This is a genomic window from Jannaschia sp. S6380 (assembly GCF_023015695.1).
Taxonomy (GTDB): domain Bacteria; phylum Pseudomonadota; class Alphaproteobacteria; order Rhodobacterales; family Rhodobacteraceae; genus Jannaschia.
The window spans coordinates 1,991,508-2,101,398 of the sequence record NZ_JALKAS010000001.1; the positions used below are offsets into that span (position 1 = coordinate 1,991,508).

At 69.2% G+C, this 109,891-nt stretch carries 114 protein-coding genes (1 of these 114 running past the window's edge); 54 read left to right on the forward strand and 60 right to left on the reverse strand.

Annotated features, from left to right (window positions below; translation table 11 throughout):
* Positions 1 to 2: 2 nt before the first annotated feature.
* The 3 genes from MWU52_RS10295 to MWU52_RS10305 are packed head-to-tail and all read left to right on the forward strand — an operon-like array spanning position 3 to position 2,076.
* A complete protein-coding gene (locus MWU52_RS10295; RefSeq protein WP_246951710.1) occupies positions 3 to 863 on the forward strand; it encodes an S-methyl-5'-thioadenosine phosphorylase in 861 nt (286 codons plus the stop codon).
* A gap of 35 nt (positions 864 to 898) precedes the next feature.
* Complete coding sequence (locus MWU52_RS10300) at positions 899 to 1,537, forward strand: DUF2927 domain-containing protein (RefSeq protein ID WP_246951712.1); 639 nt, start codon at positions 899 to 901, stop codon at positions 1,535 to 1,537.
* 2 nt (positions 1,538 to 1,539) lie between these two features.
* Positions 1,540 to 2,076 carry an adenine phosphoribosyltransferase gene (locus MWU52_RS10305; protein ID WP_246951714.1) on the forward strand — a complete coding sequence of 179 codons (537 nt, stop codon included), beginning with the start codon at positions 1,540 to 1,542 and terminating at the stop codon, positions 2,074 to 2,076.
* Positions 2,077 to 2,262: 186 nt separating this feature from the next.
* On the opposite strand, the gene MWU52_RS10310 is transcribed toward MWU52_RS10305, so the two are convergent.
* The 11 genes from MWU52_RS10310 to coxB form a co-directional block, all read right to left on the reverse strand.
* The gene (locus MWU52_RS10310) at positions 2,263 to 3,096 is read right to left on the reverse strand and encodes an MBL fold metallo-hydrolase (protein WP_246951716.1); all 834 of its coding nucleotides are present in this window, start codon (positions 3,094 to 3,096) and stop codon (positions 2,263 to 2,265) included.
* Between the two features lie 83 nt (positions 3,097 to 3,179).
* Complete coding sequence (locus tag MWU52_RS10315) at positions 3,180 to 3,560, reverse strand: STAS/SEC14 domain-containing protein (protein ID WP_246951718.1); 381 nt, start codon at positions 3,558 to 3,560, stop codon at positions 3,180 to 3,182.
* Between the two features lie 74 nt (positions 3,561 to 3,634).
* Positions 3,635 to 4,219, reverse strand: a complete 585-nt coding sequence (locus MWU52_RS10320; protein ID WP_246952853.1) for a GNAT family protein — start codon at positions 4,217 to 4,219, stop codon at positions 3,635 to 3,637.
* A complete protein-coding gene (locus tag MWU52_RS10325; protein ID WP_246951720.1) occupies positions 4,219 to 5,478 on the reverse strand; it encodes a pitrilysin family protein in 1,260 nt (419 codons plus the stop codon). Before MWU52_RS10325 ends, MWU52_RS10320 begins: the two co-directional genes overlap by 1 nt.
* Positions 5,475 to 6,860 (reverse strand): threonine synthase, encoded by a 1,386-nt coding sequence (gene thrC, locus MWU52_RS10330; protein ID WP_246951721.1) that lies wholly within the window; start codon positions 6,858 to 6,860, stop codon positions 5,475 to 5,477. The genes MWU52_RS10325 and thrC overlap by 4 nt, the downstream gene beginning before the upstream one ends.
* 12 nt (positions 6,861 to 6,872) lie before the next feature.
* Positions 6,873 to 7,541, reverse strand: coding sequence for an SURF1 family protein (locus MWU52_RS10335; RefSeq protein WP_246951723.1), 669 nt, complete (start codon positions 7,539 to 7,541; stop codon positions 6,873 to 6,875).
* Positions 7,542 to 7,611: 70 nt separating this feature from the next.
* On the reverse strand, positions 7,612 to 8,424 hold the full coding sequence (locus tag MWU52_RS10340) for a cytochrome c oxidase subunit 3 (protein ID WP_246951725.1): 813 nt from the start codon (positions 8,422 to 8,424) through the stop codon (positions 7,612 to 7,614).
* An 11-nt stretch (positions 8,425 to 8,435) separates the two neighbouring features.
* On the reverse strand, positions 8,436 to 9,023 hold the full coding sequence (locus MWU52_RS10345) for a cytochrome c oxidase assembly protein (RefSeq protein WP_246951727.1): 588 nt from the start codon (positions 9,021 to 9,023) through the stop codon (positions 8,436 to 8,438).
* Entirely contained in the window at positions 9,020 to 9,214 is a 195-nt protein-coding gene (locus MWU52_RS10350) for a hypothetical protein (RefSeq protein ID WP_281493943.1), read from the reverse strand. Before MWU52_RS10350 ends, MWU52_RS10345 begins: the two co-directional genes overlap by 4 nt.
* Positions 9,214 to 10,155, reverse strand: coding sequence for a heme o synthase (gene cyoE / locus MWU52_RS10355; protein WP_246951731.1), 942 nt, complete (start codon positions 10,153 to 10,155; stop codon positions 9,214 to 9,216). Before cyoE ends, MWU52_RS10350 begins: the two co-directional genes overlap by 1 nt.
* Positions 10,156 to 10,159: 4 nt before the next feature.
* Positions 10,160 to 10,984, reverse strand: coding sequence for a cytochrome c oxidase subunit II (gene coxB, locus MWU52_RS10360; RefSeq protein WP_246952855.1), 825 nt, complete (start codon positions 10,982 to 10,984; stop codon positions 10,160 to 10,162).
* A gap of 844 nt (positions 10,985 to 11,828) precedes the next feature.
* Between coxB and tldD the strand changes: the two genes are divergently transcribed.
* From tldD to MWU52_RS10385, 5 genes are all read left to right on the forward strand, one after another.
* The gene (gene tldD / locus MWU52_RS10365) at positions 11,829 to 13,250 is read left to right on the forward strand and encodes a metalloprotease TldD (protein WP_246951733.1); all 1,422 of its coding nucleotides are present in this window, start codon (positions 11,829 to 11,831) and stop codon (positions 13,248 to 13,250) included.
* 48 nt (positions 13,251 to 13,298) lie between these two features.
* The gene (dprA, locus tag MWU52_RS10370) at positions 13,299 to 14,492 is read left to right on the forward strand and encodes a DNA-processing protein DprA (RefSeq protein ID WP_246951734.1); all 1,194 of its coding nucleotides are present in this window, start codon (positions 13,299 to 13,301) and stop codon (positions 14,490 to 14,492) included.
* A gap of 135 nt (positions 14,493 to 14,627) precedes the next feature.
* Complete coding sequence (gene topA, locus MWU52_RS10375) at positions 14,628 to 17,264, forward strand: type I DNA topoisomerase (protein ID WP_246951736.1); 2,637 nt, start codon at positions 14,628 to 14,630, stop codon at positions 17,262 to 17,264.
* A gap of 122 nt (positions 17,265 to 17,386) precedes the next feature.
* Positions 17,387 to 18,325 (forward strand): diacylglycerol kinase family protein, encoded by a 939-nt coding sequence (locus MWU52_RS10380; RefSeq protein ID WP_246951738.1) that lies wholly within the window; start codon positions 17,387 to 17,389, stop codon positions 18,323 to 18,325.
* Positions 18,325 to 19,122, forward strand: a complete 798-nt coding sequence (locus tag MWU52_RS10385) for a metallophosphoesterase family protein (protein WP_246951740.1) — start codon at positions 18,325 to 18,327, stop codon at positions 19,120 to 19,122. Before MWU52_RS10380 ends, MWU52_RS10385 begins: the two co-directional genes overlap by 1 nt.
* Positions 19,123 to 19,125: 3 nt before the next feature.
* On the opposite strand, the gene MWU52_RS10390 is transcribed toward MWU52_RS10385, so the two are convergent.
* Positions 19,126 to 20,328: an SMP-30/gluconolactonase/LRE family protein gene (locus MWU52_RS10390; RefSeq protein WP_246951741.1), complete on the reverse strand. Its 1,203-nt coding sequence runs from the start codon at positions 20,326 to 20,328 to the stop codon at positions 19,126 to 19,128.
* Positions 20,329 to 20,474: 146 nt separating this feature from the next.
* On the opposite strand from MWU52_RS10390, the gene MWU52_RS10395 reads away from it, so the two are divergent.
* Genes MWU52_RS10395 through MWU52_RS10405 form a run of 3 tightly spaced genes read left to right on the forward strand, consistent with a single transcriptional unit; the run spans position 20,475 to position 22,663 of the window.
* Complete coding sequence (locus tag MWU52_RS10395; RefSeq protein ID WP_246951743.1) at positions 20,475 to 21,329, forward strand: serine hydrolase domain-containing protein; 855 nt, start codon at positions 20,475 to 20,477, stop codon at positions 21,327 to 21,329.
* A gap of 51 nt (positions 21,330 to 21,380) precedes the next feature.
* Positions 21,381 to 21,974, forward strand: coding sequence for a nitroreductase family protein (locus tag MWU52_RS10400; RefSeq protein ID WP_246951745.1), 594 nt, complete (start codon positions 21,381 to 21,383; stop codon positions 21,972 to 21,974).
* The gene (locus MWU52_RS10405) at positions 21,971 to 22,663 is read left to right on the forward strand and encodes an EI24 domain-containing protein (RefSeq protein ID WP_246951747.1); all 693 of its coding nucleotides are present in this window, start codon (positions 21,971 to 21,973) and stop codon (positions 22,661 to 22,663) included. Before MWU52_RS10400 ends, MWU52_RS10405 begins: the two co-directional genes overlap by 4 nt.
* Here MWU52_RS10405 and MWU52_RS10410 read toward each other — a convergent pair.
* Both MWU52_RS10410 and mce read right to left on the reverse strand, forming a co-directional pair.
* A complete protein-coding gene (locus MWU52_RS10410) occupies positions 22,654 to 22,932 on the reverse strand; it encodes a DUF1467 family protein (RefSeq protein ID WP_246951749.1) in 279 nt (92 codons plus the stop codon). The genes MWU52_RS10405 and MWU52_RS10410 overlap by 10 nt on opposite strands.
* Positions 22,929 to 23,336 carry a methylmalonyl-CoA epimerase gene (mce, locus tag MWU52_RS10415; RefSeq protein ID WP_246951751.1) on the reverse strand — a complete coding sequence of 136 codons (408 nt, stop codon included), beginning with the start codon at positions 23,334 to 23,336 and terminating at the stop codon, positions 22,929 to 22,931. Before mce ends, MWU52_RS10410 begins: the two co-directional genes overlap by 4 nt.
* A 138-nt stretch (positions 23,337 to 23,474) precedes the next feature.
* On the opposite strand from mce, the gene MWU52_RS10420 reads away from it, so the two are divergent.
* Positions 23,475 to 24,188 carry a response regulator gene (locus tag MWU52_RS10420; RefSeq protein ID WP_246951752.1) on the forward strand — a complete coding sequence of 238 codons (714 nt, stop codon included), beginning with the start codon at positions 23,475 to 23,477 and terminating at the stop codon, positions 24,186 to 24,188.
* Here MWU52_RS10420 and MWU52_RS10425 read toward each other — a convergent pair.
* Genes MWU52_RS10425 through MWU52_RS10435 form a run of 3 tightly spaced genes read right to left on the reverse strand, consistent with a single transcriptional unit; the run spans position 24,185 to position 26,259 of the window.
* A complete protein-coding gene (locus MWU52_RS10425; protein ID WP_246951754.1) occupies positions 24,185 to 24,832 on the reverse strand; it encodes a GNAT family protein in 648 nt (215 codons plus the stop codon). The genes MWU52_RS10420 and MWU52_RS10425 overlap by 4 nt on opposite strands.
* Positions 24,829 to 25,587: an SDR family NAD(P)-dependent oxidoreductase gene (locus MWU52_RS10430; RefSeq protein WP_246951756.1), complete on the reverse strand. Its 759-nt coding sequence runs from the start codon at positions 25,585 to 25,587 to the stop codon at positions 24,829 to 24,831. The genes MWU52_RS10425 and MWU52_RS10430 overlap by 4 nt, the downstream gene beginning before the upstream one ends.
* Positions 25,588 to 25,629: 42 nt before the next feature.
* On the reverse strand, positions 25,630 to 26,259 hold the full coding sequence (locus MWU52_RS10435; RefSeq protein ID WP_246951758.1) for a DUF3047 domain-containing protein: 630 nt from the start codon (positions 26,257 to 26,259) through the stop codon (positions 25,630 to 25,632).
* A gap of 200 nt (positions 26,260 to 26,459) precedes the next feature.
* Between MWU52_RS10435 and MWU52_RS10440 the strand changes: the two genes are divergently transcribed.
* The 5 genes from MWU52_RS10440 to MWU52_RS10460 are packed head-to-tail and all read left to right on the forward strand — an operon-like array spanning position 26,460 to position 29,566.
* On the forward strand, positions 26,460 to 26,966 hold the full coding sequence (locus tag MWU52_RS10440; protein WP_246951760.1) for a YbjN domain-containing protein: 507 nt from the start codon (positions 26,460 to 26,462) through the stop codon (positions 26,964 to 26,966).
* 53 nt (positions 26,967 to 27,019) lie between these two features.
* Positions 27,020 to 27,814, forward strand: coding sequence for a pyrroline-5-carboxylate reductase (gene proC, locus MWU52_RS10445; protein ID WP_246951762.1), 795 nt, complete (start codon positions 27,020 to 27,022; stop codon positions 27,812 to 27,814).
* A complete protein-coding gene (locus MWU52_RS10450; protein ID WP_246951763.1) occupies positions 27,811 to 28,143 on the forward strand; it encodes a tRNA-binding protein in 333 nt (110 codons plus the stop codon). Before proC ends, MWU52_RS10450 begins: the two co-directional genes overlap by 4 nt.
* Positions 28,140 to 29,081, forward strand: coding sequence for a D-glycerate dehydrogenase (locus MWU52_RS10455; protein ID WP_246951765.1), 942 nt, complete (start codon positions 28,140 to 28,142; stop codon positions 29,079 to 29,081). Before MWU52_RS10450 ends, MWU52_RS10455 begins: the two co-directional genes overlap by 4 nt.
* Entirely contained in the window at positions 29,078 to 29,566 is a 489-nt protein-coding gene (locus MWU52_RS10460) for a methylated-DNA--[protein]-cysteine S-methyltransferase (protein WP_246951767.1), read from the forward strand. The genes MWU52_RS10455 and MWU52_RS10460 overlap by 4 nt, the downstream gene beginning before the upstream one ends.
* A 19-nt stretch (positions 29,567 to 29,585) precedes the next feature.
* Here MWU52_RS10460 and MWU52_RS10465 read toward each other — a convergent pair whose 3' ends face one another.
* From MWU52_RS10465 to MWU52_RS10500, 8 genes are all read right to left on the reverse strand, one after another.
* Positions 29,586 to 31,031 carry an NAD-dependent succinate-semialdehyde dehydrogenase gene (locus MWU52_RS10465; RefSeq protein WP_246951769.1) on the reverse strand — a complete coding sequence of 482 codons (1,446 nt, stop codon included), beginning with the start codon at positions 31,029 to 31,031 and terminating at the stop codon, positions 29,586 to 29,588.
* Between the two features lie 3 nt (positions 31,032 to 31,034).
* Positions 31,035 to 31,985, reverse strand: coding sequence for an aldose epimerase family protein (locus tag MWU52_RS10470; protein ID WP_246951771.1), 951 nt, complete (start codon positions 31,983 to 31,985; stop codon positions 31,035 to 31,037).
* Entirely contained in the window at positions 31,982 to 32,884 is a 903-nt protein-coding gene (locus tag MWU52_RS10475; protein WP_246951772.1) for a hydroxyacid dehydrogenase, read from the reverse strand. Before MWU52_RS10475 ends, MWU52_RS10470 begins: the two co-directional genes overlap by 4 nt.
* Positions 32,885 to 32,951: 67 nt before the next feature.
* The gene (locus MWU52_RS10480; protein ID WP_246951774.1) at positions 32,952 to 34,043 is read right to left on the reverse strand and encodes a Gfo/Idh/MocA family oxidoreductase; all 1,092 of its coding nucleotides are present in this window, start codon (positions 34,041 to 34,043) and stop codon (positions 32,952 to 32,954) included.
* Positions 34,040 to 35,365 carry a hypothetical protein gene (locus MWU52_RS10485; protein ID WP_246951776.1) on the reverse strand — a complete coding sequence of 442 codons (1,326 nt, stop codon included), beginning with the start codon at positions 35,363 to 35,365 and terminating at the stop codon, positions 34,040 to 34,042. The genes MWU52_RS10480 and MWU52_RS10485 overlap by 4 nt, the downstream gene beginning before the upstream one ends.
* Positions 35,365 to 36,396 carry a tagatose 1,6-diphosphate aldolase gene (locus MWU52_RS10490; RefSeq protein WP_246951778.1) on the reverse strand — a complete coding sequence of 344 codons (1,032 nt, stop codon included), beginning with the start codon at positions 36,394 to 36,396 and terminating at the stop codon, positions 35,365 to 35,367. The genes MWU52_RS10485 and MWU52_RS10490 overlap by 1 nt, the downstream gene beginning before the upstream one ends.
* Positions 36,387 to 37,235: a PfkB family carbohydrate kinase gene (locus tag MWU52_RS10495; RefSeq protein ID WP_246951780.1), complete on the reverse strand. Its 849-nt coding sequence runs from the start codon at positions 37,233 to 37,235 to the stop codon at positions 36,387 to 36,389. Before MWU52_RS10495 ends, MWU52_RS10490 begins: the two co-directional genes overlap by 10 nt.
* Positions 37,232 to 38,530 carry a cytochrome c peroxidase gene (locus MWU52_RS10500; protein WP_246951782.1) on the reverse strand — a complete coding sequence of 433 codons (1,299 nt, stop codon included), beginning with the start codon at positions 38,528 to 38,530 and terminating at the stop codon, positions 37,232 to 37,234. Before MWU52_RS10500 ends, MWU52_RS10495 begins: the two co-directional genes overlap by 4 nt.
* Between MWU52_RS10500 and MWU52_RS10505 the strand changes: the two genes are divergently transcribed.
* Positions 38,516 to 38,998 (forward strand): tetratricopeptide repeat protein, encoded by a 483-nt coding sequence (locus MWU52_RS10505; protein WP_246951784.1) that lies wholly within the window; start codon positions 38,516 to 38,518, stop codon positions 38,996 to 38,998. The two genes, MWU52_RS10500 and MWU52_RS10505, sit on opposite strands and share 15 nt — an antisense overlap.
* A 57-nt stretch (positions 38,999 to 39,055) precedes the next feature.
* Entirely contained in the window at positions 39,056 to 39,703 is a 648-nt protein-coding gene (locus MWU52_RS10510; protein ID WP_246951786.1) for a hypothetical protein, read from the forward strand.
* A 52-nt stretch (positions 39,704 to 39,755) separates the two neighbouring features.
* Here MWU52_RS10510 and dctP read toward each other — a convergent pair whose 3' ends face one another.
* From dctP to MWU52_RS10535, 5 genes are all read right to left on the reverse strand, one after another.
* On the reverse strand, positions 39,756 to 40,766 hold the full coding sequence (dctP, locus tag MWU52_RS10515) for a TRAP transporter substrate-binding protein DctP (RefSeq protein ID WP_246952857.1): 1,011 nt from the start codon (positions 40,764 to 40,766) through the stop codon (positions 39,756 to 39,758).
* Positions 40,767 to 40,839: 73 nt separating this feature from the next.
* Positions 40,840 to 42,132, reverse strand: coding sequence for a TRAP transporter large permease (locus MWU52_RS10520; protein WP_246951788.1), 1,293 nt, complete (start codon positions 42,130 to 42,132; stop codon positions 40,840 to 40,842).
* Positions 42,133 to 42,135: 3 nt separating this feature from the next.
* Positions 42,136 to 42,714: a TRAP transporter small permease gene (locus tag MWU52_RS10525; RefSeq protein WP_246951790.1), complete on the reverse strand. Its 579-nt coding sequence runs from the start codon at positions 42,712 to 42,714 to the stop codon at positions 42,136 to 42,138.
* A 116-nt stretch (positions 42,715 to 42,830) separates the two neighbouring features.
* Positions 42,831 to 43,886: a sn-glycerol-3-phosphate ABC transporter ATP-binding protein UgpC gene (gene ugpC, locus MWU52_RS10530; RefSeq protein WP_246951792.1), complete on the reverse strand. Its 1,056-nt coding sequence runs from the start codon at positions 43,884 to 43,886 to the stop codon at positions 42,831 to 42,833.
* A gap of 4 nt (positions 43,887 to 43,890) precedes the next feature.
* Entirely contained in the window at positions 43,891 to 44,652 is a 762-nt protein-coding gene (locus tag MWU52_RS10535; RefSeq protein WP_246951794.1) for an IclR family transcriptional regulator, read from the reverse strand.
* Between the two features lie 161 nt (positions 44,653 to 44,813).
* Between MWU52_RS10535 and MWU52_RS10540 the strand changes: the two genes are divergently transcribed.
* From MWU52_RS10540 to MWU52_RS10585, 10 genes are all read left to right on the forward strand, one after another.
* Positions 44,814 to 46,058 (forward strand): ABC transporter substrate-binding protein, encoded by a 1,245-nt coding sequence (locus tag MWU52_RS10540; protein ID WP_246951796.1) that lies wholly within the window; start codon positions 44,814 to 44,816, stop codon positions 46,056 to 46,058.
* Between the two features lie 194 nt (positions 46,059 to 46,252).
* On the forward strand, positions 46,253 to 47,128 hold the full coding sequence (locus MWU52_RS10545; protein ID WP_246952859.1) for a sugar ABC transporter permease: 876 nt from the start codon (positions 46,253 to 46,255) through the stop codon (positions 47,126 to 47,128).
* Positions 47,125 to 47,478 carry an MmcQ/YjbR family DNA-binding protein gene (locus tag MWU52_RS10550; RefSeq protein WP_348645508.1) on the forward strand — a complete coding sequence of 118 codons (354 nt, stop codon included), beginning with the start codon at positions 47,125 to 47,127 and terminating at the stop codon, positions 47,476 to 47,478. Before MWU52_RS10545 ends, MWU52_RS10550 begins: the two co-directional genes overlap by 4 nt.
* Positions 47,478 to 48,326 carry a carbohydrate ABC transporter permease gene (locus MWU52_RS10555; RefSeq protein WP_246951798.1) on the forward strand — a complete coding sequence of 283 codons (849 nt, stop codon included), beginning with the start codon at positions 47,478 to 47,480 and terminating at the stop codon, positions 48,324 to 48,326. The genes MWU52_RS10550 and MWU52_RS10555 overlap by 1 nt, the downstream gene beginning before the upstream one ends.
* Before the next feature lie 50 nt (positions 48,327 to 48,376).
* A complete protein-coding gene (locus MWU52_RS10560; RefSeq protein ID WP_246952863.1) occupies positions 48,377 to 50,479 on the forward strand; it encodes an alpha-galactosidase in 2,103 nt (700 codons plus the stop codon).
* Between the two features lie 81 nt (positions 50,480 to 50,560).
* Complete coding sequence (locus MWU52_RS10565) at positions 50,561 to 51,331, forward strand: SDR family oxidoreductase (protein WP_246951801.1); 771 nt, start codon at positions 50,561 to 50,563, stop codon at positions 51,329 to 51,331.
* Positions 51,328 to 52,209: a 2-dehydro-3-deoxygalactonokinase gene (locus MWU52_RS10570; protein WP_246951803.1), complete on the forward strand. Its 882-nt coding sequence runs from the start codon at positions 51,328 to 51,330 to the stop codon at positions 52,207 to 52,209. The genes MWU52_RS10565 and MWU52_RS10570 overlap by 4 nt, the downstream gene beginning before the upstream one ends.
* On the forward strand, positions 52,206 to 52,826 hold the full coding sequence (locus tag MWU52_RS10575; RefSeq protein ID WP_246951805.1) for a 2-dehydro-3-deoxy-6-phosphogalactonate aldolase: 621 nt from the start codon (positions 52,206 to 52,208) through the stop codon (positions 52,824 to 52,826). The genes MWU52_RS10570 and MWU52_RS10575 overlap by 4 nt, the downstream gene beginning before the upstream one ends.
* The gene (locus tag MWU52_RS10580; RefSeq protein WP_246951807.1) at positions 52,823 to 53,686 is read left to right on the forward strand and encodes an SMP-30/gluconolactonase/LRE family protein; all 864 of its coding nucleotides are present in this window, start codon (positions 52,823 to 52,825) and stop codon (positions 53,684 to 53,686) included. Before MWU52_RS10575 ends, MWU52_RS10580 begins: the two co-directional genes overlap by 4 nt.
* Positions 53,683 to 55,578 carry a beta-galactosidase gene (locus MWU52_RS10585; protein WP_246951809.1) on the forward strand — a complete coding sequence of 632 codons (1,896 nt, stop codon included), beginning with the start codon at positions 53,683 to 53,685 and terminating at the stop codon, positions 55,576 to 55,578. Before MWU52_RS10580 ends, MWU52_RS10585 begins: the two co-directional genes overlap by 4 nt.
* On the opposite strand, the gene MWU52_RS10590 is transcribed toward MWU52_RS10585, so the two are convergent.
* The 11 genes from MWU52_RS10590 to MWU52_RS10635 all read right to left on the reverse strand — a co-directional run bounded on the left by MWU52_RS10590 (position 55,562) and on the right by MWU52_RS10635 (position 65,206).
* Complete coding sequence (locus MWU52_RS10590) at positions 55,562 to 56,536, reverse strand: glyceraldehyde 3-phosphate dehydrogenase NAD-binding domain-containing protein (RefSeq protein ID WP_246951811.1); 975 nt, start codon at positions 56,534 to 56,536, stop codon at positions 55,562 to 55,564. The genes MWU52_RS10585 and MWU52_RS10590 overlap by 17 nt on opposite strands.
* Positions 56,533 to 57,873 (reverse strand): aminotransferase class III-fold pyridoxal phosphate-dependent enzyme, encoded by a 1,341-nt coding sequence (locus tag MWU52_RS10595; protein WP_246952865.1) that lies wholly within the window; start codon positions 57,871 to 57,873, stop codon positions 56,533 to 56,535. Before MWU52_RS10595 ends, MWU52_RS10590 begins: the two co-directional genes overlap by 4 nt.
* Positions 57,874 to 57,935: 62 nt before the next feature.
* Positions 57,936 to 58,286 (reverse strand): H-type lectin domain-containing protein, encoded by a 351-nt coding sequence (locus MWU52_RS10600; protein ID WP_246951813.1) that lies wholly within the window; start codon positions 58,284 to 58,286, stop codon positions 57,936 to 57,938.
* 123 nt (positions 58,287 to 58,409) lie between these two features.
* On the reverse strand, positions 58,410 to 58,838 hold the full coding sequence (locus MWU52_RS10605; RefSeq protein WP_246951815.1) for a F0F1 ATP synthase subunit epsilon: 429 nt from the start codon (positions 58,836 to 58,838) through the stop codon (positions 58,410 to 58,412).
* Positions 58,838 to 60,262, reverse strand: coding sequence for a F0F1 ATP synthase subunit beta (gene atpD / locus MWU52_RS10610; RefSeq protein WP_246951817.1), 1,425 nt, complete (start codon positions 60,260 to 60,262; stop codon positions 58,838 to 58,840). The genes MWU52_RS10605 and atpD overlap by 1 nt, the downstream gene beginning before the upstream one ends.
* A 44-nt stretch (positions 60,263 to 60,306) precedes the next feature.
* A complete protein-coding gene (locus MWU52_RS10615) occupies positions 60,307 to 61,176 on the reverse strand; it encodes a F0F1 ATP synthase subunit gamma (RefSeq protein WP_246951819.1) in 870 nt (289 codons plus the stop codon).
* Between the two features lie 11 nt (positions 61,177 to 61,187).
* Positions 61,188 to 62,726, reverse strand: a complete 1,539-nt coding sequence (gene atpA, locus MWU52_RS10620) for a F0F1 ATP synthase subunit alpha (protein WP_246951821.1) — start codon at positions 62,724 to 62,726, stop codon at positions 61,188 to 61,190.
* The gene (locus tag MWU52_RS10625; RefSeq protein WP_348645509.1) at positions 62,726 to 63,286 is read right to left on the reverse strand and encodes a F0F1 ATP synthase subunit delta; all 561 of its coding nucleotides are present in this window, start codon (positions 63,284 to 63,286) and stop codon (positions 62,726 to 62,728) included. The genes atpA and MWU52_RS10625 overlap by 1 nt, the downstream gene beginning before the upstream one ends.
* A gap of 406 nt (positions 63,287 to 63,692) precedes the next feature.
* Positions 63,693 to 63,818: a hypothetical protein gene (locus MWU52_RS18010; protein WP_281493946.1), complete on the reverse strand. Its 126-nt coding sequence runs from the start codon at positions 63,816 to 63,818 to the stop codon at positions 63,693 to 63,695.
* A 70-nt stretch (positions 63,819 to 63,888) separates the two neighbouring features.
* On the reverse strand, positions 63,889 to 64,353 hold the full coding sequence (locus MWU52_RS10630) for a GNAT family N-acetyltransferase (protein ID WP_246951825.1): 465 nt from the start codon (positions 64,351 to 64,353) through the stop codon (positions 63,889 to 63,891).
* 100 nt (positions 64,354 to 64,453) lie between these two features.
* Positions 64,454 to 65,206, reverse strand: a complete 753-nt coding sequence (locus MWU52_RS10635; protein WP_246951826.1) for a class I SAM-dependent methyltransferase — start codon at positions 65,204 to 65,206, stop codon at positions 64,454 to 64,456.
* Between the two features lie 57 nt (positions 65,207 to 65,263).
* Here MWU52_RS10635 and gloB point away from each other — a divergent pair, with 57 nt between their 5' ends.
* From gloB to MWU52_RS10650, 3 genes are all read left to right on the forward strand, one after another.
* Positions 65,264 to 66,025, forward strand: a complete 762-nt coding sequence (gloB, locus tag MWU52_RS10640; RefSeq protein ID WP_246951829.1) for a hydroxyacylglutathione hydrolase — start codon at positions 65,264 to 65,266, stop codon at positions 66,023 to 66,025.
* Positions 66,026 to 66,173: 148 nt separating this feature from the next.
* Positions 66,174 to 68,507, forward strand: coding sequence for an ATP-dependent Clp protease ATP-binding subunit ClpA (gene clpA, locus MWU52_RS10645; protein WP_246951830.1), 2,334 nt, complete (start codon positions 66,174 to 66,176; stop codon positions 68,505 to 68,507).
* Between the two features lie 125 nt (positions 68,508 to 68,632).
* Positions 68,633 to 69,604 (forward strand): M23 family metallopeptidase, encoded by a 972-nt coding sequence (locus MWU52_RS10650; RefSeq protein WP_246951832.1) that lies wholly within the window; start codon positions 68,633 to 68,635, stop codon positions 69,602 to 69,604.
* Positions 69,605 to 69,607: 3 nt separating this feature from the next.
* Here MWU52_RS10650 and MWU52_RS10655 read toward each other — a convergent pair whose 3' ends face one another.
* On the reverse strand, positions 69,608 to 69,982 hold the full coding sequence (locus MWU52_RS10655; RefSeq protein WP_246951834.1) for a rhodanese-like domain-containing protein: 375 nt from the start codon (positions 69,980 to 69,982) through the stop codon (positions 69,608 to 69,610).
* 62 nt (positions 69,983 to 70,044) lie between these two features.
* Here MWU52_RS10655 and MWU52_RS10660 point away from each other — a divergent pair, with 62 nt between their 5' ends.
* The gene (locus tag MWU52_RS10660; protein WP_246951836.1) at positions 70,045 to 70,782 is read left to right on the forward strand and encodes an SDR family oxidoreductase; all 738 of its coding nucleotides are present in this window, start codon (positions 70,045 to 70,047) and stop codon (positions 70,780 to 70,782) included.
* A gap of 3 nt (positions 70,783 to 70,785) precedes the next feature.
* Complete coding sequence (locus tag MWU52_RS10665; RefSeq protein ID WP_246951838.1) at positions 70,786 to 71,127, forward strand: RidA family protein; 342 nt, start codon at positions 70,786 to 70,788, stop codon at positions 71,125 to 71,127.
* Positions 71,128 to 71,132: 5 nt separating this feature from the next.
* Here the strand turns inward: MWU52_RS10665 and MWU52_RS10670 are convergent, their stop codons facing one another.
* A complete protein-coding gene (locus tag MWU52_RS10670; RefSeq protein ID WP_246951840.1) occupies positions 71,133 to 72,059 on the reverse strand; it encodes a tyrosine recombinase XerC in 927 nt (308 codons plus the stop codon).
* On the reverse strand, positions 72,056 to 72,760 hold the full coding sequence (locus tag MWU52_RS10675) for a DUF484 family protein (RefSeq protein WP_246951842.1): 705 nt from the start codon (positions 72,758 to 72,760) through the stop codon (positions 72,056 to 72,058). Before MWU52_RS10675 ends, MWU52_RS10670 begins: the two co-directional genes overlap by 4 nt.
* A 184-nt stretch (positions 72,761 to 72,944) precedes the next feature.
* Between MWU52_RS10675 and MWU52_RS10680 the strand changes: the two genes are divergently transcribed.
* Entirely contained in the window at positions 72,945 to 73,550 is a 606-nt protein-coding gene (locus tag MWU52_RS10680; protein ID WP_246951844.1) for a hypothetical protein, read from the forward strand.
* A gap of 18 nt (positions 73,551 to 73,568) precedes the next feature.
* On the opposite strand, the gene fsa is transcribed toward MWU52_RS10680, so the two are convergent.
* On the reverse strand, positions 73,569 to 74,222 hold the full coding sequence (gene fsa, locus MWU52_RS10685; protein WP_246951846.1) for a fructose-6-phosphate aldolase: 654 nt from the start codon (positions 74,220 to 74,222) through the stop codon (positions 73,569 to 73,571).
* A gap of 65 nt (positions 74,223 to 74,287) precedes the next feature.
* On the opposite strand from fsa, the gene MWU52_RS10690 reads away from it, so the two are divergent.
* The 6 genes from MWU52_RS10690 (at position 74,288) to MWU52_RS10715 (ending at position 81,971) form a co-directional block, all read left to right on the forward strand.
* A complete protein-coding gene (locus MWU52_RS10690) occupies positions 74,288 to 74,917 on the forward strand; it encodes a LysE family transporter (protein WP_246951848.1) in 630 nt (209 codons plus the stop codon).
* A 50-nt stretch (positions 74,918 to 74,967) separates the two neighbouring features.
* Entirely contained in the window at positions 74,968 to 77,157 is a 2,190-nt protein-coding gene (locus tag MWU52_RS10695; RefSeq protein ID WP_246951850.1) for a primosomal protein N', read from the forward strand.
* A 71-nt stretch (positions 77,158 to 77,228) separates the two neighbouring features.
* Positions 77,229 to 78,311 (forward strand): histidinol-phosphate transaminase, encoded by a 1,083-nt coding sequence (gene hisC, locus MWU52_RS10700; protein ID WP_246951851.1) that lies wholly within the window; start codon positions 77,229 to 77,231, stop codon positions 78,309 to 78,311.
* Positions 78,308 to 79,231, forward strand: coding sequence for a prephenate/arogenate dehydrogenase family protein (locus MWU52_RS10705; RefSeq protein WP_246951853.1), 924 nt, complete (start codon positions 78,308 to 78,310; stop codon positions 79,229 to 79,231). The genes hisC and MWU52_RS10705 overlap by 4 nt, the downstream gene beginning before the upstream one ends.
* Positions 79,228 to 80,070: an extensin family protein gene (locus tag MWU52_RS10710; protein WP_246951855.1), complete on the forward strand. Its 843-nt coding sequence runs from the start codon at positions 79,228 to 79,230 to the stop codon at positions 80,068 to 80,070. The genes MWU52_RS10705 and MWU52_RS10710 overlap by 4 nt, the downstream gene beginning before the upstream one ends.
* Positions 80,071 to 80,297: 227 nt before the next feature.
* Positions 80,298 to 81,971: a calcium-binding protein gene (locus tag MWU52_RS10715; RefSeq protein WP_246951857.1), complete on the forward strand. Its 1,674-nt coding sequence runs from the start codon at positions 80,298 to 80,300 to the stop codon at positions 81,969 to 81,971.
* 17 nt (positions 81,972 to 81,988) lie between these two features.
* Here MWU52_RS10715 and MWU52_RS10720 read toward each other — a convergent pair whose 3' ends face one another.
* The 3 genes from MWU52_RS10720 to MWU52_RS10730 form a co-directional block, all read right to left on the reverse strand.
* The gene (locus tag MWU52_RS10720) at positions 81,989 to 84,073 is read right to left on the reverse strand and encodes a peptidoglycan -binding protein (RefSeq protein WP_246951859.1); all 2,085 of its coding nucleotides are present in this window, start codon (positions 84,071 to 84,073) and stop codon (positions 81,989 to 81,991) included.
* A gap of 1 nt (position 84,074) precedes the next feature.
* Entirely contained in the window at positions 84,075 to 85,280 is a 1,206-nt protein-coding gene (locus MWU52_RS10725; protein ID WP_246951861.1) for a biopolymer transporter ExbB, read from the reverse strand.
* Positions 85,281 to 85,355: 75 nt separating this feature from the next.
* On the reverse strand, positions 85,356 to 85,898 hold the full coding sequence (locus MWU52_RS10730) for a gamma-glutamylcyclotransferase (protein ID WP_246951863.1): 543 nt from the start codon (positions 85,896 to 85,898) through the stop codon (positions 85,356 to 85,358).
* 69 nt (positions 85,899 to 85,967) lie between these two features.
* Between MWU52_RS10730 and MWU52_RS10735 the strand changes: the two genes are divergently transcribed.
* Positions 85,968 to 86,912, forward strand: coding sequence for a DUF2125 domain-containing protein (locus MWU52_RS10735; protein ID WP_246951865.1), 945 nt, complete (start codon positions 85,968 to 85,970; stop codon positions 86,910 to 86,912).
* Here MWU52_RS10735 and MWU52_RS10740 read toward each other — a convergent pair.
* The 4 genes from MWU52_RS10740 to MWU52_RS10755 form a co-directional block, all read right to left on the reverse strand.
* Positions 86,909 to 87,397: a hypothetical protein gene (locus MWU52_RS10740; protein ID WP_246951867.1), complete on the reverse strand. Its 489-nt coding sequence runs from the start codon at positions 87,395 to 87,397 to the stop codon at positions 86,909 to 86,911. The genes MWU52_RS10735 and MWU52_RS10740 overlap by 4 nt on opposite strands.
* Positions 87,390 to 89,888 (reverse strand): FAD-dependent oxidoreductase, encoded by a 2,499-nt coding sequence (locus MWU52_RS10745; protein ID WP_246951869.1) that lies wholly within the window; start codon positions 89,886 to 89,888, stop codon positions 87,390 to 87,392. The genes MWU52_RS10740 and MWU52_RS10745 overlap by 8 nt, the downstream gene beginning before the upstream one ends.
* A gap of 117 nt (positions 89,889 to 90,005) precedes the next feature.
* Positions 90,006 to 90,611: a hypothetical protein gene (locus MWU52_RS10750; RefSeq protein ID WP_246951871.1), complete on the reverse strand. Its 606-nt coding sequence runs from the start codon at positions 90,609 to 90,611 to the stop codon at positions 90,006 to 90,008.
* A gap of 119 nt (positions 90,612 to 90,730) precedes the next feature.
* A complete protein-coding gene (locus MWU52_RS10755) occupies positions 90,731 to 91,156 on the reverse strand; it encodes a DUF1489 domain-containing protein (protein ID WP_246951873.1) in 426 nt (141 codons plus the stop codon).
* A 76-nt stretch (positions 91,157 to 91,232) separates the two neighbouring features.
* Here MWU52_RS10755 and MWU52_RS10760 point away from each other — a divergent pair, with 76 nt between their 5' ends.
* Entirely contained in the window at positions 91,233 to 93,482 is a 2,250-nt protein-coding gene (locus tag MWU52_RS10760) for an adenosylcobalamin-dependent ribonucleoside-diphosphate reductase (RefSeq protein ID WP_246951874.1), read from the forward strand.
* Between the two features lie 61 nt (positions 93,483 to 93,543).
* On the opposite strand, the gene MWU52_RS10765 is transcribed toward MWU52_RS10760, so the two are convergent.
* From MWU52_RS10765 to MWU52_RS10775, 3 genes are all read right to left on the reverse strand, one after another.
* A complete protein-coding gene (locus tag MWU52_RS10765; RefSeq protein ID WP_246951876.1) occupies positions 93,544 to 94,107 on the reverse strand; it encodes a GNAT family N-acetyltransferase in 564 nt (187 codons plus the stop codon).
* A gap of 20 nt (positions 94,108 to 94,127) precedes the next feature.
* Positions 94,128 to 94,706 (reverse strand): hypothetical protein, encoded by a 579-nt coding sequence (locus MWU52_RS10770; protein WP_246951878.1) that lies wholly within the window; start codon positions 94,704 to 94,706, stop codon positions 94,128 to 94,130.
* A 76-nt stretch (positions 94,707 to 94,782) separates the two neighbouring features.
* Positions 94,783 to 95,679: a homocysteine S-methyltransferase family protein gene (locus tag MWU52_RS10775; protein WP_246951880.1), complete on the reverse strand. Its 897-nt coding sequence runs from the start codon at positions 95,677 to 95,679 to the stop codon at positions 94,783 to 94,785.
* Positions 95,680 to 95,781: 102 nt separating this feature from the next.
* Between MWU52_RS10775 and MWU52_RS10780 the strand changes: the two genes are divergently transcribed.
* Positions 95,782 to 97,368, forward strand: coding sequence for an alpha/beta fold hydrolase (locus MWU52_RS10780; protein ID WP_246951882.1), 1,587 nt, complete (start codon positions 95,782 to 95,784; stop codon positions 97,366 to 97,368).
* Between the two features lie 10 nt (positions 97,369 to 97,378).
* Here the strand turns inward: MWU52_RS10780 and MWU52_RS10785 are convergent, their stop codons facing one another.
* The 3 genes from MWU52_RS10785 to MWU52_RS10795 all read right to left on the reverse strand — a co-directional run bounded on the left by MWU52_RS10785 (position 97,379) and on the right by MWU52_RS10795 (position 100,287).
* The gene (locus MWU52_RS10785; RefSeq protein WP_246951884.1) at positions 97,379 to 97,933 is read right to left on the reverse strand and encodes a VOC family protein; all 555 of its coding nucleotides are present in this window, start codon (positions 97,931 to 97,933) and stop codon (positions 97,379 to 97,381) included.
* 119 nt (positions 97,934 to 98,052) lie between these two features.
* Positions 98,053 to 99,219 (reverse strand): 4-hydroxybenzoate 3-monooxygenase, encoded by a 1,167-nt coding sequence (gene pobA / locus MWU52_RS10790; protein ID WP_246951886.1) that lies wholly within the window; start codon positions 99,217 to 99,219, stop codon positions 98,053 to 98,055.
* Positions 99,220 to 99,267: 48 nt separating this feature from the next.
* On the reverse strand, positions 99,268 to 100,287 hold the full coding sequence (locus tag MWU52_RS10795) for a LacI family DNA-binding transcriptional regulator (RefSeq protein WP_246951888.1): 1,020 nt from the start codon (positions 100,285 to 100,287) through the stop codon (positions 99,268 to 99,270).
* A 104-nt stretch (positions 100,288 to 100,391) separates the two neighbouring features.
* Between MWU52_RS10795 and MWU52_RS10800 the strand changes: the two genes are divergently transcribed.
* The 5 genes from MWU52_RS10800 (at position 100,392) to MWU52_RS10820 (ending at position 105,706) form a co-directional block, all read left to right on the forward strand.
* Positions 100,392 to 101,456 carry an ABC transporter ATP-binding protein gene (locus MWU52_RS10800; protein WP_246951890.1) on the forward strand — a complete coding sequence of 355 codons (1,065 nt, stop codon included), beginning with the start codon at positions 100,392 to 100,394 and terminating at the stop codon, positions 101,454 to 101,456.
* Between the two features lie 29 nt (positions 101,457 to 101,485).
* A complete protein-coding gene (locus tag MWU52_RS10805; protein WP_246951891.1) occupies positions 101,486 to 102,814 on the forward strand; it encodes an extracellular solute-binding protein in 1,329 nt (442 codons plus the stop codon).
* Positions 102,815 to 102,997: 183 nt separating this feature from the next.
* A complete protein-coding gene (locus MWU52_RS10810) occupies positions 102,998 to 103,909 on the forward strand; it encodes a sugar ABC transporter permease (protein WP_246951893.1) in 912 nt (303 codons plus the stop codon).
* Positions 103,906 to 104,778, forward strand: coding sequence for a carbohydrate ABC transporter permease (locus MWU52_RS10815; RefSeq protein ID WP_246951894.1), 873 nt, complete (start codon positions 103,906 to 103,908; stop codon positions 104,776 to 104,778). Before MWU52_RS10810 ends, MWU52_RS10815 begins: the two co-directional genes overlap by 4 nt.
* A 229-nt stretch (positions 104,779 to 105,007) precedes the next feature.
* Positions 105,008 to 105,706: a cytochrome b561 domain-containing protein gene (locus MWU52_RS10820; protein ID WP_246951896.1), complete on the forward strand. Its 699-nt coding sequence runs from the start codon at positions 105,008 to 105,010 to the stop codon at positions 105,704 to 105,706.
* A 1-nt stretch (position 105,707) separates the two neighbouring features.
* On the opposite strand, the gene MWU52_RS10825 is transcribed toward MWU52_RS10820, so the two are convergent.
* A complete protein-coding gene (locus tag MWU52_RS10825) occupies positions 105,708 to 106,583 on the reverse strand; it encodes a DMT family transporter (protein WP_348645510.1) in 876 nt (291 codons plus the stop codon).
* On the reverse strand, positions 106,580 to 107,473 hold the full coding sequence (locus MWU52_RS10830; RefSeq protein WP_246951900.1) for a LysR family transcriptional regulator: 894 nt from the start codon (positions 107,471 to 107,473) through the stop codon (positions 106,580 to 106,582). The genes MWU52_RS10825 and MWU52_RS10830 overlap by 4 nt, the downstream gene beginning before the upstream one ends.
* Positions 107,474 to 107,627: 154 nt before the next feature.
* Here MWU52_RS10830 and MWU52_RS10835 point away from each other — a divergent pair, with 154 nt between their 5' ends.
* The 5 genes from MWU52_RS10835 to ffh all read left to right on the forward strand — a co-directional run.
* Complete coding sequence (locus MWU52_RS10835) at positions 107,628 to 108,110, forward strand: hypothetical protein (protein ID WP_246951902.1); 483 nt, start codon at positions 107,628 to 107,630, stop codon at positions 108,108 to 108,110.
* 106 nt (positions 108,111 to 108,216) lie between these two features.
* Positions 108,217 to 108,792: an NAD(P)H-dependent oxidoreductase gene (locus MWU52_RS10840; protein ID WP_246951904.1), complete on the forward strand. Its 576-nt coding sequence runs from the start codon at positions 108,217 to 108,219 to the stop codon at positions 108,790 to 108,792.
* Between the two features lie 131 nt (positions 108,793 to 108,923).
* Positions 108,924 to 109,100 carry a hypothetical protein gene (locus tag MWU52_RS10845; RefSeq protein WP_246951906.1) on the forward strand — a complete coding sequence of 59 codons (177 nt, stop codon included), beginning with the start codon at positions 108,924 to 108,926 and terminating at the stop codon, positions 109,098 to 109,100.
* Positions 109,101 to 109,212: 112 nt separating this feature from the next.
* Complete coding sequence (locus tag MWU52_RS10850; RefSeq protein ID WP_246951908.1) at positions 109,213 to 109,479, forward strand: hypothetical protein; 267 nt, start codon at positions 109,213 to 109,215, stop codon at positions 109,477 to 109,479.
* A 194-nt stretch (positions 109,480 to 109,673) separates the two neighbouring features.
* Positions 109,674 to 109,891, forward strand: partial view of a signal recognition particle protein gene (gene ffh / locus MWU52_RS10855; RefSeq protein WP_246951910.1) — the start only. 1,258 nt of this gene lie beyond the right edge of the window; 218 of the gene's 1,476 nt are visible here — the first part of the coding sequence; the start codon lies at positions 109,674 to 109,676; its stop codon lies off the right edge, out of view.

Genomic DNA, 109,891 nt, shown 5'->3' on the forward strand with positions numbered 1-109,891 from the left:
GGATGGCCATGCCAGTGATCGGAATCGTCGGGGGCTCGGGCCTCTATCAGGTGGCCGGCCTGCAGGACGCGCGCTGGCGGGATGTCGAGACGCCATGGGGCGCGCCGTCGGATCAACTCCTCTGTGGCACGCTGGACGACGTGGCCATGGTCTTCCTGCCCCGCCACGGGCGCGGGCACGTCCACACGCCCACCTCCGTGCCCTATCGCGCGAACGTCGCGGCGCTCAAATCGGTTGGGGTCACGCATCTGGTGTCCGTCTCGGCCGTCGGATCCTTCCGCGAGGAGATGGCCCCGGGCGATTTCGTCGTCGTCGACCAGTTCGTGGACCGCACGCAGGGCCGCGCGAACTCGTTCTTCGGGCCGGGCCTCGTGGCCCATGTCTCGGCCGCCCACCCTACCTGCGCCGCGCTTTCGAAGGCCTGCGCCGAAGCCGGACGCCTGGCGGGGGGCACGGTGCACGAAGGCGGCACCTACCTGGCGATGGAGGGGCCGCAATTCTCGACCCTGGCGGAATCGCGCATCTACCGCGACATGGGCTGCGACGTCATCGGGATGACCAACATGCCCGAGGCCAAGCTGGCCCGCGAGGCGGAGCTACACTATGCCAGCGTGGCGATGGTCACCGACTACGACAGCTGGCACCCCGAGCATGGCAGCGTCCAGATCACCGACATCCTGGCCACGCTGAAAGGAAACGTCGAACGCGCAGCGGCGATGGTGGCGGCCCTGCCCCGGCTGGTGGCCGAGGGCTGCGACACGGGCTGCGACCGTGCGCTGGACCACGCGGTGATGACCGCGCCCGACGCGCGCGATGCGGAGATGGTTGCGCGGCTGCGCGGCATCGCGGGTCGCGTGCTGTGAGGTCGGCCGCGCTGATCCTATGGGCTTGGCCGGCCATGGCGCAGGAGTTCATCCAGGTCCCCGGCCCCCTGCCGGACGACGCCTTCTATCGTGCCGTGGCCTGCGCGGCCGAGCCGGGCGGGACCTGCCGCAAGCCGTTCCTGCGCTGGCCGGACCACCGGCGCGGCAACCTGACCGTCGCGCTCAGCTCCGTCAAGGCGGACCTGCCGTCCTATCGTCGCGACCTCTACGAGCGGGGGCTGGAGGAGGCGCTGGTGCAGATCAACGCGCTCGATGCCGGACTGCGCCTTCGGCGGATCGACGGGCCGGCGGATATCGAGATCCACGTCGTCGCCACCCCGCCCGGCGAGGTGATGCGCGACACCGGCGTGCCCGACCTCGACGGCGCGCTTCTACCGCTGGGCCGCGTCGCCCTGCGCGCTCGCGGCGGAGAGATCCGCGAGGCGCTGATCGCCGTCTCCTCGACCACCCGGCGGCGCGAGATCGCCTCGGTCATGCTTGAGGAGATCGTCCAGGGCCTGGGCCTGATGACCGATATCCGCGGACCCGCCTATCGACGCTCGCTGTTCTCGGAGGACGGCAACTCGGTCGTGCGCCTGCGCGGGCAGGACGCGATGGCGCTCAGGCGCCACTACGGCGAACGGGGCGCCTCCACCCCCGAGGAGGAAAGCTGACGATGCAGGCCAAGACGGTGCGCGACTATATCCGCACGATTCCCGATTTCCCGCATGAAGGGATCATGTTCCGCGACGTGACGACCCTTTTCGCCGATGCGCGGGGGATGCGGCTCTGCGTCGATCAGCTCCTCGCGCCCTTCGCGGGCGAACCGGTCGATGCCGTCGCGGGGCTCGAGGCGCGGGGGTTCATCCTGGGCGGGGCGGTCGCCCATCAACTGGGCTGCGGCTTCGTTCCGATCCGCAAGAAGGGCAAGCTGCCCGGCCCGACCTTCGCGCAGGACTACGCGCTGGAATACGGCACCGCCACGGTGGAAGTGCATCGCGACGCGCTGCGACCGGGCGCGCGGGTCCTGTTGGTGGACGACCTGCTGGCGACGGGCGGCACCGCGCGTGCGGGCCTGACACTGCTGGAACGGCTGGGGGCCGAGACGATGGGCTGCGCCTTCGTCGTCGATCTGCCAGAGCTGGGCGGCCGGGCATTGCTCGACGAAATGGGCATGCAAATCCATGCCCTGTGCGAATTCGAGGGCGCCTGACGTTTTTCCGCCGATGCTCCGCCGTGGTAACGATCTGTTAACCTTTTGCTGCGACACAGGTCTCGTGGCTTAGCAGACGGCCATGAATTCCCCCCAGCGCCCTGTCCCCCCCGGCAGGGCGCGACTTCTTTCAGCCCCCTGTTTTCGCAGGTTTCTCACCGCCTGGTCCCGGGCGCGCGGAACCGGTCACGGCTCGTTCAGGAAAGACGGGCGCAGGACGATCACCGTTGGCCGCCGTGGCAGGTCGCGCAGCGAGATCTCCAGGAAACTGTCGGCACGCCGCTCGATCGCGAAATCGCCCGACATGCCGGTCAGGAACCTGTCGAGGCCGGACGGGCCGAACCAGTGCATCGGGATCACGACCGACGCCCGAAGCCGCGTCAGAACGCGGATCATCGTCGGCAGGTCCAGCGTCAGCCCCCCGTCGACGGGCGCCATCACCACGTCGAGCCGCCCCAGCGCGGCATATTGCTCGGCGTCGGGTTCGTGATGCAGGTGGCCCAGATGCCCGATGCAGAGGCCCGCGACCTCGAAGACGAAGATCGCGTTACCGTTCCGCTCGATCCCGATTTCGGCGCGCGAACGGATGTCGGTCGAGACCGACCGGACCAGCATCTCGCCCAGATCGAGATGGTGGCCGACCGGTTCGCCCACGGTATCGGACCATCCGCGCAACACGTGGGGGATCTCCGGATCGGGGGTCGGGGTCCAATGCGAGATATGGGCCCGGTTCATCGTGACCACGTCGGGTGGCCGGGTCGCCCCGATGAACCCCGCGAAATCGGTCACGGCGCGCAGGCCGCCCGCCGTCTCGATCATGAACATCGAATGATCGACATAGTTCAGCCGAACCGTATCGGCCTCGAGCGGGGCGGCGAAGGACGCCCGGTGCAGGAAGCCGCCGGCCTCCGCGATGGCGATGCAATGGCTCGGCCGGCGGTCCTGTGCCGCGGCGGGATGCGCTTGCACAAGCAGGGTGGCCAGGGACAGCAGCAACGCGAACGGTCTGGGAACGATCATCGGGCGACACCTCCGCCCCGATCCTCGCGCAGACACGGGGCCACGACCAGTGGCCATGTGACCGCACCCCGGCGACCCTGGGATCAGACCGGACGCGCCCCGACATAGGCCCAGGCCTCGTGGATCTCGCCCGGATCGAAGGTGCGCGCCTCGACCGGGATGACCTTGCCCATCGCCGCGATCATGGTCTCGGCCGATCCGGGCGCGCCCACCGTCGCGTATTTCTCGACATTGGCCAGCGACCGGAACCGCGACTTGATCGACGACCAGTCGAAGCCGGCCCCGGTCTCGCTGCCACGGAAGTCGTCGAAGATCAGCAGCATCGACACCTTGTCATGCGCGTCGAAGGCCGCGTTCATCGTGTCGGCCATCGCCTCCATGTCATCGGCGGCAACTTCGCCCGTGATCTCGAACGCATAGACGGTCGGCGGCTCGGCGGCGATCCGGTGAATGGTCTGTGGCATGGATACCTCCGATGCTTGGTTTGCCGACGAAAACGCCGGAGCCGCCCGCGGGGTTGCATCGTGCCGGTCCCGGATCAGCCCGTGTCGGCACGGCCCCGCCGGTCCGAGCGCAGCATCGCGTAAAGGACGTGGTTCCGCCAACGGCCCGCGATCTGCAGATAGCTCTGGGCCACGCCCTCGTACTTGAAGCCGGACCGTTCCAGCAGCCCGCGGGAGGCAAGGTTCTCCTCCAGGCAGGCGGCTTCCAGACGGCTCAGGTCCAGCCGCCGGAACGCGTGATGGCCCACCGCCAGGATCGCCTCGCGCATGTAACCCTGCCGCGCATGCGACTGCCCGACCCAATATCCCAGCGTGGCCGATTGCGCGGGCCCGCGGCGGATGTTGTCCATCGTGATGGCACCCAGGATGGCACCATCGGTCTTGCGCGTCAGGAACAGTGCCAGCGCCGTGCCCTGCCCGTAGCTGCGCGAGGACCAGTAGACGCGGTTGGTGAAACTCTTGCGGCTCAGGTGGTCGGGCGCCCATTCCGGCTCCCACGGTCTCAGGAAGGCGGCGCTGCCGTCACGCAGGTTGACCCAGGCGCGATAGTCGGAATGTTGCGGCAGGCGCAGGACCATCCGCTCCGTCTCGATCCGGGGCTTGCGGAACGGCCCGAAGATCACGCCGCCAGCCTTCGGCGCAGCGTCTCCGCATCCGGGGCCCGCCCCACCGGACCGTAGAGCGCCAGCGTCGGCACCGTCGCCAGCAGCTTGCCCGCATGTTCGCGCACCACGGCCGCATCGACCGCGTCGATCTTCGCGATCGCCTCCGAGAGCGGCGGCACGCGGTCCCAGATCGAGACGACGCGGGCCAGGCGCTCGGCGCGGCTGGACGGGCTTTCCAACCCCATCAGCATGCCCGACTTCATCTGCGCGCGGGCGCGCGCGACCTCGGCCTCGGTCATGTCGTCGGCGGCACGGCGCAGCTCATCCATGGTCAGGTTGGCCAGGTCGCCCACGTCGTCCGCGCCGGTTCCGGCGTAGACCGTCAGCAGGCCCGCATCCGAATAGGCTCCGATACTGGCAAAGATCGTGTAGCAGAGGCCCCGTTTCTCGCGCGCCTCCTGGAACAGGCGCGACGACATGCCCCCGCCCATCGCGCCGGCGAAGACCTGCGCGGCATAGATCTTGTCGTCGCGGTATCCGGGCTGGTCGAAGCCCAGCGCGACATGCGCCTGCTCCAGGTCGCGCACCTGCCGGAACTCGCCCCCGCGATAGAGGCCGGGCGCCGCTTCGGCCTGCGATTGCGCGGGAAGGTGGCCGAACTGCGCCTCGGCCATGGCCACGATCGCGTCGTGGTCGACGGCGCCGGCCGCCGCCAGGATCATCTGGCCCGGCCCGTAATGCTGCGCGGTGAAGCGGCGCAGGTCGTCCTCGGTGAAGGCCGAAACGCGTTCGCTGGGCCCCAGGATCGTGCGGCCGATCGGCTGTTCGGGATAGGCCGCCTCCTGCAGCCAATCGAAGATGATGTCATCGGGCGTGTCCAGCGCCTGCCCGATCTCCTGCAGGATGACGCCGCGCTCGATCTCGATCTCGCGCGGGTCGAAGACGGGGTTCAGGACGATATCGCCGATCAGGTCGACGGCCAGCGGCACGTCTTCGGCCAGCACGCGTGCGTAGTAGGCCGTCACCTCGCGCGAAGTGTAGGCATTGATGTAGCCGCCCACATCCTCGATCTGCTCGGCGATCTGCAACGCACTGCGCCGCTTCGTGCCCTTGAACGCCATGTGTTCCAGGAAATGGGCGATGCCGTTCTGCTCGGGCGCCTCGTGCCGGCCACCGGCGCCGACCCAGATGCCGACGCTCGCGGATTGCAGGCCGGGCATGTGTTCGGTGACGACGCGGAAGCCGTTGGACAGGCGGTGAAGCTGGGTGCTCATGCGGTGCGCTTGTCCTCGATCAGGGTCTCGATTTCGTTGGTGTCGTTGGCCACCCGCGTCATGCGCTCGGGCCGGTCGAACAGGTCGGCCATGCGCGGCGGCAACGGCGGGCGGATGCCGGTCGCCGCCTCGACCGCGTCGGGGAACTTGGCGGGGTGCGCGGTGGCCAGCGTGACCATCGGCGTGGACCCCAGGTGCCCCTGGGCCACGCGCACGCCCACGGCGCTGTGCGGACAGAGCAACTCGCCCGTCCGGGCCAGGCAATCGCGGATCGTGGCCGAGGTCTCGTCCTCCGACACCCGGCCCGACGCATAGGTCTCGCGCAGGGCCTCCAACGCGCCCTGACTGACGGTGAAGCCACCGCCGCGCAACTCCTCCATCAGCTGCGCGATGGCCGACCCGTCGCCGCCATAGGCCAGATGCAGGGCGCGCTCGAAATTCGACGAGACCTGAATGTCCATGCTCGGGCTGATCGAGGGATGCACCTCGCCCGTCCGGTACTCGCCCGTGGTCAGGCAGCGATGCAGGATGTCGTTCTGGTTCGTCGCCACCACCAGCGCCTCGATCGGCAGGCCCATGCGCTTGGCGATGTGGCCCGCGAAGATATCGCCGAAATTGCCCGTGGGCACGGTGAAGGACACCGGCCGATACGGCGCGCCCAGCGCCACGGCGGCGGTGAAGTAATAGACCACCTGCGCCAGCACGCGGGCGAAGTTGATCGAGTTGACGCCCGCCAGCCCCACCCGGTCGCGGAAGGCGAAATGGTTGAACATGTCCTTCAAGCGCGCCTGGGCATCGTCGAAATGACCGTCGATGGCCAACGCATGCACGTTCGCCTCGGACGGCGTCGTCATCTGCCGGCGCTGCACCTCGGACACCCGGCCATGCGGGTAGAGGATGAAGACGTCGACCGCGTCCAGTCCGCCGAACGCCTCGATCGCAGCACTGCCCGTGTCGCCCGAGGTCGCGCCGACGATGGTGACGCGGTCGCCCCGCTTCCGCAGCGTATGCTCGAACATCCGTCCGATCAGCTGCATCGCGAAATCCTTGAAGGCCAGCGTCGGCCCGTGGAACAGCTCCAGCAGGTGATGGTTCGGGCCGAGCTGCACGAGCGGCGCGCGCGCGGCATGGCCGAAGCCCGCGTAAGCCTCGGCCACGAGACCGGCGAAAGTCGCCTCGTCGAACGCATCGGCCACGAAGGGCGCCATGACGCGGACGGCGACCTCCTCGTAGGGCAGGCCCGCCAGCGCCGCGATGTCGCCATGTGACATCGTCGGCACATCCTCGGGCACGTAGAGACCGCCGTCGCGGGCGAGCCCGGTCAGCATCGTGTCTTCGAACCCAAGGACGGGGGCCTGGCCGCGGGTGGAGATATAGCGCATCGGATGGGGCCTTCAGATGGTGCGCCGCCTGATACGCCACAGCAGGAACAGTGTCATCCCCAGCCAGACCGCCGCGAGGCCGAACCACTGAATCGCATAGCCGAGATGGTTGTTCGGGATACCCGCCGTGCCGACGGGATAGGGCTCCGGCCCAATTGCGGGCGACAAGGTGCGCGCGACGATCAGGAACGGCTCCGCCTGCAATGCACGGGCCATGGCGGGCACGTCGCGGGCCAGCCAGATGTTTCGCTTCATGTCCGGGTCGGGGGTGAAGCCGTCCACCTCCTCGGGCCAGTGCAGGTTGCCCGTCACCGCATAGGGCCCCATTGGCAAGGGCGCGTCCTTCGCATCGGTGCCGATGATCCCCAGATCGACCATGATCCGGCGCCCGTCCGGCGTGGCCAGCGGCGCAATCACGCGATAGCCCGCGCCGTATCCCTTGCGACTGACCAGCACGTGGATCGGGGCCCCGGCCGGCTGCCCCTCCACGGCCACGGGCAGGTAGCGGTCGGCCTCCGACGCGGGGGCGGGCGGCAACGGGATGGGGTCGGCCGCGATCCGCGCCTCGATCTCCGCCAGCAATCCGTTCTTCCAGTCCAGCCGCTGCATCTGCCAGACGCCCAACGCGACGAGCAGCGCGAAACCGCCGAGACCAAACAGAAGCGGAAGGATTAGACGCACCGGCGGTCTCCGAAACGAAAGGCAGCGCGGAAAGCCCGCGCTGCCGTGTCATCAAACCGTATATGGGAGGTCAGCCGCCCCAAATGTAGACCGCCGCGAAGAGGAACAGCCACACCACATCGACGAAGTGCCAGTACCAGGCCGCCGCCTCGAACCCGATATGCTTGCTGGGCGAGAAATGCCCCGCCTGCAGGCGGAACAGGCAGACCGCCAGGAAGACCGTGCCGATGACGACATGCGCGCCGTGGAACCCGGTAGCCATGAAGAAGTTCGCGCCATAGATATTGCCGGCGAAACCGAAGGCCGCGTGGCTGTATTCGTAGATCTGGAAACCCGTGAACAGCACGCCCAGACCGATCGCAAGGATCAGGCCCCACTTCATGTCCTGGCGATTGTTCTCGTGCACCAGCGCGTGGTGCGCCCAGGTCGCCGCCGCCCCCGAGGCCAGCAGGATCAGGGTGTTGATCAGCGGCAGGTGCCAGGGGTCGAAGGTCTCGATCCCCGCGGGCGGCCAGACGCCGTCGACGGCCGGGCTTTCGGGGCCCATCGGATAGATCGCGTGCTTGAAGAACGACCAGAACCAGGCCGCGAAGAACATCACCTCCGACATGATGAAGAAGATGAAGCCGTAGCGCAGGCCGATCCGCACCACCGGCGTGTGGTCGCCCGCGTTCGATTCGCGGATGACGTCCGACCACCAGGCGAACATCACGCCCAGCACGCCGACCAGGCCCGCCACGAACAGCCAGGGATGGTTGTTGCCAACATTGGGCGACATCCAGATCACCGCGCCGATCAGCATGAAGAAGCCGGACACGGCCCCGATGAACGGCCAGACCGAAGGCGGGATGATGTGATAGTCGTGGTTCTTGGCGTGCGCCATCGCGGGGCCTCTCAGTTGGTCGTCGGTGCCGCGCCCGTGTTAAGCGCGGCGTGGTCCTCGGGCAAGTCCATCACGTGGAACGTGTAGGACAGGGTGATCTCGGGGATGCCCGCCGCCTCGGCGTCGTCGACCATGGCCGGATCGACATAGAAGGTCACGGGCATCGAAACGGTCTCGCCGGGGGCGAGGATCTGCTCCTCGAAGCAGAAGCAGTCGATCTTCACGAAATGCGGGCCCGCCGCATAGGGCGCGACGTTGAAGCTGGCCGTGCCGGCGACGGGCATGTCGGTCGGGTTCGTCGCCTCGTAGAAGGCCAGGTTGGTCTCGCCGATGCGGACCCGCATCGACGTCTCCACCGGCGCGAACTCCCAGGGCATGCCGCGTTCGCGCGACGCATCGAAGCGCACCAGCACGGTCCGGTCCAGCACCGCGCCGGCGCCCGCCTCGGCCCGTGCGGTGGTGCCGCCATAGCCGGTCACCCGGCAGAACAGGTCGTAGAGCGGCACCGCGGCGAATCCCAGCGACCCCATCGCAAGCACCGTCGCGACCGTGCCGGCCACCACGCGCCCGTTCGGCGACAGGTTTCGCCACGCCGTCATTCCGTCACCTCCCGGGTCGCCTCGGGCACCAGCGCGGGCCGCGCGACATGATCGAACCCCTCGGCGAAGCCGCCGGTGCGAACCTTGACGACCGTGACGCCGAAGACGATGACGATGAACGCCAGCAGCACCGCCAGCAGGCCGAAATTCCGGCCCCGGCGGCGGGTGTGCAGTTCGTGGTCTCGATGCATCACCACCCTCCCCACGGACCCAGCGCCGCCTCGGCCACGAAGACCGCGAAATGCGCGAACAGATAGACCAGCGAAAGCTTGAACATCGCCTTCTCGGCCGCGTGACCATCGGCGGCGCTCGCCGCGTCGTCGCGCCGCCAGACCGCCCAGGCCGCGCGCAGGAACAGCGCGTTCAGCACCAGCGCCACCGCCAGCGTCAGCGGCCCGCCGATCGAGGACACGGACGTCGCAAGCGATACCACCACCAGCCCCACCGAATAGAGCAGCGCCTGGCGGCGCGTCGCGGCCCGGCCATGCGTGACCGTCAGCATCGGGATCCGCGCCGCGTGGTAGTCGAGCTTGACGAAAAGCGCGAGCGCCCAGAAATGCGGCGGCGTCCACATGAAGATCAGCGCCACGAGCAGCCATGCCTCCAGCGGCGTGCCGCCCGTCGCCGCCGCCCAGCCGATCATCGGGGGGAAGGCGCCCGCCAGCCCGCCGATCACCGTGTTCCAGGACGTCGTGCGCTTCAGCCACATCGAATAGATCACGGCGTAGAAGAAGATCGTGAAGGCCAGCCAGCCGGCTGCGACCCAGTTCGCCGTCAGTCCCAGCATCACCACCGACACGCCCGACAGGAACAGGCCCAGCGCCAGCGCATCGCCCGGCGCCACCCGACCCGCGGGGATGGGCCGCTTGCGCGTGCGCTTCATCACCCGGTCGATATCGGCGTCGAACCACATGTTGAGCGCGCCCGACGCGCCCGCACCCAGCGCGATCCACAGGATCGACGTCGCGCCCAGGAACGGGTGCAGCCCGCCCGGTGCCACCAGCAGGCCCACAAGCGCCGTGAACACCGAAAGCGACATCAACCGCGGCTTGAGCAGCTGCCAATAGTCGCGCAGGCCCGCCTCGTCCGAGGCGGGCCGCTCCGTGGCGATATGCAGGCTGAGGTCGGTCAAACGCTCACCAGGTCTCCAGCGCTTCGGCCTTCATGGCGGCCAGCCATTCGGCATAGGCCTCCTCGGACACGACCTTGACGGTGATCGGCATGTAGGCATGCGCGATGCCGCAAAGCTCCGAACACTGGCCGAAATACACGCCTTCCTCGTCGGCGCGGAACCACAGCTGGGCCAGGCGCCCCGGGATGCCGTCCTGCTTCACGCCGAAGGACGGGATCGTCCAGGAGTGGATGACGTCGCCCCCGGTCACCTGCATCACGATGGTCTTGCCCACCGGCACCACGACCGACGTGTCCGTCGCCAGGCGGAAGTGATCCTCGGTATAGCCGGCCGCCTGAAGCTGGGCCAGGCTGTCCTCGGTCAGCAGGTTCCCGGTATCGGCGCCGATCATGTAGGACGCGAAGGTGATGCCGTCCTCCTCGGGGTACTCGTACTCCCAGAACCACTGGTAGCCGGTCACCTTGACCACAACATCGCCCTCGGGGATGCGCTGCTGGTCGAACAGGACCGGCAGGCTGAACGCGCCAATGGCGACCAGGATCAGGATCGGGACGACCGTCCAGGTCACTTCCAGCGGCGAGTTGTGGGTGAACTGCGCCGGGTTCGGGTTCGACCGGCGGTTGTAGCGAACGATCACCCAGGCGATCAAGCCGGTCACGAACAGCGCGATCACCGTGATCACGACCAGCAGGAACGCGTCCAGCCAGTGGATTTCGGCGGCGAGCGAGGTCGCGGCCGGCTGGAACCCGATACCGCCGTGCTGCGGCTCGCCGATGATCGGCAGCGGGCCGAAGATCTCGGCGGCGGTGCGGGCCTCGGCGACAGTCACGTCGACCGGCTCGGGATCGGGATTGCCGGCGTTGATGTCGGCCGCGTCCGCGGGCTGTTCCGTCAGCTCGGTGCCGTCCGGCAGCTCGGCGCCCTCGACCTCCTGCGCGCGGCGGACGTTCTCGTCGCCCGGCACGCCCGCCTCGCCCTCGGCCGGAACGGCCTCGTCGGTGGCCTCGGGGGTCACCGTCTCGACGGGCACGATAGTCACTTCCGCCCCCTCGGCCGGCGTGGCGGCTTCGGCATCCTCGTCGACCAGCGGCACGGTCGTCGCATCGGGCGCGGTCACGACCTCCCCCTCGGTCAGGGGAACGGTCGTCGTGGCCCCGTCCTCGGCAATGTCGGCCTGCTGGGCGATCGCGCCGATCGCACCGATCGCGGTTGCGGCGACCAGCGCCAGGGCCTTCAGCGTGAGCATCTTCATGGGCACATGTCCTGTCTTCGTCCTGGCGGGTGCGAGCGCGCGGCGCGCCTCGCCCGTCGCGTCCTGCGCGGGTAAGACCATATCTGCGACGGACTCCGCAAGGCCCCGGTGGCCCTGTGTCGCACCCGCCGCACCGCGCATCCAGATCGGCCCTGGGCAGCCTTCCCGCGCCTTGCCGGTCGGGCGCGGCCGCATCGTGATGCGCCGGACGTCTGCACGGGGGGTGCACGGGGGGTGCACGTGGGGTGCACAGCGGATTTCCGCGCGCCGCCGGGCCACGGATCCGCGAAACCCGACCGGGCGTGAACGATCCGTTCAGACAGGTTGACGAATCCCCGGTGCGGAAAATCCGGCGCCGCCTCTGGGGTCGGGCCACATTTGCGCCTATGTCATGCCCCAGCCGATCCTTCAGGAGTGCGTCATGTCCCAGGCCCCCTTCCGCCCCTTCGAGACGATGCTCGACCGCGACGCCGCGCTCGCGGTGCTGCGCGACACGCTGGCCGGGGCCGACGACGGCGAACTGTTCCTGGAGCGCCGCCGCTCCGAGGTGGTGGTCTTCGATGACGGACGGGTCAAGACCGCCAGCTACGATGCCTCCGAAGGGTTCGGCCTGCGCGCGGTGCTGGGCGAGACCGCGGGCTACGCCCATTCGACCGAAATCGCCGAAAGCGCCCTGCGCCGCGCGGCCGAGACCGCGCGGCTGGCCGTGGGCGACGGCGGCGGCACGCTGGCCCCGGGGCCCGCGAACACGAACCGGCGCCTGTACGGCGACGACGATCCGATCGCGGGGCTGGCCTTCACCGTCAAGCTCGACATGCTGCGCGAGGTCGACGCCTTCGCCCGCGACCTCGACCCGCGCGTCGTGCAGGTCTCGGCCTCGGTCGGCGCCCATCTGCAGGAGGTGGAGATCCTGCGGCCCGAGGGCCTCTCGGTCGCCGATGCGCGTCCGATGGTCCGCCTTTCCGTATCGGTCATCGTCGAGGAGAACGGCCGCCGCGAATCCGGCAGTGCCGGCGGCGGCGGCCGCATCGGCCTGACCGACCTGATGAGGCCGGAACACTGGCAAGACGTCGCGCGCGAGGCCCTGCGCATCGCCGTCGTGAACCTTTCATCGGTGCCCGCCCCCGCGGGCGTGATGGACGTGGCCCTCGGTGCCGGCTGGCCCGGAATCCTGCTGCACGAGGCGGTGGGCCACGGGCTGGAAGGCGACTTCAACCGCAAGAACCAGTCCGCCTTCGCCGGCCTGCTGGGCCAGCGCGTCGCGGCGCCGGGCGTCACCGTCCTGGACGACGGCACGATCCCCGACCGGCGCGGCTCCCTCACCGTCGACGACGAGGGCACGCCGTCGGCGCGCAACACCCTGATCGAGGACGGCATCCTGGTGGGCTACATGCAGGATCGCCAGAACGCCCGCCTGATGGGTGTCGCGCCCACGGGCAACGGGCGGCGCGAAAGCTATGCCCACGCGCCGATGCCGCGCATGACCAACACCTACATGCTGGGCGGCGACGTGGCGCCGGGCGACATCGTGGCCGACGTGAAGGACGGCATCTACGCCGTGGGTTTCGGCGGCGGACAGGTCGACATCACCAACGGCAAGTTCGTCTTCTCCTGCACCGAGGCCTACCGCGTGAAGGACGGTGTCGTCGGCGCCCCCGTGAAGGGCGCGACCCTCATCGGCGACGGGGCGACGGCGCTGACCAACATCCGGGCGACCGGCAACGACATGACGCTCGACCCGGGCATGGGCAATTGCGGCAAGGCCGGCCAGTGGGTGCCGGTCGGCGTGGGCCAGCCGACGCTCCTGATCGGCGGTCTGACGGTCGGCGGCTCGGCGACCTGAGACACGCCGTTAACCGAATCTCAACTCTCGGCTCGCCAGATGCGGGCCATGGACCACGCCCTTCCCGACGTTCCCCTCCCCCTTCCCGACGGCCTGGCCGAAGCCCCGCCGCCCCCGTTCCTCGACGCCCCATCGCAGGAGGAGCTGTTCGCCCGGCTGCGCCTCGCGCGGTCCCGGCGGGTCGGTCCGGTCACCTGGCGCCGCCTCCTGGCCGAACATGGCGACGCGCAGGCGGCCCTCGCGGCCCTGCCGGACATCGCACGGGCCGCGGGCGACGACGGCTATGACTGCGCCCCCGAAGCCGCCATCCGGGCCGAGATCCGCGCGGCGCGAAAGAACGGCGCGCGGCTGCTGACGCTGGGCACGCCGGGCTATCCTGCGCGGTTGACCGATGTGGTTGACGCGCCTCCGGTCCTCTGGGCGCAGGGCGATCCGGCGCTGGCGGCGCGGCCCTGCGTGGCCGTGGTCGGCACGCGCAATGCGTCTTCCCTGGCGCTGCGCATGGCGCGTGCGCTCGGTCGCGAACTGGCGGCCAGCGGGGTCGTCGTGGTGTCGGGCCTGGCGCGCGGCGTCGACGCGGTCGCGCACGACGCGGCGCTGTCCGGCGGCACGATCGCCGTGCATGCCGGCGGCCTCGACCGCGTCTACCCCGAGGAGAACGCCGAACTGGCCGCCCGCATCGCCGCCGAGGGCTGCGCGCTGTCCGAACGTCCCTTCGGCCTGGTCCCGCGGGCCCGCGATTTCCCCCGACGCAACCGCATCGTGTCGGGAACGGCCATGGCCGTCGTCGTGGTCGAGGCGGCGGCGAAGTCCGGCTCCATGATCACCGCGCGCGACGCGCTCGACCAGGGGCGCGAGGTGATGGCCGTGCCGGGCCACCCCTTCGACGGTCGCGCCTCGGGCTGCAACCTGCTGCTGCGCGATGGGGCGACGCTGGTGCGCGGGGTCGACGACATCCTGGAGATGCTGGCGGGGATGGAACCTGCGGGCATGCCGCATCCCGCAAAGCCCGCGCCGCGGGATCCGGCGCCCGAACCGGCACCGCCCCCGCAGGCGCCGGATGCCCTGCGCGACGGCATCCTGGCGCTCCTCTCGCCCGTGCCGGTGCCCGAAGACCAACTGCTCCGCGATCTCTCGTCGCGGGGGGGCGTGGCGGCCCCCGCACTTGCCGCGCAACTCTCCGAGCTGGAGCTTGCCGGCCTCGTCGCGCGGCGGCCGGGCGGCGGCCTCGTCCGCCTGTGACGGCGGCCCGCCGCGTGCCCCGCGGCGGCATTGACAATCCCCGGGCGACGCCCACATGGTCCCCGGCCCAAGGGGACGGGCCCGCCTTGCCTGCCTGACCGACCCCGCCGATCGAACAGCCCCGAGGTCCCGCCCATGCCCGTCGTCGTCGTCGAATCCCCGGCCAAGGCCAAGACCATCAACGGCTATCTGGGCAAAGACTACACCGTGCTGGCCAGCTACGGACATGTCCGCGACCTCGTGGGCAAGGACGGCAGCGTCGACACCGAGAACGGGTTCGACATGACCTGGGAGGTTCCGTCGGATTCGAAGAAGCGGATCAAGGACATCGCCGACGCACTGGCCGACGATCCGAACCTGATCCTGGCCACCGACCCGGACCGCGAGGGCGAGGCGATCAGCTGGCACCTGCAGGAGGCCCTGCTGAACCGCCGGGGCGTCAAGAAGGATATGCCCGTCAGCCGGGTGGCCTTCAACGCCATCACCAAGAAGGCGGTGCAGGAGGCCATCGCCAACCCGCGCGAGATCGACACCCCGCTCGTCCACGCCTACCTGGCGCGGCGTGCGCTGGACTACCTGGTCGGGTTCAACCTGTCGCCGGTCCTTTGGCGCAAGCTGCCTGGGGCGAAATCCGCCGGGCGCGTCCAGTCCGTCTGCCTGCGCCTGGTGGTCGAACGCGAAATGGAGATCGAGGCCTTCGATCCGCGCGAGTACTGGTCCGTCCGCGCCATGCTGGAGACGCCGCGCGGCCAGACCTTCGAGGCCCGGCTGGTCGCGCTGGCCGGCAAGAAGCTGGACCGGTTCGACCTGGCGGACGCCACCCAGGCGGAACTCGCCGTTCAGGCCGTCGAAAGCCGCACGCTATCGGTCGCTTCGGTCGAGGCGAAGCCCGGCACCCGCAACCCCAGCCCACCCTTCATGACCTCCACCCTGCAGCAGGAGGCCAGCCGCAAGTTCGGCATGGGCGCCAAGGCCTGCATGTCGACGGCGCAGCGTCTCTATGAACAGGGTCACATCACCTACATGCGGACCGACGGGATCGACATGGCGCCCGAGGCCGTTCACGCCGCGCGCGACGCCATCGCCGACCGCTACGGGCCCGACTACGTGCCCGCCGAGGCGCGGATGTACAAGAACAAGGCCAAGAACGCGCAGGAGGCGCATGAGTGCATCCGGCCCACGGACATGACCCGCGCCGCCGACGACCTGCGTTTGGAGAAGGACCAGAACCAGATCTACGACCTGATCTGGAAGCGCACGCTGGCCAGCCAGATGGCCGCCGCCAAACTGGAGCGCACGACCGTCACGATCCGCGACCGCGACACCCAGGTGGAGTTGCGCGCGACCGGGCAGGTCGTCGTCTTCGACGGGTTCATGAAGGTCTATACCGAAGGGCGCGACGACGAGGAGGCGACGGGCGACGACAAGCGCCTGCCCGCCATCCACGAGGGCGACGCGGCCAAGAAGGTCGCGGCCTACGAAGGCGAGACTTCGGACAATGCCCTGATCCGTGCGCCGTCGAACGCCGTTCTGGGCCAGCAGCATTTCACCCAGCCCCCGCCCCGCTATACCGAGGCCACGCTGGTCAAGCGGATGGAGGAGCTGGGGATCGGGCGGCCCTCGACCTATGCCTCGATCCTGTCGACGATCGTGGACCGCGGCTATGTCCGCAAGGAGGGCAACCGCCTCTTCCCCGAGGATCAGGGCCGGCTGGTGACGGCGTTCCTGTCGAACTACTTCCGCCGTTATGTCGGCTATGATTTCACCGCCGCGCTGGAGCAGGAGCTCGACGAGGTCTCGGCCGGCGAGAAGGACTACAAGGACGTGCTGGACAGGTTCTGGCGCGATTTCTCGGCGGCGATCGGCGAGACGTCTGAGCTGCGCATCGGCGAGGTTCTCGACAAGATCAACGAGGTGCTGGAGCCGCACCTGTTCCCCGACCCGGGCGACGGCGGCGACCCGCGCCTGTGTCCCAATTGCGGTCAGGGCCGGCTGTCGATGCGCACCGCGCGGTCGGGCGGCGCGTTCATCGGCTGCTCGAACTACCCCGAATGCCGCTATACTCGTCCGTTCGGCCCTCCGGGGATGGAGGGCGAACAGGCGGGCACCGAGCGGATGCTGGGGATCGAGCCGGAAAGCGGGCTGGAGGTCTGGCTGAAATCCGGCCGGTTCGGCCCCTATGTCCAGCTGGGCGAAGTTACCGACGAGAACCCCAAGCCCAAGCGGTCGAGCCTGCCCAAGGCCTGGGCTCCCGATGCGCTGGACCTCGACCGCGCGCTGCAACTGCTGTCGCTGCCCCGTCATGTCGGCATCCATCCCGAGGACGGCGCCGACATCGAGACCAATCTCGGGCGGTACGGGCCTTATGTACGCTGGAACAAGGTCTATGCGAACCTTCCCGAGGAGGAGGAGATCTTCACCCTCGGGATCAATCGCGCCGTCGATCTGCTGGCCGAGAAGCTGGCCAAGCGCGGTGGCGGGCGGCAGGCGGCCAAGCCCTTGCGCGAACTGGGTGAACACCCCGAAAGCGGCGGTCCCGTCAACGTGATGGAGGGGCGCTATGGGCCCTACGTGAAGTGGGAGAAGGTGAACGCCACCCTGCCCAAGGACGTGACGCCCGAGGATGTGACGATGGCGCAGGCGGTCGACCTGATCGCGGCCAAGGCGGCGAAGTCGCCGAAGCGGAAGGCGGCCGCGAAAAAGCCCACCGCGAAGAAAGCCCCCGCCAAGAAGGCAGCCACGACGAAAGCTGCCGCGAAGAAAGCCGGCTGACGGCCGCGCCACGTATCGGCGGCAAACGGCCGCCGGGCCCCCGCCATCTCGGATCGCGCGGACCGGTCGCGAACAAATCGGACCGGTCACGCGTTCGTCCCTGACGGAACACAGGGGCCGAGATGAACATGCAGCGATCCGAACGGGTGGCCGCCACCACGGCCGCCGCCCCCGACATCTGCGTGATCCTGAACCCCGGGTCCGGCCGGCGGAAACGGCAGGCCCGCCGGGCGCTGCGGTCGGCCATGGACCGGCATCCGGGTCGCTTCGCGTTGCGCATCGTCCGGCGCGGCCGGAAGCTGCCGGATGTGGCCGAACGCGTGGCGGCCGAAGGGTTCCGCGTGCTGGTGGCCGCCGGTGGGGACGGGACCGTCGGCGCGATGGCGACGGTGGCCCATCGCCACGGCCTGATCCTCGGCGTGATCCCGATGGGGACATTTAATTTTTTCGCCCGCGGCCTCGGCCTGCCCGAGGACCTTGATGCCGCGATCGACCTGCTCGTCGCGGGGCCCACGCGAAAGGTCAGCCCGGGCGAGGTGAACGGCGCGCTTTTCCTCAACAATGCAAGCCTCGGCCTCTATCCCGCGATTCTGGCACAGCGCGAGGGCACCTATCGGCGCTGGGGGCGGTCACGGCTCGCGGCGCACTGGTCGGTGATCGTGACCTTCACGCGGTTCCACCGGCCGCTGTCGCTGCGCGTCACGATCGATGGCCGGGAGGTCCGGCGCCGCACGCCCCTCGCCTTCGTTGCGCGCAGCGCCTATCAATTGCGGACCTTCGGCCTCGCCGGCGAAGCGGATGCCGATGCAGATCGTTTCGCACTGTTCCTCGCGCCGGACACGTCGCGCTGGGGCCTGTTTCTGTTCGCCGTGCGCCTGGCGTGGCGTTCGATGAAGCCGGGGCGGGATTTCGACTACTTCACCGGATCGCGGATCGACATCGAGACCGACAGCCCCCGCCGCCTCGTCGCGCGCGATGGCGAACGGGCGAAGATGCGCTCGCCGTTCCGCTTCAGGGTGCTCAGGGACGGGCTGACCGTGATCGCGCCGGAGCGGGCCTGATGCGCCGGGTCCTCCACGTCTCGGACCTGCATTTCGGGCGCGACCGGCCCGAACTGCTGCGCCCCCTGATTGCGACGATCAACGATCTGGCGCCCGATCTGGTGGCCATCTCGGGCGATTTCACCCAGCGCGCGCGGTTCGGGCAGTACCGCGCCGCCCGCGCCTTTCTGGCCCGTCTGGTCCCGCCGTTCCTGGCGGTGCCCGGCAATCACGACACGCCGCTCGACAACCTGTTCGTGCGGTTCCTGAACCCGTGGGGGCGGTACCGCCGCTATATCCACCCCGACCTGCAACCGGGTTGGGAGGATGCGGAGGTCGCGGTCGCCGGGGTGAACACGGTCAACCGCTGGTCTTGGCAACGCGGGCGTATCGGGCGGCAGACGTTGCGCCGGGTCTGCGGGGCCTTCGCGGGCTCGGACGGTGCGCGGATGCGGATCGCGGTGCTGCATCATCCGCTGGAACACGGCCCCGCGGTCGAGAAGCGCCTGATGCGGGGTGCCGGCCGCGCGCTTGCGGCGCTGGGCGAATGCGGCGCCGACATCGTGCTGTCGGGTCATCTGCACACCTGGCACGCGCGCCCCTTCGCCGAGGCCGAGGGCGTGCTCTTCGTCCAGGCGGGGACGGGCCTATCGACCCGCGTCCGTGGAGAGCCCAACGACTTCAACCTTCTGACGATCGACGGGCCGTCGGTCGAGGTCCAGCAATGGACCGCCGGGCCGGGCGAGACCGCGTTCCACCCGACCCGATCCGCCCGCTTCACGAAGGCCGAAGGCGTCTGGCAATCGGCGCGCGATTGACCGTCAGGCCGGTCCCGCGCCCTGCGTACCGGTGAAGACCGAATAGATCGACTGCGACGCGGCCATGAACAACCTGTTGCGCTTGGGCCCGCCGAAACAGACGTTTCCGCAGACCTCGGGCAGGCGGATGCGACCCAGAAGCGTCCCGTCGGGCGCCCAGATCGTGACCCCGGAATAGCCGACGTTCCGCCCCGCGTTCGACGACGCCCAGACATTGCCGGCCACGTCGCAGCGCACGCCGTCCGGCCCGCATTTGACCCCGTCGACCATGCAGTCCGAGAAGACGCGGCGGTTCGCCAACGTGTTGTCGGCGCCGACGTCGAAGGCGATGATCTCGCCCTGCCCGCCCGGACCGGTATCGCCCGGCCCCTTGCCGGTGGAGGCGACGTACAGGACCGAATGGTCGGGCGAGAAGCAAAGACCGTTCGGATCCGGCGCCTCGGACTCGCCGGCCACGCGGGTGACGGTGCCGTCCTCGCCCACGCGGTAGGTCGCGGTCTCCATCTCGCGGACGTATTCGCCGATCTCGGGCGGCTGTCCGAGCGTCGGATCGAGAAGCCCCGCCGCGTTCGACGGCCCGCCCGGGGCATCCGGCGCCCCCTCGTAGAGTTGTCCGCCATAGGGTGGATCGGTGAACCAGTAGCTGCCGTCGGGATGGGCCACGATGTCGTTGGGCGAGTTGAAGCGCTTGCCCTCGAACCCGTCGGCCAGGATCGTGACCGACCCGTCATGCTCGTAGCGCACGACGCGCCGGGTCAGATGCTCCGCCGAGAGCTGACGCCCCTGCAGGTCGAAGCTGTTGCCGTTGGAGTTGTTCGACGGATAGCGGAACGTGCTGACATGGCCGTCCTCTTCCAGCCAGCGCAACTGGCGGTTCTCGGGAATGTCGGACCAGACGAGGAACTTTCCGACGCTGTTCCAGGCCGGCCCTTCCGCCCAGCGGGCGCCGGTCCATAGCCGCTCGATGGCGGCATTGGGCTGCATCAGGCCCCAGAAACGGTCGTCGGCGGCCACCAGGTCCGGGTCCCAGAAATAGACGTTCGGCTCGGCCTCCGGGCCGAAGTCGCGGCGCGGTTCCGTGATCGTGGTACGCGGCTCGACCGCGGTGGATTGCGCGCGGGCCACCCCCGCGCCGAGTGCGACGGCCCCGCCGCCGATCGCGCCGAGCGCCTGACGGCGCGACAGGTCGGGCAAATGCGTGGTCATGATGGTCCCTCCCGAATGATGATACCTCGATCCTAGGCGGAGCAGCCGTGCGCCCGGACGCTGCTTTACCCAAGGTTAGCTTGCGGCGGGAAACCGCCGAGGCCGAAGGGCTTGCCAAGACCGGCCGGGCACCGGATCGTCCCGACATGACCGTACTGTCCGCCCGGCTTTCCGGGGATGTCCTGACCGCCGATCCGGCACCCGCCCTTCCATGGTGGAGCTTTTCGAAGACGGCCATTGCCGCGCTGATCTGTGATGCCGCGGCACGCGGCGAACTCGACCCGGACGCGCGGTGTCCCGGACGCGCCTGGACGCTGCGCGACCTGTTGGGACATCGCGCGGGGCTGGGCGACTATGGTCATTTGCCGGCCTACAAGTCCGCCGTCGTGGCCGGTGGTCCCGCCTGGACCGCCGACGATTTCCTGCAGGCCGTTTCAATCGACCGGCCCGACACCCCGCCGCGGACGCGTTTCGCCTATTCCAACATCGGCTACCTGCTTGCGCGACAGGCATTGGAAGCGGCGACGGGTCGGGGGCTCGCCGAACTCGTGACCACGCGGCTGGCCGAACCGCTGGGAATTCGCTCCGTCCGCCTGGCGACCGATGCAGCGGATTTCGCCCGATTGCCCTTTCCCGCCGGAGGCTATCATCCCGGTTGGGTCGCGCATGGCTGTCTAATGGGAACCCCTGGCGACGCCGTCCGTCTTCTGGCGGCGATCCTGGACTGGCCGGCCTGCGCGGCGATGCGGGACGCGCAGCCGCTTGCGGCGGAAGTCGAAGGGCGCCCCTGGACCGAGACCGGCTACGGCCTGGGGCTGATGATCGGGCGCATGGGTGCGGTCGGGTCGGCGCTCGGCCATTCGGGCGGCGGCGCGTTCTCCGCATGCGCGATCTATGCATTCCCCGACCTGCCGGGCGCGCCGATCGTGGCCTCCTTTGTGCCGCGCGGAGACGCCGCACCGGCCGAACGGGATGCCGTGGCACGGGCGCAGACGGGTTGAAATGCCATCCGGGCCAGGCGACATGCAATTCAGACTGCCGAAGGACCGCCCATGACCGCCCTGCCGCCCCTGCGCCCCCGCCCCGACGCCGCCGCATTCCTGGCCACACGCCGCTCCCGGCCCGCCAAGACGCTGGCCGCACCGGCGCCCGACAGCGAGGCGCTGCTGCCGATCCTGACCGCCGCATTGCGGGTGCCCGATCACGGCAAGTTGGAGCCTTGGCGGCTGATCGTGCTGGAAGGCGCCGCGCCCACCCGTTTGGCCCGACTGACCGGGCAATTGGGCCAGGCGCGCGGGCTCGACCCCGACAAGCTGGCCAAGGCACAGGCGATGTTCCGCGACGCGCCGCTGATGGTGGCCGTGGTGGCCGCCCCCGTTGCATCCGACAAGATCCCCGATGTCGAGCAGACGCTCAGCGCCGGTGCCCTCTGCCTCGGGCTCGTCAATGCCGCCCTGGCGGCCGGCTGGGGGGCGAACTGGCTGTCGGGGTGGATGGCGCTGGATCGGGAATGGCTTGATGCGGGGCTGGACCTCGCGCCACACGAATGGGTCGCGGGCTTCGTCGTCCTGGGCACCGAGACGAGCGCGCCCCCGGATCGCCCGCGCCCCGATCTCGGGGCCAAGGTCGATTGGGTGTCGGCATGATCGGCGACGCGCTGAAGGCCATCGCCCAGCTGGGCGACCCCCGTTTCCGGCGCGTGCTGCTCCTCGGCATCGCATTGTCGCTGGCGCTGCTGGTGGGGTTCTCCGCACTGCTAATCTGGGCGGCGACCTTGGCCATCGGCCCCTCGGTGACGCTGCCCTGGCTCGGCACCGTCACCTGGCTCGATAACGCGGCGGGCTGGGCGCTGGTGCCCTTCACCCTGATCGCGTCCGTCTTTCTGATGGTGCCCGTGGCGTCGGCCTTCACTGGTCTCTTCCTCGACCGGATCGCGGACGCGGTCGAGGATCGGCACTATCCCGGCCTGCCACCCGCGCGGAGGCAGGGCTGGGCCGAAACGACGCGCGAGACGGCCGCGTTCCTGGGGCTGGTCCTCTTGGTCAATGCGGGCGCGCTGGTCGCATATCTGCTGCTGGCGCCCTTGGCATTGTTCATCTTCTGGGCGGTCAACGGCTTCCTTCTGGGGCGGGAATACGCGCAGATGGTGGCCCTGCGCCGCATGTCGCGGGTCGAGGCGGCGGGCTTTCGCGCGCGTCACCGGGGCACGATCTGGGCCACCGGCGTCCTGATGGCGATTCCGCTGTCGGTGCCGGTGCTGAACCTCCTGGTGCCGGTGATCGGCGCGGCGACCTTCACCCACCTCGTCCACCGGCTGCGGCGCGGTCAGCCCTGAACCGGACGGCCGGTAATGCGGCGCAGATCGTCGATGCCCAGCACGCCCGACACGATCACCCAGACCAGCGGCACCCAGATCGCCAGCGCGATCGCCGTCGCCCAGAAGACCCGACGCCACAGGTGGAACTCGGCCGGGCTGCCGGCATGCGTCCCGGGCACCCGTTCGCCGCGGTCGCCCTGCGTGTCCTGCCCCATTTGCAGGCCGATCAGGAACACCATGGCCCAGACCATCGCAAACAGGACGAAGGCCGAGAAGACCCCGATCATCCCGCCTCCTCCAGCTCGACGAGGGTGCCGGTGAAATCCTTGGGATGCAGGAACAGGACGGGCTTGCCATGCGCGCCGATCTTCGGCTCTCCATCGCCGAGCACGCGCGCGCCGGCGGCCGTCAGACGGTCGCGGGCCGCCAGGATGTCGTCCACCTCGTAGCAGATGTGGTGGATCCCGCCCGAGGGATTCTTGGCCAGGAACCCGGCGATCGGGCTGTCCGCGCCCAGCGGATGCAGCAGTTCGATCTTGGTGTTGGGCAGGTCGATGAACACCACCGTCACCCCGTGATCGGGCTCCGCCTGGGGCGGGTTGGCCACGGCGCCCAGCGTGTCGCGGTACTGCGCCGCGGCCGCTTCGAGGTCGGGAACCGCAATGGCCACATGGTTCAGTCGTCCGATCATCGGCACATCCTCCGAACAGTCTCGAAGCGGCTTATGGGCCCCGCATCGGGAGGTCGCAAGCAATCGCGGCGGAATGTTCACGTTTCGTTAGGGATGCCCGCGGCAGAGTGGTCGCGACAATTAGAGGAGAATCGGATCGTGCCCGTGACCGAACTGACCGCCCCCGAATTCGGGATCCGCCCCGCGCCTACGCCGCAGCGCCCGCTACTGGGTCAGACGGTGCTGCTGATCGAGGACAGCCGCTATGCCTCCGAGGCCGTGCGCCTCCTGGCGTTGCGCTCTGGCGCGCGGATCCGTCGGGCGGACTGTATCGCCTCGGCCGAGCGGCACCTGAACACCTATCGCCCGGGTGTGGCCATCGTCGATCTGGGCTTGCCCGACGGCGACGGTCTGTCGCTGATCGCGCGGCTGGCGCATGCCGCACAGCGGCCCGGCGTCCTGCTGGCCACCTCGGGCCGCGACCGCGACGAGACGGAGCAGGCCGCACTGGCCGCCGGTGCCGACGGCTTCCTTCCAAAGCCGATCGACAGCCTGGCCGGGTTCCAGCAGGCGATCCTGCAGCATCTGCCGCCCGAGATGCGGCCGCGAGGCCTGCGCGTCGTAGGCGCCGAGACCGTGAGGCCCGACCCGCTCGCGCTGAGCGAGGATCTGGCCCGGGCCGACCGCTTGCTGGGCGATGCGCAGGTCACGCCGGGCTTCGTCGCCGATTTCCTGACCGGCCTTGCGCGAACGGGTCGCGACCCCGAGCTTCTGGCCGAGACGCAGGGCCTGGCCGCGCGCACCATGGGCGACCTGCGCCCGCATCTGCGCCGCCTGATCGCCAAACGCCTGCGGGAACGCCACGCGGTCTAGACGCGCAGGGGCGTTCGCTGCCTTCCGTCGGCCTCGAAGTTCGACGGTGCGAGCCAAGCGCGATGCGCGGCCCGCAGGCGCGGCCAGTCCCCGTCCAGGATCGCGTACCATGCGGTGTCGCGGTTCGCGCCCTTGACCACCATGTGCTGGCGGAACGTGCCTTCATGGACGAAGCCCAGCCGTTCGGCCGCATGCCGGCTGGCCGCGTTCGCCGCGTTGCACTTCCATTCGACGCGGCGGAACCCGGCGGCGAAGGCCTGGTCGATCATCAGGTGGATGGCCTCGGTCGCCGCCGTCGTGCGCTGCAGGCCCGGGGAGAAGGCGATATGCCCGATCTCGATCACGCCATGCGCCCGGTCGATGCGCATCAGCGACGCGACCCCGCCCCAGCCCTGCCCGCCGCGCACCGCATAATAGGCAGGGTCCTCGCTGGCCGCCGCGCCCTCGGCCCAGAGGCGGTACACCTGCAGATCGGGAAACGGTCCGTAGGGCATGAACGCCCAGTGGTCGTCCGTCAGCGGGTTGGAGGCATGAAGCGCCGCCGCGTGATCGCCGACCGACAGACGCTCCAGCTGTGAATGCTGCCCCACCATCGCGGGCGGCGGGGCGTAGGCCAGGGCGCGCCAGTCCGACAGGTCGCTCATCGTGGCGCCATCCGGATCGCGCCGTCCAGGCGGATCACCTCGCCGTTAAGCATCGGGTTTACAGCGACATGCGCGACCAGCGCCGCGAACTCCGCCGGGTGACCCAGCCGGGACGGATAGGGCACCTGCCGTCCGAGGCTGTCACGCACGTCCTCGGGCAACCCCTCCAGCATCGGGGTCAGGAACAGGCCCGGCGCGATCGCGACGACGCGGATGCCCAGGCCGGACAGGTCGCGCGCCATCGGCAGGGTCATGGCCGCCACACCGCCCTTGGACGCGGCATAGGCGACCTGCCCCACCTGGCCTTCATAGGCGGCGACGCTCGCGGTGTTGACGATCACGCCGCGTTCGCCGTCGGCCCCCCGCCCATCCTGACCGGCCATGATCGCGGCGGCGGCCGAGGCGCAGTTGAACGTCCCCGTCAGGTTGATCGCCACCGTCCGGGCGAACAGGTCCGGGTCATGGGGCCCGTCGCGCCCGACGGTTCTGGCGGCCGGCGCGACGCCCGCGCAGTTGACCATCAGGTCCAGCCGGCCCTCGCCGGCCACGGCGCGCAGGGCATCGGCGCAGGCGGCCGCATCGGTCACGTCCAGTTGCAGGAACCGGCCACCCAGATCCTCGGCCAGCGTGGCCCCGGCCTCGTCGCGATCCAGGATCGCGACCGTCCCGCCCGCATCCGCCACGTGCCGCGCGGTCGCGGCGCCCAAACCGCCCGCGCCCCCGGTGATCGCCGCCACGCATCCGTTCAGCTCCATCGCATCCTCCCCGTTTGCCCGCGAGCGTAGCCGAGAGGCGGGTCAGCGCAAGTCGGGTGCGGTGACCGAGGCGCGGATCCTGCCGCCGGTGTCGTCGCTGTCGGCCGAGATGCCCACGCCCACCAGAACGCCGGGCGCCGTCCCGAAGGCGCGGCGGTGATCGGCGGCCAGATCGACCCGTTCGACGTGCTGGCCCGTGCCCGCCGGCCGCAGGACGACCGTTCGCATGCCGGCAAGATAGGGGCTGACCTGGATCGTACCGCGCGCATCGTCGTCGCCCCAGACATAGACCAGCACGCGGGTGGCCGGCGCCCGAAGCAGGCGTCCGGCGCGGGCCGGATCGATCCGTTCGGCGGTCGCGGCGTCCGTCCAGGCAAAATACATGGCTAGGTTGCGATCGTCGCCGCCCCGGCGGCGCAGGTCCGTCGCGGCGACGCCCTCGGCCACGGCCCAGCCCCAACTGGCGGACCGTGCGCCCCGCAATCGCGGGGGCACCGCCTTCCACAGCAGGGATACGGTGCCGTCCGACACGATCTGCAGGCCGTCGCCGCCCTGTGCGTAGTCGTTCGAAGAGAAGCGCAGGAAACCCTGTGCGCGCCAGCTTCCGTCGAAGGCGAGGGGCTCGGCCGTGGCCGGAAGTGCGAGGAGAACGAAAGCGAGGAGACACCACATGGCTCGGAGCCTAGCGCAGGCGAACGCCGCCGCCCGACACATACGCGTGAGCCGCGACGCGCCGAAAGCTGTGGAGAAGCGCATATGCGGGGTTTACAGGTCCGCGGCCCCGCTCCACCATATCTGGTATGGGCTTTGCGGGCCGCGTCATACGGATCGCGTCGGCAACAAGTTCTATGGCAGTATCGGAAGGGCACGACATGCTCCACCAACGGCAACAGTTCTCGGAAACCGGCGACCTGCACCCCATCGACCTCGTCGAGACGGTGGCCGAGCGCTACGACTGGACGTTCGACCGGGTGGGTGACGACCAGATCGCCATGGTCGTGGAGGGGCAGTGGCGCAGCTATTCGGTCACGCTTGCCTGGTCCGACCATGACGAGACGCTGCGCCTGATCTGCTGCTTCGAGATGGATCCGCCCGCGACCAGCCATCCCCGGCTTTACGAGGCGTTGAACCTGGCCAATGACGAATGCTGGGCCGGCTCGTTCAGCTACTGGGTCGAGCAGAAGATGATGGTCTACCGCTACGGCCTGGTCCTGGCCGGCGGGGCCTGCGCCGAGGTTGAGCAGATCAACCAGATGGTGGCCGAGGCCGTGCTGGCGGGCGAACGATACTACCCCGCGTTCCAGCTCGTCTGCTGGGGCGGTCGCGCGCCGGTCGACGCCATGCAGATCGCCATGGCCGAGGCCTATGGCCACGCCTGACGCTTGCCATCGGCGCGCTTCTCCCTAGGCTGCGGCGCGCAGGAGGGTTCGCGATGGAGTTCGAGAAGATCGAGGGGCGCGGCATCGTCGTCCTGGGCTGTGGTCGCATGGGTTCGGCGCTGCTATCCGGCTGGCTGGATCGCGGGTTGTCACACGCCGCCGTCACCGTGATCGACCCGGTGCCGTCCGACTGGCTGCGCGGCACCGGCGTCCATGTGAACGCCGACCTGCCCGAGGCGCCGGCGATCGCGCTGATCGCGGTCAAGCCGCAGATGATGGGCGAGGCCCTGCCCGCCTTGCGCGCCCTGTCGGACACGCTTTTCGTTTCGGTCGCGGCGGGCACGCCGATCGCCGCGTTCCAGGCCGCCTTCGGCGACGATGCCCGGATCGTTCGGGCCATGCCGAACACGCCCGCCGCCATCGGGCGCGGCATCACGGCAATCGTCGGCAACGACGCCGCCACGCCGGACGACATGGACTTGGCCGAGACCCTGCTGTCGGCCGTGGGCGAGGTCGTGCACCTGCCAGGCGAGGATCAGATGGACGCGGTGACGGGTCTGTCCGGCTCCGGCCCCGCCTATGTGTTCCACATGATCGAGGCCATGACCGACGCGGGGGTATCCCAGGGCCTGCCCCACGACCTGGCGCTGCGTCTGGCCCGCGCCACCGTCGCCGGGTCCGGCGCGCTGGCCATGACCGGCGAGACGCCGGAGCAGCTCCGCATCAACGTGACCTCGCCGAACGGCACGACGCAGGCCGGGCTGGAGGTGCTGATGGCCGAATTGCCCGATCTGATGGCGCGCACCGTCGCCGCCGCCGCCGACCGTTCGCGCGCGTTGCGGACATGACCCTCTCATTCGATGATTTCGGCAAGGTCGACATCCGCGTCGGCACCGTCACCCGGACCGAACCCTTCCCCGAGGCGCGCAAGCCGGCGATCAAGATGTGGATCGATTTCGGGGCCCTGGGCGAGCGCAAATCCTCGGCCCAGGTCACCGCGCATTACGAGATCGGGGCGCTGGTCGGACGTCAGGTCGTGGCCGTCGTGAACTTCGCACCCCGCCAGATCGGGCCCTTCATGTCGGAGGTGCTGGTCCTGGGCCTGCCCGACGACGACGGCGAGGTGGTGCTGCTGGCCCCCGACCAACCCGTCCCGAACGGGGGGCGGCTGCATTGAAACTCCTGATCTCGCGCGCCCTGCCCGACAGCGTCATGGATGCCGCCCGCGCCCGCTTCGACGTCACTTGCCGCGATACGACACAGCCGATGGATCTCCACGAGTGCCGGGCCGCTCTGGCGGACTCCGACGTGATCCTGCCGACGCTGGGCGACGCGTTCGGCGCCGACGCGTTCGGCGGCGCGATCCGGGCGAAGGGGCTCGCGAATTTCGGGGTTGGCTACAACCATATCGACGTGGATGCGGCGCGGGCCGCCGGCCTGGTCGTGACGAACACGCCGGGCGCGGTCACCGACGCGACGGCCGACACGGCGATGACCCTGATCCTGATGGCCGCGCGCCGCGCCGGCGAGGGGGAGCGGATGGTCCGCGCGGGGAAGTGGACGGGATGGCATCCGGTGCAGATGCTGGGCCTGCATGTCACCGGCAAGACCATCGGCATCGTCGGCATGGGCCGGATCGGCCAGGCCATCGCGCGCCGCTGCGCCGCCGGGTTCGGGATGGACGTCGTGTTCTGGAACCGCTCGCCCAAGGCGGTCGACGGAGCGCGGCAGATGGATAGCTTGGTGGAGTTGTGCGCCGCGGCCGATATCGTGGTCATGGCCGTCGCGGCCACACCCCAGACGCGGCATCTGATGAGCGCCGACACGCTGGCCGCGATGCGCCCCCATGCGATCCTGGTGAATATCGCCCGCGGCGACGTCGTGGACGAGGGGGCGCTGATCGACGCGCTGACGGCCGGGCGCATCGGCGGGGCCGGCCTCGACGTCTACGAACACGAACCGCATGTGCCGGATGCATTGCGCGCGTTGGAAACCGTCGTGCTGCTGCCCCATCTGGGCACCGCCGCGCTGGAGGTACGGGAGGACATGGGATCCATGGCCCTCGACAACGCAATCGCCATCGCCGAGGGGCGCGAACCACCAAACCCGGTATGATCCGCACAGCGCGGCTGGAGACGGTCTACGGCCCGGTATGGGTGGCAGGGGCGGATGACGCGCTCGCCCAACTGCGCCTGCCGGGGAACGCCCCCGATCCGGACTGGACCGACGATCCCGACGCCTTTCCCGAGGCACGCCGCCAACTCGGCGCTTATTTTGACCGGAAGCTGACGACGTTCGATCTGGATCTCGCACCCGAAGGCACGGACTTCCAGCGCCGCGTCTGGGCCGCGCTGCGGGACATCCCCTTCGGCCAAACGGCGAGCTATGCCGACATCGCCCGGACCGTCGGCCGGCCCGGCGGCACGCAGGCCGTGGGCCAGGCCAACGGGCGCAACCCGCTGCCGGTCGTGATCCCGTGCCATCGGGTGATCGGCGCGGACGGATCGCTCGGCGGGTTCAGTGGTGGGACGGAGATGAAGCGCATCCTTCTCGATCTCGAAGGCCTGCGGTTCGAGGACGCACAACCGCGGCTTCTCTGACCCCGTCCCCGTTCGACGCTTAGATCCCGTCGATGCAGACGTATTTCGTCTCCAGGTAGTCCTCCAGACCTTGGCTTCCGCCTTCCTTGCCGAGGCCGCTTTCCTTGACCCCGCCGAACGGGGCCTCGACGGTGGTAATCAGGCCCGAATTGATCCCGATCATCCCGTATTGCAGCCCCTCGTTCATGCGGAACGCCCGGCTCAGATCGCGCGTGTAGGCATAGCAAGCAAGGCCGTAGACCGTGGCGTTCGCCATCTCGATCGCCTGCTCCTCGGTCTCGAACCCGAAGACCGGGGCGAGGGGGCCGAAGATCTCCTCGGTGGCGAACTTCATGGCCTGAGTCGCGCCGGTCACCACCGTCGGCTCGAAGAAGGTGCCGCCCTTTTCGTGCCGCGCGCCGCCGGTGACGATCTCGGCGCCCTTCTCGCGCGCGTCGGCCACGAATTCCTCGACCTTCTCGACGGCGTCCGCGTCGATCATCGGTCCCTGCTCGACGCCGTCCTCGCGACCGTCACCGACCTTCATGGCGCGTGTCTTCGCCACCAGCTTCTCGACGAAGGCGTCGTGGATGCCGGCCTGCACGTAGATGCGATTGGCGCAGACGCAGGTCTGCCCGGCATTGCGGAATTTCGACACCATCGCGCCCTCGACCGCCGCGTCGATATCGGCGTCGTCGAACACGATGAACGGCGCGTTGCCGCCCAGCTCCATCGAGACCTTCTTCACCGTATCCGCCGATTGCCGGATCAGCTCCTTGCCGACCTCGGTCGAGCCGGTGAATGTGATCTTGCGGACGCGCGCATCCGCCATCATCGCGCCCGCGATCTCGCGCGCGGACCCCGTCACGACGTTCACGACGCCCGCAGGATAGCCGACCTCCTCGGCCAGCGCGCCCCAGGCGAGACCGCTATAGGGTGTGGCCGTCGCGGGCTTGGCGACCACGGTGCAGCCCACCGCCAGGGCGGGCGCGATCTTGCGGGCCAGCATGCTGCTGGGGAAGTTCCAAGGCGTGATCATGCCGACCACACCGATGGCGTGCTTCGTCACCAGGATGCGGCGTCCGTTCACGCCGGCGGGCACGATCTCGCCCTTGGCGCGGCGCGCCTCCTCGGCGAACCAGCGGACGTATTGCGCGCCGATGGCAATCTCGCCCTTGGCCTCGGCCAGCGGCTTGCCCATCTCAACGGTCAGCAGCTCGGCCAGGTCCGCCTGATTGTCCATCAGGGCGTCGTGCAGCTTCCATAGCAGCGCGCACCGCTCCATCAGCGTCATGTCGCGGAAGGCGGGAAACGCATCGGCGGCCGCGGCGACGGCCCGCTCGGTCTCGGCCCGGCCGGCCTTCGGAACCGTGCCGATCACCGATCCGTCCACCGGGTTCGTCACGTCGATGGTCGCCCCGCCATCGGCGCCGACCCATTCGCCGCCGATCAGGTCCGCCTCTTTCATCCAGTCCCGGAATGCCATCGTCTATCCTCGCGTGAAGGTGAATGTGGTCGTCTGTTCATAGGTCTCGCCCGGGCGAAGCGTCGCGTCGGGAAATCCGTCCTGGTTCGGCGCGTCCGGCCAGACCTGCGGCTCCAGCGCCGTGCCGGCATGGGCGCGATAGGTCCGCCCGTCGATGCCCGGCACCGGCGTCGCGAGCAGCGCGCCGTTATAGACCTGCAGGCCCGGTTCGGTCGTGGCAAGCGTCATCGACAGGTCGCCCGCCCGCAGGGTCGCGACCGGCCGCAGGGGCACGCGCGCATCCGACAGGCAGAGGTTGTGATCCAAGAGCCCGTCGCCCGGCAACGCGCGTCCCGCGCGAAAGTCAAACCGCGTGCCGTCGACCGGGGCCACGCCCGTGGGGATCAGGTCGTCATCCACCGGCACGTAGCGGTCGGCCGCGACGGTCAGGATGTGATCCGAGATGTCGGACGCCCCCGACAGGTTCCAGTAGGTATGATGCGCCAGGTTGCAGATCGTGGTCGCCCGCGTCGTCGCGCGGTAAGCCGCGCGCAGGGTCGCGTCCGGCGCGCAGGTGAACAGCGCCTCGATCCGCATGGCGCCGGGAAACCCCATCTCGCCATCGGCGAGCGAGAGGCCGAAGCGGATCGCGCGGGCGTCATGATCCAGCACCTCCCACACGCGCTTGCCGGTCCCCGCCGCGCCGCCATGCAGCGTGTGCCTGTCGCGGAAGTTCGGATCGGTGCGATGCTCCACCCCATCGAGCGCAAAGCGGGCATCGCCGATGCGGTTGGCGAAGCGCCCCGCCGTCGCACCCATGTAGTTCGAATGCTCCGGGTAGTGATCGAGGTCCGCCAGCCCCAGCACCAGCGGATGATCCACCCCGTCCAGACGCAGGTCATGCAGGATCGCGCCCATGTCGGTGAAGCGCGCGGTCAGGCCGTGGCCGGATATGGCGAAGCTCGGGCGGCTCATCCCAGGCCCAGATGCGCGGCCACCCGGCGGGCCGTCATCTCGGAGACGCGGGCGTTCGCCTCGGCGGTCACTCCGCCGATATGCGGCGTCAGGATCAGGTTCGGCACGCCCGCGAACGGGTTGTCCGCGCCCAGCGGCTCCGCCCCGAACGTATCCAGCGCCGCGCCGCCGAGATGGCCGGCGCGCAAGGCGTCGCAAAGCGCCGCCTCGTCCACCACGCCGCCGCGCGCCGCGTTGATCAGGATCGCGCCGGGCTTCATCGCGGCGAGGACGCGCGCGTCGATCATGCCGCGCGTCTCGTCCGTCAGCGGCACGTGCAGCGTGACGACGTCGGATTGGGTCAGGACCTCCTCCTCCGTGCCCTCCATCGCGCCGGGAAAGTCGTCGGCATAAGGATCGGAGGCGAGGCAGGACATCCCCATCGCCGCGCCCAGCTTCGCCGTCGCGCGCGCGATCTCGCCATAGCCGACGAGGCCAAGGGTCTTGCCCGCGATCTCCCGCCCCTGCCCGGCCTTCGCCCGTGGCCAGTCGCCCGCCTCCATCCCGGCGCGCATGTCATAGGCCCCGCGTAGAAGCATCGCCGCCGTCGTGATGACGTATTCCGCGACCGACAACGTGTTGGCCCCGGTCGCCGGGAACACCGCGATGTCATGCGCGGCGCAGCCATCCATGTCGATATTGTCGAGGCCCACGCCCAGCCGCCCGACGCAGGAGAACCCGGCATAGAGCAGGTCGCCGCGCACCTGCGTCCGGTTGCGCACGATCAGGGCCTGCGCGTCCTTGGCCAGCGCCCCCAGATCTTCGGGCCGATCCGGCAGGTCGGGCTCGTAGGTGACATCCGCCCGCGCGCGGAGCCAGTCGACCCAGGCCTCGTCCATGAATTCGGTGATCAGGATCATTCGCATCCTTTCCCGGGGGCGCTGCCCCCGCCTTCGGCTCCCCCGAGGTATTTTCTGCAAGATGAGGTCATGCGCCGCGCCCGCGCAGGTCGATGGCCTGACCGGCGCGGGCGCTTTCCTCCGCCGCCTCGCCCACCATCACGGACCAGTAGCCGTCTTGCAGCGTGACCTCCGGTTCGCCCCGTCCGGTCCGCACGAGATTGAGGAACCGTTCGTGCTGATAGTAGGTCGAGCCGTGATGGTCGCCCGCGATCAGGAGTTCGGGCGGCGTGTGGATCGTCTCGCGTACCTCCTCCTTGAGGGCGCGGACGGATGTCACGAACTGCGCCTCGTGCGGGCGACCGTCGGGCGCGAAACGGGCGGGGCCGGGGATGAACGCCTCGCAGCGCGCGTTCGGGCCGGTGACGGCGATGCTCTCCTGCCAATGCGAGCCCTCGGCGAACATGCACAGGTCGAGCATCCCGCGCGTGCCGTTCGCGAAATCCACCACGACGAAGGCGTTGTCGACGATGTCCGGCACACCCCCGGCATAGCGTTCGTCCCGGTGGTTCACGTCGACCCCGGCCGACGCGTAGACCCGGACCGGATCCGATTTCAGCATCAGCCGCATCAGGTCCCAGAAGTGGCAGCATTTCTCGACCAGAGTGCCGCCCGTCCGGGCGTTGAAGCGGTTCCAGTCGTCGACCTTCTGGAGAAACGGAAAGCGGTGTTCGCGGATCGACACCATGCGGGGGGCGCCCACGGCCCCCTGATCCAGCGCCTGCAGCAGGCGTTGGACGGGCGGCATGTAGCGGTACTCCATCGCCACCCAGATCGGCGCCATCCGTCCCTTGGCCATGCTCAACAGGTCGCGGCAATCGGCGGTGGTGGTCGCCAGCGGCTTTTCCACCAGGATCGGCTTGTCGGTCGCCATCAGCCGCTGCAACAGCCCCGCGTGCAGGTCGTTGGGCGCCGCGATCAGGTAGGCGTCGCAGGTGCCGGCGGCGATCATCGCCTCGGGGTCGTCGAACCCCTCGGCGCCGGCGGCCTGCATGGACAGGGCACGCATCGCGGGGTCGGGGTCGGCCACGGCGGCGACGCAGACCCCGTCCAGCAGGGCGATGTTGCGGATATGCTCCTGCCCCATCATGCCCGCGCCGATCAGGCCGTAGCGGATCATGCGCCCAGCTCCAGCACCGGAAGGTCCAGCCCCGCCGCGACCCCGCGCAGCGTATCGGCATGGTCGCCGTAAGCCAGCGCCATGTGATGCTCCAGCCCGCTGGCCATGACGTCGGCGCAAACGGCCGGCGCGCCCCGGTCGAAGCGGATCACGCCGCTGGTGCCGGTGAACGCCATCGGCCGGTCCAGCACCTCGCCCGTGGCGACGATCACCTGCGGCCTGCCTTGCGCCTGGCTGAGCCGGAACAGGGTCACGCGGCCGGCCTTCAGCGGAAACTCCAACAGCAGCGCCTGCTTGCGATTGGTGTGGACCGTCGCATCCGGCGCGCGCGCGGCCATCGAGGCGGGCGCCTGGCCGCAATGCCAGACCACGCCGGTCTCCTCGTCCATGTCGACCAGATCGGCCAGGAAGACCGGCGCGTCGGCCACGTCCTGCAGGATAGCCTGCGTCACCGCGCCATAGACATCCGCCTCGCAGGCGCAGGGGGTCCGCGCCTCGCCCAGCATAGAGACCGGGCCGCAAACCGCGCCGCCGTATTCCGTGAACGTCTCGGGCCAGCAGCGGATCGCCATCGCGTCGAAGCGATGCTCCTGCCGCAGCGCATCCAGCGCGCCGGCCAGCCGCAGCGATCTGTCCCGCTCGCCCGCGTCCAGCGCCTCGATCCCGCCGAGGCGGTCGGCCTGCGTGGCGTATGGCGCGACCGCCTCGGCCGGCAAGGCGCGCGCGCGGTCGAACAGGTCGGGCAGCGCCAGTTCCGTCACCTCGGCCCCGGTCAGGTCACGCAAGGCGCTGCGGTCATAGGCGCAGGTGTCGAAGCCCGCGGGCCGCTCGCCGATCCGCGCGATCCGCAGGTCGCGGCGGATGGCGACCGGGGCCGCATCGGTCGGCGTGCCGTGTTTCGGGGCGATCTCCGGCCCGGTCAGCAGGGCGTTCAGGTCCACGTCGTCGCCATAGGCCCAGACGAACCGGCGCTCGTTCAGGCCGAGCGCATGGGACAGAAGGTTCAGCCCGCAAAAGGCGTTCAGGCGCAGGCGCCCGCCCTCGCGCGGTTCCGGCACGGCCCAGATCGCGACACGGCCTGCGTGGCCGATGGCGGCCCGGGTCGCAAAGGCGGCGTCCGTGAACGTCACCTGCAGGATCAACAGGACATCCGACCCGGCGACCTGCGCCAGCGCCGCATCGTCCGCCTCCATCAGCAGGCGACGTGGGCCGGTGATCTCATGCCCCGACGCGTCCAGTTGCGCCAGCATCACGGCCAGCTTCTCCTCGGCATAGGGCACGTCGAAGGTCGGTCGTCCCAGCGGCAGGATCCCGACCCGCATCAGATATCGCCGTAGCCGTGGCGGAAGCCCGCGCTCGCGTCGATGAAATCGAGCCCCTTGCCGCCATAGACGTCATGCGCGTGCCAAGGCGTCGCCTTCGCATCGGTCAGCGCGTTGAGTTCGGCCATGTAGGGCACCGAGTCCCCGGCCAAACCCGCGCGCATTGCGTCGAGGTCGGGCCAGGCGTTGAACGCGTCGAGCCAGATCGCCCGCCCGGCCAGATAGCCCGACGCGCCGGCGGCATAGGCGTAGTCCAGCACCGTCTTGAAATCCGGCTTGCCCGCGCCCGCCGACAGCATGACCCAGGGCCGCCCGGCGAGCCGCCCCATCTCGTCGAACAGGGCCCGGACCGACGCGTCGCCCGCGGCGATCCCCTTGGCCGGGACCGGGCTTTCCAGCTTGAAGACGTCGACGCCGTACTCCGCGCCCGCGAAAGCCTCGACGCTGGCGAGGACATGATCGGAATGCTTGGTCGCCATCTCGGTGTAGTCGCTGGTCTGCTCGGCATCGCTGTCGACCGGGTGGACCAGAAGCTCGAACAGGAACGGGATGTCGAACCGCGCGCAGGCCTCGCCGACGCGCTTGACGAAATCGTGCTGGGCGCTGCGCACCGCATCCGACACGTCGGGCCGGTACCAGGCCAGCACCTTGACCGCGTCGCCACCCATCCGCTTGATCTTGCCCACGGACCAGTCGTCGATCTCGGCCGAATGGCGGCCCTGCCCCGTCTCGCGAAACAGGCTGTCCTCAAGCGTCACGATAAGGCCCTTGCGCGGATCGAAGACCTGCCAGCCATGCGGGATCGCGTAGTGGGGGTCCAGCAGCATCGCCGTGGACGACGGCTGCAACGCCTCCAGCAGCATCGTCTTGACCGCCGCCACGTCCGCCCAGGGCGCCTCGCCCCCGTGATGGGCCGCGATCGGGCCCTTGATCGGCGGGCGCTGGTCGACGGCGGTCATCTTGAAGCGGCCGGCATCGTCCGCCATGCGGCGGAATCCCAGCTGCTTGCCGGGGGTCAGGGTCAAGGGCATCGTTCCTCCAGGTCGTGCGCCGTGGGATAGACCTCCCATCCCCCGGCGCGCGTGCATTTGATCGCGGCGGCACGATTGGCGAAATGGCTGGCGGCGTCCAGCCCCTGCCTGCGCCCGAGCGCCAGCGCGAATGCACCATGCCAGAGATCGCCGGCGCCCAGGGTATCGACGACCGCGACCTTGGGCGCGGGGATATGCGGCCCGCCCGCCCAGACCACACCGTCCGGCCCGTCGGTATAGGCCACCCGCCCCGGAAGCCGTCGCGCGGCATCGGCCAGCGCGGGCCCCAGCGCGTCGATCCCGGTGAAGTCGCGCAGACCGGGGGCCGAGAACACGACATGGCTGGCCAGCGCGGCGAGCGGTTCGGGCGTGTACTTCTCGCCGTCCAGCACGCCGGGTAGGTCGCGGTCGCGGGCCCCGCGCAGCACGGCCCCCGCCGCCTCGGGCCAGCGGCAGTCGGTCAGCGCCGCGTCGAAACCCGGGATCGGCGGGGGCGTCGTGGGCAGGTCCGCGCCCGGGAAGTTCACGATCATCCGCTCGCCCGCCGCATCGACCATCACCGAGGACAGCGGCGTGCGCCCGCCGCGCGCGAGGGCCGGCGTCACGCCCGCGTCCTCCAGCATCGCGGCCAGTTCGTCGCCGGTCGCATCGCGCCCCAGCCGCGCCATCAGCGTGACCTCGGCCCCCAGACGCGCGGCGCCGACGGCGGCGTTGGCCGCGCATCCACCGCCGATCCGGTCGAAGGCATGGCTGCGATGCTTGGCCCCGCCCGACGGCAGCGCGTCCATCCGGTGGACGTAATCCATCACCGCGATGCCGCAGACCAGAAGCCGCGTCATCGGTCCACCGGCAGGCCCGAGGGCACCGCGTCCGGCACGCCCAGGCGGCCGTACCGGCTTTCCCCACCCTCCAGCGCGCCGAGGAACGCGACCAGATCGGCCACCTCCGCCTCGGACAGGGCGACCGGTTCGATGTCTATCGCCGCCGCCACGCGCGCCATTTCCCGCGTGTCGGAGCGGATGACGAAATCCGTAGCCCCCAGCCAGTCGGCGTCGGGCAGGCGCGCGAGGTCCGGCGTCCATTCGGCCAGCCCCGCCACCGGGTCGGCGTGGTGCCGGACAATCCCCGCCAGCGTCGGATAGGCGCCGTTATGGCCCCAGGGCTCGGTCAGGGTAACGTTGCGCAGGCTCGGCGTGCGGAAACGATAGGCGTCGGCCAGATCGTCCGTCTCTGCCATGCGGCCCACGTCGCGCGGCATCGGATCGAAGCGCCGCGTCCGCCCCGGACCGACGGGCGGGATGGCCAGCGCATGGAACCCGTGATCGGTGAAGAGCGGCCCGGAATGGCACGACGCACAGTTGGCCCGCCCGAAGAACAGCACGCGCCCCCGCTCCTGCGCAGGCGCCAATGGCGTGCCGTCCAGATACGCGTCCCAGGGCGCGTCGAGCGAGCGCCATTCGGCGTTCATGAAATCCGCCAGCGCGATGGCGATATGGGTGATCTCCACCGCCTCGGGGCCGGGCAGATCGAAGGCCGCGACGAACATCTCGCCATATTCGGGAATCACCCGCACGCGCTTGGCCAGGATCGGCCAGGCCGCGTCGATCCGGTCGTGGATCGCGCCCGATATCTCGTTCTCGTCGGGGTTGCCCGCCATCTCGAACTGCGCGGTCAGCGGAAATATCGCCTGCACCGCCAGAAGGTTCGGCAAGCCGTCCGGCAGCCATTCCTCCGCCGGGCTATCATAGCCGTTGTCATATGCGTCCGACAGGCCGACGCGGCCATCATGGAAGAAGGTCGTGAACGCGGTCGCGCCGATGTTCCAGAGCCCCGGCGCGTTGCGGGGCACCCGCTTGCGGATCGCATCGCGCCCCGCCCCGGCATCGCGGCGGACGCCCACGCCGCGCCCGCCCTCGCCGATCCCGAGGCTCAGCGCGTCGGCCGAGAACGTGTCGTGGTGGTGGCACGTCCCGCAGGAGATGTTGCGGTTGCCCGACAGGATCGGGTCGTAGAACAGAAACTGCCCCAGCTTCGCACGTGCATCGTCGAACGGGTGGAACGTCACCTCTTCCGCCGGGGCGGGGCCGGCCGCTAGTGTCAGGCCGAGAAGGAGGATCGCATGCGCAAGTTTCACGCCGTGATCATGGCGGCTGCCGTGGCCATGTCCAGCCCCGCCGGCGCCGATATCGAGGTCGCCCGCGACCTGATGGAGGCCGGCGATTTCGTCGCCGCGCGCGAAGCGCTCTGGCCCGCCGCCCGGTCCGGCAACGCCGATGCGGAGGAGTTGATCGGCGTGATGTACGCGCTGGGTCTCGGCGTCGCGAAGGACGAGCGACGCGCCTTCGAATGGTACCTGCGCAGTGCGATGAAGGGCCATCCCGGCGCGCAATCCGGTGTCGGCTGGTACTACGAGGTCGGGCTCGGCATGCCGGCCCCCGACCTGGTACGCGCCTATATGTGGTACGTCCTGTCGACCATCGGCGGCGACCCCGACGCCGCCATCAGCCAGGAGGAGATCGCCCGCAAGATGACGCCCGGACAGATCGATGCCGCGCTGGAACTGGTCGAGGACTACAAGGCCTGGATGTACCCGTTCCGCTGATTGCAGGAACCCGGGTGCGGGCCGGCCGGTTGATGGGGCAACCACGCAGGATCCGCCATGACCCCCGCCAACATACTCGCCCGAACCGTGCAGGCGGCGCTCGCGCTGACCGTCGTCGGCGCGCTCATCGTCATGAAGTGGTATCTGGCCTTCGTGGCAGGCGCCGCGTTGGCGCTCAGCCTGGCGCCCGAGGCGGCGATGCAGCGGATGGGCGGGCGGATGCCGCGCAGCTTCTCGGCCGGGATCGTCCTGTTCCTCGCCGGGACGCTGGTGCTGGGCGAGGCGATGAACTTCTACGAGAAGCTCTGGTGGTGGGATCTGCTGCTGCATTTCGGCTCGGCCGTGGGTCTTGGCCTGCTGGCGTTCCTCATGGCCTTCATGGTGTTCGAGGGCGAACGCTATGCCGCGCCGCCCACCGCACTCGCGGTGATCGCCATCGCAGGCGCGCTGGCCATCGGTGCCCTGTGGGAGATCTTCGAGTACGGGATGGACACCACGTTCGGCATGAACATGCAGAAATCGGGCCTGGACGACACGATGCATGACCTGATCGTCGACGCGCTGGGCGCTGCGGCAGCGGGGGCGTTCGGTCGCATCTGGCTGACGCGGCGACACCGACAGGACCAGAATGGCCCGATGGACGAATTCGTGCGCCACAACCACGGCTGGATTCGCCGGATCCTGCGCGGGGACGGCCGGGCCTGAAACTAGGCTGGCGGGCCCGGGGCGACCTGGCTCGGCCGCCCCCGGCAAGGGGTCAGTTCATGTCGGTTTCGCGCCGGGCGTTCACGCTCTCTTCGGCCTCGGCGATGGCGGCACGGAAGTTCGCCAGCATCTCCTCGCCGCCATCGACGTTCTCGGCGAACCAGTCATAGACGGGCGAAGCCGCGTCCTGGAACGCCTGCTTCTGCTCGGGCGTGGGCACGTAGAGATCGCCGCCCCCGGCCACGAAATCCTCGTAGGCCTGGATGGACTTGCGCTTGGGGCTGGCGAAGGTCGCCTGCTGCAACTGCGCGAAGCCGTCGACGACGACACGCTTCAGGTCATCCGGCATGGACTGGAACGCCTCGTTGTTCATGATCCAGAGCGCGCCCATATAGGCATGGCCGTCCAGCGTCATGTATTGCAGGCCCGCATCGGGGAACTTCATGCCCATGATGTCTGTGATGCCGTTCTTGGAACCTTCGACCACGCCGGTCTGCAGCGAGGTGAACAGCTCCGGCCACGGGATCGGGGTGGGCGAGGCGCCGAGGGCGCGCACGAGTTCCTGCGGCAGGTCGGCGACCACGGTGCGGATCTTCATCCCCTCGAGATCCGTGGGCGTCTCGATCCGCTTCTGCGTGTTGGCGAAGTTGCGCCAGCCGCCGGTATTGCCGATCGTCATAAGCCGGACCGCGCCGCCGGTATCCTCCAGGATCCGCTCTCTGAGTTGATTGGTGAGGTCGGTCGAGGTCAGGACCTCCTCGGCGATGCGGTCATCGGACATCAGGTACGGCAGATCGAAGATCTGCACGTAGGGAACGATGTTCGCCAGGCCCGAGGACGTGGAGATGTAGATGTCGATCGAGCCGTCGGCCACGCCCTGGATGCACTCGTCGGGCGCCGAGCAAAGCTGCGTCCCGATGAACAGCTCGACCGCGATCGCGCCGTTGGACGCCGATTCCACGTAGTTCTTGAATACGACGAGGCCGTCGTAATCCTCGTCGTTCTCGTTCGAATTGGCCGTCGCCCGGAGGGTGATGTCCTGCGCCATCGCCGGCACGGCCATGATCGCGGCCAGCGCGCCCGCCTTGAGGATGGTGGTGAATTTCATGGTCTCTCTCCCTTTTGGACCTGTGCGATTATAGAAAACCGAAGAAGCGCGGCACGGCCAGCGAAATGGCCGGCACGTAGGTAATCAGCCCGATCACGAACACTTCCACGGCGAGGAACGGCAGGATGGCGCGGGCGATGGTCTCGACCCGTTCGCCGCTGACGGACGAGGCCACGAACAGCACCAGCCCCATCGGCGGCGTGGCCAGACCGACGGTCAGGTTCACCGACATGATGATCGCGAAATGCACCGGATCCACGCCCAGCGACACGAAGATCGGCCCCAGGATCGGGCCCAGGATGATGATCGCGGGCCCGGCATCGAGGAACATGCCGATGATGAACAGCAGCAGGTTGATCAGCAGCAACAGGATCAGCGGGTTTTCCGACAGCGAAAGGATGAACCCCGCCAGCGCCTCGGGCGTATGGCTGAGGGCGACGACCGTCTTGAACGCCATCGCCGCGCCCACCAGCAACAGCACCACCGAGGAGATGAGCGCTGCCTTTCCCAGAACCTCCGGCAGGTCGCGCCACGTCATTTCGCGCAGGATGAACAGCGACACGATCGCGGCATAGGCGGCAGCCACGGCGCTGGCCTCGGTGGGCGTGAAGGCGCCGCCGAGGATGCCCCCCAAGATGATGATCGGCGTCAGCAGCGGGAAGAACGCCTTGAGCGAGGCGCGTCCCTTGTCGGGCCAGGTGGCCCGCATCTTCAGGCCCGGAAAGGCGCCCGGGTCGCGGCGCGCCAGGATGTTGGTCACCACCATCAGACCCAGCCCGACCAGGACGCCCGGCACGATGCCGGCCAGGAACAGGGCCGCGACCGACTGCTCCATCACGTAGGCGTAGATGATCATGATCCCCGAAGGCGGGATGATCGGCCCGATGACCGAACTGGCGGCGGTCACGGCGGCGGCGAACTTGCGGGTATAGCCCTCTTTCTCCATCGCGGGGATCAGCATCGAGCCCAGCGCCGAAGTATCGGCCACCGCCGAGCCCGAGAGCCCCGCGAACAGCATCGAGGACAGGATGTTCACCTGCGCCAGCCCGGCGCGGAAATGCCCGACCAGCGCCTGCGCGAATTCCACCAGCCGCAGGGTGATGCCGCCGCGGTTCATCATCTCGCCGGCCAGCATGAAGAACGGGATCGCCATCAGCGGGAAGCTGTCCATCCCGTTGTAGGTGTTGCGATACAACAGGACGAGGTCGCGTTCCTGCCCGTTCAGCCAGAGCATGACACCCGGCGCGGCCAGCAGCGCGAAGAACACCGGCAGGCCGATCATCAGAAGCAGCAGGAACAGCGGCAGGAACCAGACCAGCACGACCTATTCCGCCCCGACCGTGGCGGTATGCGGGATGACGGGCAGGTCGTCCCCCCGGCCCGCCAGAACCGCGATCTGCCGCAGGATCAGCTCCACCGTGACCGATGTCAGCATCACCATGCCGACCAGGAGCGAAGCCATCATCCAGCTGCGCGGCATCTTCTCCCACCCGTCGGGCGTCGGGTAGAACAGCGACGAGGTCTTGAACTGCCCCGAGAAGCCCGTGACCTCGGACCAGCCGATGCCCACGGCGACCACCAGCACCGCCAGCGAAACGGCCAGCAGCGCCAGCGTCAGGACGCCACCGAGCACCCGCGGCAGTGCCAGCTGGATCATGTCGATGGCCACGAACCCGCCCCGGCGGAGCGCCGTCGGCGCGACCACCATCAGCCACAGCATCAGGAAGCGCGCGGCCTCCTCGGGCCAGGGCAGCGGGTTCGACAGGATGTAGCGCCAAACGACCTGGATCAGGATGAACACGACCATCAGCGCCATGCAGAAGATACCGACCGCGCGGCCCGCGGCCAGCACGCCCGCGTTCAGGGCGCCCAGGCCCCGGATGATGGTCAGAACTCCCCCCACGCGCCCTCCCGTGCGATGGCCCCGGCCGCCATGGGCCCGGGTGACGCATGTGAACGCGCTGCGGCGCGATGCGTCAACCTGCTTGGGCCCGCAGGGGCGCCGCGGGCGTCGCCACGTCAGCGGATGCGCGCGCCGCCCTCAGCCGCGAACACCATGACGCGGGCCGGATCGACCGTCAGTGCGACGCGGTCGCCTTCGTCGGACCGGATGTCTCCGCGCTCCTCGACGATGATCTTCTCGCCGGTTCCGGCGGTCAGGTAGGCATAGCTGACCCCGCCCAGCGCCTCGGTCAGGTCGACCGACAGCGTGTCGCCGGCGGCGATCTGCAGATGTTCGGGGCGCATGCCCACCGTCACTGCCGTCCCCTCGGGCGGCAGGGTCACCGCCGCGGTCAGCGAGGTGCGCAAGCCCGGCACCTCGATGGCCCCGCCCCGCACCACCCCGTCGAGGAAGTTCATCGAGGGCGAGCCGATGAAGCCCGCCACGAAGCGGTTGTCGGGATCGCGGTACAGATCCAGCGGTGCGCCCACCTGCTCGATCCGGCCGTCGCGCAGGACGACGATCTTGTCGGCCATGGTCATCGCCTCGACCTGGTCGTGGGTGACGTAGATCATCGTGGCGCCGATCTCCTTGTGCAGGCGCGCGATCTCCACCCGCATCTCGACGCGCAGTTCCGCGTCCAGGTTCGACAGCGGCTCGTCGAACAGGAACACCTCGGGCCCGCGCACGATGGCGCGGCCGATGGCGACCCGCTGCCGCTGGCCGCCCGAAAGCGCGGCGGGCTTGCGTTTGAGGTAGTCGTCCAGCTTCAGGATACGCGACGCCTCGGCGACCTTGGCGTCGATCTCCTTGCGGGGATGGCCGTTCATCTTCAGGCCGAAGCCCATGTTCTCGCCCACCGTCATATGCGGGTAGAGCGCGTAGGTCTGGAACACCATCGCCACGCCGCGCTGCGCCGGATCCTCGCGCGTGACGTCGCGCGGCCCGATCAGGATCTGGCCCTCGCTGGTTTCCTCCAGCCCCGCGATCATGCGCAGGAGCGTGGACTTGCCGCAGCCCGAGGGGCCGACGAAGACGCAGAACTCGCCCTCCGCGATGGTCAGATCCACGCCGTGGATCACCTGGACGTCGCCGTAGCGCTTGACGACCTCCTTCAGCTCGACGCCTGACATCGGTTCATTCCTTCCTTTGGTCGGGGAAGCGCCAATCGCGCAGGTCCCCCGCTATGCGTTCGACCGCCCGCCGCAGGTCCGGCAGATGGCGTTCCAGATCGGCGATCGCGCCGCTCGTCGTCGTCGAGGTGACCGACACCGCGCCCATCACCCGGCCACCGCCCGACAGGACCGGCATGGCGATGCAGTGAATTCCCGGCTCGTGCTCCTCGCGGTCGAAGGCGTGGCCGGTCGCGCGAATCGTCTCCAGCTCGGCGCGCAAGGCGGCAGGGCCGTCGATCGTGGCCTCAGTGAAGCGATGCCAGCTTTGTTGCGCCAGCGCCGCCTCGCGCGCGTCCTCGTCCAGGAAGGCGAGCATCGCCTTGCCCACGCCCGTGCAATAGGCCGGCCCGACCTTGCCCGCCTCCGAGAACATCGGCACCGGCCGCGCGGCATTCCGCTTGTCGACATAGAGCACCTGTCCGCCGTCGAGCTGCGCCAAATGCACCGTCTCGCCCACCGCACGGCTGAGATCGTCGAGGTGGAACCGCGCGATCGGGGCCAGGCTCGACTGCGCCCAGGCGGCATGCGCCATCCGCACCAGCCGCAGGCCCGGGGCATAGGTGCCGCGTTCGGAGTCGAAGGCCAGCATGCCCTGTCGGGTCAGGGTCTGCACCAGGCGGTAGAGCGTGGCCTTGGGGAAGGGCGATGTCTGCAACAGTTCCGAGAACCGGACCGGACGATCGAACGCCGCAACGCGATCCAGAACGTCGAGCGCCTTGCCCACCGTTCCTTCCCCAACGTCACGTCCGCCGTCCCTGTGGATGTTCAACCCGAGCCTCCCGTCTCAAATCTGTGTTGACAGCCTAGCCATATCGCCGCATCGTTTTCAACATAAGAAACTTGGTTTCAACATTTGGAACCAAAGGACGCATCTGGGAGGATAACATGCGATCCATTCTGACGGCGCTCGCCGCCACCACCATGCTGACCGGAACCGCCTTCGCCGACGCGCACGCGTTGTCGGGCGAACTGCGCATCGTGTCGGACATGTCGAACCCAGCGCCGCGCGCGGTGATGGAAGGGCTTGTCGCCGATTTCGGCGAGATGCACCCCGACCTCGATATCGAGCTGGAGGTCGTCGACCGCGAGGCCTGGAAGACCCAGATCCGTAACGCGCTGACCGCGAACCCGCCGGACGTCATCAACTGGTACGCCGCCAACCGCATGGGTCCCTATGTCCAGGCCGGCCTGTTCGAGGACGTGTCCGACATCTGGGCCGACATCGAAGGGCTGGACGCCGTGAAGGGCGCGCTGACCCTCGACGGCAAGCAGTGGGGCGTGCCCTATACCTACTACCAGTGGGGCATCTACTATCGAGAGGACATCTTCAACGAGCTGGGCCTCGAGGAGCCGGAGACCTTCGAGCAGGAAATGGCGAACTGCCAGGCGATCATCGATTCGGGCCGGAAGTGCTATGCCATCGGATCCAAGAACTATTGGACGACCGGCGGCTGGTTCGACTACCTCAACATGCGCACCAACGGCTTCGACTTTCACATGGAGCTGGCCCGCGGCGAGGTGCCCTGGACCGACGACCGCGTGCGCGAGACCTTCGCCAACTGGCAGAAGCTCGTCGACATGGGCGCCTATCTCGATGACCACCAGAACTACTCCTGGCAGGAGGCGCTGCCCCCGATGGTCAACGGCGAGGCGACCGCCTACCTGATCGGCAACTTCGCCGTGGCCCCGATGCGCGATGCGGGCCTGACGGACGAGCAGATCGACTTCTACCAGTTCCCGGTGATCGCCGACGTGCCCAAGGGGGAGGACGCGCCGACCGACACGTTCCACATCCCCGCGGGGGCCGAGAACAAGGAAGCCGCGCGCGAGTTCCTTAAGTTCGTTACCCAGGCCGACGTGCAGACCGAGATCAACGCCGGCGACGCGCTGGGCCAGTTGCCGGTGAACGCATCCTCCTCGGTCGATGCGGACGAGTTCCTGGAACAGGGCTTCGACATGCTGTCCAACGAATCGACCGGCGGCGTGGCGCAGTTCTTCGACCGCGACTTCCCCGCCGAGATGGCGTCGGTCGCTATGGAGGGCTTCCAAGAGTTCATGGTCTTCCCCGAGAACCTCGAGGACATCCTGCAGCGCCTCGAACAGGCGCGGGAGCGCATCTACGCCAACTGATCCGAGCCGCACCCATCCCTTCGGGGGTGGGTGCGACCCCGCCGCCCCGGCCGCGAGGCGTTCCCGCTTTCCGCATGTGACGGATCCCAGACCGACAGGAGGCCCGCGTGGTCAACGCCCCCGCCGTTCCCGACACACATCCGCCCGCCGGCGGCCCGAAAGGGGACAAGCGCGGCTGGTACCGCCGCAACGAGATCCGCGTCACGCCGTGGCTGTTCCTGGCGCCGGGGATCCTGTTCTTCGTCTTCTACGTCATCTTCCCGATCTTCCAGTCCTTCCAGATCAGCCTGTACCGCTGGGACGGTCTGGGCGAGTTGTCGACCAACGGCACTTTCGTCGGCCTCGACAACTACCGCGAACTCTCGACCGACCGTGCCTTCAATATCTCGCTGTGGAACAACCTGCGCTGGCTGGTGCTGTATCTGCTGGCGATCCCGATGGGCCTGTTCATCGCGCTGTTTCTGAACCAGACGGTCACCGGCATCCGCCTCTACAAGTCGCTGTTCTTCTTTCCCTTCGTCATCAGCCAGGTCGTCGTGGGCCTGGTCTTCTCGTGGTTCTACCTGCCCAACGAAGGGCTGCTGAACGCCTTCCTGGGCCTGTTCGGCGCCGGGCCCGTAAACATCCTGGGCGACCCGAGCCTCGCCACCTACGGCATCATAGCCGCCGGCCTCTGGCCGCAGACGGCCTATTGCATGATCCTGTATCTCACCGGCCTGAACGCCGTGGATCCCGAACAGGTGGAGGCCGCCCGCCTCGACGGGGCCAAGGGCTGGAAGATGCTCTGGTACGTCATCGTGCCCCAGCTGAAGCCCGCCACCTTCATCGCCTTCGTCGTCACCATCATCGGCGCGCTGCGGAGCTTCGACCTGATCTCGATCATGACCGGCGGCGGCCCGTTCGGGCAGACCCGCGTGCTGTCGTTCTACATGTTCGAAAAGGCCTTGGCCGAGTTCGGCTTCCGCATGGGCTACGGCGCCGCCATCGCGGTCGTCCTGTTCCTCATCATGATGGTCTTCATCGCCTACTTCCTGTGGTCGATGTGGCGCGACGAACGGGGCGCGCGGTGACCTTCCGCGATCGCGTCAACGCCATCGCCGGTGGCATGCCCGGGGCCGAACTGACCCATCCGTTCGACGACGGCCACGACGCGTGGAAGGTCGGCGGCAAGATGTTCACCTGCATCGGCGCCGTCGATCCCGGTGTCTCGGTCAAGACGCCTGACGTGGAGACCGCCCGGATGCTTATCGAGGCCGGCGCGGCCAGCCGCGCCCCCTATTTCCACCGCAGCTGGGTCAAGGTGCCCGAGACCGCCGATGACGCCGAACTGTCGCACCGCATCGCGGTCTCCTACGACACGATCCGCGCGGGCCTGACCAAGAAGGCCCAAGCCGCCCTGCCCCTTCGGGAGACGACCTGATGTTCCCTACCCCGATCCAGAAGACCTCGCGTCAGTGGCAACTGACCTACCAGACCCTGCTGCCGGTGGCGCTGGTGCTGTGGCTGCTGCCGCTGATCGCGGTGATGATCTTCTCGGTCAAACCCGACAGCGACTTCACCCAAGGCAACTACTGGGGCGTCCCCGGCTCGTTCGAGCTGTTCAACAACTACGGCCGCGTCTTCTTCGAAAGCGACATGCCGCGCTATCTGCTGAATTCGCTGCTCATCACCGTGCCCACCGTCATCGGCACCGTGGCGCTGTCCTGCATGACGGGTTTTGCGCTGGGCATCTACAAGTTCCGCGGCAACCTGCTAATCTTCTTCATGTTCATCGCCGGCAACTTCGTGCCCTTCCAGATCCTGATGGTCCCGGTGCGCGACTTCACCATCGACATGAACCTGTATGACACCAAGACCGGGCTGGTCCTGTTCCACATCGCGTTCCAGACCGGGTTCTGCACGCTCTTCATGCGCAACTTCATCCGCGCGCTGCCCTTCCCGCTGATCGAGGCGGCGCGGGTCGAGGGCGTCGCGGAATGGCGCATCTTCCTCTACGTCGTCATGCCGCTGATGAAGCCCGCCATCGCGGCGCTGGCCGTCCTGATCTTCACCTTCATCTGGAACGACTATTTCTGGGCGATCGTGCTCACCCAGGGCCCCGACAGTCAGCCGGTCACCGCCGGCATCACCTCGTTCAACTCCGAATACCGCGCCGCCTATCACCTGATGAGCGCGGGCAGCATCGTTGCGGCCCTGCCGCCGGTGGCGATGTTCTTCCTGATGCAGCGGCATTTCATCGCCGGTCTTACCCTCGGCGCGGTCAAGTAGCCATGGCGGCCGATGCCCTGCCCCTCGGCGCCACCAGCGCCCGCGCCGATATGCCCATCCGGACCTGGCGGCTGGACGACGCGCATCCCGACACGGGCGGGCGCCAGACACTGGTGCTGGCCGCCCGGGGCGACCGCCTGCCGCAGGTCGTCTACTGGGGGGCGCCCCTGTCCCAAGACGCCCCGCTCGATACCCTCGCGCGGGGCCATGCCATCGACGTCACCGGCGGCATGCTGGACGAAAACCCCGACCTGTCGCTCTGCCCCGAGGCGGTGCGCTCCTTTCCCGGTCAGCCGGGCCTCGTTCTGCGCGGCCATGACGGCACGCCGCTCCTGCCACGCTTCGCCTATGCCTCCGAGGATACGTCCGACGGGTTGACTCTGACCTATGCCGACGCGGCGAACGGCCTCACGCTGACCTTCCTGTTCCGCCCAGATCCGTCCACCCGGATCGTCACCGCCAAGACCGTCCTGGAGGCAGCCGACCCGGTACACCTGCACTGGCTCGCCGCCCCCGTCCTCCCCGCGCCGCAACATGCCACCGAGATGATCGACGTCTCCGGGCGCTGGTGCGGCGAATTCCAGCTCGAACGCACGCCCTGGACCCCCGGCATCCGCTACCGCGAGAACCGGACGGGCCGCACCGGGCACGAACATTTCCCCGGCCTGATCGTCCCTTGCATCGGCGCCACGAACGCGCAGGGCGAGGCCTACGGCTTCCACTACGGCTGGTCCGGCGGCCACCGCATGATCGCCGAGGAACTGCCCGACGGTCGCCGCCAGATTCAATGGGGCCACGCCGCACGGATGGAGACGAACGCCGCCCGGCGGTTCGAGAGCGCGACGCTCTACGTCACCTATTCGCAATACGGCCTCAACGGCTGCGCGGTCGCCTTCCAGCGCCATCTGCGCGACCGCATTGTGACCTGGCCGAACCCCGCCGCCCCGCGCCCCGTCCACTACAACTGCTGGGAAGCGGTCTATTTCGACCACAAGCTGCCGGTCCTCAAGGACATCGCAAGCCGTGCCGCCGCCCTGGGCGCGGAACGTTTCGTGCTCGACGACGGCTGGTTCGGGCAGCGCGACGACGACACCCGCTCGCTCTCCGACTGGGAGGTCGACCCCCGCAAGTATCCCGACGGCCTCGGCCCGCTGATCGACCATGTCCATGGCGAAGGGATGACCTTCGGTATCTGGTTCGAGCCGGAGATGATCAACCCCGACAGCGACATCCACCGCGCGAACCCGCATTGGGCGCTGGGCTCCGAGGATCAGACCCTGGGCCGACAGCAGAAGGCCCTGAACATGGCCCTGCCCGAGGTGCGCGACTTCATTCACGGTCGCATGGCCGCGATTCTGGGCCGCCACGCCATCGACTACGTCAAATGGGATCACAACCGCGTCCTGCCGATGCCCGACGCCGACCAGACCCGCGGCTCCTACGCGCTAATCGACCGGCTGCGCGCCGATTTCCCGCAGGTGGAGATCGAGAGCTGCGCGTCGGGCGGCGGCCGCATCGACTTCGGCATCCTCCAGCGGACCCAGCGCATCTGGCTGTCGGACAGCAACGACGCGCTCGAACGCCTGCGCATCCAGCACGACGCGGCGCTGTTCCTGCCACTCGCCGTCACCGGCTCCCATGTCGGGCCGCGCCGCTGCCATACCTCGGGGCGAATTCTCGACATCTCGTTCCGCGCCTGGGTCGCCGCACAACGGCACATGGGATTCGAGATGGACCCCCGCGAACTCGATGACCGCGAGACGCGCGTCCTCACCGAAGTGACCGCCTGGTGGAAGCGCAACCGCGACTGGATGACGCTGGCCGACATCCACCGCCTCGACAGCGCCGACCCCGCCGTCCTGGCCGAACAGCAGCAGGCCCGCGACGGCCATCGCTTCGTCCTCTTCGCGGGCAAGGCCGCCACCTCGGCCCAGATCGCGCCGCGCCCCCTGCGCCTGACGGCCCTCGACCCCGAGGCGACCTACCGGATCGAACTGATCAACCGCGCAAACGCCCCCGCGCTCAGCCGCGGCGCGCCGCTCCTCAAGGACGGGCCGGTCGACCTGCCCGGCGCCTGGCTGATGCAGCACGGGATCGTCCTGCCATGGAACTTCCCCGAGACGATGTGGGTCGTCGAAGGACACCGCCTGTGACGCGCCCGGGCCAAGACACATCCGACGTGGGCCCTACCGACGTCGCCCCCTCTGAGTATTTCGATAGGACGGGATAGAGACATGACCCAGACCGCCACATATCCCGACCTCGACGGCGCATCCGTCTTCATCACCGGCGGCGGCTCCGGCATCGGCGCGGCGCTGAGCGAAGGTTTCCTGCGCCAAGGCGCGAAGGTCGCCTTCATCGGCCGATCCGACGCGACCGAGTTCGTGGACGAAATGACGCGGGCCACCGGAAACACGCCGCTCTTCATCCAAGGCGACATTACAGACATCGCCGCCCTGCGCGGCGCGATGGATCAGGCGGCCAAGGCACATGGCCCCGTCACGCGACTGGTCAACAACGCCGCCAACGACCAGCGGCACGCGACGCTGGATGTCGACGAGGAATTCTACGACTGGTCCCAGTCGATCAATCTCAAAGCTTATTTCTTCGCCTGCCAACATGCCATTCGCGGCATGAAATCCGCGGGTTACGGCCACATCGTCAACTTCACCTCCATCAGCTACATGATGGGCAATGCCGGCTACGCCATCTACACGACCGCCAATTCCGGCATCAATGGCATGACCCGCAGCCTCGCCCGCGAATTCGGCCCCGACCAGATCCGCGTCAACGCACTCGCCCCCGGCTGGGTGCTGACGCGGAAGCAGCTCGAGAAATGGGCCGACCCAGACAGCCTCGCCGCGCATCTCGACCGGCAGTGCCTGAAGGATCACCTAGGCCCCGAAGACATCGTGAACCCGACCCTCTTCCTGTCCTCCGAGGCGTCCAGGATGGTCACCGGTCAAGCACTCGTCGTCGATGGCGGCGTGGCCGTCACCGGATGACCCGCTGGATCGCCGTCGACTGGGGCACCACATCCCTGCGCGCCATGCTGATGGAGGGCGAGCGAACTATCGGGACGCGGGCCAGCGAGGACGGCATGGGCCGCCTGACCCGCGAGACGTTCGAGCCGAGCCTTCTGAACCTGATCGGCGACTGGCTCGACGGCCCGACGGAAATCGTCTGCTGCGGCATGGTCGGCGCCCGCCAAGGCTGGGCCGAAGCGGCGTATCGCACCGCCCCCTGCACCCCGCTGGGTGGCGAATTGACGCGGGTGGAAACACGTGACAACCGCCTGCGCGTGAGCATCGTGCCCGGCATCCGGCAGACCTCCCCCCACCCGGACGTCATGCGCGGAGAGGAGACGCAGATCGCGGGAATATTGCGCGATGACAGCGATTTCGACGGTGTTGCCTGCCTTCCCGGCACGCATACCAAATGGGTTCATGTCAGCGCCGGCGAAGTCGTCAGCTTCCGCACCGTGATGACCGGGGAGCTGTTCGAGACCGTCGCCCGCCATACGGTTCTCCGCCACTCGTTGGGTGGCGACGCCTTCGACGACGACGCCTTCCTCGGGGCCGTCTCCGACACGCTGTCCCGTCCCGAGGCGCTGAGCGCGCGTCTGTTCGAACTGCGCGCCGCGGACCTGCTGCATGGGCAGGACGCCGCCAAGGGGCGCGGCCTCCTCTCGGGGCTCTTGATCGGGTCGGAACTGGCCGCCACCAAACCCTGGTGGCTGGGGCGGGACGTCGTGGTAACTGGCGCCCCCGGCATCAGCCGCGTCTACGACCTGGCCCTGCGCGCACAGGGTCTGACACCCCGTCTCCTGCCGGCCGACGATATGACGCTCGCCGGTCTCGCCGCCGCCAAGGATCTGCCATGACCCGTCCCCTGATCGCCATCTTGCGCGGCATCACACCCGCCGACGCCATCCCCGCCTGCGCCGCCCTGATCGAGGCCGGCATCACCACGATCGAGGTCCCGCTGAACTCGCCCGAGCCGCTGTCCTCCATCGCCGCGATGGCCGACGCGCATGGCGACCGGGCCCTGATCGGCGCGGGCACCGTTTTGACCGTGCCAGAAGTGCAGTCGGTGGCCGAAGCCGGCGGACGCCTGGTCGTCTCGCCCAACGCCGACCCGGACGTCATCGCCCGGACCCGCGACCTGGGCCTGGAGAGCTGGCCCGGCATCTTCACCCCGACCGAAGCCTTCGCCGCCCTGCGCGCGGGCGCCACGGGGTTGAAGCTGTTTCCCGGCGCGATGGCGGGCCCGTCCGGCCTGAAGGCGATGCGCGCGATCCTGCCCGTGGGCGCCAAGGTCTATGCCGTGGGCGGCGCGGGGCCCGAGAACTTCGCCGAGTGGTTGGCCGCAGGGGCGGACGGTTTCGGCCTCGGCACCGCCTGTTACGTGCCGGGCCTGCCCGTCGACGAGATCGCCAACCGTGCCCGCCGCATCGTCGACGCCTATGACCGCGCGGCGGGGGCGGGGGTGATGGCGTGACGCAGGCGCGCGTTCACGACGATCGCGTCTGCGAACTGGGTGAAGGCGCGCTCTGGCATCCGGGCCGGCGACAGCTCTTCTGGTTCGACATCACCGCGCGCAGGCTAATGACGCGCGAGGGAGATACGCCGCGCGATTGGCACTGGGACGAGATGGTCTCGGCCGCCGGGTGGGTCGATGACGATACGCTGCTGATCGCGGGGGAGACGGCGTTCTGGCGTTTCGACATCGACACCGGCCAGCGCGAAAAGCTTGCCCCGCTCGAGGCGGACAAACCCGGCAACCGCTCCAACGACGGCCGTGCCGACCCGCTGGGCGGGTTCTGGATCGGCACGATGGACAAGCAGGCGAAGCCGGGCGCGGGCGCGATCTACCGCTATTTCCGGGGCGAGGTGCGCAAGCTCTACCAGGACATCTCGATCCCGAACGCGATCTGTTTCGCGCCCGGCGGCGACACCGCCTATTTCGCCGACACGGCCAAGGGCGCGATCTGGAAGCAGCATATCGACCGGGCCGGCTGGCCGTCGGGCCGGCCCGAGATCTTCGTGGACTTCTCGGGTGTCGGCCTCGCCCCGGATGGTGCGGTCTGCGACGCCGAGGGCAATGTCTGGGTCGCGCAATGGGGCGGCTGGCGCGTCGCCTGCCATGGACCCGACGGGCGCTTCCGCTCGGCCGTGGCCTGCGGTGCGGCGCACACGACCTGTCCGGCCTTCGGCGGTGCGGACATGCGCTCGATCTTCGTGACGTCTGCCACGCAGGGCCTGTCCGAGGACGCGCGCGAACACCAGCCGGCGGGCGGGTGCACCTGGGTGGCGGAGGTTCCGGTTCGGGGCCTGCCCGAGCGAAGGGTCATTCTGTGAAACGCAGTCTCGGCGTCTGCTACTACCCCGAACACTGGCCCGAGGATCGCTGGCCCGAGGATGCGCGTCGCATGGCCGATCTGGGCCTCACCTGGGTGCGCATCGGCGAATTCGCCTGGTCCCGGCTGGAGCCATCGCCGGGCGATTACCGCTGGGACTGGCTCGACCGCGCCATCGACGTGCTGATCGGCGCGGGCCTTTCGGTGGTGCTCGGCACGCCCTCCGCCACGCCGCCCCGCTGGATGCTGCACCGCCATCCCGACATGCTGGCCACCGATGCCGACGGCCGCCCCCGCAAGTTCGGCTCGCGTCGACACTACTGCTTCAGCCATGCGGGCTATCGCGACGACGCGGCGCATATGGCAGGGCTCATGGCCGAACGCTATGGCGACCGCGTGGCCGCATGGCAGACCGACAACGAATACGGCTGCCACGACACGGTGCTCAGCTGGTCCGACGCCGCGCGGGATGCGTTCCGCGACTGGCTGCGCCGCCGGTACCAGGATATCGGCGCCCTGAACGCGGCCTGGGGCAACATCTTCTGGTCGATGGACTATGCCGACTGGTCCGAGATCGATCTGCCGAACCTGACGGTGACCGAACCGAACCCGGCCCATGCCCTGGCCTTCCGGCGCTTCGCCTCGGATCAGGTCGTCCGCTGGAACGCGGTACAGGTCGACGCGATCCGTACCCATTCCGACGCGCCGATCGGCCACAATTACATGGGCCGCGTGACCGAGTTCGACCACTACGCCACCGGCGCGCAGATGGAGATCGCGACCTGGGACAGCTACCCCTTGGGCTTCCTGCTGGACCGCGTGCCGGAGGGTGACGCCGCCGCCTACCTGCGCCAGGGCGACCCCGACTTCCAGGCGTTCCATCACGACCTATATCGCGCCGTCGGACGCGGCCGCTGGTGGGTGATGGAGCAGCAACCCGGCCCGGTGAACTGGGCGCCCTACAACCCCGCGCCCCTGCCCGGAATGGTCCGCCTCTGGTCGTGGGAGGCGTTCGCGCACGGGGCCGAGGCCGTCTGTTGGTTCCGATGGCGCCAGGCCCCCTTCGCGCAGGAGAGCCAGCATGCCGGCCTTCTGCGCCCCGACGCGACGGACGCGCCCGGCCTGGCCGAGGCGGCGCAGGTCGCCGCCGAGCTGGCCGATGCGCCGGACGTCGTCCCCAACCAGGCCCCCGTCGCCCTGATCTTCGACTACGCCTCGCAATGGGCGTGGGAGGTGCAGCCGCAGGGCAAGGGCTTCGACCATTTCGCCCTGTGCTTCCACCTCTACCGCGCGCTGCGATCGCTGGGTCTTTCGGTCGACATCCTGCCATCCGACACGACCACGCTGGACGGCTACGCCCTGACGCTCGTGCCGGGGCTGCTCACGCTGACCGGCCCGCTCCGCGCCGCCATCGCGGGCGCGTCGGGGCTGGTCCTGACCGGCCCGCGCACCGACCTGAAGACCGACACGCTGTCGTTCAAATTCCCCTTCGGCCCCGACCTGCCCGGCCTGTCCACACGCTCGGTTATGGAGGAGACGTTCCCGCCCGGCGCCCCCCTTCCGCTGGTCAAGGGCGGCCACGTCACGCTGTGGCTGGAGCATCACGAGACCGAGGCCGACGTGATCGAGGCCGCGACGGATGGCACGCCGATCCTGCTGCGCCAAGGCCGCCACCTGCATCTGACCGGCTGGCCCGATGCCGAGGCCGCCCGCCGCATCCTGCGCGACCTGGCGGTCGAAGCGGGGCTGGACGTCCACGACCTGCCCGACGGCCTCCGCCTTCGCGACACCGGGGCGGAGCGTTTCGTGTTCAACTACGCCGACGAGGCGCGCCGCTTCGACGGTCACGACCTGCCCCCCGCCGGGGTGCTGCGCCTTACCCGGCCATCCTGAGGCCCAACTCCAGCATCCGGTTGGCGAAACCCCATTCGTTGTCGTACCAGCCGAAGACGCGGATCAGGCCGCCCTCGCTCGCGCGCGTCTCGGGTGCGGCCATCACGATGCTCTCGGGCCGGGCGCGCAGGTCGGAGCTGACCAGCGGCGCCGCCTCCATCCCGATCACCCCGCCCGCGTCCCGCAGGGCCGTATTCACCGCATCCACCGTCGCAGCCCGTTCCGGCAAAAACGCCAGATCGACAGCCGAGACGCTGGCCACCGGCACCCGCACCGACTGGCACGGCACGCGGCCCGTCAGATGCGGCAGGACCTGATCGACCAGCCGCCCCGCGCTCGTCGTCGTCGGCACCATCGACAGGGCCGCGGCCCGCGACCGCGCGAAATCCCCGCGCGGCATGTCCACCGTCGGCTGGCTGCCGGTGTAGCAATGGATCGTGGTCATCGACCCGGCTGCGACACCGAAGGCCCGGTCCAACACGGCCAGCAGGGGCGCGACCGCGTTCGTGGTGCAGGAGGCGTTCGACACGATCCGGTGCGCCGGGTCCAGCGTCGCGTCGTTCGCCCCCAGCACGATCGTCGCGTCGGCCACGGCGGAGGGGCCCGACATCAGCACCTTGGCCGCGCCTGCGAGCAGCCCGCGCTCCACCTCGGGGCGGGTGTCGGCATGGCCGGTGCATTCCATCACCAGGTCGACATGGCCCAGCGACAGCGTCCGCAGGTCCGGCGTCCGGTGGAAGGGGATCGCCTGGCCGTCGATGACGAGCGCGTCCTCGGCCGCCGCGACCGTACCGGGCCAGGGGCCGAACACGCTGTCGTACTTGAACAGATAGGCGCAGGTCTCGATCGGGGCGATGTCATTGATGCCGACGACCTGGATCCCTCGGCCGGCGCCGCCCAGATGCGCGCGCAGGATCGACCGCCCGATCCGGCCGAACCCGTTGACGAAGACCCTCACGCCGCTGCCAGCCCCTCGTCGAGTGCCGCGACGATCCGGTCGCAATCGCCATCCGACAGGATCAGCGGCGGCGACATGACGAGGTTGTGGCCCGACCAGCGGACCATCACACCGGCCTCGTAGGTCGCCTCGAACACGCGGCCGGCCAGGGCGGCGTCGGCGGATTTGGCGGCCCGGTCGGACACGATCTCGACTGCACACATCATCCCTTCGCCGCGCACGTCGCCGATGATGTCGTGCCGCCCGGCCAGATCGGTCAGCCCCGCCTTCAGCCGCGCGCCCTGATGCCGGGCCCTGTCCCACAGGGCCAACCGCTCGGTCTCGGCCAAGCAGGCGAGCGCGGCGGCGCAGCCGACGGGATGGCCCGAATAGGTGTAGCCGGTGCCGATCATCGCGCCCTGTTCGCCCTCGAACACCTCCGCCATCCGGTCGTTCGCCAGCACCGCGCCCATGGGGAAATAGCCCGACGTGATCGCCTTCGCGAGGCACATCATGTCCGGCTTCACCCCCCAGTGCCGCGAGCCGGACACGTCGCCCGTCCGCCCGAACCCGGTGATGACCTCATCCGCGATCAGGAGCACGCCGTGCCGGTCGCAGATCTCGCGCGCGCCCGGCATGAAAGACGGATGCGGCGGGATCACCCCGCCCGCCCCGAGCACGGGCTCCATGATGAAGGCGGCGACGGTGCCGGGCACCTGCATCTCGATCTCCGCCTCGAGCGCCCGGAGGCAGAGCGCGGCCAGCCGTTCGGGGTCGCTCTCGTCGAACGGGTTGCGGTAGGCATAGGGCGCCGGGATGTGGAAGCAGCCCGGCAGCATCGGCTCGTAGGGCGCGCGGAACTGCGGGTTGCCGTTGACGCTGGCGCCACCCCAATGCGTGCCGTGATAGCCCTTGCGGATGGCGATGAACTTGGTGCGGCCCGGCTCGCCCCGCAGGCGGTGATATTGCCGCGCCAGCTTCAGCGCGGTGTCGACGCTGTCCGACCCGCCCGCGGTGAAGAAGGCCCGCGTCATGCCTTCGGGGCCGAACATCTCGGCCAGCTTCACCGACAGTTCGATCGCGGCGTCGTTGGTCGTACCCTTGAACGCCGAATAATAGGGCAGGCGCTGCAACTGATCGGCTATGGCCGCCTTGATCGGGGCGCAGGAATAGCCGAGGTTCACGTTCCAGAGCCCGCCCACGGCGTCGATGGTCGTGTGCCCGTCCAGATCGGTGATCCGCACCCCTTCTGCCCCGGTGATGACCTTTGGCGGGGCGGCCCGCATCTCGCCGGGATGGGCCATCGGGTGCCAGAGATGGCGGGCGTTCATCTCGGTCAGGAAATTGTCGTCGCGCATTTCGGGCACCTCCGCCCCTTCATTGGGGCGCGGCATCCGCGAATGTCAAAGCGCGAGTCGTATCAGTACAAATCCCATTCGTCCTCGGCCCGGACCTCGCCGATGGCCGTCCAATCGGCGCGGACGCGCGCAACCCGGGTGTCGCCCCAGGTGCGGAATATCAGGTCGAAACCGGCCTCGGTCACGTTCGCGTGGCCCAGGTCCGCGCGCTGGTTCGTGGCCGCGTCCATGTCGAACATCCCCAACGTGGTCGTGATTGCCGGCGGCGTCTTGAACGGCTCAGCGAAGACGACGCGCACGCGCGCCTCACGCGGACCGATCCCCGTCCACATATCGCCCCCGTCCTCGAAATCCGAGAACATGGAGCGGCTTCCCTGCAGGACGCCGATCAGATGATTGCGAAATCGTCGCATGTGTCTCGCGCCCGCAGTTCCGGTCCCGACCACCGGACAGAAGTAACCGGATTCGGGACGAATGGCCCCCAAAAATGCGAAGGCCCCGGAAATTTCCGGGGCCCGTTCATGATTTCCTCGCAATCAGAGGTTCGACTGCTTCGGGTCGAGCCCGATGTGACCACCCATCGCGACCATGTCGGCCAGCAGTTTGGCGGCCGCGTCGACGCCGCCATCGTTGCCATCGGCGGGCCGTTCGCGCGCCGCGTCATGGGCGGTGCGGGCCTCAACCACCCAGTCGTCATAGACCTCCTGCGTGACATCCGAGACCGGCAGCGCCCGTTCGGCCAGAACCGTGACGCCGGCGCCGATCTCGGCGAAACCGCCGGTCACGGCGAAGCTCTGTTCGCCGCCGGGGGCCTCCACCGTCAGGATGCCGGGACGCAGCGACGTGATCGTCGGCGCGTGGTCGGCCATGGCCGTCAGATCCCCGTCCGCGCCGGGGATGCGGACGGCATTGGCGTCGTCCATGGACGCCAGCCGCCGCTCGGGTGAGACGAGTTCGAACTGCATCAGGCCGCCTCGGCCGCCATGCGCTCGGCCTTGGCCTTCACCTCGTCGATGCCGCCGACCATGTAGAACGCGCCTTCGGGCAGGTGGTCATATTCGCCCGCGACCACCGCCTTGAACGAGGCGATCGTCTCCTCCAGCGGGACCTGCTTGCCGTCGGCGCCGGTAAAGACCTTGGCCACGTCGAAGGGCTGCGACAGGAACCGCTGGATCTTGCGGGCGCGGGCCACGGTCAGCTTGTCCTCTTCGGACAGCTCGTCCATGCCGAGGATCGCGATGATGTCCTGCAGCGACTTGTAGCGCTGCAGGATGCCCTGCACGTCGCGGGCGACCTGGTAATGCTCCTCGCCCAGAACCGCCGGGTCCATCAGGCGCGAAGTGGAGTCGAGCGGATCCACGGCCGGATAGATGCCCAGCTCCGAGATCGCGCGGGACAGCGTCGTGGTCGCGTCGAGGTGGGCGAAGGACGTGGCCGGCGCGGGGTCGGTCAGGTCGTCGGCGGGGACGTAGATCGCCTGCACCGACGTGATCGAGCCGTTCTTGGTCGAGGTGATCCGCTCCTGCATCTGGCCCATGTCGGTGGCCAGCGTCGGCTGATAGCCCACGGCGGAGGGAATGCGCCCCAGAAGGGCCGACACCTCGGAGCCCGCCTGCGTGAAGCGGAAGATGTTGTCGACGAAGAACAGCACGTCCGTGCCCGACTGGTCGCGGAACTGCTCGGCCAGGGTCAGGCCGGTGAGAGCCACGCGCATGCGGGCGCCCGGCGGCTCGTTCATCTGACCGTAGACCAGGGCCACCTTCGATTCCGACAGGTTGTCGGGCACGATGACGCCGGACTCGATCATCTCATGATAGAGGTCGTTGCCCTCGCGCGTCCGCTCGCCCACACCGGCGAAGACCGAGAAGCCCGAGTGCACCTTGGCGATGTTGTTGATCAGCTCCATGATCAGGACCGTCTTGCCCACGCCGGCACCGCCGAACAGGCCGATCTTGCCGCCCTTGGAATAGGGCGCCAGCAGGTCGATGACCTTGATGCCGGTCACCAGGATCTCGGAACTGGTCGATTGCGCCGCGAAATCGGGTGCGTCCTGGTGGATCGAACGGTGCTCGTCGGCGTCGACCGGCGCGCCCTCGTCAACCGGCTCGCCGATGACGTTCAGGATGCGGCCCAGCGTGGCATTGCCCACGGGGATGGTGATCGGGCCGTCGGTGTCGGTGACCTCCTGCCCGCGGACGAGGCCCTCGGTCGCGTCCATCGCGATGGTGCGGACCGTGTTCTCGCCCAGATGCTGCGCCACTTCCAGAACCAGGCGCTTGCCGTTGTTCTCGGTGGTCAGCGCGTTCAGGATCTCGGGCAGGTGATCGCCGAACTGCACGTCCACGACGGCGCCGATGACCTGGGTTACTTTTCCGACTGCGTTTGCCATGTCGTCTCTCCGTTTTCAGGGTGCGCACGCACCCGCAGTTCCGCTCAGAGCGCCTCGGCGCCCGAAATGATTTCGATCAGCTCGTTGGTGATGACGGCCTGGCGCGAACGGTTGAACTCGATCGTCAGCTTGTCGATCATCTCGCCCGCGTTGCGCGTCGCGTTGTCCATCGCCGACATCCGCGCGCCTTGCTCGGACGCCCCGTTCTCCAGCAGGGCCGCGAAAATCTGCGTCGCCACGCCGCGCGGGAGCAGATCGGCCAGGATCGCCTCCTCGCTCGGCTCGTAGTCGTAGAGCGTCGAGGCGTCGTCCGTCTCCTCGAACGAGGCGGGGATGATCTGCTGCGCCGTGGGCTTCTGGCTGATGACGGACTGGAACTCCGCATAGAAGATCGTCGCGATGTCGAACTCGCCCGCGTCGAACCGCTTCAAGACGTCCGACGCGATGCCCGCCGCGTCGCCGTAGCCGACCCGCTTGACGTCCGACATGTCGACATGGGCGACATGGTACTGGCCGTATTCACGCTTGAGCGATTCACGGCCCTTCTTGCCCACGGTCATGATCTTGACCGTCTTGCCCTCGGACAGCAGGCGCGACGCGTGGGTCTTGGCCAGCTTCGCGATATTGGCGTTGAAGCCCCCGCAGAGCCCGCGCTCCGACGTCATCACGATCAGCAGATGCGTCTGGTCCGACCCCGTCCCCGACAGGAGTCGGGGCGCGGTGTCGCTGCCGCCGACGGACGAGGCGAGTTGCCCCAGAACGGCGTTGAACCGTTCGGTGTAGGGGCGCGCCGCCTCGGCCGCATCCTGGGCACGGCGGAGCTTGGCCGCCGCGACCATCTGCATGGCCTTGGTGATCTTGCGCGTCGACTTGACGCTCGCGATCCGGTTCTTGAGATCCTTGAGGTTGGCCATCTAACGGCCCCTCAAGCGAACGTCTTGGCGTAGTCGTCGATCGCCGCCTTGATGCGGTCCTCGGCGTCGCCCTTCACCTTCGGATCCTCCTCGGTGATGAAGTCGAGGACGTCCTTCGCCGGTCCGCGCATGTGCTTGAGCAAGCCCGCTTCCCAGCGACCGACATCCTTCACCGGCACCTTGTCGAGATATCCCTTGGTGCCCGCATAGATGACGCAAACGATCTCGGCATTGGTCAGCGGGGAATATTGCGGCTGTTTCATCAGCTCGGTCAGGCGCGCGCCCCGGTTCAGGAGCTGCTGCGTCGACGCGTCGAGGTCGGAGCCGAACTGCGCGAAGGCGGCCATCTCGCGGTACTGCGCAAGGCTCAGCTTCACGGGACCCGCGACCGACTTCATCGCGTCCGTCTGCGCCGACGATCCGACGCGCGACACCGACAGGCCTGTGTTCACCGCCGGGCGAACGCCCTGATAGAACAGTTCCGTTTCGAGGAAGATCTGACCGTCGGTGATCGAGATCACGTTGGTCGGAATGAACGCGGACACGTCGCCGCCCTGGGTCTCGATGATCGGCAGCGCCGTCAGCGAGCCGTTGCCGTATTCGTCGCCCAGCTTCGCCGAACGCTCAAGCAGGCGCGAGTGGAGATAGAACACATCGCCCGGATAGGCTTCGCGGCCGGGCGGACGACGCAGCAGCAGCGACATCTGGCGATAGGCCACGGCCTGCTTGGACAGGTCGTCATACACGATCAGCGCGTGCCGACCGTTGTCGCGGAAATACTCGGCCATCGCGGTCGCGGCATAGGGCGCGAGAAACTGCATCGGCGCGGGGTCCGACGCGGTGGCGGCGACGACGATCGAATAGTCGATCGCGCCCGTCTCCTCCAGGCGCTTCACCAGCTGCGCCACGGTCGAACGCTTCTGCCCGATGGCGACGTATATGCAGTAGAGCTTCTTGGACTCGTCATCGCCGGCGGCGTCGTTGTAGCTCTGCTGGTTCAGGATCGCGTCGAGCGCCACGGCGGTCTTGCCGGTCTGGCGGTCGCCGATGATCAGCTCGCGCTGACCGCGGCCGATCGGGATCATGGCGTCGACGGCCTTGAGGCCGGTCGCCATCGGCTCATGCACCGATTTTCGCGGGATGATGCCCGGCGCCTTGACGTCGGCCACCCGACGCTCGGACGCGTTGATCGGGCCCTTGCCGTCCAGCGGGTTGCCGAGGCCGTCGACCACGCGGCCGAGCAGTTCGTCCCCGGCGGGCACGTCCACGATGGAGTTCGTACGCTTGACGACGTCGCCTTCCTTGATGTCCCGGTCGGAGCCGAAGATCACCACGCCGACATTGTCGCTCTCGAGGTTCAGCGCCATGCCCTGGATGCCGCCCGGGAACTCGACCATCTCTCCGGCCTGGGCGTTGTCGAGGCCGTAGACCCGCGCGATGCCGTCCCCCACGGACAGGACGCGACCCACCTCGGCCACCTCGGCCTCCTGGCCGAAATTCTTGATCTGGTCCTTGAGGATCGCGGAGATTTCCGCAGCCTGGATCGCCATTACCGAACCTCTTTCATCGTATTCTGGAGTGCATTGAGCTTCGCGCGGATCGATGTGTCGATCATCCGCGAGCCGATCTTGACCACGAGACCGCCGATCAGCGCGTCATCGACGGTGACATCTAGGTTCACATCCTTGCCGGTTGACGCCTTCAGCGCCTGCGCCAGCTTGTCGGACTGCGTCTTCGTCAGTTCCTTGGCCGAGCGGACCTCGGCCGTGACCTCGCCCCGACCCTCGGACAGCATCGCCTTCAGCGCCGCGACCATCTGCGGCACGACGAACAGGCGCCGCTTGGAGGCCATCAGGCGCAGCGTGTTCGACAGCACGTCGCCCAGGCCCATCTTGTCGGCGAGCGCGGAGACGGCGCGGCCCTGATCCTCGCGGCTGACCACCGGCGAGGACAGCACTTCGCGCAGTTCGGGCGATGCCCCGATGGCATCGTCGAGCGCGTTCACGTCCGATTCGAGTTTACCGAGATCGCCACCTTCGCGGCTGAGGTCGAGGACGGCCTGCGCATAGCGTTGGGCAATCCCCGTCGAGATCGAAGCTGGTTCGGACACGTCCACCCTTTCGACAGTCTTGTCAGGCTCCGACGTCCCCCGGACCGGCCCACGTCAGACCCAGCCCACACGGGCCGGATCACGAAATCGCGCTCCCTCTAGCAGAGGGGTTCGGACCCTGCAACTGCCCGCGCGCGCGGCCGGACATCGGGCCGCACCGCCCTTTCCGGGCCGTCGATCACCCGGTCCGCGCGGCCCCGATGCGATCGGTTGACGTAAGGAAACCCTCAATCGGCCGCCGGGGTCCGCCCTGCTAGTCTCGGCCGGGTAACGAGTAACCTAAGTACGGTCCCGGCGTGCCCCGCCCCTCGACCGCGGAGACGCAGGACATGCCGGACCCGAGCCTTTTCGACCTGCCTCCGTTGCAGATGACCGGATTGCTCGGGGCCGGCCTCTACATCCTGACCTACACCGCCATGACGACGCGGATCTTGAGCACCGAGAGCGTGGCGTATTTCCTGTGCAACCTGACCGCCGCCAGCCTCGTGCTGTCCAGCCTGGGGCATTCCTTCAACGCCGCGACGATGGTCATCCAGGTCTTCTTCGTTGGTGTCAGCTTGGCCGGGATCGCGCTGCGCCTGTTTCGACCCCGGCCGCGCGGGTCACAGCCGCCGGCGGAACGTCACCCGGTCGATCCCTTCCCCGTAATAGTCGCGGATCACCGCCTCCTCGGCGTAGCCCATGGCGCCGTAGAAGACGCGGGCACCGGATTGCGCTTCGTCTCCGGACGTGTCGATCAGGAGAAGGCGCCCGCCGTCGTCCCGTGCCCGGTCCTCGACCGCGCGCAGGAGGGCCCGGCCGACGCCCCGGCGACGGTCGTCTTCGCGCACGCCCACAAACAGCATGTTCCAGACGTTGTCGGACATCGGCTCGGGCGCGAGGAGGGCGGCCCCCGCACCGCCCGGGACGATCAGCCAGACGCGCGCCTCCTCCGCCCCGTCGGGCGACCAGTCGTCGAAGGCGGCCATGAAGTCGGGCAGTTCCTCGGGCGCGAAGAGCCCGGACTCGGCGGCGATGTCGAGAATGGCGCTCCGATCCTCGCGGCGAGCGGTATGGACATTGGTCATGTTGAGTACTTTCGGCAATCGGAAGGGTCCCGCCCGGGCGGGGGATGCGGCATCCGCATGTCGAAATCGCCCGAAGGGTACGTCGGGATCGGCGGTCCGGTCAACCGGACCGTCCCGCCACGGACGGTTCGGGAACGCCCTCCAGAACCCGCAGCGGGCGCCGCACCCGTTCGGCCAGCCCGCTTCGGGGCCGGGCCGGAACCTGCTTCGACACTTCCAGCAGGATGACGCCCCCGCCGCCCGACCGCGACAGGCGCTGACCGATCCGCTCGATCACGCCGCCCGAGCGCAGCCAGAACTTCCCCTCGCTGGGCGGCGCGAAAAGCGCGGCCGCGTGTCGCTCGGGGATGAGTCCCGCCGATTTCACCTGCGCCTCAAGCTGCCCCAGCGAATAGGGCCGACCGAAGCCGAACGGCGTCTTGTCACGCCGCGCCCAGAGGCCGGATCGGTTCGGCACCACGAACACGGCGCGCCCGCCGGGCCCCAGCACGCGGCCGCATTCCGCCAGGAGCGCGGCCGGGTTCTCGCAGGTCTCCAGTCCGTGCATCAGCACCAGCTTGTCCACCACGCCCGTGTCCAGCGGCCAGAGCGTCTCCTCCACCAGGGTCGAGACATTCGCCATTCCGGCCGGCCAATGCATCACGCCCTGGGGACCGGGCATCAGGCCGATGACACGGCGCGCATCGTGCAGGAACGGACGCAGCAGCGGCACCGCGAAGCCGAAGCCGGCAACCGTCTGGCCCTTCGCCTCGGGCCACATCGCGATCAGCCTGTCGCGCACGGCCTTCTGCGCCGCACGGCCGAGACGCGTGCGGTAGTAGAATTGCCGCAGGTCCAGCACGTCGAGATGCATATGGCCGTTGCCCTTCGTCCGGTTCGTGTCATGCTAGCGGCAAACGCGGAGAATGCCATGTCCCCCAGAGACGGCCTCGTGACGATCCCCTGCCTGATGGACAACTACGCCTTCGCGTTTCGGTCGGGTGACCGCGTGGCCGTCGTCGACGTGCCCGAGGCTGGCCCCATCACGGACGCGCTGGCGCGTCTCGGATGGGAATTGACGGACATCCTGCTGACCCATCACCACCCCGACCATGTCGACGGCGTCGCCGAACTGAAGGACAGGACCGGTTCGCAGGTCTGGGGCGCGGCGGCCGACGCGCATCGCCTGCCGCCGCTGGATCATGCGCTCGCCCCCGGCGACACCGTGACCATCGGCGCGGCGGAAGGTCGCGTCATCGACGTCTCGGGGCACACGATCGGTCATATCGCCTTTCTGTTCGACGGCGTGGCCTTTACCGGGGACAGCCTGATGTCGGGCGGATGCGGCCGTCTGATGGAGGGCGAGCCGGACATGATGTTCGAAAGCCTGGCGCGCTTCGCCGACCTGCCCGGAGACACGCTGATCGCCTCGGGGCACGAATACACCGCCACGAACCTGGCCTATGCCCGGACCCTTGAACCGGACAATCCGGCCCTTATCTCTCGTATCGCCGAGGTGGAGCGGCTGCGCGCGGAGGGTGAGCCTTCCGTTCCGTCCACCCTCGGCGCCGAGCGCAACACCAACCCGTTCCTGCGCGCCCACGTCCCCGGAATGAAGGCCGCGACGGGAACCACCGGACAATCGGATGCCATCACCTTCGCCGCCGCGCGCCGCGGAAGGGACGCATTCTGATGCCAGATTGGCGGGGACGATCCGCCGCCGACACCGGTCACAGTCCGGCGACGAATGCGAAAAAGGGTTGAAGCCGGGCGGCTGACAACCAAAACTTAAAGAAAGGCCGCTTACAGTCCCGTAGGCGACATACAGGCAGGAGAACACCATGCCCTCGTTCTCGAACACACTCGAACAGGCGATCCACGCGGCCCTGGCCCAGGCCAACGCGCGCCGCCATGAACTCGCCACGCTGGAACACCTCCTGCTGGTTCTGATCGACGAACCCGATGCCGCCCGCGTCATGCAGGCATGCGGCGTCAACCTCGACGAGCTGCGCCAAACGGTCGAAGATTTCATCGAGGACGATCTCAGCACGCTCGTGACCGATGTCGAAGGGTCCGAGGCGGTGCCGACCGCCGCCTTCCAGCGCGTGATCCAGCGCGCCGCCATCCACGTCCAGTCCTCTGGCCGGACCGAAGTGACCGGAGCCAACGTCCTCGTGGCGATCTTCGCCGAGCGCGAATCGAACGCCGCCTACTTCCTGCAGGAACAGGACATGACCCGCTACGACGCGGTGAACTTCATCGCGCATGGCGTGGCGAAGGACCCAGAGTTCGGCGAGCCGCGGGCGGTTCAGGGATCCGAGGAGGAGAATGACGGCTTCACCGGCGCCTCCGACGGCCCCAACCCGGCCGAAAACCGCGAGTCGGCGCTGGCGAAATACACCGTCGATCTTAACAAGAAGTCCGAGAAGGGCGATATCGACCCGCTCATCGGCCGCGCCCATGAGGTGGAGCGCGCGATCCAGGTCCTCTGCCGCCGGCGCAAGAACAACCCGCTTCTGGTGGGCGATCCCGGCGTCGGCAAGACCGCCATTGCCGAGGGTCTGGCCCGCAAGATCGTCCAGGGCGAAGTGCCCGAAGTGCTGTCGGGGGCCACGATCTTCTCGCTCGACATGGGCGCGCTGCTGGCCGGCACCCGCTACCGTGGCGATTTCGAGGAGCGTCTGAAGGCGGTCGTCTCCGAGCTGGAGGAGCATCCCGACGCGGTCCTGTTCATCGACGAGATCCATACGGTGATCGGCGCCGGGGCCACGTCCGGCGGGGCGATGGACGCCTCGAACCTGCTCAAGCCCGCCCTCGCCGGCGGCAAGCTCCGGACGATGGGATCGACCACCTACAAGGAGTTCCGCCAGCACTTCGAGAAGGACCGCGCCCTGTCGCGCCGGTTCCAGAAGATCGACGTGAACGAGCCTTCGGTCGACGACACCGTCAAGATCCTGAAGGGCGTGAAGCCGTATTTCGAGGACCATCACGGCATCAAGTACACCGCCGACGCGATCAAGAGCGCGGTTGAGCTTTCTGCGCGCTACATCAACGACCGCAAGCTGCCGGACAAGGCCATCGACGTCATCGACGAGGCCGGGGCCGCGCAGGCGCTGGTGCCCGACAGCAAGCGGCGCAAGACCATCGGCACCAAGGAGATCGAGTCGGTCGTGGCCAAGATCGCCCGGATCCCGCCCAAGAACGTCTCGAAGGACGATGCCGAGGTGCTGCGCGATCTCGAAGGATCGCTCAAGCGCGTCGTGTTCGGCCAAGACCCGGCGATCGAGGCGCTGAGCTCCGCCATCAAGCTTGCCCGCGCCGGCCTGCGCGAGCCCGAGAAGCCGATCGGCAACTACCTGTTCGCCGGCCCCACCGGCGTTGGCAAGACCGAGGTGGCCCGGCAACTGGCCGATACGCTGGGTGTCGAGATGCTGCGCTTCGACATGTCGGAATACATGGAAAAGCACGCTGTCAGCCGCCTCATCGGCGCGCCTCCGGGCTATGTCGGCTTCGACCAGGGCGGCCTGCTGACCGACGGCGTCGACCAGCATCCGCATTGCGTGCTCCTCCTCGACGAGATCGAGAAGGCCCATCCGGACGTGTTCAACATCCTGCTGCAGGTTATGGACCACGGCAAGCTGACCGACCACAACGGCCGGGCGGTGGATTTCCGCAACGTCGTACTGATCATGACGTCGAATGCCGGGGCGTCCGAGATGTCCAAGGCGGCGATCGGCTTCGGGCGCGACCGGCGCGAGGGCGAGGATACGGCTGCCATCGAGCGGACGTTCACGCCCGAGTTCCGCAACCGCCTCGACGCCGTCATCAGCTTCGGCCCGCTGCCGAAGGAAACGATCCTGCAGGTGGTCGAGAAGTTCGTCCTGCAGCTGGAAGCGCAGCTGATGGATCGCGGCGTGTCTATCGAGTTGACCCGCGCGGCGGCCGAATGGATCGCCGACAAGGGCTATGACGACAAGATGGGCGCCCGCCCCCTTGCCCGCGTCATCCAGGAGCACGTCAAGAAGCCGCTGGCCGAGGAGCTGCTGTTCGGGAAGCTGGCCAAGGGCGGTGTCGTGAAGGTCGACGTCAAGAACGGGGCGCTCGACCTGCGGATCGAGGAACCGGGTGCGCCCAAGATCTCGAACCGCCGCCCGCCGCTTCTGACCGCGGACTGACGCGGCCCGACGACGCGACGGGAAGGCCCCCGACCGAAAGGCGGGGGCCTTTCGTTTGCGCGCATCGTTGCCCCTTGACCTGCGAGCGCGACCACGCAGACTGCCGGCAGCGAAGGAGACTTAGCATGGTTCGATCGTCCGATCCCGCGCGCGTCCCCGGATCGATCCGCCTCGGTCCGATATGCGCAATCCCCGCACTATTGCTGGCCGCCCCCGGTCATGCGCAGGACCTGCGCCTGCGGCTGCCGCTGGATTGCACCTTGGGCGAGACCTGTTTCATCCAGCAATATGTCGACGCCGATCCGGGGCCCGGGCACGCCGATTTCACGGGCGGTCCGCTTAGCTATGACGGCCACAAGGGAACGGATTTCCGCGTCTCCGACCTGGAGGCGATGGCGCTCGGCGTTCCCGTCCTCGCGCCGGCCCGGGGCACCGTACGCGGCACGCGCGACGGCATGCCGGACCGCATCATGACCGACCGGGCCGATGTTGCCGACCGGGAATGCGGCAACGGTGTCGCCATCTCCCATGACGACGGTTGGGAGACGCAGCTTTGCCATTTGGCGCAGGGCTCGGTGCTGGTCGACACCGGCGACGCGGTCGAGGCCGGCCAGCCGATCGGCCGGATCGGTCTGTCCGGCGCCTCGCAGTTCCCGCATGTCCACATCGCGGTGCGCCGCGACGGCGAGGTGGTGGACCCGTTCGTCGAAGGATTGTGGCTGGAGGCGCCGGCCTACGAACCGGGGGGCCTGCTGTCGGCGGGCTTCGCGGACGGCATTCCCGAATACGAGCAGGTGAAGGCGGGCACGGCCGATGCGGCGGATCTGCCGGCCGATGCCCCTGCCCTCGTGCTCTGGGGTTCGGTCTTCGGGGGGCGGGCGGGCGACGTGATCGGGTTGACGATCACGGGCCCGGACGGAAACGAGGTGTTCGAACAGGAGATCGCGCTGGAGCGCACGCAGGCCGAGCTGTTTCGCGCCGCCGGCCGACGCCTTCGGGCCGAGCGATGGGATCCGGGAGCCTATGCCGGCCGGGTCATCCTGATGCGCGACGGGCAGGAGATCGACCGGCTGGATACGCAGGTCGTCCTGCGCTGACGGCTAGCGCGGCTCCGGCATCTCGACGTCACCGCCCGCCTCGCGCCACGCCTCGAAACCGCCATCCAGATGCGCGACCTCGAAGCCCATGTCGGTCAGCGTCGCCGCCGCCAGGGCCGACCGCCACCCCATCGCGCAATGCAGGACGAACGGACCCGGACCGGCGAACACCTCGCGGTGATAGGGGCTGGCCGGGTCCCACCAGAATTCCAGCATCCCGCGCGGCGCATGGACCGAGCCGGGGATGAACCCCTTGGCCCGTTCGCGCACGTCGCGGATATCGACCACCACGGCCTCGGGCGTCGCGCGCAGGCGGGCGACGTCCCATTCCTCGATCCGGGCACGGGCGTCGGCGACGAGCTGTTCGGCAGTTTTCATGGCGCCCAAGTTGACGCGCCCGCGACCCGCAGGCAAGCCTGCCGCCAAAGAGGAGGGAACACATGGAACGCATCGCGCTCGTCACCGGGGCGGCTCAGGGGATCGGCCATGCCTGCGCCGAAGCCCTGGCCGAGGATGGTTGCAAGGTCGTGCTGGTCGACATCAAGGACAGCGTCCACGACGCCGCGACCAAGCTGGGTGGCCACGCCTATGTCTGCGACATGGGCGACCCCGGCCAAATCGCGTCCCTGTTCGACAAGGTCGAGGCGGAGGTCGGGCCGGTCTCGGTCCTCGTGAACAACGCCGGCATCGCGGTGGCGGGCGATTTTCTGACCATGCCACTCGAGGATTTCCAGCGGGTCATCGACCTGAACCTCACGGGCGTGTTCCTCGCCACGCAGCGCGCCGCGCGCACCATGGTCGACCACGGGATCGAAGGCGCGATCGTCAACATGTCGTCCATCAACGCGCAGGTCGCGATCCCGGCCATCGCCGGATACTGCGCCTCGAAGGGCGGCGTGATGCAGCTGACCAAGGTCGCGGCACTGGCGCTCGCCCCCCACAATATCCGCGTCAACGCCGTCGGACCCGGCAGCATCGACACCGAGATGATGGCCGCCGTGAACGCCGACCCCGCCGCCTTCGACCGCGCGATGTCGCGCACGCCGCTCAAGCGCCCCGGCACCGCACGCGAGATCGGCGACGTCGTGGCCTTCCTCGCCTCGCCCAAGGCCAGCTACGTCACGGGCGAGACCATCTATGTCGATGGCGGACGCCTCGGCCTCAACTATACGGTGTGATCCATGATCGAACGCAAGCATACCCGCGACCGGATGAGCCAGATCGTCATCAACGGCGACACGATCTACCTGGCCGGGCAGGTCGGCGAGGGCGAGACGGTCGCCGACCAGACCCACGATTGCCTGGCCACGATCGACGGCCTGCTGGCCGAGGCCGGAAGCGACCGCGAGCATATCCTGCAGGCGGTGATCTGGCTGGCCGACATGGGTGATTTCGACGCGATGAATGCGGTCTGGGACAAGTGGATCCCGCTGGGCCATGCGCCCGCGCGGGCCTGCGGCGAGTCGCGCCTGGCCGCGCCGCGCTACCGCGTCGAGATCACGGTGATCGCCGCCCGGGCCTGAACCGGTCAGCGCCCGTGCGGATGCGCGCGGGCGTAGGTCTCCATCAGGTGGACGGTATCGACTGCCGTGTAGGCCTGCGTCGTCGACAGGGACGCGTGACCCAGCAGTTCCTGGATCGCACGCAGATCGCCGCCCGCTTCCAGCAGGTGCGTGGCGAAGCTGTGCCGCATGGCATGCGGCGTCGCGGTGGCGGGCAGGCCCAGTTGCATCCGCGCCCGCGCCATGACCCCGGCGATCAGCCGCGGGTTCAGGGCTCCGCCGCGCGCCCCGCGAAACAAGGGGGCATCCGGTTCGACCGCGTGGGGGCAGAGGGACAGATATCGGTCCACCGCCTCGCGCGCGACGGGCAGGACGGGGACGAGGCGGACCTTCCCGCCCTTGCCGCGAATGCGCAGCGTATCGCAGAGCGGTGCATCCCGGCCGGTGAGCGAGAGCCCCTCCGATATCCGCAGGCCGCAACCATAGAGGAGCGTGACCACCGCCAGGTCCCGCGCGGCGATCCACGACGTCGGATGTAGTGCCCCGACCGTGGCGATGAGGTCCTGCGCTGCCGCCCGGGGCAACGGACGTGGCAGAGGTTTCCGAAACCGCGGCGCCCGCGCCGACAGCACGGCGGTCGGGTCGAAACCTTCGCGTTCGGAAAGCCAGCGGATGAACGACTTCAGTGCCGAAAGGCGCCGGGCGACCGATCGCGGCCCGTTGCCGCGGCGCCGCTCCCCCGCCATCCAGGCGCGCAGGTCGGATGTCGTGATGCGGCCGATCTCGGCCAGGCCCATCGGCCCGCCGCGATGCGCGGCCATGAACGCCAGGATCGCCGCGACGTCGCGCCCATAGGCGCTCACGGTGTTCGCGGCCGCCCCCTCCACACCGCGCAGCCTGTCCAGCCATGCGGTCAGGGCGTCGCGCGCGCCGGGGCTGATCTCCAGTGTCATGCCGCGGCCAGATGCCGCCGCAGGACGCGTTCGAAGGCGGAGGTGAGGAAGGTCAGCAGCTCGGTCCCCTGGTTGGCGCGAAACTGGTGCGGATCTTCGGCCCCGAAAGCCAGTAGCCCCGGCATTCGACCGGCACCGAGATCCAACAGCAGCAGCGCCTCCGACCGGATCCAGGTCGCATCATCGCCGAAGATCTCGGCCGAAGCGGGGGCGCATTGGCGCAGCGTGACCTGGCGAAGCGGCACGTCGCGGCCAAGGGTGACGTAATCGCGGACGAATCCGGACGCGACCGGTGCGATCGTGTCGTGGGGCGCGTCCTCCGGCCCCATGGACTCCAGGACCAGTCGGACGCGGTCGACGCGCACGATGTCGGCAAGCTGACCGGGCAGGAGTTCCAGAAGTTCCGGCAAATCCCCCGCTTCCAGCAGCTTCAGGACGCAGCGATGGATCTGGTTCGTGCCGGCCAGGTTCTCGTAGGCGGCGGCGATGACGCTGCGATGCGTATCCTCCAGCCGATCGAGGCGCGCCTCCAGCCGTTCCATCGCGATCCCGCGCAGGTCGACGATATTCTTGCCCATCTGCCGCTCGTTGGCGACGATAAGCGCGCGCATCAGGTCGCGGTCTTCCAGGATCATGTCGGGGTCGCTCAGGATGCGGTCACGCCAATCGGCGCCCTGCGCCCGCGCGGTCGTCTCTGCCATCTGCCTCTGCTCCGGTCTGCTGCCGTTTCGGGGGGGATAGCATGTGCGCGCGATCCGGCCACGCGGTTTTCCACGCGAATTGGGAACTTGGACGCCGAAGGATGCAGCCCTGCACCAGCCCGCCGTCCATCGCGCTTGCCAGGATCGAGGGGCGGCGCCTAGGTTCAAGGCCGGGAGGCCGGACATGACCGCGAGAGGGAACGACGACTCCGCCGCGCTGGCCCGCATCGCGCGCGAATGCGATGGCGATGGCGATCCGGACAAGGCGCGGCACCGGTCGCCGACCGGCGCGAGCATGCGGCATGCCCGGCTGCGCGCACTGGCAAGGGCCAAGCGGGACGGCACGATCCCGCGCATACGGCGCGGGGCCAGCCCGTTCCAGGCCTTGCGGCTGCATCGCTGGATCGGGGCAGCCGATGACGTCGCGGGGGACGATGCGGCGGTCGAGGCGTTCGGACTCTGGGGCTCGTGGGACGATCCGACAGCGGCGGACACCGCCTATTGCCGTCGGCTGCGCCAAGATTTCTTTGCAACCCTCGGTGATTTTGGGCGGGCGATCGACGATTATATCGACTGCATTTCTGGCCCGATCTCGGACGATGAGGGCGGCGGACCCGCGCCGGGGGGCATCCTGCCACAGGACGGCGATACCTCGGGCGGCCCGACGCCCGCGCCCGGCCCGATGGCGGACCCTTGCGACGCCCTGATGAACGAGGCGGACCTTCTGTCGGAGCAGTTGAGCCGTCTGGAGGACGAGCTGGAACGGTCCTGCGGGCCGCTCCAATCGTGACTGTCCGGACTGCCAACATCAGACGATCTTGATGCCCGCCTCCTTGGCGTCCTTCACGAACTGGTCCAGCCCGTTCTTCGTCAGCGGATGGTCGATCATCTTGGAAATGACGGCGGGCGGCGCCGTCGCCACGTCGGCGCCCATCAGGGCGGCGTCCTTCATGTGGTTCGCGCTGCGGATGGAGGCGGCGAGGATCTGCGTCTCGAACCCGTAATTGTCGTAGATCGTGCGGATGTCCTGGATCAGGTCCATCCCGTCGATGTTCATGTCGTCCAGCCGACCGATGAACGGGCTGATATAGGTGGCACCGGCCTTGGCGGCCAGAAGCGCCTGATTGGCCGAGAAGCACAGCGTCACGTTCACCTTCGTGCCGTTGTCGGTCAGAATCTTGCAGACCCGCAGCCCCGCCCAGGTCAGCGGAACCTTGACGCAGACATTGGGTGCGATCGTGGCGAGGTGCTCGCCCTCCTTCAGCATCTGGTCGAAATCGACGGCGACAACCTCGGCCGAGACGGGGCCCTCGACCAGGTCGCAGATCTCCTTGGTGGCCTCCAGGATGTCGCGCCCCGATTTCAGGATCAGCGACGGGTTCGTGGTCACACCATCGACCATGCCGAGGTCGTTCAATTCGCGGATGGCGTCGATGTCGGCGGTGTCTACGAAGAATTTCATGGCGTCCTCGGGGCTGGTTTGCTTTCCTGCGGTGATACGCTCAACCCTGCGGAAGGACCATCCCCGTGGATGTCACGCTCTGGCTTGCCTTCGTCGTCGCGTCGACCGCGCTCCTCATGGTGCCCGGCCCGACGATCCTTCTCGTGATGAGCTACGCGTTGGGCCAGGGGCGCCGCGTCGCGGTGGCCTCGGCGGGCGGGGTCGCGCTCGGCGACGCGGTGGCGATGACGGCATCGCTGGCCGGTCTGGGCGCGCTCGTGCTTGCCTCGGCCACCCTGTTCACCGTGCTGAAATGGTTCGGCGCGGCCTATCTGGTCTGGATGGGGATCAAGCTCTGGCGCGCCGCCGGGTCCGCCAAGCTGGGCGAAACGGACGCCGATCGTGCCGTCGCAGCGAGGGAGGTCTTCGGCCACGCCGCCCTCGTCACCGCGCTGAATCCCAAGAGCATCGTCTTCTTCATCGCCTTCGTGCCGCAGTTCCTGCGCCCCGATCAGCCGCTCCTCCCCCAATTCGCCATCCTGATCGTCACCTTCGTCACCCTCGCGACGCTGAACGCCCTTGCCTATGTCCTTCTCGCCGACCGGATGCGCGCGGGGCTGCGGCGCCCCTCGGTCCTGCGCGGCCTGACCCGCGCGGGCGGTGGCGCGCTCATTGTCATGGGCGCCGCGACCGCGTTGACGCGCCGCACCGCCTGACGCGACGCCGCCCTCTGGTATCGTCGCCTGTCCGGGGCGATATGGGGCGCATGTCCCGCCAGCACCCTCCCGGCGCCCCCGTGGCCGTCCTGACGACGCAGCCGCTGGATCGCGCCCTCGACTACCGCGCGCCCGAGGGAGGCGTGACCGACGGCGCATTCGTCGAGGTGCCGCTGGGTCCGCGTCTCGTCCTCGGCGTGGTCTGGGGCGAGGCGGCGGGCGACTGGCCGGTCGAGAAGCTGCGCCGCGTCGCGCGCGTGCTCGACGTGCCGCCGATGGCCGACGCCTTCCGCGACTTCCTGGAGCGGGCGGCCGCCTACACGCTGACGCCGCTTCCGGCCATGTTGCGCCTGGGGTTGCGGTCGCCCGGGCTGGGCGGGGCCGCGGGAAAGCGACGGCTCTATGCCCTCGGCACCGGCGATCCCGGGCGGGCGACACCCGCGCGCGAAAAGGTCCTGGCCATCCTGGAGGAGCGACCGGAGGACGTGTTCGCACTGTCGGAACTGGCCGATCTGGCCGGGGTGTCGACCGGTGTGGTCAAGGGCCTCCTCCCCTCGGGCGCGGTGCGCGAAGTGATGACGCCCCGCGATGCCGATTTCCCCCCGCTCGATCCCGCACGCCCGGGCAAGCCGCTGGCACCCGACCAGGCGGATGCCGCCCAGGTGCTGCGCGATGCGGTGGCCGGCGGCGGCTACGGCACGACGCTTCTGCGGGGCGTCACGGGGTCGGGCAAGACCGAGGTCTATCTGGAGGCCGTTGCCGAATGCCTGGCCCGCGGCAGGCAAGCCCTGGTGCTGTTGCCGGAGATCGCGCTGACGGCGGAGTTCCTGACCCGGGTGGAGGCCCGCCTCGGCGCGCGCCCCGCCGAATGGCATTCCGGCGTGACCCAGGCCGAACGTCGCCGCGCCTGGAAGAAGACCGCCGAAGGTCAGGCCGGGTTGGTCGTGGGCGCGCGGTCGTCGCTGTTCCTGCCGTTCCGCGACCTGGGCCTGGTCGTCGTCGACGAGGAACATGACACCTCCTACAAGCAGGAGGACGGCGTGCTGTATTCGGCGCGCGACATGGCGGTGCTGCGGGCGAGCTGCGAGGGTGCGCAGGTCGTCCTCGCCTCGGCCACGCCCTCGCTGGAAAGCTGGGTCAACGCCGAAGCCGGCAAGTATCGCCGGCTGGACCTGACGTCGCGTTTCGGCGATGCGGTGCTGCCGAAGCTTGCCACGATCGACATGCGCGACGAACAGGTGCCGGCGGGCCGCTGGATCTCGCCGCGCCTGAAGGCCGCGATCGAAGCGCGCCTGATCGCGGGCGAACAGTCGCTCGTCTTCCTCAACCGCCGGGGCTACGCGCCCGTCACGCTCTGCCGGGCCTGCGGCCAGCAGGTCGCCTGCCACCAATGCGACGCGCGCATGGTCGAACACCGGTTCCAGAAACGTCTGATGTGCCACCAGTGCGGCGAGACCGCGCCGATCCCGCCCGCCTGTCCGTCCTGCGGCGTCGAGGGCAAGCTGGCCGCCGTCGGCCCCGGCGTCGAACGCATGGCCGAGGAGGTCACAGCCCTGTTCCCCGAAGCGCGCGTGGCGATCCTGTCGTCGGATCTCTTCGGTTCGGCGCGCAGCCTCAAGGCGCGGGTCGAGGAGATCGCCCAGGGCGGCGCGGACATCGTCGTGGGCACCCAGCTCGTGGCGAAGGGCCACAACTTTCCGAACCTGACCCTGGTGGGCGTGATCGACGCCGACCTGGGTCTGCAGGGGTCGGACCTCCGGGCCGCCGAACGGACGTTTCAGCTGATGCGCCAGGTCTCGGGGCGTGCGGGCCGTGCCGAGCGGCCGGGCGAGGCGCTGCTGCAGACTTTCCAGCCGGAACACCCCGTCATCCGCGCCATCCTGTCGGGGGACGAGGAGGCGTTCCTGCGCGAGGAGGCGGCGCAGCGCCGCGCGGCGGGTGTGCCCCCCTACGGCCGCATGGCCGGGATCGTGATCTCCGACCCGGAGGCGGCGACGGCCTTCGAACTGGGCCAGGCTCTGGCGCGGAACGCCGCCCCCCTGACCGGCATCGGAGCCGAGGTCTACGGCCCCGCCCCCGCGCCGATCGCGCGCATTCGTGGGCGCCATCGCGTGCGGCTGCTGGTCAAGGCGCCGCGGCAGGCGCCGATCCAGTCGGCGCTGTCGGAATGGGTCGCGGGCGTGACCGTTCCGCGCAGCACCCGGCTGAGCGTGGACATCGACCCGCAGAGCTTCCTTTGACCGCCCGGGCACCATTGCGGGCCGGACGCGGGATGCATAGAACGGCGCGACCCAGCCCGGAGTGCCCGAGGATGACCAGAGCGCCCGCCCCGCAACCGGGGATCCTTGAGATCGACCTCTACCAGGGTGGCGCGTCGAAGGTGGAGGGCGTCGACGACATCGTCAAGCTGTCCTCGAACGAAAATCCGCACGGACCCCCGCAAAGCGCGCAGGACGCCGCACGTGCCGCCGCCGAGCGGATGCATCTCTATCCGCCGACCGACCATGCCGCGCTGCGCGCCGCCATCGCCGCGGTGCACGACCTCGACCCCGACCGCATCGTCTGCGGTGTCGGATCGGACGAGATCATCCACCTGCTGTGCCAGGCCTATGCCGGGCCGGGCGACGAGGTGCTGCACACCGAACACGGCTTCGCCATGTACGCGATCAGTGCCCGCGCCGCAGGGGCCACGCCCGTCAAGGTGCCCGAGCGCGACCGCCGCGTCGCGGTCGACACGCTGCTGGACGGCATGACGGAGGCGACGCGGCTGGTCTTCATCGCCAACCCGGCGAACCCGACCGGCACCATGATCGGCGGGCAGGACATGGTGCGGCTGGCCGATGGTCTACCCGATGGCTGCCTGCTGGTCCTCGACGGGGCCTATGCGGACTACGTCGCCGATTTCGACGGGGGCCTCGGATTGGCCCAGGGGCGCGAGAACGTGATCGTCACGCGCACCTTCTCCAAGATGTACGGTCTGGGCGGCATGCGGGTCGGCTGGGGCTATGTGCCGCGCGACGTGGCGGGCGTGCTCAATCGGATCCGGGGGCCGTTCAACCTGTCGAACGTGGCGCTCGCCGCCGCCGAGGCCGCCATCCGCGACCGCGCCTTCGCGGACCGCTGCCGCGCCGACAATGCCGCGCAGCGCGCCCGGCTGCGCGCCGGCCTGGCGGAACTGGGCATCCCGAGCGATCCGTCGGAAGCGAACTTCGTCCTGGCCCGTTTCGCAGACCAAAACGAGGCCGCCGACTGCGATGCCTTCCTGCGGACGCGCGGCGTGATCGTCCGTCATCCGTCGGGCTACGGCTTCCCGGATTGCCTGCGGATCACCGTGGGCGATGCCGCCGGGGTCGACCGGCTGCTGGAGACCGTCGCCGCGTGGCGGGCCCGATGATCTATCGGCGCGTCGCCCTGATCGGACTTGGTCTGATCGCCGGCTCGATGGGGCTGCGTATGCGGCGTGACGATCTGGCCCAGGAGATCGTGGGCACCGCCCGGTCGGCCGAGACGCGATCCGTCGCCGTCGAGCTGGGCCTGTGCGACCGAGTCGTCGACACGCCCGAGGCGGCGGTCGCCGATGCCGACCTGGTCGTCCTCTGCGTGCCGGTCGGCGCGATGGCCGATGTCGCGCGCCGCATCGGCCCGCATCTCGCGCCCGGTGCCACGGTGACCGATGTCGGGTCGGTCAAGCGGGAGGTCGTCGCGGCCGTCGCGCCGCATCTGCCCGACGGCGTCGATTTCGTTCCGGCCCATCCCGTTGCGGGAACGGAACACTCCGGGCCCCGGTCCGGCTTCGCCGAGCTGTTCGAGAACCGGTGGTGCCTGCTCACGCCCGAGCGGCCTGCCGATCCGGCGGTCGCGCGGTTGACCCGGCTCTGGCGCGCGCTCGGCTCGAACGTGGAGGTGATGGACGCCGATCACCACGACCTCGTGCTGGCCGTCACCAGCCACGCGCCGCACCTGATCGCCTACACGATGGTGGGCGTGGCCGACGACCTGCGCCGGGTGACCGACAGCGAGGTCATCAAGTACTCCGCCGCCGGTTTCCGCGATTTCACGCGTATCGCCGCCAGCGACCCGGTCATGTGGCGCGACGTGTTCCTGAACAACCGCGACGCCACGCTGGAGATCCTGGGCCGCTTCACCGAGGAGCTGTTCGCGCTGCAACGCGCCATCCGCACCGGCGACGGCGAGATGCTGCACGACTACTTCACGCGCACCCGCGCCATCCGCCGGGGCATCATCGAGGCCGGGCAGGACACCGACGCCCCCGATTTCGGCCGCAGCAAGTCGGACCGGGAGGGCGTGGCATGAGGTGGATGATCCTGCTGGCGGTGCTGGCCGCACCGGCCGGTGCCGAACCCCGCCCGGTGCCGCGCCCCGCCCCGCTGATCGAGGTGATGTCCAGCCGCGGTTCGACCGAGGTGCCGGCAATCGCCGCCGTCGACGCATCGGTGCGCCCCGTCGGGCGCCTCGCGCCCGAGACGCGGGCGGCCCGGGCCATGGCGGCCCTGCGGCGCGTCGCGACGCCGCGGATCGACATCGGCGGAAAGGTGCGCCTCTCCTGGCGACCCGCGACCCGCCCGGCGGAGTTGATCCTGGCGGCCAGCCGGTCGCCCCGCACGCCGCAGGGCGGTGGCCTCTGCGGCCGCCCATCGCTCCAGGGCGCACCGATCGCCCCCGTCACCGGACCCGGCGCCTGTGGCATCCCCGATGCGGTGCGGGTCACCCATGTCGCGGGCCTGGCCCTCAGTCGCCCGGCGCGTATGGACTGCACGACGGCGCAGGCGCTCGACGATTGGGTGCGCGCAGGCGTGCTGCCGGCGGTCGGCCGAACCGGCGGCGGGGCGGTCGCCTTGGACGTGGCGGCCGGCTATGCCTGCCGGACCCGCAACTCCCGCGCGGGTGCCCGGCTGAGCGAGCACGCCCGCGGCCACGCCATCGACATCTCGGGCATTCGGTTGGCCAATGGCGGACAGATCAGCGTCCTGCGGGACTGGAACCGCGGCGGCGCGGGGCAGATCCTGCGGACGCTGTGGAAGGCGGCCTGCGGCCCCTTCGGGACGGTCCTGGGCCCCGACAGCGACCCGCATCACCGCGACCACTTCCATTTCGACACGGCGCGCTATCGCAGCGGCGCCTATTGCCGATAGGGCTGGTCCCCGCCGCCGAACCGGCCGGCGAACCCCAGGCCGCACCGGAACACCGCCATCGGCGGACGCGCACCGACCCATGGCACCGTATCGACGGGATTTCCGCGCATTTCCCGCCACCTGCGACGGAACGGTAACCCCGCCCCCGCCGGCGTGGCAGGCAAAGGGCGATACAGCCGCGCGCGCGAAGGGAACAGCGAATGTCGAATGCCAGCCGAATTCCGGGATTGGGGGATATCGCCCGACTGACCGGTCTCGACCAGGGCCTGCAGGCGCGGGTTTCGGATGCGGACCTGCGGGACGGACAGGCCGCCGCGCGACTGATGAACGACGTCATCGCCGAGGCGATGGACGCCACGGGGGTCAACGCCGATGGTCGGCTCGACGGGGACGACCTGCGCCGCATCAGCGACCACATCCGCGCGGACCCCGATCTCTACGATCGCTTCGTCGAGGGACATGGCGACGACGAGGGCAGCATCGAGACCGGGTTTCACCTTGTCCAGGGCGACGGCGGGACATTGCTGTTCCAGGGCCGCGCCTTCATCGACACGGTCGCCGACGCGATCTATCACGTGGGCTTCGCCTATCGCGACGGCCGGTTCCGCAACGAGGACGGCAACGCCAACGAGAAGGTCGACGATGTGGCCGGGTGGCTGAACTGGTTCGTGAACGGCACGAATGTCGTCTATGGAACGGGGTCGTCCGAGACGCTGCACAGCGGCGTCTACAGCGTCGATCTGGACGCCGCCGCCAGCGAGCTGTTCGAGGGTTTCGGCGGCAACGATTCCATCTGGGCCGGGCGCGGAGACGACACCGTACGCGGCGGGACGGGCCATGACGTCGCCGGGGGCGGTGAGGGCCACGACACGATGCTGGGCGGCGACGGCAACGACCGGATGAGCGGCCAGGACGGACGCGACCGCCTGTCGGGCGAGGACGGGAACGATGCGCTCTATGGCGACGACAACGCCGACAGCCTGTTCGGCGGCGCGGGGCATGACACCCTGGGCGGTGGCAACGGCAAGGACCGGCTGTTCGGCCATGCCGGCGACGACACCGTCTGGGCCGGCAACGGGGACGACCGGGCCTGGGGCGCGGCGGGGAATGACTCGATGGGCGGCGGCAAGGGGGATGACCGCCTGTCCGGCGCCGCCGGGCGCGACACGCTCTACGGCGAGGAGGGCGATGACCGGCTGGACGGCGGCAGCGACGCGGACCGGATCGGCGGCGGCATCGGCCGCGACGACCTGTCCGGCGGCGGTGGTGGCGACGTGCTGTCGGGCGAGGAGGGCCGCGACGCGATCGCAGGCGGCGGCGGGAACGACACCGTCTGGGCCGGGACCGGCAACGACACGGTCTCGGGCGGTGCGGGCGACGACTCGCTGGGTGGCAACGAGGGCCGGGACCGGATCGAGGGCAATGCCGGGAACGACATTGTCTATGGCGGCGAAGACGGCGACACGCTGACCGGCGGCGGCGGGAACGACAGCCTTTCGGGGCAGCAGGGCGATGACCGCCTGCTGGGCGGGTCGGGCAATGACCAGCTGGCCGGCGGCGACGGCCGCGACACGATCATCGGCGGCCAGGGCGCCGATCGGCTGTTGGACTGGGAGGACAGCGCGACGCGCGACATCTTCGTCTTCGCCCCGGGCGACAGCGGGCTGACCGCGGGCACGCGCGACGTGATCGAAGGGTTCGACAGCGGCCAGGACCGGATCGACCTGAGTGCCTATGACGACCTCGCCTATCGCGGCGAGAAGGGCTTCACCGGGAACAGGGCCGAGATTCGCTTCGACGGGGATCTGGTGCTGATCGATGCCGATGGCGATGGCGACGCGGATGCGTCGATCGAGCTGAAATGGGTGAACGAGGTATCGGAGGGAGATTTCATCCTCTAGCCGCCGGCAGCGGCGCCCTACCGCTCGGTCAGCTTCAGCTCGATCCGACGGTTGCGCGCGCGGGCCTCCTCGGTCGGGGCGGGGTCGACGGGCTGCCATTCGCCGAAGCCCGTCGCCGCGAGCCGGTCCGGCGGCACGCCGAGACGTTCGATCATGTAGAGCACGACCGACAGCGCGCGCCCCTGGCTCAGCTCCCAGTTGTTCCGGTACTGACCCTGGCCGGACAGGGGCGTGTCGTCGGTATGGCCGTCCACGCGCAGCACCCAATCCAGCCCTTCGGGAATCTGGTCGGCCACGTCGAGAATGACATCGGCCACCTGCGCGATCTGGCGGCGTCCCTCGGGCTGTAGCTCGACCTCGCCCTCGGCGAAGAGCACCTCGGACGAGAAGACGAACCGGTCGCCCACGATCTCGACGCCCTCGCGCCCGCCCAGGACCTCGCGCAGCTGGCCGAAGAACTCCGACCGGAACCGTTCGAGCTGCTCCGTCTCCGCCTCCAACCGGCGCCGCTCCGCCTCCTCCAGGTCGGCGCGGGCGCGCTGTTCGGCGGCCACCTGCGCCAGGGCCGCGTTGAGCCTGTTGCCGAGGACGTCCAGTTGCACCTGTGCCGCGTCGTCACGATCCGCCGCGGCGTCCAGCAGTCCCTGAAGCGACCCGAGTTGGCTGCGCAGCGCGGCGACCTGCTGGTTCAGCGCCGCGGCCTCGCGCTGGGCCACCAGGCGGTCCTCGTCGACCTCGGCCAGTTCCGTTCGGGCCTGCGACAACAGCACGTCCAGCCGTTCGGCATCGCTCAGCGCGTCGCCCGTGTCGCGTTCGGCGGCGATCCGGGCGGCCAGTTCCGCGGCCAGGGCGTCGCGCAGTTCGGCCTCGGTCGCGGCGGCCGCCTGGCGATCGGCCAGCACCGCCTCCAGCCGCTCCTGCAAAGCCGCCCGTTGCTCCTCGGCGGTGGCGATGTCGGCGCCCCGCGCGGAGAGCGCGGCCTCCAGCCGCGCGATTTCGGCTTGCAGATCCGCCTCAGTCCCCTCGCGGGCCTCCAGCGTCGCGAGAACCCCGGCCAGGCGATCCTCCAGCGCCGCGCCCGACGTCTCGGACGCATCGAGGTCCGCAAGCGCCTGCGCCAGGCGGTCGGTCAGGTCGTCGCGGGCCGTCTCGGTCGCGGCCAGAAGCGTCAGCGTCTCCTCCGCCTCGCGGCGTTTCTCCTCGAGGGCGAGCGACATGGCCGTCAGTTCGGCATCGGCATCCGCGAGCCGCTGGCGCAACGCTTCGGCGGCGGCCGCCTCTGTCAGGCGGGCGGCCTCCTCCTCCGACAGGTCCGCCTCCAGGTCGCCCAGCCGTTCGCGCAGGGCCTCCGCCGCCGCGGCCTCGGCCAGGCGGGCGGCCTCCTCGGCGTCCAGATCGGCCTGAAGACCGGTGGCCCGCGTCTGCAGCGCCTCGCTCGCGCGCGTCTCTTCCTCAAGTGCGGCGAGGGTCTGGGCCAGCGTCGCCTCCCGCGTCTCGGCCTCGCGGCGCAGGTCCACCAGCAGCGCCTCCAGCGCCTCGCGGCGGGCGGCAGCCAGGCGCGCGGCCTCGGCATCGGCGTCGATTTCGTCGCGCGCCGAGGCGAGGGCCAGCTGCAGTGCCTCACGCTCGTCGATGATCCGCGCCAGCTCCCCGCGCGAGGTGGTCAATTCGTCGGCCAGCGCTTCGCGCTCGCCCTCGGACGCCGCCAGCGATGCGGTCAGCCGGTCGCGTGTCGCGAGAAGGCCCGCGACCTGTTCCTCGAACGATGCGACGCGCGCGGTCAGGTCGTCGCGCTGCGCCGACAGCGTGGCGATCAGCGCCGCCTGCCGGCCGCGTTCATCCTCCAGCGCGGTGACCTCGTCTTCCAGCCCGGCGGCGCGCTGGTTTTCCAGGCCCAGCGCCTGGGCGAGCGAAGCGACCTGACGGCCCAGCGCGTCCAGCTCGACATCCTGGTCCGAGATCGTCTCGGACAGGACGAATTGCACGATCATGAAGATCGACAGCACGAACATCAGCACCAGCAGCAGCGCCGTCATCGCATCGACGAAACCGGGCCAGACATTCGCCGTGAACCGTTGCCCGCTGCGCCGGACGAACGCCATGTCAGCCGTCCCCTTCGGCGGCCTGTCCACCCGTCGACTGGACCTGCCGGTTCAACTGGCGCAGCGTCCGGGTCAGCGCGCCGAGATCGCCGCGCAGGTCGTCCACTGCCGACTGGCGGCCCTGCTGCAATTCCTCGAACACCTTGAGGAGCTGGACGTCGATCGATCGCAGGCGCATCCGGCTCTCGGCGTCCAGACCGCCGTCTCCGCTGCCGGCGCTTCCGCGCAGCACGGCGACGATGTTCTCCTGCCCCTCGGCGACGCGGTCCAGCGCGGCGGCGGTCTGCCCGCCGCCATCCATCCGGTCGGCCATCGCCGAGACCGCCTCGCCCAGCGTGACCATCTTGGCATCCGCCGCCAACCGCCCCGCCTCGGCGCGGGCGAACATGTCCTGCAGGTTCTCCATCTGGTAGTTCATATGGTCGAGGACGGCGGCCAGCGAATACTGGTCGATCGTCTCGTCGCCGTCGTCGCCCACCAGCCCCACGCGCGTGATCGAGCTGAGCCAATCCTCCATCTCGCGATAGAAGCGGTTCTGGCCATGGCCCGCGAACAGCTCCAACAGGCCCACGACCAGCGATCCGGCCAAGCCCAGCAGCGACGAGGCGAAGGCCGTGCCCATGCCCGCCAGTTGCGATTCCAGGCCGCCGATCAGGCGCCCGAACACCGCCATCCCGCCTTCCTCGCCCGTGGGATTCAGGCTGCGGATCGTGTCGACGACGGCCGGCACGGTCGTGGCCAGGCCCCAGAACGTACCCAGAAGGCCCAGGAAGATCAGCGTGTTGACGATATAGCGGGTGATGTCCCGCGCCTCCTCCATCCGCGCGCCGACCGAGTCGAGGATCGAGCGCGAGGAGGAGGCGGAGATCTGGCTGCGCGCCGAGCGGGACCGCAAGAGCGCGGCCAAGGGTGCGAGCAGGCCGGGCGGTCGCGTGATGTCATGGCCCGACCGCCGTTCCACGAAGCCCTCGATCCAGCTGACGGAGCTGAACAGCTGGAGGACCTGCGCGAAGCAGGCGATCACGCCCAGGACGAAGACCCCGATGATCATGCCGTTGAGCCAGGGGTTCGCCTCGAAGATCGGCGCGACCCTCGGATAGGCCAGCACGACGCCGACGCCGACCGCGGCGAGGACGGCCAGCATGTAGACGATCTGCCGGATCGGCTGCGAGAATTGCGTCCCGTGTTCGAGCGGTTCGCGTGCCATCTGCCCCCGGCCCGTTCGGGCCCCTTTTCATTCGCCCGAAGCCTATCGACCGGTGGGACTCGCCACAAGCGGCCCTCAGCCGCCGTCGCGCATCTGTTGCACCCGCGTGACCAGCCAGTCGAGATCCTCGTCGCCGATCTCCAGCGCGTGCAGGCCGGCGGCCGTTCGGGTCAGGTATTCGTGGTTCGGACCGCGCCCGCCGGTGGCATGGGCGATGATTTCCGCCTGCCGTTCCAGCGACAGGTCGCGGGCATACTGGCTGTGTCCGGTGTCGATGACATAGGCCAGCGCGTCGAGCGGGGTGCCGTCGGGCTGGTCCAGGGTCACATGCGCCTCGTGATAGGCGGCCGAGACCAGTTCGCGGGCGCGCAACTCCTTGATCGCCGCCGTCGGGTCGGCCGCCCGGATCGCGACGCCGCAGCAGGAGGCGCCTTCGGCAGGCTCCAGGGCCAACACCAGCCCCGGATCGCATTCGGACCCGCGGTGATGTATCGACCACATGCAGAAGCGCCGCCGATAACCGCGCAAGGTCGCCGGCCGGGTCTCGGCCACCTCGATGCCGGGGTTCCAGACGAGCGATCCGTAGCCGAAGACCCAGAGATCGCCCTCATCCCACATCTCGCATCCTTTCGCCTGTGACGCCGCAGGGATAGACGGGCGGGGCACGGACGGAAAGGGCGAACCGGGATGATGCGACTGCTGACGATCGGGGTGGCGCTGGCCGCGCTTCTCTGGGGCGGGTACTGGTTCGTGGGCGCGCGCGCCGTCGAACGTGGGCTGGCGGGCGCCCTGACCGACGCCCGGCAGGCGGGCTGGCGGATCGCCCTGTCGGACCTGTCGGTCGGCGGCTTTCCCAATCGCTTCGACACGACGGCGACGGACCTGCGGGTGGACGCGCCCGATGGCGTCTGGGGCGCGGCGCTGCCCTTCGTGCAGGTCTTCGCGCTCAGCTATCGCCCCCAGGAGGTGATCGTCGTCCCCGCGCGCGAGGCGATCCTCCGCACGCCTGCGGGGCCGGTCGGCGTGCGGGCGGGCGACATGCGCGCCTCGGCCGCGCTGACGCTGTCCACCCGACCGGACCTGCGGCGCGCGGTTGCCGTGGTCGAGAATGTGGTGCTGGACGGCCCGTCCTGGCGCGCGACGTTGGAGGATGGCCAGATCGCGGTCCGCCAGTCCGAGGGGGTCGGGGCCTATGATCTGTCGCTGACCTTCGCCGACATCGCGGTCGAAGGCGCGGAAGCGGCGCTTCCCCCGGTGCTGGAGGATGGGGCGATGGACGCCACGCTGACGTTCGACGGTCCGCTGGTCGATGGCGGGATGCCGACCCTGCTGACGCTTCGACATGCCCGCGTCGCCTGGGACGGCACCGTGGCGGACCTGTCCGGCGAGGTCGCGATCGACGCCGCCGGCTGGCCGTCCGGCGATCTGATCCTGTCGCTGAAAGGCTGGCGCGCGGTGATGCCGCTGCTGGAAGCGGCGGGGCTTGCGCCGTCGCAGGTGACGCTGCTGACCGCCGGGCTTCGCGGGCTGGAGGTCGACGGCAGGGTCGAACTGCCGCTGACGCTGCGCCGGGGCGAGCTGCGCTTCGGCACGATCCCGTTGGCCGATCTGCCCCGCCTGACGCGACGCTAGAGGCCATAGGGCAGCACGACGCGCCAGCGACGGGCGCCCAGGCACGGGCTGGGCGGCCCCGGGCCGACCCTGCCGGTCTCGGCCGCGATGGCACGCGCGATGCAGGTCGCGATGGGGCCCGGCAGGCCGGCGCCCTGATCCATGATCGCGGCGCCGGGGAAACGGGCAAGATCGAAGACCAGCACCTTGCGTCCGCCCCCCGGCCGGATTTCGTAAAGAATGGTCAGCGCGCCGTCGCATCGACCCCGGCAAAGGCGCGCGACCTCGGGGATATGCCGCAGGTTCTCCATCCGGCGCAGCAGCACGGCATCGACCGCCCCGATCCGCGCGTCGATATCCGCGGCCAGCGGGGCGAAAGCGGCCTTCACAGCCGCCGCGCCGTCACCGATGATGTCGATCTCCACCCGGTCGGGCGGCGTCAGAAGGGCAAAGGCCAGCGCAGCCGGCGGCAGCAGCCAGAGGGCATGCCGCCAGCGGCTAGCCATCCACGCGGATGCGGGCGTTCGTCGGATCGTAGGGGCTGTCCTCGGTCACTTCGGCATCCCAGAGGTTGCGCTGCATCCGGACCTTCAGCTTGGTGCCCGGCTGGGCCAGGTCGGGGCGGACATAGCCCATGCCGATGGATTTGCCGAAGGCCACCGAATAGCCACCCGAAGTCAGGCGCCCCACGCGCGCGCCATCGGCGTCATAGAGCGCCTCGCGACCCCAGGGGTCGGCGTCTTCGGGGCCGTCGATGAGCAGCGTGACGCATTTCGACCGGATGCCATGCGCCTGCATCGCGTCCTTGCCGTGGAATTCCTTCGACAGGTCCACGAACCGGTCGAGCCCCGCCTCCAGCGGCGTGGCGTCGCGGCCAAGCTCGGTGCCGAAGGCGCGGTAGGACTTCTCCTGCCGCAGCCAGTTCTGCGCCCGCGCGCCGACCGGCTTCAGCCCGTGCCCCTCGCCCGCCTCCATCAGGCGATCGAACAGATAGTTCTGCATTTCCATCGGGTGATGCAGCTCCCACCCCAGCTCGCCGGTATAGGCGACGCGGATGGCGTTGACAGGCGCCATCTTCAGCTCGATCCGCCGGGCGGAGAGCCAGGGGAACCCCTTGTTGGACAGCGCGAAGGCCGGGTCGGGCGTCACGATCAGGTCACGCAGGATGTCGCGGGCATTGGGACCGGCCAGCGCGAAGACGCCGTGCATGCCGGTGCAATCGTCCAGATGCATCGGTCCGAAGGTCGGCACCATGTCGTTGACGGCCTTCGCGAGGTAGTCGCTGTCATAGGCCTGCCAGGCCCCGGCGCTGACCAGGTAGAACGTGTCCTGGGCTAGTCGGACGATGGTGTATTCGGTGCGGGTCGTGCCGGCCTCGGTCAGGGCATAGGTCAGGTTGATGCGTCCGACCTTCGGCAGCCTGTTGGTCGTGAACCAGTCCAGAAACGCCGCTGCGCCGGGGCCGCGCAGCTTGTGTTTGGTGAATGCTGTGGCGTCGATCAGGCCCGCCGCGCCGCGAATGGCCTGCGCCTCCTCGACGGCATGCTGCCACCAGCCCCCGCGCCGGAAGCTGCGCGACGTGAGGTCGAAATCCGCCTCGGCGCCCGGCACGAAGTAGTTCGGCCGCTCCCACCCGTTGACGCAGCCGAACTGCGCGCCGTGGGCTTTCATCCGGTCGTAGCAAGGCGCGGTCTTGAGCGGGCGCGCGGCGGGCCGCTCCTCGTCGGGGTGGTGGAGGACATAGACGTGGTCATACGCCTCCTCGTTCTTGCGCATGGCGTATTCGGTCGTGACCCAGTTCCCGAACCGGCGCGGATCGAGCGAGGCCATGTCGATCTCGGCCTCGCCCTCGACCATCATCTGCGCGAGGTAGTGGCCGGTCCCGCCGGCGGCGGTGATGCCGAAGCTGAACCCCTCGGCCAGCCACATGTTGCGCAGGCCCGGCGCGGGGCCGACCAGTGGATTGCCGTCGGGCGTATAGCAGATCGGGCCGTTGAAATCGTCCTTCAGGCCGGCGTTCTCGCTGCTGGGGATGCGGTGGATGAAGGACATGTACTCCTCCTCGATCCGCTCCAGATCGAGGGGGAACAGATCGGCGCGGAAGCTGTCGGGCACCTCGAACGGAAAGCGGGCGGGGGCGTTCTGCTCGTAGGGGCCCAGGATCCAGCCGCCGCGCTCCTCGCGGACGTACCACTTGGCATCGGCGTCCCGCAGGACCGGATGCTGCGGGTTCGACTTGCGCCATTCGACCAGGGCCGGGTCCGGTTCGGTGACGATGTACTGATGCTCGACCACGATGGCGGGCGTCTTGATGCCCAGGAGGCGCGCGGTGCGCTGGGCGTGGTTGCCGGTGGCGGTGACGACATGTTCGGCATGGATCACGATCCGTTCGTCCGAAGGGATCAGGTTGCCGCCTTTCTCGACCATCTTCGTGGCCGTGACGTCCCAGTGATCGCCCTTCCATTCGTAGCCGTCGACCTGCCAGCGGCGTTCGATCGCGACGCCCCGCTGCCGCGCGCCCTTGGCCATGGCCATCGTGACGTCGGCCGGGTTGATGTAGCCATCGGTCGGGTGGAAGATCGCGCCCTTCAGGTCCTCGGTCCGCACCAGCGGATAGCGGTCCTTGATGTCGGACGGGCTAAGCCATTCGTAGGGGATGCCCACCGTCTCGGCGGTCGAGGCGTAGAGTTCGTACTCGTCCATCCGCGCCTGCGTCTGCGCCATGCGCAGGTTGCCCACCACGCTGAAGCCGGGGTTCAGCCCGGTCTCCTCCTCCAGCGTCTTGTAGAAATCGACCGAATAGGCGTGGATGTGGCTGGTCGCGTAGCCCATGTTGAACAGCGGCAGCAGGCCCGCGGCATGCCAGGTCGAGCCGGAGGTCAACTCGTCGCGCTCGAGCAGCATGACGTCGGACCAGCCCGCGCGGGCCAGGTGATAGGCGATGGCAGTGCCGACGGCGCCGCCACCGACCACGAGTGCTTTGACATGCGTCTTCATCGGATGTTCCCCGGATGCGTCGCCGCCTTTCTGCCCGATGGCGTCAGCCGGCGTAAATCGCGGGCGACGCCCCGCGCGCGTATTGCGACAACGGGGCGTCATTCCGGGGTTCGGTCGTCACTCTCCCAGGCGGCAGGTCAGGCGCAGTCGAGGCGTGTACTGCCGGATGGGCAGCGTGCCGCCCAAGCAGGATCCGCTGACGCGCAGGACGTCGCTGCGCGGCAGGGGCCGGGTCGGACCGAAGACGAAGGTGGCCTCGGTCTGGCATCCCGCCTCCAGGATGGGGTTCTCGCCGCAGGCCTGCGTCGCCTCGCGGGCGAACTGTGCGCAGACCTGGTCGAGCGCATTGGGATCGAAGCTATCCTGCACCGTGTGGCCGGACATCGCGTCCATGGACCCGTGAATGCCCCGGGTCTGGTTGCCGCCCGGTCCCGCGATCGCGATCCAGTCGATCCCAGTGCCGCAGGACGCCGCCGCGCGCCAGCGGATGCGGCGGGCCTCGGTGTAGCCGCCGTCGTTCGGGTCCCAGCGCTGCCAGTCGAACTCGTTTGGCTGCGCCGATGGATCGGACGGCCGCATCTGCAGGATGACCTCGTGGTCGTTCTGTGGCTGCCGCAGGATGACGTAGTCCTGCGCGCCACCCGGATTGGTGCGAATGGGTTGCGCCACCGCCCCGCCCGCATGGAGCGTCGCGCATAGCATCAGGCAATAGAAGGTACGCATCGGAAATCTCCCGATTTGACGAATGGTTGCATACGAAATGGCGGGCGCGTGGCCGGGCGCCCATATCCACAACCTAGCAGATCTGGACGATGGACGCCCTGCAGGTTTCCCTTACCTGCCTAGAGCACGCCGATCTCGGCCAGGGCCACGGACAGGCCAGCGGGCAATGCCTCCTCGGTCGCGCGGGCGGGGTCGATATCGGGGGGCGCATCGGCCGGGTCCAGATACCGCCAGCCCTGGAAGGCGCGGCGCGGCGTCGGTGCGACGGGGATCAGATCGGGCGCCAGCACGATGCCGCAGCGCGGGATGCCGTCGGCACGCCGCACCTCCTCGAAGCGCAGGATCGGCTGGCGGCAAAGCAGCACGCCCTTGATCACCCAATAGATCGAGCCGCCTTCCAGCACCTCGTCCGCGCGTTTCGGCCACATGCGGGTGACATGCCGCGGATTGCCGTCGGGCCCCTTGGCCGCCGCCGATCGATGCCAGTTGGCCAGTTGGGCCATGGACTCGGTTCCGACGGAAAGCTTGATCAGGTTCATGGGCATGGCGCGACACTCCAGGCTGGGGTATATCTAGACGTCCCGGCGCCCCGCGCAACCAATCCTAGAGGATCTTTGCCCGATGTCCGCATTCGACGCCCCGATCGCCGCGCAGATCTGGGACATGAAATACCGCCTGAAAGCCGCCGACGGAACGCCTGTCGACGACGACATCGACGCGACGTGGGACCGGATCGCCACCGCCCTCGCCGCGCCCGAGGCGGAGCCGCAAACCTGGATCCCGGCCTTCCGCGCGGCGCTGCAGGATTTCCGCTTCCTGCCCGCCGGCCGCATCGTTGCGGGGGCGGGCACCGATCGCAGCGTGACCCTGTTCAACTGCTTCGTCATGGGCACGATCGAGGACAGCATGTCCGGCATCTTCGATGCCCTGCGCGAGGCGGCGCTGACCCTGCAACAGGGCGGCGGCATCGGTTACGACTTCTCGACCATCCGGCCGAAGGGCGACGCGGTGCACGGGGTATCGGCCGATGCCTCCGGCCCGCTGTCGTTCATGGATGTCTGGGACGCGATGTGCCGCACGATCATGTCGGCGGGCTCGCGTCGCGGCGCGATGATGGCCACGCTGCGCTGCGACCACCCGGATATCGAGGCCTTCGTCGCCGCCAAGGCCGATTCCGCGCGCCTGCGGATGTTCAACCTGTCGGTGCTGGTGACCGACCCGTTCATGGATGCGGTCGATGCCGATGCCGACTGGCCGCTGGTGTTCGGCGGGCGGACGTTGCGTACCGTGAAGGCGCGCGCGCTGTGGGACGCGATTATGCGCGCGACCTACGACTATGCCGAACCGGGCGTGATCTTCATCGACCGGATCAATGCGACCAACAACCTGTCCTATGTCGAAACCATCGCCGCCACGAACCCCTGCGGCGAGCAGCCCCTGCCACCCTATGGCGCCTGCCTCCTGGGCTCGCTGAACCTTGCGCGGCTGGTCGAGGAGGCGTTCACGGACGGTGCCCGCATCCCCGAAGGCGCGCTTGCCGACCTGACCGCGACCGCGATCCGCATGATGGACAACGTAGTCGATGCCAGCCGCTTCCCGCTGCCCGCGCAGGCCGAGGAGGCGCGCGCCAAGCGGCGCATCGGGCTGGGCGTGACGGGCCTGGCCGACGCGCTCGCCATGTGCGGCCTGCGCTACGGCACACCCGACGCCGTCGCCGCGACGTCGCACTGGCTGGAGGTGATCGCGAACGCCGCCTATCGTGCCTCTGCCGACCTCGCCGCCGAAAAGGGGACGTTCCCGCTCCATGACCGCGCGGCGATTCTGGCCGCGCCTATGGTCGCGCGTCTCGCGCCCGACACCCGCGCCGCCATCGCCGAACACGGTTTACGCAACGCGCTCCTGACCTCGATCGCGCCGACCGGCACGATCAGCCTGCTGGCCGGCAACGTCTCCTCGGGGATCGAGCCGATCTTCGCCACCGAATACACCCGCAAGGTGCTGCAACCCGACGGGTCGCGGACCGAGGAGGTGGTGCAGGACTACGCCGTCGCCGAATGGCGCCGCCTCCACGGAGACGCGCCCCTGCCGGGCAGCTTCGTCACGGTTGCCGACCTGTCGCCCGCCGATCACGTCGCGATGCAGGCGGCGGCGCAGGACTGGATCGACAGCTCCATCTCCAAGACGATCAACGTGCCCGCCGATATCGGTTTCGATGCGTTCAAGGACGTCTATCTCCAGGCGTGGCAGACCGGCTGCAAGGGCTGCACGACGTATCGCCCCAACGACGTGACCGGCAGCGTACTGTCGACGACGCCGGAGCCCCGGGCCGCAGACAAGGTCGTCCAGCTCTTCGCGCCGCTCGACCGGCCGGCGGCCCTGACGGGCGAGACCTACAAGATCAAGTGGCCCGCCAGCGAGCATGCGCTCTACATCACGATCAACGACATCGAACTGGACGGACAGCGGCGACCGTTCGAGATCTTCGTGAACTCCAAGAACATGGAGCACTTCGCCTGGACCGTCGCCCTGACCCGGATGATCTCGGCGGTGTTTCGGCGCGGCGGGGATGTCAGCTTCGTCGTCGAGGAACTGAAGGCCGTCTTCGATCCGCGCGGCGGGGCCTGGGTGCAGGGCAAATACGTGCCCTCGATCCTTGCGGCCATCGGCGGCGTGATCGAACGGCACATGATCGCAACCGGGTTCCTGGCGGGCGAGGGGCTGGGCCTGAAGCTGGACCCGGCCGACCCGATGGCCGCGGCGGCCACCGTCACCGCGCCGGGCCCCGCCTGCCCCAGCTGCGGCAGCTTCGACGTCCACATGGCCGAGGGCTGCGCGACCTGCGCGAATTGCGGCTTCTCGAAATGCGGCTGACGGTGGTTGCCTGGGCCGACACGCGACCGGATCCGGCGAGGGGGCGTCATACGGCGCGCGATCATCGACGCAGCAGGATCCAGTCGCCCGTCAGGTCGGGTGGCCCGCCGGGGCCCATCGGGCGGCGCGCGACTTCGCCGAAGCCTTCGGCGGCATAGAAGGCCCGTGCGCCGAGGTTCCCCGAGGCGACGATCAGCGTGAGCGGCACACGCGCCTGTCCGGCCACATGGGCGATCAGGCTACGGGCCACGCCCCGCCGCCGGGCCTGCGGCTCCACGGCCAGCACGTTGATGTAATGCGTATCCGTCGCCACCTCCTCCAGCTCGCAAAGCGGGCGCAGAAGGGCCGGCACGTCGTGGCCCGGCGGATCGACCGCCACCAGCGGATAGTCGATCACCATGCCCGCCGCTGCCCCCCGCCAGGTGGCCACCGTTGTGTTCCGCCAGGAAAACGCGCCTTCGCCGCGCGCCGCGCGGGCCCGCCCCACGTCCCACGGATCCTGGTCCGGCGCCGCCATGCCGGCCCACAGGTGCAGCGGCAGACCCTCGCCTGCCATGTCGGCCAGCCGCGCGATCAGGGATGCGTCCCGCCGGACGGCGGGACGCACCTGGATCGCGGGCGACATTGCGATCAAGGGGGCGCCCATCAGTCCGCCTCGATCTCGTGCAGGTCTTCGTCGCGATCGAAGCGGGGGGCGGCGAGGACGAACCGCGCACGCAGCCCCATATCCTCCGACCAGCCGAGGAAGGTCTGGTGGACGTCGCCGTCATTGCCCCGGAACGTGCCTGTGGATCCGGTCACGGCGCGTATCTGCGGCACGCCGATATCGACGATCTCGGGCCCCTGCGTGATCAGGATGGCGCCATCGTTCAGCACGATCGTCTGGCGCGAGATCAGGAACGGCCCGGTGGTCGTGGCCATCGCCTCGTCGATCAGAAAGCCGTCGCAGGTCCAATCGCCCAGGACCAGTTCGGGATAGGCCGGCGTCCCGTCGGGGTTCACGCCGCTCTCGCCCTCGCCCAGCGTACCGAGCGGATAGACATAGCCGCGCGTCACGAAGGGATTGCCGTGCCGCGGCATGCCGTCGGCATCGACCGGCTCGGCCTGGAAGGCGAAGCGGGTGTGGTCCTCGGCCACGTCCCAGGCGCGCAGCATGCGGGCATCCGTTGCACCGGCGACCGACGCCGCCGCGATCAACGCGGCAGAAATGAGAAGGGTCTTCATGTGATGTCCTTTCTGGACTCGGGTATCGGTCCGGCATGTCCCCCGGACCTCGGGAATTCGGATCGCGTCGTGGCCGTCAGGCCAGGGCGGCGGCCGTGCGCGCGATGTGGCGTTCGTCGGTGCCGCAGCAGCCGCCGATCACGGCGAGGTTCGGCAGGCGACGTGCGAGTTCCGCCGCATCGCGGGCGAAATCGCCGGGATCGCCGTCGTCGAGCGTTTCGCTCGCATCCAGCTCGGCATGGCTGAGCCGCGACGCATTGCACCGGATCGCACCGATCCGCGTGGCATGCGCGCCCTCCAGCGCGTCCGCGAAATGCTCGGGATGCGCACAGTTGACCATGAAGCGTTCCGGCGGCCGGTCGGTGGCCGCGTCGACCTCGGCAATGGCCGCCGACAGGGTCTGCCCAGAGGGCAGCCTGCCGTCGGTCTCGGTCGTGAAGCCGACCGTGATCGGCAGACCGACGGCGTTGGCCGCACGCAGGATGCCCGTCGCCTCGGACGCGTTGGTCATCGTCACGGCCGACAGCGTGTCCACGCCGCCGGCGGCCAGCGCATCGACCTGTTGTCCGTGATACGCGGCCGCAGCCTCGGCGGTCATGACGGCTTCGGCGACATACCCGTCACCCCGCGGTCCGATCACGCCGTTGATCAGGACGGGCGCGCAATCGCTCGACCGGCGCAGGATGCGCGCAAAGGTGACGGCATCGCGGTTGATCCGGGTCATCGCCTCGGCGTCATAGCCAAGATGCGCGCCCCAGTCGCGGCTGGCCCGCCATGTCGGCGTATCCAGGACGAAGCCCCGTCCGGCCTGCGTGGCGATATCGAGGTAGCGGCGGAAGTAGCGGGCCAGCGCGCTGCGCCCGGCGCCCGTCTCCAAGAGTTCGAATGCCGCGAATTCGCGCAGCGCGATGCAGTCGCGGTAGATCAGCGAGGTTTCGAGCCCGCCATCTGTCAACAGGATCTGTTCGGTCATCGTCCGGGTCTCCGTTTCGGTACGGGACCCGTTTGGGCTGACGTCGTGTAACCCACCGTGTAAGAGAGCGTGGTAATCGCCGCCCCGTTCCGTGGTATTCCGATGCAGATCACCCTTCTCGGCGTGCTCGAGGTGTCTCGTGCCGAAACGGCGCTGCCGTTGCCCAGCTCGCGCAAGGCGCGGGCGCTGCTGGGTTATCTTGCTGCGACGTCACGCCCGGTGCGGCGCGAGCGGCTGTGCGAGCTGTTCTGGGACCTGCCGGACGACCCGCGGGGGGCGTTGCGCTGGGCGCTGTCGCGACTCAGGTCGGTCGTCGACGACGACGCCGAGCGCATCCAAGCCGACCGCGAGCGCGTCGCCTTCCTGCCGCAGGGGGCGCGGGTCGACTGGGCCGTGATCCGGGCCCGGTTGCGCGACGACCCGCCGCTCCTGCCCCTGCCCGACCTGCGCGAGATGGCGGAAGCGTTGTCGCGGCCACTGCTGGAGGGCCTGGACGCCGCGGGCGACGAGGACTGGCGCGCCTGGCTGACCGCCGAGCGCGAAGACGCGCGGCTTCTGCATCTGGACGTGCTGCGTCGGCTCGCGCTGCATCCGGCGGTGGCGCAGGACGAGGCCCTGGCCTGGGCCCGCCGCTGGACGGCCGCCACCCCGCTGGACGTGAAAGCGGCGCAGGGCCTGGTCGGCGCGCTGGCCGCCGTCGGCCGCCAGGAGGAGGCGCAGGAGGCCGCCGATTCCTTCGCCGACGCCGCGCGCGCCGCCGGTCTGCATCTCGACGCACCCTTGGCGGTGGAGCCTCGCCCCATCCCCATCGAGCCGGCCGAGCCGCCGCCCCGCAAGATGCTGCGCCGCCAGTCCATCGGGTTCTGCCGCGCCCCCGACGGCGTGCGGATCGCCTATGCCACGGTCGGCGAGGGGCCACCGCTGGTCAAGGCGGCGAACTGGCTGAACCACCTGGAGCTGGACTGGAACAGCCCGATCTGGGGGCCGACCTTCCAATCCTGCGCCGAGGGGCGCACCTTCCTGCGCTACGACGAACGCGGCTGCGGCCTGTCCGACTGGGACGTGGGCGACCTGGGCTTCGAGGCCTTCGTCCGGGATCTCGAAACCGTCGTGGATGCCGTCGGGCTGGACCGGTTTCCCCTGCTGGGTATCAGCCAGGGCTGCGCGGTCTCGATCGCATATGCCGCGTGCCACCCCGAACGGGTCAGCGCATTGATCCTCGTCTCGGGTTACGCGACCGGCTGGCGGATCGGCGCCACGCCCGAGGAGCAGGCCCGGCGCGAGGCGGTGCTGACCCTGACGCGGCACGGCTGGGGTACGCCAAATCCGGCCTATCGCCACATCTTCAGCCAGACCTTCATGCCCGATGCCAACCCCGAGGATCTGGCCTGGTTCGACGAGTTCCAGCGGCAGAGCACCTCGCCCGAGAACGCCGTCCGCTTTCAGGAGGCGTTCGGCACGATCGACGTGCGCGACGACCTGGCCCGTGTTCAGGCGCCGACGCTGGTGTTCCATTCCACGGACGACCAGCGGATCGCGCTGCGGCAGGGGCGCGAGCTGGCGATCGGCATTCCCGGCGCCCGCTTCGTCCCGCTGGAAAGCCGCAATCACATCCTTCTGGGGGACGAACCGGCCTGGCGGGTCTGCCGGGCCGCCAGCGCCGCATTCCTGGAAGAACACGGCCTCTGACAGAACCGCGTCAATCGCTGAGCGACGGTCGTTCCGCGCGCAGCACCTCGATCGCGTCGGCCACGTGGACGTCCGCGATGCTGTCGTCGCCGCGCGCCGTCCGGATCCGGTGCGCCTGCATCAGGACCTCGGCATGGGTGCGCCCCGCAGGCGGTTCGAAGCGATAGGAGGCCAGCTCGATCAACATGCCCAGCGGGTCGCGGAAGTAGATCGAGTTCATGAAGCCGCGGTCCTTCTCGCCCGAATGGGTGACGCCGCGCGCGTCCAGGCGGGCGACGAGTTGCGAATAGGTCGACTGGCTGACGGCGAAGGCAATGTGATGCATCATCCCCGGCAAGGCCCGCGCCGGACCGCCGCCGGGACGGCGCGCCTCGTTGGTGAAGATCGTGATCAGCCGCCCATCGCCGGGATCGAAATACAGATGCCCCTCGTCCGGGTCGTCGAGATTGGGCTGCTCGAACACGAAAGGCATCCCCAGGACCCCCTCCCAGAAGTCGATCGACGTCTGTCGATCGGCCCCCATCATCGTGACGTGGTGCAGTGCCTGAACCTGAAGTCTCTGCATGGGTACCCTCCTCATTCGATCGATCGATGCGTCTCGCGCCACTACCTAGTGCGATCCACGCCGCGCGTGCACCCGCACGCGCGCAACCGGACCGTGCCCCTCCGCACGCCGCCCCGGCCTCAGCGCAGTCCGACATAGCTTTCGGCCATGGCCGCCCTGGCCGCGCGCCCGTCGCAAAGGGCGGCGAACTCGGCGGCCCGCAGGCGGCGGTCGAACCCGGTTTCGTCCGCGAAGCGGTGCAGCAGGCGCGTGAACCACCAGCTGAAACGCTGTGCCTTCCAGACCGCGGCCAGCGCGCGTTCGGAATAGCGGTCGATCCCCTCTTTGTCGCCCACGCTGAAATGACGGCCCAGCGCCTCCTGCAGAAGGCCCACGTCCGACAGTGCCAGGTTCAGGCCCTTCGCCCCTGTCGGCGGCACGATATGCGCCGCGTCGCCGCACAGGAACAGCCGGCCCCGGCGCATCGGCTCGCAGACGAAGGACCGAAGCGGGGCGATCGATTTTTCGATCGACGGGCCGATCACGAGCGCCTCGGCCTGCGCGGGCGGGATGCGGCGCCGAAGCTCGTCCCAGAAGGCGTCGTCGGTCCACGCCTCCGGCCGGTCGGACAGGTCGCATTGCACGTAGTAGCGGCTGAGATTGGCGTTCCGCATCGAGCAGAGGGCGAAGCCCCGGTCCGACCCGGCATAGATCAGTTCGGCATCGACGGGTGGCGTCTCGGACAGGACGCCCAGCCAGCCGAACGGATAGACCCGCTCGAACTCGCGCCGGGCCGCGGCCGGAATTGCCTGCCGGCTGGGCCCGTGGAAGCCGTCGCAGCCGACCACGAAATCACCGGCGGCCCTCCGGTCGCGCCCCTCATGGCGAAACGTGACCGACGGCGCGTCCCCGTCCAGATCGTGCAGCGCGACATCCGCGACGTCGTGCAGCACGGTGCCGCCTGCGGCATCGCGCGCGGCGTAGAGGTCGCGCGTCACCTCGGTCTGGCCATAGACCGTCACCGAATGGCCGGTCAGGTCGCGCAGGTCGATCCGGACCGCTCGGTCGCCCCGCGCGATCAGGGTTCCGTCATGGCGGATCCCCTCGCGCTCCAGGCGCGCGCCCACCCCGGCCCGGCGCAGCAGGGCGCAGCTTCCATGTTCCAGCACGCCCGCGCGGATCCGGCCGAGGACATGCGCCCGCGACCGCCGCTCCAGGACGACGCTCTCGATCCCCTGCCGGGACAGCGCCTGCGACAGCAACAGGCCCGATGGCCCGCCGCCGATGATCACGACCTGCGTCCGCATTGCATCCCCCCCGGGTATAGTCTGCCGCCGGACGCGCGAAAGACAAGGTCAGACGGCGCGCGTCGTGGCGCCGGGCTGCAAGTGCACGGGCAGCGTCGTGACCGGGCCGGGACGCAATCCGTTCAGGCGGGCCAGCAGATGCTGTGCCCCGATCTCGCCGATCTGGCGGCGCGGAGTCGCCAGCGTCGTGATCGGGCGCGTCATGACCGACGTCAGGTCCAGCCCGTTGAAACCGACGATGCCGATGTCGCCCGGCACGTCCAGTCCGGCACGTTCGGCGGCCATCATGCCACCGAACGCCATGTTGTCGGTCAGGAAGAACACGACGTCGGGCGGTTCGGTCAGATCGATCCGGCCGAACCCCTCGGATCCGGCGGCGAAGCTGTTGCCGCCGGTCACGGCCACGCGGCGCGGGGCGGCGGCGCCGACATCGGCGAAGGCGCGGGCGATCCCGTCGAACCGCTTGTCGGCGCGCACGTCGACGCCGGGCGGCGCACCCACATAGGCCGGAGCGCGATAGCCCAGGGCCGCGACGTGGCGGCCGAGTTCCATCCCGGCGGCCAGGTGGTCGATGCCCACGCAGATGTCGATCGGATCATCGGTCACGTCCCAGATCTCCAGCACCGGGCGGCGTTCGCGCGCGAGGCGTTCGCGCAAGGTAGGGTGATGGGTCACGCCGGTCAGGATGATCGCCGCCGGCCGCCAGGCCAGCGTCCGCTCCGCCCATCGCAGCTCGCGGTCCGGGTCGTAGTCGCTGGTATCCATGACGCTGGAATAGCCGGCCTTCTCGAACGTCCGGCGCATCCCCGACAGGACATCCGCGAACACGTCGTTCAGAAGCGTCGGAAGCGAAATCCCCACCAGGGTGGAATTGGTCACCGCCAGGGCCCGCGCCGCCGAGTTCGGGAAATACCCCATTTCCTGCGCCAGACGGACGACGCGCTTGGCGGTGGCGTCCGACACGCCGTCGACCCCCCGCATCGCGCGGCTGACCGTCATAAGCGATACGCCGGCCGCGCGGGCGACCTCGTGGATGCCGATCCGGTCGGTGGATTTGGCGCGCGACATGGCCCACCCGGCGTTAACGTTAACGTCGATCGGCAAACTGCCACCTTCCCAGCGACCCGTCCAGCCGGAAGGATGGGTCCAGCACTTGGGATGGGGAGACCGGGTTGCCGCGCATCACCTTCGACAGCGTCGAGAAGTCCTTCGGGCGCACCCGCGTCCTGCCGCCGCTCGACCTGGTATTGGAGGATGGGGAGTTCACCGTCCTCGTCGGCCCCTCGGGCTGCGGCAAGTCGACGACCCTGCGCCTTCTGGCGGGGCTGGAGACGCTTTCGGGCGGCGAGATCTATTTCGACGACCGCCCCATCGGCCGGCTGGAGCCGAAGGAGCGGGACATCGCGATGGTGTTCCAGGACTACGCGCTCTACCCGCACATGAACATCGCGCGGAACATGTCCTTCGCGCTCCGCCTCGACCGGCAGCCCAAGGCCAGGATCGACGCCGAAGTCACGCGCGTGGCCGAAATGCTGAACATCGCGCATCTGCTGGATCGCAAGCCGGCGCAGCTGTCGGGCGGCCAGCGGCAGCGCGTCGCCATGGGACGGGCGCTGGTGCGCGACGCCTCGACCTTCCTCTTCGACGAGCCGCTGTCGAACCTCGATGCCAAGCTGCGCGCGCGGATGCGGACCGAACTGGCCGAGATGCGCGACACGATCGACAAGAACATGATCTACGTCACCCACGACCAGGTCGAGGCGATGACGCTGGGCGATCGCATCGTCGTCATGAACGAGGGCGTGATCCAGCAGCAGGGCACCGCCGAGGAGCTGTTCGCCGATCCGGTGAACCGCTTCGTCGCGGGCTTCATCGGCTCGCCGTCGATGAACTTCCTGCCCGGCCGGATCACCGGCGACCGGGTGGCCGGCGACGGGTTCGACCTGCCGCTGCCGCCCGCACTCGCCCGCCGCGCCGAGGCCACCGCCGGCCGAGAGGTGGAGGTGGGGATCCGACCCTCGCATATCGTGCTGGAGGGCGGCGCGCCCATCGACCTGCGGGTGATCGTCTCGGAATATCTGGGCGCGCAATCGGTGCTCGTCACCCGTTGCGGCGCCGCCGAGATGCGCGCCGAGATCGCCAGTGTCGACCGCATTCCCACCGGCCAGACCCGGACATTCGGCGTGCTGACCGACGATATCATGCTTTTCGACAGGGGTACGGGCGCCCGCCTGTAGACCCGCACCACTTCAGGGAGGAAGACAGGATGCAACATTGGAAGCTGACAGGCGCGGCCATCGCCGTCGCCATCGCGGGGGCCGCCCATGCGAACCCCTACGAGGAATACGAGGGCACGACGCTGGTCGTGAACTTCCCCGCCCATCCGCATTACGACGCGGCGATCGAGGTGCTGGACCAGTTCACCGAGGAGACCGGCATCGAGGTCGAGGTCGACCAGCTGCAGTACCTCAAGATGCGCGAGCGACAGACGCTGGAGCTGACCAAGGACGAGGGCGATTACGACCTGATCTCCTTCGTCGTCTTCTCGAAGGCCGATTACGTCTATGCCGATCAGCTGGAGAACCTGGCCCGCTACTTCATGAACCCCGAACTGGCCGACCCGACCTACGACCAATCCGACCTGATCACCGGTTATGTCCAGAACATCGGCGTCGCCGGGGGCGAGAAGGGCTACCTGCCCGGCCAGTTGGGCAGCGCCTTCGGGGTGCCCTTCGGGTCCGAGACCAGCGTCCTGGCCTATCGCAAGGACATCTTCGAGAAACACGGGATCGAACCGCCCGAGACCTATGACGAACTGCTGGAGATCGCCTGCCAGATCCCCGAGCTGGAGCCGGGAATGGGCGGCATGGCGTCGCGCGCGGCCAGCGGCCACCAGGCCAGCCACGCGTTCCTGCTGCACCTCGCGCCGCTGGGCGGCCGGGTGTTCGACGACCAGTGGAACCCGATCATCAACAACGAGGCGGGCGTCGAGGCGGCAAACGCGCTCAAGACCATCGTCGATTGCGGCCCCGAGGGCGGCACCACCTTCGGCCCGGCCGAAGCGGCGGCGGCCTTCAAGCAGGGTCAGGCGGCGATGTTCCTCGACTCCATCGCCTTCGCGGCCGGGTTCGAGGATCCCGACGAATCCACCGTCGCAGGCAATGTCGGCTACATCATGCACCCGATGGGCGTGCAGCGCGCCAGCCAGACCGGCGGCTTCGGCCTGGCCATTCCGAAGAACGCCCCCAACAAGGAGGCGGCCTTCCTGCTGCTGCAATGGCTGACCTCCAAGGAGGGCGACCTGGCCGTCGCGCTGGCCGGGGGAAATCCGTCGCGCTTCTCGACCTATCAGAACGCCGAGTTGAACGAGAAATACCCCTATTCGGCGACGTTTGGCGAGGCACTCCAATATGCGGACCCCGACTGGCGGCCGATCATCCCCGTCTGGGGGCAGATCAACGCGGATATCGGCACTACGATGAGTCAGGTCCTCACCGAAGGGCTCGATCCGCAGGAAGCGCTCGACGGCGTCGCCGATCGGACGCGCGATCTGATGGAGGAAGCCGGGTACTACACCTGGACCGACGCCGACTGATCGGCGTGTTGGGGGGCGTCTGCCATGTGCGCCCCCCAATGCCCCCGGGCGTCACCAAGGTTGGCGACCGCCGGCACCGTCCCGTTCCGGAATCCCGTGAAATCATGATCGTAAGCCGGTCCTGACCCTCGCCCCGTCCGCCCGTCGCACGCCGCGCCCCGCGGCAATTCAGAGGCCCCGCGCATGCTCGCCAACGCGAACAGACTGACGCCCTACCTGTTCCTCGCGCCCGCGGTGGCGGTGATGGCGATCGCGCTGCTCTATCCTATCGGCTACATGGTCTGGGCGTCGTTCCTGGACTGGAATCCCAGTCAGCGAATCGGCGAGGCCGAGTTCGTCGGCCTGCGCAACTACGCCAACCTTCTGGCCGATGCGGCCTTCCGCGAGTCGTTCTGGGTGACGATCCGCTTCGCCGCCATCGTCGTCACGGTCGAGATGGTGCTGGGCGTGGGTCTCGCGCTGCTGCTGGACCGCGAATTGCGCGGGATGACGCTGCTGCGCACGGTCTTCATCCTGCCGATGATGATCGCGCCCATCGTCGTGGGCCTGATCTGGCGTTATATGTACCACCCCACCGTCGGCACCTTCAACAAGGTGCTGGACGGGCTGGGCCTGCCCACCGCGCCCTGGCTGTCGGATGGCGACTGGGCCTTCGCCAGCGTGGTCATTGCCGATATCTGGCAATGGACCCCCTTCATCTTCATCCTGTCGCTGGCCGCGCTGCAGTCCCTGCCCCGTTCGGCGATGGAGGCGGCACGGATCGACGGGGCGAACGGCTGGCAGATGATCTGGCACATCAAGCTGCCGCTGATGCTGCCGGTCTTGATCGTGACCGCGCTGCTGCGCCTGATCGACGCCTTCAAGGTGCTGGAGGTGATCCTGGTGCTGACCAATGGCGGCCCGGGCCTGTCGACCGAGATCCTGGCGCTGCGCATCAGCCGGACCGCCAGCGAATTCCGCGAGCTGGGCTATGCCGCGGCGATGTCGAACCTGCTGCTGATCCTGCTGCTGATCCTGACGATCCTCATGTTCGGCTACACCAAGCTGCAGGAGGTGCGCGCCGCGCGCCTCGTCGCCGCGAAGGAGATCGCATGACCGCCCCCGCCGCACGGGGCCCGAACCCCGCCTTCTATGCGCTGCTGGTCGCGCTGATCTTCATGGCGCTGGGGCCGATCGTCCTGATGGTGGCCAATTCCTTCAAGCTGAACGTGCAGATCACGTCGCCCACGGCGGGTCTCCTCTTCACGCCGACGATCCAGAACTACGAGACCGCGCTCTGCAACTTCCTGCCCTACGAGCCCGAGCATATCCGCCGCTGTGACAAGACCTTCGGGCGGGCGCTGGTGAATTCGCTGACGATCTCGCTCATCTCGACGGCGATCACGCTGATCGTTGGCTGCATGGCGGCCTATGCGCTGGTGCGCTTTCGCTTCATGGGCCGCGGGGTCACGTCGCTGACCACGCTGATGGTGCGGATGGTGCCGCCGGCCGTCCTGCTGGTTCCGGTCTTCGGGATCTGGACGTTCCAGTTCGGGATCGACGGCACGACCTTCGGCATCATCCTGATCTACGTGGCGATGAACCTGCCCTTCGTGATCTGGATCCTGCAATCGTTCATCGTCCAGGTCCCCATCCAGCTGGAGGAGGCCGCGCGCATGGACGGCGCCGGGCCGTTCCGCACGTTCTTTCTCGTCGTCCTGCCACTCATCAAGCCGGGGTTGGCGGCGGCGGCGATCTTCACCTTCCGCATTGCCTGGAACGAATTCCTTCTGGCCAACGCGCTGGCCGACCGTGCCACGCGGACGGTGCCGGTGACGATCGTGAACTCGCTCACGGAATACGACATCGACTGGGGTGTCATCATGGCGACAGGTACGCTGCTGGCGATCCCGCCGATCCTGTTCACGCTGGTCGCGTCGCGCCAGATCATCACCGGCATGACCGCCGGGGCGGTGAAGGGGTGAGGCGCGGTTCGGCGAAGCCGATGGAAGGTCCGGTGGACCTTCCAAGCGCCGAACGGGCGGAGCCCCGGGCAAGGCGCGGTTCGGCGAAGCCGATGGAAGGTCCGGTGGACCTTCCAAGCGCCGAACGGGCGGCACCACGGACAAGGCGCGGCCCGGCGGCGTTTGGGACAGGGCACAGCTCGGCGAAGCCTCGGACGACGAGCGTCCCGGCGGAGCCCCGGGGGGGCCGATGCTGGACTGGCTCCTGACCCCGATCGACGCGACCCGGCCCCACGACCTAGGCCTGCACCTGAAATACCACGGGCGGCTGATGGTGATCGCCTGGGGGTTCCTCGTGCCCGCGGGCGTGATCGCCGCGCGGTTCTTCAAGGTCCTGCCGAACCAGCGTTTCCCCGAGGAGGTCGGCAACCTCGTCTGGTGGCGCAGCCATCTGGTCGCGCAGATCGGTGCATTGCTGTTGATGCTGGGCGGCCTCTACCTCGTCCTGACCCGGCCCGAGACGACGGATTCGCTCACCGTCGGCATCTGGATCCACCGCGCCTTCGGCTGGGCCGTCCTGTGGCTGGGGCTGACGCAGGCGCTGTCGGGCGCCTTCCGCGGCTCCAAGGGCGGCCCCACGGACCGCCGCAACATGCGCGGCGACCATTACGACATGACGCCCCGACGCCTCGCGTTCGAGATCCTGCACAAGGCCGCGGGATATGCAGCGCTCGGCCTGTCGATGGGCGCCGTCCTGTCGGGGATGTGGCAGGCCAACGCGCCGATCTGGATGTGGATCGTGCTGCCGGCCTGGTGGGCGATGCTGGCGGTGCTGTTCGTCCTGTTCCAGCGGCGCGGCATGGTGATCGACACCTATGTGGCACTTTGGGGGCCGGACGCGATCCATCCCGGAAACGCCCGGCGCGGGCCACCCCAAGCCGGTGAATGACTTAATCCCTCAGCAGTATCAGCAATGCCACCACCGTCAGCGCCACGCCTGCGAGGATCCCCGCCGGCGGCGGCGCGGCGCCCAGCGCCAGGCCCCAGACCGTGACCCAGGCCGGCACCAGATAGGTATACGCCATCACCTTCGACGACGGCAGCCGCAGCGACGCGAATTGCAGCAGGGTAAATGTCGCCGCACTCGCGAAGACCGCCGTGTACCCGATCGCCACCCAGACGCGGGCGGGCAACGCCGTCCAATCCGTCGCCGCAATCGCCGGGGCGGCCACGACCACCAGCACGACGGTCCCCGCCAACAGCGTGCCGAAGGTGAAGACGAGCGCACTCTCGCCCCGGTTCAGGCGCCGCACCAGCGGTGTGTAGAGCGCATGCGCCGCGCATCCGGCGAAATAGATCCACTCGCCCTGCCCCACCGCGAAGGCCCGAAGCGCCCCCCAATCCGCGTCGAAGATCACCCAGAGCGCCCCCGCCGCCCCGAGCGCCAACGCACCCGCGATGCGCGCCCCGGTCCGCTGGCGCAGCAAAAGCCAGCCGAACCCCGCCGCCATCACGGGCGTCAGCGTGAAGACCGCGGCGGCCGAAACCGGCGCGGCCGTCTTCAACCCCTCGAACATCAGAACGAAATAGACCGCGAAGATGCCCCCCAGCAGGACGTATCGCCAAGGCGCCGACCGCGCCGCACGTGGCACCCCGCCGCGGGCTGCCACAGCCCCGCCGATGATCGCGGCCGCCAGTGCGAACCGCACCGCATTCAGCGCCAGCGGCGAGATGTCGTTGGCCGCCGCGGCCCCCAGCGGAAACGACCCCGCCACCAGCGCCGAGAACAGGAGCATCGCAAGGTGCCCCCGTGCGGCCCGGCTCACGCGGCGGGGTCGGGCCAGCGCCGCGCCCAGTCCTTCAGGAAGGACAGGAACGTCTGCACCTTGGCCGTTCGATGCAGGTCGACATGGGTGACAAGCCAGAGCTGGCTGCTCCACTCGGGACGCGGGGGGAAGACCATCTCCACCCCCTCGCAGCCGGCCTCGGCCCAGGTGGTCGAGAAGCCGATGCCCAGCCCGGCAAGGACGGCCGGCCGCGCGGCGGTGATCTGGTTGACCTGGAAGCACATGTTCTCGGGCGGGATGTGCTTCTTCAGCCAGGCGTAGAAGGGCGCGCGCGGCGACTCCTCGGCCGACCCGATGAAGACATGATGGCCCACCTCCTCCAGGCTCTCGGGGCGCCCGTGCCGTTCAAGATATTCCGTGGAGGCATAGAGCGCGAAATCCTGCCGGTAGAACGCCTGCACGACGTTGTCGGGCTGGTCGGGCGGCGACCCGGCCCGGATGGCCACATGCGCCTCGCCGTATTCCAGGCGGAACACGCGCTCGTCGGTCAGGAACTTGATCGTGACCTCGGGATGCGCCTCGCGGAAGGCCGCCAGCGCGGGCGACAGAAGCGGGGCCAGCACCGCCAGCGACGTGATGATCAACTCGCCCGTCACCTCGTCGCCGCGGCCGCGGATGCGGTTGGCCAGCTGCGCCAGCTGATCGTCGGTCGACTGCGCCACCACCAGCAGGTCCTGTCCCGCCTCGGTCGGGGTGTAGCCGCGCGCATGGCGCTGGAACAGCTTGGCGCCCAGCTTGCCCTCCAGGCTGTCGATGTGGCGGATCACGGTGGCATGGTGCACGCCCAGCGCCTGCGCCGCGCCCGACACCGTGCCCAGCCGGGCGACCTGATAGGCGGTGCGCACCTCGTCCCAATCGTTGAAGGCCATGGCTCTCCGTCTCCTCGCGGTGGCGCGGGTGCGGCATGGCTAGCACCCGCACCGCGCGGCTTCCAGCCGAGGGGGCCGCGGCGCGGGCCGGCGCCTCATTGACGCCACGGATCGGTGCAAATGTTGACGTAACGGCAACAGTATGAGGCGCAGGATGAAACGTTTCATGGCCGCGGACTCCGGTGCGCTCCCCGTCGACCTGGGCGTCCTGGGCGGCACCGCCCTGGCCCTTGCCCTCTCGGTCACCGGCATCGTCGCGGGCGGGGGGCGTCATCCGGGGCCCGGGACGCCGCCCCGAACCGACGCCACCGCGGTTCAACCCGCGTTCCAACCCTCGGATCGGATCCGGTTGCGCGGCCCGGTCCATGCGAGCCATTCCGATGCCTGGCTGGTCGCGACGCTGGCGGCCTGGGGCGATCCGGGGCGCATGTCCGACGGCCGCCTTCGGCAGGTGCATCGCGACAGCGCCGCCTATGTCGCCGATCAACAGGGCGCGGGCGTCACCGACCGGATCGAGTACGAGGCGCATCTCGACTATCTGGGCGTGGCCGAGGCGGCGCTGCGCGCGCGGGGCCTCGAATGCCCGGCCTCGGCCACGCATTACGACGCCGCGCTCGCCATCTTCGACCGGCGCTGACCGCAGCCCCGGCGCCTGCGCACAGACCCCGTGCGCCCATCGGCCTTACGGGCAGCGCGCAGATCCCCATCTTTCGGTGCGTAGCGACACCGAAGGGACCGACGCCATGACCATCCTGCGTATCGACAGCTCCGCCCGCACCGAGGGCTCCACCACCCGCGCGCTTCTCGACGGGATCGAGGCGCGGCTCGGTGCCGCCGACACCCACCGAGACCTCGGCGGCCAAGCCCTGCCCCAGATCGACGGGACCTGGGTGGCCGCGAACTTCACCGCGCCCGAGGACCGCACCCCTGCCCAGCACGACGCGCTGGCCCTCTCCGACGCGCTGGTCGAGGAGTTGCGCCAGGCCGACACCATCCTGATCGGCGCGCCGATCTACAACTTCTCGGTTCCCGGCGCACTCAAGGCCTGGATCGACCTGGTCTGCCGCGCGGGCGTCACTTTCCGCTATGCCGCGGACGGCCCCGTCGGCCTGCTGCAGGGCAAACGCGCCATCGTCGCCGTGGCGTCTGGCGGGACGCAGGTCGGATCGGGCATCGACTTCGCCACCGGCTATCTGCGCCACATCCTGGGCTTCGTCGGCATCCAGGACGTGACCTTCGTGTCCGCCGACCGGCAGGGCGCGCGGGGCGACGCCGCATTGGCCGACGCGCGCGACCAGATCGACGCGCTGGCGGCCTGACGACCGGCCCTGCCCGGGTGGCGGTGCCCACAAGATGCCGCATCGCCTCCCGGTTTTTGCCCGCCCGTCGCCCGCCCGTCGCCGCGATCTTCGCGCAGCCTTCCGACCGTATACCCGGAACGGAGAAGACGATGCGCAACATCTACAGCTCGCAACCGCGGACGCCGCTCCTCGACCGGCTGGCGTTGATCTCGGCGCTCGTGCTGGCCGGGATCGTGTCCTTCGACCTCGTGGCCTACAAATGGCACGGCGGGTTCGATCCCGTCATGGTCAGCGCGATCACCGACACCGCGGCCACCGCCGACTGATCCCGGCACGGGGCCTCCGGCGACATTTCGCCTCCCCCCGCCCGGGGGCCGGGAACGGCCCCGGGTGTTGCGGCGTTCCTGCGGAAACCTTGCCCCGACGGAGGAACACCCGATGACCCCCTACATGCAGAAGATGACCGCCGCCGCCCTCCTGCCGCCCGCCATGGCGGCCGAGACGATGGCCCGTTTCGGCGCGCTCGGCGCCCGCCGGGCCGCCCGGATGTGGGGTCGCGGCGATGTGGGCGGGCTCGCCCCCGTCCGGTTGCCCGCGCCCGACACCGCCGGCCCGACCGCTCTACGCCGGGACGGGGCGAACGACACGTCGCCCGCCGAGACCTTCGACCCGACGGCCGGTCCCGTCGGCCCTCTGCCGGCCTGACGTCCCGGCCCGACGGGCGCCTTGACAGGACGGGACGGCGCGCGTATCCGCCCCACCGACCCGGAAGCGTCTGACTTCCGGTCCCCGTCCGTGACGGGGATCGCCCTCCGCCAGCGTTGTACGCCCGCGGGGGCGTTTGCGCATTGGACCATGCGGCCCCATCTGGGGGTCACGTGACAACCGGAGGGACGAGGATGTTCGAGAGCCTGTCAGACCGCCTGGGCGGCGTCTTCGACCGCCTGACCAAGCAGGGCGCCCTATCCGAGGACGACGTCCGCACCGCCATGCGCGAGGTCCGCGTGGCCCTGCTCGAGGCGGATGTCTCGCTGCCGGTGGCCCGCGATTTCGTCAAGCGTGTCACCGCCAAGGCTACCGGCGCGGCCGTCACCAAGTCGATCACACCGGGCCAGCA

What these genes read in the sequence shown, in the direction of transcription:
- MWU52_RS10295 (WP_246951710.1), top strand. Translation starts at nt 3, where the DNA reads ATGGCCATGCCAGTGATCGGAATCGTCGGGGGCTCGGGCCTCTATCAG.
- MWU52_RS10345 (WP_246951727.1), bottom strand. Translation starts at nt 9,023, where the DNA reads ATGACGGCGTGGCGAAACCTGTCGCCGAACGGGCGCGTGGTGGCCGGC.
- MWU52_RS10805 (WP_246951891.1), top strand. Translation starts at nt 101,486, where the DNA reads ATGCAACATTGGAAGCTGACAGGCGCGGCCATCGCCGTCGCCATCGCG.
- MWU52_RS10385 (WP_246951740.1), top strand. Translation starts at nt 18,325, where the DNA reads ATGCGCCGGGTCCTCCACGTCTCGGACCTGCATTTCGGGCGCGACCGG.
- MWU52_RS10835 (WP_246951902.1), top strand. Translation starts at nt 107,628, where the DNA reads ATGAAACGTTTCATGGCCGCGGACTCCGGTGCGCTCCCCGTCGACCTG.
- MWU52_RS10600 (WP_246951813.1), bottom strand. Translation starts at nt 58,286, where the DNA reads ATGCGACGATTTCGCAATCATCTGATCGGCGTCCTGCAGGGAAGCCGC.
- MWU52_RS10810 (WP_246951893.1), top strand. Translation starts at nt 102,998, where the DNA reads ATGCTCGCCAACGCGAACAGACTGACGCCCTACCTGTTCCTCGCGCCC.
- MWU52_RS10635 (WP_246951826.1), bottom strand. Translation starts at nt 65,206, where the DNA reads ATGCATCTCGACGTGCTGGACCTGCGGCAATTCTACTACCGCACGCGT.
- MWU52_RS10435 (WP_246951758.1), bottom strand. Translation starts at nt 26,259, where the DNA reads ATGTGGTGTCTCCTCGCTTTCGTTCTCCTCGCACTTCCGGCCACGGCC.
- MWU52_RS10850 (WP_246951908.1), top strand. Translation starts at nt 109,213, where the DNA reads ATGACCCCCTACATGCAGAAGATGACCGCCGCCGCCCTCCTGCCGCCC.
- MWU52_RS10565 (WP_246951801.1), top strand. Translation starts at nt 50,561, where the DNA reads ATGACCCAGACCGCCACATATCCCGACCTCGACGGCGCATCCGTCTTC.
- MWU52_RS10325 (WP_246951720.1), bottom strand. Translation starts at nt 5,478, where the DNA reads ATGAGCACCCAGCTTCACCGCCTGTCCAACGGCTTCCGCGTCGTCACC.
- MWU52_RS10830 (WP_246951900.1), bottom strand. Translation starts at nt 107,473, where the DNA reads ATGGCCTTCAACGATTGGGACGAGGTGCGCACCGCCTATCAGGTCGCC.
- MWU52_RS10425 (WP_246951754.1), bottom strand. Translation starts at nt 24,832, where the DNA reads ATGAGCGACCTGTCGGACTGGCGCGCCCTGGCCTACGCCCCGCCGCCC.
- MWU52_RS10570 (WP_246951803.1), top strand. Translation starts at nt 51,328, where the DNA reads ATGACCCGCTGGATCGCCGTCGACTGGGGCACCACATCCCTGCGCGCC.
- MWU52_RS10780 (WP_246951882.1), top strand. Translation starts at nt 95,782, where the DNA reads ATGCAGATCACCCTTCTCGGCGTGCTCGAGGTGTCTCGTGCCGAAACG.
- MWU52_RS10350 (WP_281493943.1), bottom strand. Translation starts at nt 9,214, where the DNA reads ATGCATCGAGACCACGAACTGCACACCCGCCGCCGGGGCCGGAATTTC.
- MWU52_RS10615 (WP_246951819.1), bottom strand. Translation starts at nt 61,176, where the DNA reads ATGGCCAACCTCAAGGATCTCAAGAACCGGATCGCGAGCGTCAAGTCG.
- clpA (WP_246951830.1), top strand. Translation starts at nt 66,174, where the DNA reads ATGCCCTCGTTCTCGAACACACTCGAACAGGCGATCCACGCGGCCCTG.
- ugpC (WP_246951792.1), bottom strand. Translation starts at nt 43,886, where the DNA reads ATGTCAGGCGTCGAGCTGAAGGAGGTCGTCAAGCGCTACGGCGACGTC.
- MWU52_RS10560 (WP_246952863.1), top strand. Translation starts at nt 48,377, where the DNA reads ATGCCCATCCGGACCTGGCGGCTGGACGACGCGCATCCCGACACGGGC.
- MWU52_RS10655 (WP_246951834.1), bottom strand. Translation starts at nt 69,982, where the DNA reads ATGAAAACTGCCGAACAGCTCGTCGCCGACGCCCGTGCCCGGATCGAG.
- MWU52_RS10595 (WP_246952865.1), bottom strand. Translation starts at nt 57,873, where the DNA reads ATGCGCGACGACAATTTCCTGACCGAGATGAACGCCCGCCATCTCTGG.
- MWU52_RS10440 (WP_246951760.1), top strand. Translation starts at nt 26,460, where the DNA reads ATGCTCCACCAACGGCAACAGTTCTCGGAAACCGGCGACCTGCACCCC.
- dctP (WP_246952857.1), bottom strand. Translation starts at nt 40,766, where the DNA reads ATGGCCGTGCCGGCGATGGCGCAGGACATCACCCTCCGGGCGACGGCC.
- MWU52_RS10605 (WP_246951815.1), bottom strand. Translation starts at nt 58,838, where the DNA reads ATGCAGTTCGAACTCGTCTCACCCGAGCGGCGGCTGGCGTCCATGGAC.
- MWU52_RS10730 (WP_246951863.1), bottom strand. Translation starts at nt 85,898, where the DNA reads ATGTGGGATGAGGGCGATCTCTGGGTCTTCGGCTACGGATCGCTCGTC.
- MWU52_RS10450 (WP_246951763.1), top strand. Translation starts at nt 27,811, where the DNA reads ATGACCCTCTCATTCGATGATTTCGGCAAGGTCGACATCCGCGTCGGC.
- gloB (WP_246951829.1), top strand. Translation starts at nt 65,264, where the DNA reads ATGTCCCCCAGAGACGGCCTCGTGACGATCCCCTGCCTGATGGACAAC.
- MWU52_RS10495 (WP_246951780.1), bottom strand. Translation starts at nt 37,235, where the DNA reads ATGACGCGGCTTCTGGTCTGCGGCATCGCGGTGATGGATTACGTCCAC.
- MWU52_RS10705 (WP_246951853.1), top strand. Translation starts at nt 78,308, where the DNA reads ATGATCTATCGGCGCGTCGCCCTGATCGGACTTGGTCTGATCGCCGGC.
- MWU52_RS10390 (WP_246951741.1), bottom strand. Translation starts at nt 20,328, where the DNA reads ATGACCACGCATTTGCCCGACCTGTCGCGCCGTCAGGCGCTCGGCGCG.
- atpD (WP_246951817.1), bottom strand. Translation starts at nt 60,262, where the DNA reads ATGGCAAACGCAGTCGGAAAAGTAACCCAGGTCATCGGCGCCGTCGTG.
- MWU52_RS18010 (WP_281493946.1), bottom strand. Translation starts at nt 63,818, where the DNA reads ATGACCATCGTCGCGGCGTTGAAGGAATGCCCCAGGCTGGACAGCACG.
- MWU52_RS10745 (WP_246951869.1), bottom strand. Translation starts at nt 89,888, where the DNA reads ATGAAGACGCATGTCAAAGCACTCGTGGTCGGTGGCGGCGCCGTCGGC.
- MWU52_RS10490 (WP_246951778.1), bottom strand. Translation starts at nt 36,396, where the DNA reads ATGCCCTTGACCCTGACCCCCGGCAAGCAGCTGGGATTCCGCCGCATG.
- MWU52_RS10485 (WP_246951776.1), bottom strand. Translation starts at nt 35,365, where the DNA reads ATGCGGGTCGGGATCCTGCCGCTGGGACGACCGACCTTCGACGTGCCC.
- hisC (WP_246951851.1), top strand. Translation starts at nt 77,229, where the DNA reads ATGACCAGAGCGCCCGCCCCGCAACCGGGGATCCTTGAGATCGACCTC.
- MWU52_RS10720 (WP_246951859.1), bottom strand. Translation starts at nt 84,073, where the DNA reads ATGGCGTTCGTCCGGCGCAGCGGGCAACGGTTCACGGCGAATGTCTGG.
- MWU52_RS10770 (WP_246951878.1), bottom strand. Translation starts at nt 94,706, where the DNA reads ATGAAGACCCTTCTCATTTCTGCCGCGTTGATCGCGGCGGCGTCGGTC.
- MWU52_RS10480 (WP_246951774.1), bottom strand. Translation starts at nt 34,043, where the DNA reads ATGATCCGCTACGGCCTGATCGGCGCGGGCATGATGGGGCAGGAGCAT.
- pobA (WP_246951886.1), bottom strand. Translation starts at nt 99,219, where the DNA reads ATGCGGACGCAGGTCGTGATCATCGGCGGCGGGCCATCGGGCCTGTTG.
- MWU52_RS10505 (WP_246951784.1), top strand. Translation starts at nt 38,516, where the DNA reads ATGCGCAAGTTTCACGCCGTGATCATGGCGGCTGCCGTGGCCATGTCC.
- MWU52_RS10765 (WP_246951876.1), bottom strand. Translation starts at nt 94,107, where the DNA reads ATGTCGCCCGCGATCCAGGTGCGTCCCGCCGTCCGGCGGGACGCATCC.
- MWU52_RS10815 (WP_246951894.1), top strand. Translation starts at nt 103,906, where the DNA reads ATGACCGCCCCCGCCGCACGGGGCCCGAACCCCGCCTTCTATGCGCTG.
- MWU52_RS10710 (WP_246951855.1), top strand. Translation starts at nt 79,228, where the DNA reads ATGAGGTGGATGATCCTGCTGGCGGTGCTGGCCGCACCGGCCGGTGCC.
- MWU52_RS10510 (WP_246951786.1), top strand. Translation starts at nt 39,056, where the DNA reads ATGACCCCCGCCAACATACTCGCCCGAACCGTGCAGGCGGCGCTCGCG.
- MWU52_RS10695 (WP_246951850.1), top strand. Translation starts at nt 74,968, where the DNA reads ATGTCCCGCCAGCACCCTCCCGGCGCCCCCGTGGCCGTCCTGACGACG.
- MWU52_RS10755 (WP_246951873.1), bottom strand. Translation starts at nt 91,156, where the DNA reads ATGCCCATGAACCTGATCAAGCTTTCCGTCGGAACCGAGTCCATGGCC.
- MWU52_RS10540 (WP_246951796.1), top strand. Translation starts at nt 44,814, where the DNA reads ATGCGATCCATTCTGACGGCGCTCGCCGCCACCACCATGCTGACCGGA.
- proC (WP_246951762.1), top strand. Translation starts at nt 27,020, where the DNA reads ATGGAGTTCGAGAAGATCGAGGGGCGCGGCATCGTCGTCCTGGGCTGT.
- MWU52_RS10475 (WP_246951772.1), bottom strand. Translation starts at nt 32,884, where the DNA reads ATGATCCTGATCACCGAATTCATGGACGAGGCCTGGGTCGACTGGCTC.
- MWU52_RS10680 (WP_246951844.1), top strand. Translation starts at nt 72,945, where the DNA reads ATGACCGCGAGAGGGAACGACGACTCCGCCGCGCTGGCCCGCATCGCG.
- MWU52_RS10400 (WP_246951745.1), top strand. Translation starts at nt 21,381, where the DNA reads ATGACCGCCCTGCCGCCCCTGCGCCCCCGCCCCGACGCCGCCGCATTC.
- MWU52_RS10430 (WP_246951756.1), bottom strand. Translation starts at nt 25,587, where the DNA reads ATGGAGCTGAACGGATGCGTGGCGGCGATCACCGGGGGCGCGGGCGGT.
- fsa (WP_246951846.1), bottom strand. Translation starts at nt 74,222, where the DNA reads ATGAAATTCTTCGTAGACACCGCCGACATCGACGCCATCCGCGAATTG.
- MWU52_RS10675 (WP_246951842.1), bottom strand. Translation starts at nt 72,760, where the DNA reads ATGGCAGAGACGACCGCGCGGGCGCAGGGCGCCGATTGGCGTGACCGC.
- MWU52_RS10775 (WP_246951880.1), bottom strand. Translation starts at nt 95,679, where the DNA reads ATGACCGAACAGATCCTGTTGACAGATGGCGGGCTCGAAACCTCGCTG.
- MWU52_RS10405 (WP_246951747.1), top strand. Translation starts at nt 21,971, where the DNA reads ATGATCGGCGACGCGCTGAAGGCCATCGCCCAGCTGGGCGACCCCCGT.
- MWU52_RS10470 (WP_246951771.1), bottom strand. Translation starts at nt 31,985, where the DNA reads ATGAGCCGCCCGAGCTTCGCCATATCCGGCCACGGCCTGACCGCGCGC.
- MWU52_RS10630 (WP_246951825.1), bottom strand. Translation starts at nt 64,353, where the DNA reads ATGACCAATGTCCATACCGCTCGCCGCGAGGATCGGAGCGCCATTCTC.
- MWU52_RS10315 (WP_246951718.1), bottom strand. Translation starts at nt 3,560, where the DNA reads ATGCCACAGACCATTCACCGGATCGCCGCCGAGCCGCCGACCGTCTAT.
- topA (WP_246951736.1), top strand. Translation starts at nt 14,628, where the DNA reads ATGCCCGTCGTCGTCGTCGAATCCCCGGCCAAGGCCAAGACCATCAAC.
- MWU52_RS10785 (WP_246951884.1), bottom strand. Translation starts at nt 97,933, where the DNA reads ATGCAGAGACTTCAGGTTCAGGCACTGCACCACGTCACGATGATGGGG.
- MWU52_RS10725 (WP_246951861.1), bottom strand. Translation starts at nt 85,280, where the DNA reads ATGGCACGCGAACCGCTCGAACACGGGACGCAATTCTCGCAGCCGATC.
- MWU52_RS10740 (WP_246951867.1), bottom strand. Translation starts at nt 87,397, where the DNA reads ATGGCTAGCCGCTGGCGGCATGCCCTCTGGCTGCTGCCGCCGGCTGCG.
- MWU52_RS10665 (WP_246951838.1), top strand. Translation starts at nt 70,786, where the DNA reads ATGATCGAACGCAAGCATACCCGCGACCGGATGAGCCAGATCGTCATC.
- thrC (WP_246951721.1), bottom strand. Translation starts at nt 6,860, where the DNA reads ATGCGCTATATCTCCACCCGCGGCCAGGCCCCCGTCCTTGGGTTCGAA.
- MWU52_RS10340 (WP_246951725.1), bottom strand. Translation starts at nt 8,424, where the DNA reads ATGGCGCACGCCAAGAACCACGACTATCACATCATCCCGCCTTCGGTC.
- MWU52_RS10735 (WP_246951865.1), top strand. Translation starts at nt 85,968, where the DNA reads ATGATGCGACTGCTGACGATCGGGGTGGCGCTGGCCGCGCTTCTCTGG.
- MWU52_RS10795 (WP_246951888.1), bottom strand. Translation starts at nt 100,287, where the DNA reads ATGTCGCGCGCCAAATCCACCGACCGGATCGGCATCCACGAGGTCGCC.
- MWU52_RS10845 (WP_246951906.1), top strand. Translation starts at nt 108,924, where the DNA reads ATGCGCAACATCTACAGCTCGCAACCGCGGACGCCGCTCCTCGACCGG.
- MWU52_RS10670 (WP_246951840.1), bottom strand. Translation starts at nt 72,059, where the DNA reads ATGACACTGGAGATCAGCCCCGGCGCGCGCGACGCCCTGACCGCATGG.
- MWU52_RS10575 (WP_246951805.1), top strand. Translation starts at nt 52,206, where the DNA reads ATGACCCGTCCCCTGATCGCCATCTTGCGCGGCATCACACCCGCCGAC.
- mce (WP_246951751.1), bottom strand. Translation starts at nt 23,336, where the DNA reads ATGATCGGACGACTGAACCATGTGGCCATTGCGGTTCCCGACCTCGAA.
- MWU52_RS10650 (WP_246951832.1), top strand. Translation starts at nt 68,633, where the DNA reads ATGGTTCGATCGTCCGATCCCGCGCGCGTCCCCGGATCGATCCGCCTC.
- MWU52_RS10760 (WP_246951874.1), top strand. Translation starts at nt 91,233, where the DNA reads ATGTCCGCATTCGACGCCCCGATCGCCGCGCAGATCTGGGACATGAAA.
- tldD (WP_246951733.1), top strand. Translation starts at nt 11,829, where the DNA reads ATGTCCCAGGCCCCCTTCCGCCCCTTCGAGACGATGCTCGACCGCGAC.
- MWU52_RS10300 (WP_246951712.1), top strand. Translation starts at nt 899, where the DNA reads ATGGCGCAGGAGTTCATCCAGGTCCCCGGCCCCCTGCCGGACGACGCC.
- MWU52_RS10465 (WP_246951769.1), bottom strand. Translation starts at nt 31,031, where the DNA reads ATGGCATTCCGGGACTGGATGAAAGAGGCGGACCTGATCGGCGGCGAA.
- MWU52_RS10305 (WP_246951714.1), top strand. Translation starts at nt 1,540, where the DNA reads ATGCAGGCCAAGACGGTGCGCGACTATATCCGCACGATTCCCGATTTC.
- MWU52_RS10460 (WP_246951767.1), top strand. Translation starts at nt 29,078, where the DNA reads ATGATCCGCACAGCGCGGCTGGAGACGGTCTACGGCCCGGTATGGGTG.
- atpA (WP_246951821.1), bottom strand. Translation starts at nt 62,726, where the DNA reads ATGGCGATCCAGGCTGCGGAAATCTCCGCGATCCTCAAGGACCAGATC.
- MWU52_RS10395 (WP_246951743.1), top strand. Translation starts at nt 20,475, where the DNA reads ATGACCGTACTGTCCGCCCGGCTTTCCGGGGATGTCCTGACCGCCGAT.
- MWU52_RS10555 (WP_246951798.1), top strand. Translation starts at nt 47,478, where the DNA reads ATGTTCCCTACCCCGATCCAGAAGACCTCGCGTCAGTGGCAACTGACC.
- MWU52_RS10380 (WP_246951738.1), top strand. Translation starts at nt 17,387, where the DNA reads ATGAACATGCAGCGATCCGAACGGGTGGCCGCCACCACGGCCGCCGCC.
- MWU52_RS10750 (WP_246951871.1), bottom strand. Translation starts at nt 90,611, where the DNA reads ATGCGTACCTTCTATTGCCTGATGCTATGCGCGACGCTCCATGCGGGC.
- MWU52_RS10820 (WP_246951896.1), top strand. Translation starts at nt 105,008, where the DNA reads ATGCTGGACTGGCTCCTGACCCCGATCGACGCGACCCGGCCCCACGAC.
- MWU52_RS10410 (WP_246951749.1), bottom strand. Translation starts at nt 22,932, where the DNA reads ATGATCGGGGTCTTCTCGGCCTTCGTCCTGTTTGCGATGGTCTGGGCC.
- MWU52_RS10660 (WP_246951836.1), top strand. Translation starts at nt 70,045, where the DNA reads ATGGAACGCATCGCGCTCGTCACCGGGGCGGCTCAGGGGATCGGCCAT.
- dprA (WP_246951734.1), top strand. Translation starts at nt 13,299, where the DNA reads ATGGACCACGCCCTTCCCGACGTTCCCCTCCCCCTTCCCGACGGCCTG.
- MWU52_RS10310 (WP_246951716.1), bottom strand. Translation starts at nt 3,096, where the DNA reads ATGATCGTTCCCAGACCGTTCGCGTTGCTGCTGTCCCTGGCCACCCTG.
- MWU52_RS10840 (WP_246951904.1), top strand. Translation starts at nt 108,217, where the DNA reads ATGACCATCCTGCGTATCGACAGCTCCGCCCGCACCGAGGGCTCCACC.